Origin of the sequence: Chlamydia crocodili (genome assembly GCF_018343815.1) — a bacterium.
GTDB classification, from domain to species: Bacteria; Chlamydiota; Chlamydiia; order Chlamydiales; family Chlamydiaceae; genus Chlamydia; species Chlamydia crocodili.
This window is the reverse complement of sequence record NZ_CP060791.1, coordinates 576,715-692,057: the sequence shown is the minus strand read 5'-3', so window position 1 is coordinate 692,057 and position 115,343 is coordinate 576,715. Positions and strand designations below refer to the sequence as shown.

Below are 115,343 nucleotides of genomic sequence, written 5' to 3'. Positions count from 1 at the left end.
TTTGTATTTAAATGCTCCTGTTATTACCTTCCACCGCTATTTACCTGATACACACCAGCATACAATTCAACAGTTAAAAGCTCTTGGTGATTGTCCGATTGTTGGTGTTCCCCTATTCCCACATTTTACTTACGCTGTTACAGGAAGTATTGTGAGATTTATTCACAACCAACTTCCATCACTAGATATCTCTTGGGTATCCCATTTTGGAAATCACCCACAGTTTATTTCATGTATGATTGACCATATCTTGAAATTTTTACAATCCCACGATATCCCTATAAATGACTGCTGTCTATTATTTTCTGCTCATGGACTTCCTATGAGATATGTGAATAAAGGTGATCCGTATAACATACAATGCGAGAAATCTTTCAAAGCTATTTCTGAAAGATTAGAAAACATAGAAACTCATCTTTGTTATCAGTCGAAGTTTGGTCCTGGGAAATGGTTGACACCATCAACAAAAGATAAATGCATAAGATTAAATACAGATAAGAAACATGTGTTGATTGTACCTTTTGGATTTACTTCAGATCATATAGAAACTCTTTATGAAATAGAAAAAGAGTATATATCCATACTTATAGAGAGAAAATACCAAGCTTTGCGCGTGCCCGCTATTTATCAATCTCCCCAATGGGTAGAATCATTAGCAACAATTATTCAAAGTACGCCGTATGTAGAGAACAAAAGTTTAATAAAGTCGTAATAGGTTAAGGAAGACGATATTGCTGTTTAATTACTTGATACTTACCAGAACGTATACTTTTAACCAACCCCATGTTAAAACCTTCCAATAAGCTATTCTTCTCACCACGAAGGACCACTAACCGTAAACCATCTTGATTCAAAGGTGGGGAAATGATTTTTAAACGTCCTTTATAAGCTGTATCTATCAAAGCTGTAACTTCTATAACAGGAGCTAATAAGGCATCATAGCAACCAGAAGACAAAGCTTCTAAAGCTATGGGGACGTGTTGATAAGGACTTAAAACAGCATCAGGAATATCCTGACCTACCAACACTGAAGAGTCGAATTTATATACTCCTATGAGCTTACCACGAAGATCTTGAATAGACTTATAAGGGGACCTTTCAGAGACAACCAGCACAGGACCTGTAAGCAATATAGGATCAGAAAATTGATAATGATCTAACATCTCTGCTGTTGGTAATATTGACGTAAAAGCTCCTGCTGTCTTTTGATCATCAAGATTTTCGAAGAGATGAATCCAATCTTGGTTTACAATGTTGATATTAAGATTCTCCCGGTAATTAATCTCAGATACAAGGTCATTAAGAAAAGCATTGATATTCGCTGTATAAATTCCAAATTGTTTTGGGAACCAAGTAGTATCTCTTCCTACCAATAATTCTTTCTTTTCCCTAGAACATCCTAGAAAAACTAAAGGTAGGAAACACAAAAGAGCTAGAAAATATAGCTTTGAGGAATTCTTGATTTTCACGCTAACTCACGCCTCGGATTCCAGACTTATTTTTCGCATCATATTCTACAAAAGAAATTTTATCCAGTGTGCTCTCTAAGATAAACTTTGAATAAAAACTTTTTGAAAGAACAACCAAAAAGCCAAAAAATACGCTCATCCAGACGAAAAAAATATACTAGCTATTTTATGTTAAGTGTCTTATGAATTTTTTATAGAACTAATGAGAAGTATTTTCAAGAATGTATTCCGATAAAAATGTTCCACCCAGCTTTCTCTTGCGTTTTAGTACTAAACCTTCAACAAGAATAGGTTCTGTAGAAGCATTTTCTAAAAATAACAATCCTTGATTATCTAGAACTTCTCCTAAAACAATATCGCGTAATACTGCTCCAAGATAACTATTTTCAAGATTATAGGGAGGATCTATATAAATAAGATCAAAGGACATGCCCTTTTTAGTAAGTCTCTGAATCGCAGATCTTACTTCTTGTTTCATAATTGTCACTGGCAAATCTGGATGCAGTAATTGACTATTTGCTCGAATTAAACGTGTGGATTGTGCGGAAGAATCTACAAAAGTGACTGAAGAAGCTCCACGACTTAAAGCTTCAAAACCTACAGATCCAACTCCAGAAAAAAGATCTAAAAATGCTGCATTTTCAATATAAGCCGCACAAATATTAAACACCGCCTCTTTGACTACTCCACAAGTAGGACGTACCGAGGGATTAGAAAATGTTTTCAAAGATTTCCCTTTGTATTTACCTGCAAGAATTTTCACTTTATAACCTGGGGAATAAAATCTATATAATCAGCAGCTACCAACCTATAATCGATATTGCGAATGATTCCGAATCCTTCTAAAGGAGAGCGGACTTTATGCATATGACCAAATAAACAATGTGATACTCTACCATCAACTTCAAGTATTTCTGAAACAAGTCCAGGGGTACCATCACTACTGATAGGAGGGTAGTGGGTCATAACAATAATCTGATCAACATCCTTGGGGACAGCTTCTAAAGCTCTTTGTAATCTTCCAAGCTCTCTTAAAAAAATTTTCTCATCTTGCTCACTGTAATTCCGTTCCTTTCCTAAAAGAGGAGATTGAAAACATTCAGGAGCTATACATATTGTAGGATTATCCCAAAGCCTTACTCCTACAATAGCTTTTTTTTGAGGCAATAGGGAAAATCCCTGAGATAGATAATGCAAATTTTCAGGAAGAATTCGTGATATTTTAGCTGCTGATGCAGAACTCCAATAATCATGATTCCCACGGATCATATATTTAGTTCCAGGCAGGGAACCTATGAAAGAAAAATCTTCTTTGGCTTCTTCGATATGCATAGCCCAAGAAATATCTCCGGGAAGTAGAACTACGTCCTCAGGAGCTACTACCGCTTCCCATCTTTCACGGATTTTCTCGTGATAGGAAATCCAAGGTTCACCAAAGACTTCCATTGTCTTTTCAGGGACTCCGATAGCTAAGTGTAAATCTGCTATTGCGTATATCTGCATAGAGAAGATGATCCATGAGTTATCACTATAGTAATAGTCTACTGGATATCAAGCTAAAATCTCGATGGATAAAAGCTATTCTAGGCTATTTTTATTAATTATGGAATCGCCGTCAAAACATATAATTATCAGGAATTCTGGTTCCTCGAGGAATAATAATAATTCCATCTCTAACAACTAACTTCCCATCAGGAGAATCATAATCTCTATGCCCTTGAATATTCGTGAGTTTCACTCCATTACCAATTCTACAGTTCTCATCGATTATTGTTTTATAAATCTCACAATTATCTCCGATACCTAGAGCATGTTGATTCGAACTTCCATAACGGTCATTTCCCATAACGATGGAGTGATCTATGATAGAGTTTTTCCCTATCACACCACGAATTCCCACAACGCTGTAAGATACATTACTGGAATCAATAACAGCTCCTTCACAAAGTAATGAGTTAGAAATCATTGAATCCGTAACTATAGTCCCTGGAAGATGGTGATTCTTACTATAGATCATCCCTCTATCATCATAGCAATTCAAACCACGAACTTGAGGTCTAGGCTTTTGTGTTAAAGCGATATTTGCTTCATAATAAGATTCGATTGTTCCGATATCTGTCCAATAGCCATCATACAGGAAAGCCTTTACTGACCCGCGTTTCATTTGAGCTTGGATAAGATGCTTTCCAAAATCATCTCCTTGCTCTTCTAAAAGCAATTGAAATAGGCTCTCTCTTCGAAAAAGATAAATCCCCATATTTCCTAAGAAATTTCCGTATTGAGGATCTAGTTTATGTTTTCGACAATCCTCAGAAGATAATCGAAAACGATTTAAAACTTCTTCTTGCTGAGGTTTTTCGTAAAAGTCTAAAAGATTTGCGTCTTTATCTATCTGCAAGACTCCCATTCTTGAAGCATCTTTTTCCTGAATGGGCTGCGCGACTATTACCATATCAGATTGCATTGATAGAGCGTAATCTACAACTTTACGAAAATCCATATTGTATAATTGATCACCAGACAAAACCAAGAAATATTCTATCCCCGGATCGTCTAAATATAAGAGGTTCTGACGAATAGCATCAGCAGTTCCTTGATACCATACCTGACTTCCATCCCTACCTTCCGGGGCAAGAAGATGTATCTGATCTTGCAATACTCCATGATAAAAATACGTCTTCACAAGATGCTGTTGTAGTGTATAGGTAAGATATTGACCTATTACGAAAATCTTAGAAAATCCTGAGGCTATTGCATGTGAAATGGGCACATCAATGAGCTTATACCTTCCCCCGAACGATACAGTTGGCTTACAACGCCAATAGGTTAAAGGAGATAATCTCTTTCCTTCACCACCACATAAAACAATAACACCAACCTTATCTCGATAAAAATGAGAAGCCTGATAACTTGGGGGATAGCCCTGAAAATCGTTTTCTATCATTTGCCCTGCCTTCTGTAATCCCAATTTTAAATTAGAATCAAATAAAAAGGCTACACAAACTAACTAGAATGAAATTAGATTAATTTAATTATAAAAACCAAGTTTTTGTTGTTAAATAGAATAAAAATGAATAATTATTGAAAAGTTTCTATAAGTGCGGTCGCAATAGCTGCGTCTCCATCTTTTAACTGGCACTTGGAAAGTAGCGACCTGACAAGTTCTTCCAGAGTAAACACCGATCTCAACTTAATTCCCGCCTCTTTTAAAGCATCTATTCCTCCAACTTGCCTGTCTAGGAACACTAAGGATTCTCGAACATTTAAACCCTCATCTTCCAAAGCCTTAGCAGTATCTAAAATCGAACGCCCTGAAGCAATAACATCGTTAATTACTAAGCATGTTTGTCCTGGAGAAAAAAGACCTTCAACTTTAATTCTGTCTTCTTGGTTCGGGTATTTTAATTCTTTCCTTCTCAACACCATAGAGATATTGTATTTCAATGATATACATGTCGCCAATGCGAGAGCAGTGTAAGGAACGCCGCACAATAGGCTACTATTAAAAGAAGGACGTAAACGCCAAATTAATGAAGCAATAGTTTGTAAAACATCAGGACAAGAGATAACTAAACGCATATCGACATAAATAGGAGTCTGCTGACCATCTGATAAATTAAAATCACCAAATCTTATTGCTCCTATACGGTATAGGTTAACCACAGCATGATCACGAAGTTGCTCCTCTTCAAAGCTCATCATTATCTGGTATCCTCATCGTTTTTTGACAAAATACAAAAACTCTCATTATAAGCATAAGAATATGCTTATCCGTTTATTTTTTGGTATTCCCCTAACTAAGGGATTACAAGTAATTAACCAGCCCCCCCTAACTGTGGCAATCTTTCAAAGAAAAGAATACTTAGGGATCTATAGTCCTTCTGGAACAGCTTTACAAATTACAAAACTCAATATGTATTATCGTGAGGCTCAAGAAATCATAGAAAAAGCTGTTCAAGGAAAATATCTCACTAGCAAAGACTCCCCCTTGATTGTTTTCCCTGAGATTCTTATAGGGAAATAACGCTAAAACTAACAAGACGTTCTTTTCATATGTCCTATCCTCTTAATGCGTTGAGAGAACTCTCTCCATCAATATGAGGAAAAGATTATAGAATATTTTAATTGATAAAAAGATCAATCATTCTAAGGTCTGTTAAATCGTAGATATAATTTAGAAAAAGGATAAGTGAAAGACAAGGTCCGAACTTATAGTTAAACCGTGGATTTTTTCACCTATCATTTCGAAAACGACAAGATCTTCTAATCTATTCTTTCAAAGAAAGTAAAAATTCTGCGTTACTATTTGTTTTCTTTAATCTACCGAGAAGCAAATGCATTGCATCAATAGCTGTAAGATCAGCAATTGCCTGACGGAAGAGATAAACCTTTTCTAATTCACTAGGATGATAAAGTAGTTCTTCTTTTCTTGTGCCGCTTTTAATAAGATCAATCGCAGGATAAGTTCTTCGATCAGATAGACGACGATCAAGTACAAGCTCCATGTTTCCTGTACCCTTGAACTCTTCAAAAATCACTTCGTCCATTCGAGATCCGGTATCAATCAAGGCAGTAGCCAGAATGGTTAGAGATCCCCCGCCCTCGATATTTCTAGCGGCTCCAAAGAATCTCTTCGGTTTATGCAAAGCACTAGCATCTACACCACCTGTTAAAATTTTTCCAGAATGCGGTTGTACAGTGTTGTAAGCTCGAGCTAAACGTGTAATAGAATCGAGAAGGATAACAACATCCTTTCCGTGTTCAACTAGACGTCGAGCCTTTTCTATAACCATTTCCGCAACTTGAATATGCCTTTCAGGCTGCTCATCAAATGTAGAAGCAACAACTTCACCTCGCACCTGACGAATCATGTCAGTAACTTCTTCAGGACGTTCATCAATGAGCAAAACAATTAAAACAATATCTGGATTATTGACAGCAATAGCGTGGGCTATGCTTTGTAAAATGACGGTTTTCCCAGAACGGGGAGGAGCTACAATGAGTCCTCTTTGCCCCTTCCCTATGGGAGCTGTAAGATCTAGAACTCTTTCAGCAAGGTGCTCTTTCCCCATTTCCATAACAATTCTTTCATTAGGATATAAAGGGGTAAGGTTTTCAAATAAAACTCGTTCCTTAGCTTTGTCTGGAGTAGATCCATTAATTTTATCTACCTTGAGTAAGGCAAAGTACTTTTCCTTCTCTTTTGGAGAACGTATCGTACCTATAATTGTATCTCCCTTCTTTAAGTCAAACCTACGGATCTGAGCAGGGGAAACATAAATATCTTCAGCAGAGGGGAGATAGTTATAAGTAGGAGATCTTAAAAAACCAAATCCATCGGGGAGAACTTCTAAAACTCCTTCCCCAATTAAAAGCTCATCTGAACGCTCAGATTTTGCTTTTACTATCTCAAATACTACCTGAGATTTAGTGAGAGACCCGATGTTCTTCACTCCATATTGGCGAGCTAGTACATTAAGCTCTTCAATTCCCATCCTTTGCAATTTGGCAATTTTTGTAATAGTTACGTTCTGATTTTCATCAACCGTATCCGCAACTACAGCACATTCTCCTGCAAAAGACTTCTCTTGCAACACAGGACATGTATGTTTCTTATTCTCTTTCACCTTTGGCAAGACTTCTGAAGAACGTTCTTCTTTCATAATGCTCCCTTTAAAGCGTAAAAATATTCTTCGACTTTATGACGTAATTCTTCTTTAGTGCCGTTATTTTCTATAATAATATCGGCATGCATCATTTTCTCCTCATGAGAAGAAAACCGAGCACATCTCTGATAAAAATTTAAATCAGAACAATTAGTTTTTTTGGTAAACCTTTCCCTACGAATATTCTCATCTGCTGTAATAAGAATGACGCGATCAAACCATTTCGCATAATGTATTTCGTACAACAAAGGCACCTCAGCAATGAACAGAGGGTGCTTTCGCTCCTTGGCGACCTGATAATATTGCTCTTCAATAATTCGACAAACTTCAGGATGCAAAATAGCTTCCAAGGATTGAAGAAGAGCTGAATTATCAAAAACTTTCTCTGCTATGACTTTTCTATCGAATGCATTGTCAATAACAACTTCTGATCCCAGAAGATCTATAACGCGACGACCTATATGCGAGTGAGGAACAAGGAAACTATGCGAAACTTTATCAGCACTAATTACATAGGCACCCAAATCTTGAAAAACCCTGCATGCTTCAGTCTTTCCTGAAGAGAGATCCCCTGTAATAGAAACTTTTAGTAATTCTAACATTCTGCCCAATTTTTTCCAATTAAGATATTCACAACTAATGGGACAGATAAAATCATTGCAGATTCCATTATATCACGCACTAAAGTTTGCATTTCTTCTTTTTCATCCTCAGGAACTTCAAAAATCAATTCGTCATGTATCTGCAGTAACATTCGGCTTCTCAATTTGCGTTTTTCTAACGCATCAAAAAGTTGCAGCATTGCCAACTTGATCAATTCAGCAGCGCTACCTTGTATGCGGGTGTTAACAGCAAGACGGCCTGAAGCAGCACGAGAGTTTGAAAACTCTGTCCAATTATCTATTATCCTTTCCCTGCCCAGCAATGTTTTTACTCGCAAATTTTCACAAGCTTGATTCACCGTTTCATTAATAAAACGAGCTACTTCAGGATAACGATCAAAGTATGCATCTATTAACTTTTGAGCTTCTGAAACACTGATTTTTAAAATCTTTGACAATCCATAAGCTTGTTGCCCATAGATAATACCGAAATTTACAGTCTTTGCTTGCATGCGCTGCTGTTTGGTGACTTCTTCTAACGGCACATGAAATACCTGAGAGGCGGTAAACGTATGTACATCTTCCCGCGATTCAAAGGCCAACTTCAACGACTCATCTTGGCTCAAATGTGCCAGAAATCTTAACTCAATTTGAGAATAATCTGCAGATAAAAAATAATTATTCTGATGAGTATCACAGAAAGCCTTTCTTAATAATCTGCCTCGCTCAGAACGTATAGGAATGTTTTGTAGATTTGGATCCTGACAAGCCAGTCTACCTGTGACTGTCCCCATTTGATTAAATGTAGGATGAATTCTAGAGGTATGAGGGTCTACTTGTCTAGGAAGGGCTTTCACATAAGTAGAAAGCAATTTCTCAACAGCCCTAAACGCTAAAATCTTCTCAATAATTTCATGTTCCCCTGATAAAGCTTCCAAAACTTCTGCTTTAGTAGATCGAGCCTTATCCACAGGTGTCAAACCAAGTTTATTATATAAAATGTCTGACAATTGCTTAGGAGATTTAATATTAAAAGGAGCTCCAGCTAAGGTATAAATATCATCCGTAAGAATTGCTAATTCTTCTGATAAAATTCTTTCGAGCTCTTGCAGATCTTCAACATCTAAAGGCATCCCGTTTCTTTCAATAGTAAAAAGAACCTTCTCTAAAGGCATTTCCATGTTAAAAAAAAGATCTTCTACTTTTTTTATTTTCAACTCTTCTAATAAAGATTTTTTTATTCTAGGCAGATAAGAAACAAATTCTCCAAAATATTGAGCAGGATTTACAGGAGACTTTAGTATAGGCAAACTTAACTGTCCCCATTCCTTTCCATATCTACCTGCAGCACTAACTAATCCATGATCAACAAGAAGCGTTTGATACGAGATTTTCGCTCCTCCATTAATTAAGTGTTCGGCTAGAGCTAAATCAAGAGCTATATGATTCACATGGATACCTGCATTTTTTAATGCGTGATTATCTCTCTTTATGTTGTAACCATAGAATTCGGTATCTTCTCTTCTAAAGAAATCTTTTAATGGGGTGAGAATATCATCTGAAGCGTTTTCTATATCAACGTAATAAACAGCATCATCATAGGCTAAAGCTACTCCCATTAAAGTTAGAGACGGGAGAAAATTCCCCTTATATCCAACAGAAAAAGCTATACTTTTTCCATGCAAATTAGAGAGCTCACAAGTCAACTTTTTACTATTATTAATTACAATAACATCTATGTTAGATTCTTCCTCAACCTGCTGAACTAAAGTTTTAAAACCTTGTCGCATATAAAAAGTATTCATTTCTTCCTGACACACTTCGTGTAGAGGAAACTTTAATTCATCTATTGTTATAGGAAGAGGCATCTTATCGTTTAATACAGCAAGATCTTTGCTTAACAATAAAATATCTTTTTGTTCCGAGAGCATCTTATGAGTAGATCCTGTTAACTCGTCAAGATTTTCTAAGATACCTTCTACAGAATGATACTTTTGCAACAGGGCTGTTGCTTTCTTAGGCCCACAACCAGACACGCCAGGAATATTATCAGAAGTATCACCAACTAGGGCTAGATAATCTGGTATTCTATTTGGGGGGATACCGTAAATATCTGTAACACGGTTTTGATCGATTTCTGGTTGATCTTTCCATGGATTCAGAACAACAACATTAGGACCAACTAATTGGAGTAAATCTTTGTCCGCAGTACATATACAAACTTCGTATCCTTCTAAGACTGCTTGCTTTGTGGCGCTAGCTATTACATCGTCTGCCTCAACTCCCTCTTCTTCTAGGTAAGTTAGCCCAAGCAAACTGCAATATTCTTTGACTATAGGAATTTGTTGGTAGAGATTTTCTTCTTTCTGTTCTCGATTACTTTTATAATCAGCATAAATCTCTCTACGACTTTGTTTATTATTAGGTCCATCAAATACGGCTACCATATGATCTGGAGAGAATTCTTTGATTAATTTATTAATAGAACGAACAAACCCAAAAACTGCCTGTGTTCCTTCTCCAGAAGAATTTTTCATATCTGGGAGAGCAAAATACGCTCTGAAAACAAATCCTGAAGCATCTAAAATAAAGATCTTTCTCACTGATTCTCTCCACTTACTAATTAACTAGAATCATGACTCCAAGTAGTAAAATGTACTTGTGGAACTATCTAGATTAGGAAGCAATTCATGTTGAATTTTTCCTGTGATTAACGGGCTATTAGTTACTGATGACATAACTTTTTTCAACCAACCATCACTTCCCAAACCGATTACACGGTAGTTATTTTCAATTTTGCAATCAGCAACTAAATCTTGAAGCACTTGTTGTTTAGTTACATTTACAACATCGATATAACCTTCTTCTAAGGCTTTCTCAGGCGAATACAAACGCGCCCCTAAAACACTAATCAATTTATCTTTAGTTAGTAATGGACGATTCGTGGCAACGATATCAATAAACTGACCGTAAAGATAATCAATTATCTCTTGTCGAATTTCACGATCTTTAGTTGTCCACTCCGTATAAGGATTCATAGGAGCTTTATCTTTGCCAGCTGTAAGTAAATCACTTTGTACTCCATAACGAGATAAACCTTCTTTTACATTAAAATATGGTCCAGAAAGCACTCCTACTGAACCTATCAAAGAAGAAGGTGTGGAATAAATTCTATCTGCAGCACATGCAACATAGTATCCACCAGAAGCACAAAGACCATTCACAAAAACATAAACAGGACAATTTGTACGTTGTTTCCAGAACTGAATCGTTGAGTATATACGGGCAATTTCAAATACTTCTCCTCCAGGACAATCCATATCAATGATTATGCCCTTCACTCTATCTTTATAAGGTGTGGAATCTAGTGTTGTAATGGCTTCTTGAATAATTTTTGCCGTATGTTTACTAGAAGAAATAACATCCTTCATTTCTAATACAGCGATAATTGGCGCCTCTTTGCCCAGATCTTTTACCTCACCCTTAGCGTCAGGCATATTCACAAATTGAGAGTCGTTCATTCCAGAGGTAGAAACAACTAACATCAAAGTAACAAAGAAGGCAAGAACTACTCCAAGAGATAGACCTAGAATCGATAGGAAGCCTTTAGACAAAAAATGCCAAAACGTTTTCATAAATACCCGTAACGTCAAAAATTTATAAAACAAATAAAATAAAGTATGTGAGGGAAGGCTTAAAGATCAAAAAAAATATGAATAAAAGGGCCGAAAAGCCCTTTAAACTATAGTGTGGCTACTTCTTCTTTGCTGGAATTTTCCACCGCAGTTCTGTTGATCGCTTCTTCTGATGCAACTGAATCTATTTTCGAACTCTCAGCAACGGCAGCAGCTTCCTTTATATTGTACTCTCTTCCTATGAAAGCAACAACAGCTATCCAAACTACCATTATTAAAAGAAGTACTATAGCTATCACATTAAGACTAGCAGCAACGGATGAGAAGATAATCAATAACCCTTGATAAACTAAGGAACCTCCTGATTTCCCTATCCGAGATACCACACCATCAATGGCGGCCTTGCCAAAGTTCTTCTGGTCATTCGGCAAAGGAATAAATGCCATTTCTTTAGTCTGGTCAAAGAATGTAAATTTAGCGGCGCGAGAAAACACATTTTGCATCCCGCCTATCCAAGCTGCTATGGCCAAAGGAGCCATGTTGAAAAATCCGCCAAAGATCATGATATCTCTCTTCACAGCAAATACAGCTCCAAAGAATAGTACACCTGTTACCAGCATAACAATTGGAGTAGTCAATGCACCTACCGTCCAACCCCATTTTCGAATACTTTGCCCAGTAAGGAAAAGAGCTGCGCAGACGGAGACAATTCCTATTAATGTAGTGATCCTACTCATGTAGCTGTTGAATTCAACATGAGAACTATAAATCTGACTAACTTGATCTTTCCAAACCACTTCAAACAAGTGGATAACAAGATTATAGGATAAAACTATAACGGCAAGGCCTAGTAAATACCGAGAACGAATGAGGTAAAGAAAAAGGCTTTTCGCCTTAGTCTTCGTCTTTTTCTTAGCTTTTACACTAGCCACACTCTCCTCAACTTGAGGTAATTCCTCAGAAGAAGATTCAGGGGAAGAAAACGCTGTAGAGAAATTATAGGTATGTTGTGTAAGGAAATGAACTTTTCTATATAGCCAAATCATACACAATCCGGCTAGAACGATTAAAATGGTGAGGTTCATCATAACCTCATGCCATTTATCCTTAACAAAGGGATAAACAAAAAGCGAATGTTTACCCATCCAATAGGAAATTTCACCAGCAAATACGGAAGAAAGGTTTAGTCCAGTATTAATTAAGGCGTAAAATCTTCCAGCTTCCTTTACGCTAGTCACTTCGTTAGCTAATCCCCAAAAGAGCGTTGAAAGAACTACCGAACTCCATAGTTCCGACATCACATAGTATAGACTATAGCTCCAATAGCGGATCATTACAATGAATCCACGTAAACCCTGTGGCAGTAATTCTTGTAGCCTATCTGCAAAAGAATGCAGGTGTAGGGCATCCCCCATAGGGTAAATTACTACGGCAAATAAGAAAAAGAAACCGAGAAACGTACCTATGAAGGAATAAAAAACGGTGTCTCTAGGACACCGATTACTTAACCAGCCGTAGATCATAGTAACGATAACGGCTCCAGGAACTATCCCCCAGACTTTCAAGAACGGTATAACTTCCGCACCCGCATCAGATCCCACCACTACTAAAGTATCTTTCATACTTTTTAGGAGGCAATAGTTAAATCCTACGAAAAAGGCTAGCCAGAAAAGAGGAATAAATTTTGGGAATTCTGATCGATATATGGGGCAGAAGTACGCCCGCAGTCTTGAAAAGGGTTTCATCTCTGATGACTGCATAAACTCCTTCCCAAAATTATAGAGCATAAAGATTTGTAAACAGATGATAAATCATGCCTAAAAGACTTTGAACCCGTACAGTTCCTATAATACTTTTTGCTGAGCAAACGGCAAGGCATATTTTAAAAGACTATGACAAACGTAAAGGACTATTGTAGCGAAACACTTCCTAAAACACAAGTTGTTCCTATGAGATCCTTCCACTCTTTTTTAAAAAAAAATTTACCAACGCCTTTAATCAAGGCATTGTTTTTTGTAATCTATCACCCGTTCTAAGAAATAGAGAAATCCAAGAATAATTAACGGCATGAGTCCAATTACAGGGATTTGCACACCTGCAGTGACCCCGAGTAAAATAATAAATTGAACCACTGTAAAGATCTTTCCAAAGAACAGAGCCCGGTAATCGTATCCCTTCCACCCTCTAACAATAGAGAGGTAAATGGCGAAAAGCACAAGAAAAATGTCTCTAGCAAAAATAAGTAGGAGATGCTCTGGAGATAACGATCTCTCCCAGTACAGAATAGCAACACAAACAAAAACAAAGAACTTATCAGTGAGAGGATCCAATATAGAACCAAAACGACTAGTTGCTTTGTAACGACGGGCAAGATAACCATCTAAAACATCACTAGCCATAGCACCTAAAATAACCAACAGGCGCAAGTGAATCTTCTCTTGGTAAAAGAATAAGGCTAGCCATATACGTGATAGAGAAAGTAAATTACAAAATTGTCTCATGGTTTTGGCTAACGCGATCTTTTTAAGGAATCTTAAATATAATCTAAAAGGGCTTATTATAGGATAAGCCAATTCTACAGGCAAGAAGAGAGTTCCTCCCCCAACGACTGTTTCCTAGATTACCTTATACTGATACCTATTTGATATTTTAGAAAAATTTTAAAGAAAAAGAGCAACTAATTAACTTTATTACGGACTCTATTAGAAAAATTCGGAAAGAGAGGGATTCGAACCCTCGGTACCCTTTAGAGGTACGCGTCCTTAGCAGGGACGTACTTTCGACCACTCAGTCATCTTTCCTTAGCAAAGGCACATCATAGTTCCCGACAGAAAAACTTACTACTACCTTCCTATTCAATAAAGTAGAATAATTCCTTCCTTCAATGAAAGCAAGTTAACTTTTAGGACTCCGTTCTCCTGATCATTCAGTCTCTTAATCCACACAAAAGAAATTAAGACAAATGCGAATTGAATTCTATTGTAAGTCAATATTAGTGATCTAGTAATTTCTACCTCTGATTGCCCGAGTTTTTTTAAATCTTTAATAGAAATTTTATTGACTTCCCCAACCTTTATGACTTGAGCATATATTTTCGATATCCTAACCTGATCTCTAATGACTCCTGCATCTAGATCACATTATAAAAACTATGTTGACTCAAACAGAAAAAACTCCCTCCCCTACACTACCAAGTCCACCCAATTCTAAAGAATCAGAAATGATTGTTCTCGGTTGTATGTTAACGGGAGTTAATTATCTTAATCTAGCAGCCAACCAGCTTAACGAAGATGATTTTTACTATCTGGAACATAAGATCATTTTCCGAGTTCTCCAAGACGCTTTTAAACACGACAAACCTATAGACGTACATCTTGCAGGAGAAGAACTTAAAAGAAGAAATCACCTTACGGTAATTGGAGGGCCTGGTTATTTAATCACCTTAGCAGATTTTGCAGGAACTGCAGCATATATTGAAGAATATATTCAGATCATTCTTTCTAAATCCATCTTAAGAAAAATGATCCAAACAGCTAAGGAAATAGAGAAAAAAGCGACTGAGGAACCTAAAGACGTTGCCGTTGCTTTAGACGAAGCACAAAATGCTTTATTTAAAATTAGCCAGGCAACCTCCCTCACACAGTACGTTCTCGTTGCCGATAAACTTCAAGGCCTAGTCTCTGCTCAAGAAAAGCCTTTTCTAATACAATTACAAGAAAAACAAGAATTCTTCCAACAACATGCACAAAATGGTGATGCCTTACCTATTTCAGGCATCCCGACGCATTTCATTGATTTGGATAAAATGGTCAACGGTTTCTCCCAATCTAACTTAATGATTCTTGCAGCCCGACCTGCTATGGGGAAAACCGCTCTTGCGTTAAATATCGCAGAAAATATGTGCTTTCAAAGTCAACTCCCTATAGGAATTTTTTCCTTAGAGATGACTGTCGATCAACTAATTCATAGGATCATATGTTCTCGATCTGAAGTAGAATCTAGGAAAATTAATGTGGGAGATTTATCTGGACAAGACTTTCAACGTATTGTTTCTGTTGTAAATGAAATGCAACAACATACTTTGCTTATAGATGATCAGCCCGGATTAAAAGTGACTGATCTTAGAGCTCGCGCCAGAAGGATGAAAGAAAGTTACGATATTCAATTCCTGATTATTGATTATTTACAACTTCTTTCTGGTTCAGGAACATTACGTTCTGCAGAAAGTCGTCAAACAGAAATTTCAGAAATTTCAAGAATGCTAAAAACTTTGGCCAGAGAGTTAAATATCCCTATTCTTTGTTTATCACAATTATCTAGAAAAGTGGAAGACAGAGCCAATCATAGACCCATGATGAGTGATCTTAGAGAAAGCGGGAGTATAGAACAGGATTCTGACTTAGTCATGTTCCTATTGCGTAGAGAATATTACGATCCAAATGATAAACCTGGAACAGCAGAACTTATAGTCGCTAAAAACCGCCATGGTTCCATAGGTTCAGTTCCTTTAGTTTTTGAAAAAGAACTTGCGAGATTCAGAAATTATGCGGCTTTTGAATTCAATGGTTAGATAAATTTTTTATAGAAACTCCCCCTATATATTATCAAAAAAAATCTATGTTGTTTCTCTAGACAACCCCGATTAAAATCGTTAGTGGACCACAAAATATCTTTGTAGTAACATTTCCCTTGTTGTTTCCTGTGAGAAAAACAAGTACCGCAATCCTAGGTTTACTTAGTGTGTTGAGACTGCGGGATAAACGAAACAGTGAAGCACGGTGTGCCTAATAACTTTAGGTATCCAAAGAATAGCTCTAATCTCAATTTAGCTATTCTAGTTGGCGGTCTTTTTATTGAGAAAAGATCGAATTACACACTCATATTCATACGCTAACAATAAAAAAGACTATGTCATCTGTTAAGAAAAAACGAAGACTTAAAATCGCTAAACATAAGCGTAATAAAAGACGCCGAAGAGACCGTCATAAAAATAAATAATTAGCTAGTTTATGTGGACTCACCCAATTAATTACGATGTTATTGTAGTTGGTGCTGGGCATGCGGGCTGCGAGGCTGCATTTTGTTCTGCAAAAATGGGAGCCTCCGTACTAATCTTAACTTCAAACTTAGACACCATTGCTAAGTTGAGTTGTAATCCTGCTGTTGGTGGTATCGGTAAGGGGCATATTGTTCGAGAAATCGATGCTCTAGGCGGTATCATGGCAGAGGTTACTGATCAGTCTGGGATACAATTTCGTATCTTAAATCAGACTAAGGGCCCCGCTGTCCGTGCTCCAAGAGCTCAAGTTGATAAGCAAATGTATCATATTCATATGAAACGCTTATTAGAGAGCATCCCGGGCTTGCATATCATGCAGGGCACCGTTGAGTCTTTATTAGACAAAGAAAGTGTCATTCAAGGTGTCACAACAAAAGAAGGCATCGTTTATCTAGGGAAGACGGTTATTCTATCTTCTGGCACATTCATGCGCGGCTTAATTCATATTGGAGACCTTAATTTCCCGGGCGGACGTCTTGGGGATCCTGCAGCAACAGGTTTATCAGCAGCTCTAAAAGAGCGCGGTTTCCCGATTAGTAGATTAAAAACAGGCACTCCTCCTCGCCTACTGGCTTCTTCTATTGATTTCTCTGTAACAGAAGAACAACCCGGAGATCCAGGTGTAGGATTTGTTCATAGAGATGAATATTTTATTCCTCCTTTACCTCAGATATCTTGTTATATCACTCATACTACTCAGAAAACTAAAGACATTATTGCAGCTAATATTGGGCGCTCAGCTCTGTACGGAGGACGTATTGAAGGTGTAGGGCCTCGATATTGTCCATCTATTGAAGATAAAATTGTTAAATTTTCAGATAAAGAACGTCACCATATCTTCATAGAACCTGAAGGAATTTATACTCAGGAAGTTTATGTTAATGGTTTATCCACATCCATGCCTTTTGATGTGCAATACGAAATGATCCGTTCGGTTCGGGGATTAGAAAATTCAATTATTACCCGGCCCGCTTATGCCATTGAATATGATTATGTTCATGGGAATGTTATCTACCCCACTTTAGAAAGTAAAATTATAGAAGGTTTATTTCTATGTGGACAAATCAATGGAACAACGGGATATGAAGAAGCTGCTGCTCAAGGTCTTATTGCGGGCATTAACGCAGTAAATAAAGTACTTGGAAAACCCGTATTTATTCCATCACGACAAGAGTCCTATATCGGTGTGATGCTAGACGATCTCACTACTCAAGTACTAGATGAGCCTTATCGTATGTTTACAGGGAGAGCAGAACATCGTCTACTCTTAAGGCAGGATAACGCGTGCTTACGCTTATCTCACTATGGTCGTAACTTAGGTCTCCTAAGTCAAGAGCGTTATGAAATTTTTGAAAATCAAAAGCAAATTATAGAGGAAGAAAAACTTCGTTTAAGTAAAACCTTCAAAAAGTACGGAAATTCTGTTGTTTCTCTAGCAAAAGCTTTATGTCGTCCGGAAGTGTCTTACGATATTCTAAAGGAAACATTCCCCGATGACGTACGCGATCTCGGCTCAACACTGAATGCTTCACTAGAAATGGAAATTAAGTATGCGGGGTACATAGATCGGCAGAAATCTTTGATTCATAGTCTATCAAAATCAGAGAATATGGTTATTCCCGATGACATAGATTATCAAAATATTTCCTCACTAAGTTTAGAGGCTAGAGAAAAACTAGCTAAATTTACCCCCAGAACTATAGGGTCTGCCTCAAGGATATCAGGAATCGCTTGTGCCGATATTCAAGTATTGATGGTTGCTGTAAAAAAACATGCTCACCAATAAATGTATTTTCTTAAATCTATCTGGGATAACTATCTTTGAGCAGTTGCAAATAGAAGAAGCTCTTCTGCGCAACTGCAAAGAAAATATCTGTATTATTAATTCTAACGCACCCGAAGCAGTCGTCCTCGGCATTTCAAGACGTCCAAATGAAGACCTTCATATCCCTGAATTGCGATCTGACAATGTTCCTATAATTAAACGTTACAGTGGCGGTGGAACAGTATTTATTGATGAAAATAGTTTATTCGTAACCTGGATTATGAATTCGTTAGAACCCATGGCCAATTCTCAAGATTTGATGCAATGGTCTTATGATATCTATGCACCTATCTTCCCCAAGGCTTTTTCTGTTAACGAAAATGATTATACTTTAGGTGAGAAGAAAATCGCAGGGAATGCTCAATATATCCAAAAGTCTCGTTGGGTGCATCATTCAACATTTCTATGGGATATCGATATAGACAAACTTAAACGTTATCTACCAATACCCCAAAAACAACCATCATATAGGAAACAACGTTTACACCAAGATTTCCTAACGACCATCCGTCCATGGTTCCCCACTAAAGAAAGCTTTTTCAATAAATTAAAAGCATCCGTAGATAGTATTTTTCTTTGGGGAACTCTTTCAGAAGATGAACTAAAAGATATTTTGGAAAAGCCTCACCGAACATCTACGACGTTATTATAAAAATGCTTTTGATTATTTGGCCGAGTTAACTATTTCGATTTTGCTGAAGAAATAGCTAATTTCTATAGCCGCATTTTCTAAACTATCGGATCCATGTACCGCGTTAATTCCTATAGATTCACCGAACTGAGCACGAATAGTACCTTGAGCAGCTTCTTGAGGATTTGTAGCTCCCATAATTTCTCGATTGCGAACCACAGCATTATCACCTTCGAGGACCATAACAACAACTGGACCTGAAATCATGAAATCTACAAGCTCTTGGAAAAATGGTCGCGATTTATGAACAGCATAAAAACCTTCAGCTTCTTTTACTGATAAATGCATCATTTTCATAGCAGCTATACGAAATCCTGATTTTTCAAAGATTGCAACAATCTCACCAATGTGAGCCTTGCCAACAGAATCAGGTTTGATAATTGATAGCGTTTGTTCCATGTATATACAATCTCCTTAAACAAAATGAAGTGAATGTGAGAGAAATTATACCACTATCTTCAGGAAAGTCTAGTTCTTGTTCAATCCTTGTAAGTTCTTTTTTAAAGCAATAGGAAGAATTTCAGCCAACGAGGCATTATCTGGAAGTTCACTTATAGCTTCAGCAATCATCCTCTCTGCCGATGATTTAGGATATCCTAATGCAGCTAACGCTTGTATCCCCTCATCCATACATGAGGGTTTTGAGGGTTCCCAAGAAGCAATTACTTGAGAATCTAGAGGAAGTAGATCCGAAAGCTTTTGCTTGAGATCCACCATAAGTTTTTCTGCTGTTTTTTTCCCTATACCTGGAACAGAAGCTATAGCTTTGACATCCTCAGCACGCGCTATAGAACAGAGTTTATTAAGAGAAAATGTATTCAATATCGCAAGACCTGTCTTAGGACCCACTCCAGAAAATGAAATTAACATACGGAAACACTCACGTTCTCCTCGAGAGTTGAATCCATAGAGAACATGTTCAGTTTCACGAACAACTGTATATGTATAAACAACAACTTCACGATGTAATTGACTCGATAATTCAATCAACCATCGATCAGAAGCAAAAATACTAAATCCGAGTCCCTGACATTCGATCACAATAGTTCCCGAACTCATATAAGTAAGAATTCCGCGAATATAGTCGTACATTATCGAACTCCTAAACAAGTATAAGCAGAAGTATGCGCATGACATATTGCTAATGCAAATGCATCTGCAATATCCTCACAATTAGAATTTAAGACATCAGGAATATTTAAAATCTTACTAACCATTAATTGCACCTGCTGTTTACTCGCATTTCCCTTTCCTACAACAGCTCTCTTAGCTACATTTGGAGCATATTCAAAAACAGGAATATCTCTTAAAGCAGCTGAAAGAACGAGTACACCTCGCGCCATACCCAATTTTATAGTGCTTTGAGGATTCTTATGAACATATTGAGTTTCAAGAACTACAGCATCAGGAGTAGTATCATCTAATACTCCGGATAATGTTTGGAAAAGCTGTTTATAACGTTGTGTTAGTGAGTCTTTAGAAGATAAACGAATAGCCCCATAACTATGAGCTCGTATCTTATAACGCTGTTCAACAAGGATAATAGCGTACCCAGAAACTAGTGTCCCAGGATCAACCCCCATAATCAATTGCGTCATAATTGAGTCCTTATCCAGACTTAAGAAAAGTTCTCCAAGCGGAGTATGTAGTGTTTATTCTATGTTAGCCATATATAATTACAACTAGAAATCTCGATAAGATCTACTCTACAAGCCCACTACATTTTGATTCCTGAGCACATTCAGTACTATTACAATCTAAATCTCTACCTAAAAGCTGTTTTAAATGGGATACATTCAAAACATCTTCAAACCCAAGCTCCTTATTAAGCCTCTGTATTTGACAATACTGCTCTTCAACAAGATCTTGTAGTAAAGCAACCTCTTTCTTCTTCTGAACTAACTCATTTTGAATCTGTAGAAGTTTTGCTGATTCCGTATTTATACATGCGGTTTGTCTATAGCTTTGTAACTCTAGACTTAATCTTGCGATTTCTTCTTGATATTTCTTATCCTGATCAGCTTTTTTCTGATGTAAACTCGTCATAGCTTTATTTAAATCTATTATTTCCTGCTGTTTTAATAAGCTTTCTTTTGACCCTTGTTCAAACATATCAGTTTCAGGAATACGAGATAGAGTTAGCTTATCTAATTGTTCTTCGAGGATCTTAATCTTATGTTCATAACAGAGACGTCTTCCTTCACTAATTTCTGTTTGCTGAACACTCTCTATCAAATCCCGTTTCAATTCATCAATAATATCATTTTGATGACGTGTTTGCTGTAACTTCTCAGAAAGACGATGTTGTAACCAACCATTCTCACTCCTCAGCTTTTCAATTTCAGTATTTCTGACCTCATCACGAGATAAAAACTCTTTTTCTAAAGCTGAAAATCGATGTTTCCATTCTAAATGGATATCTTGCTCACAAGAAAGATCTTCTTGTGATAACTCGGGTTTACTTGGGATAAGTTGCCCGCTCATTTTACTACAAACATCTGCTAAAGCATTACAAGCGTATTGCCATTCCATAATGTCTGCATCTTTCCATCGACAGAGCAACAGAAGCATAGATCTCGAGTATATATCGTAATGATTTGAAGAAGAACAGGTGGAGTTGCTAGACCATATAGAAGTTAGATGCAGCTTAATTGCCGATAAGAGCCGCCGCAAAGGATACCTCTAAGATATTAATTAGATTTTTCCGGTTTATAGCACAGGAAGGAGTTATTGTCTCAATTTCACAACCAAGAAAAAGACATCTGAAAAATCTAGAAAATCTAAGTTGATGTTTCCTAGTGTGGATACCGAGTTTTAGAATTTCACAAAAAATTAAATGAAAATAAAAAAATCGATTAGCTCACACTGTGTTCAATAATGAACATGAGTCATTGAGTTAAGATCTAAACAAAAAAGGAAAAACTGCTCAGAACAAGACTCGAACTTGCACGGGCTTGCGCCCAAGGGATTTTAAGTCCCTAGTGTCTACCATTCCACCATCTGAGCAATAATGAAGAATCTCACCAATTATGAATTAAATAACTGATATGATTCGAACTATAGTTTTTGGAAGTATCTATTTTAAGAAAAACACCAAAAATATAACTCAGAATCTTATCAGATGACACTTTCTAGATCAATGGTTTTCAAAGAGAAGACAACCAAAAATCTTTAATGAATTGCTATTCATCTTCCATTGGGAAAGAAGATGGCAAAGGCTGTTCACAATCTTGAGCAGATTCCATTTCTTCTTCAGGGAAAACAATTGTCTGATCACCAGATAATAAAGCATTAATCACTTCGGAACTTTCAGTTACTAAAGCCTGTAAAGATTCATCTAAATCGGCTGAAGTCACTGTAGGATCCGAAACAGCTTGAGAGATAATTTCAGAAATTAATTTCGCAGGAGGAGGTAATAGAGAGAATTTTTTCTGCTCACCTAATTTACTTTCTTGGGATTCTTCCCAAAGTTCTTCGGTGACAGCATCAATAATCTCTTGAGAAGATCCCGCTACTTCAGAAACCTCTTTATTAGTTTTCTTTCGTCCTTGCTTTTTCTTCTCTTTCCACTTATCCCCTTTACGTTCTTTTTTCTCTTTTCTAGTTGTAGAATGAGAAGATGCTGGTGTGGTGGGAGTTTCTAAAGATGAAGACTCAGCTGTAACAACTGTCTCTGAAGAGCTTTCTTCAACAACAGCTATAGGAGCAGCCTTAGGCAACTTAATTAAGGCTTCTCGTCCCCCAGCAATTTTAATACCACGATCTAGACCTACTGCTTTAAGGTTGATCTTAGTATCGCGAATTTCCATTACTTCGTAATCACCTGCGGGAACAATGAACGGTTTACTATGATCGCAGTTACGGAAAAAACAGGTATTTCCTAAAGAAATTACTTCAACAGCTTCAACAACAAAAGGATCCTGAGAAAGATGCTTAGTATTACGAACTGATAACTTGTATCCTTCCCTCGACGTAATTACAGTTTCAATGACTGGATCTCTTGTAAAATACACGAATTTAACCTTTTATTTAGAGTTCTTTGCTACATACTCTAATAAATCAACTATGCGAGTTGCATACCCTATCTCATTATCATACCAGGCAACTAGTTTGAAAAAACGATCAGTTAACGCTATCCCTGCACCAGCATCAAATATAGAAGAATATTCACATCCTATAAAATCAGAAGAAACTACTTCTTGATCCGTATAACCTAGAATCCCACGCAGACTAGTTTCTGAAGCATTTTTAATAACTTTACATATCTCTTCATATGTTGTTGACTTCTTTAATCTTACAGTAAGGTCAACGACAGAAACATCAGCAACAGGAACTCTAAAAGCCATTCCGGTTAATTTATTCTTTAATTCTGGAAGACATAGGGCAACAGCTTTCGCAGCTCCGGTAGAAGCAGGCACAATATTTTGAAAAGCTCCTCTACCACCTCTCCAATCTTTCTTGGATGGGCCGTCTACAACACTCTGAGTAGCTGTAGCAGCATGGACTGTGGTCATCAAACCTTCTTCAATACCAAAATTATCTAGCAATACCTTAGCCAAAGGAGCAAGACAATTTGTAGTACACGAGGCATTAGAGATAATAGTATCCTTCTCGGGATCAAATTTATTCTCATTTACTCCCATTACAAATGTCGGGACATCTCCTTTCGCAGGAGCAGTAATAAGTACACGCTTCGCACCAGATTCAAGATGTTTCGCAGCATCTTCTTTTTTAGTAAATAAACCTGTACTTTCAATAACAGTGTCTATACCTAAATCTTTCCAGGGAAGCTTTTGGACATCACGCTGATCTAATAATTGGATTCTACGGCCATCAACAACAAGATAGCCGTTATCATAAGATACATCTGCTGAAAAGCGCCCGTGAGTAGAATCGTATTTAAATAAATACGTTAAAGCCTCTCCAGGCACAAGATCATTAACAGCCATGACTTCGATAGAAGAATTTCTTTTTAGAATTTGTCTTAAAACTAATCTTCCAATCCGTCCAAAACCGTTAATTACAACTTTCATCACTATTCCCTAGTAGTCAGTATTCGCAAAAAAATAGCCTAATTAGCTAAAAATTCTATAATACACTTTCGTGCATTATCACCAACTCTATTTTGTAATTTCAAAATACGCGTGTAGCCACCATTTCTAGAGACAAAACGAGCGCCCAATTCATCGAATAGTTTGTTTATTACTGTACGATCTACGTTATAAGCTGATAGGTCGCCTGCTTTAGCCTGACGAGTCTCTTTACTTGTCAACTTATTGTATCTAACCATTAGCCTAGCAACAGCTAAACGTCTTGCAGCCAATGTATTTTTTTTAGCTAATGTAATCATCTTATCCGCACAACGACGCAACTCTTTTGCCTTGGGCAAAGTAGTTTCTATTCTTTCTTGATGAATTAGAGACTTTAACATGTTAGCTAACATACAACGATTATGCGCAGAAGTACGACCAACTCTAAATTTCTTTCTAGCGTGTTGCATATACTTAATTATCCCTTGACGTTTTTAGACCGAATTTTTTCGGCATAACTCTTCATTTTTTCTTTTACGTTGTCTAAACCAACGCCAAATTGACTGAGATCCATTCCCAATTCGAGCTTCATTTCTTTTAACTTATTCTTAATCTCACAAAGAGACTTTTTACCAAAGTTTCTGAATTGCAGCAAACGAGGCTCTGGCATAATTACCAGTTCACCAATGGTTTCAATGTTTGCATTAGACAAACAGTTTGTAGATCTTACAGACAATTCAATCTCGTTAATACCTAAAACCAATTTATGAAGAATATCGTCTTTATTCTCCTTCTCAATGGAAATAGCTTCTTCAAAGACTATTTTCTTCTCATCCATTTTTTCAAAAATAGAGAAATGTTTAGTTAAAATCTGTGTAGAGAAAGCTAATGCTTCTTTAGGAGATACTCTACCATCTGTTTCTACATGTAGAATCAAGCGATCGAAATCTGTATCTTGACCAACACGAGTATCTTCTACAAAATAATTAACCAAAACTACGGGTGAGAAGGCTGCATCTAAAATAATCTCATTTACACCCTTATCCTCGAGAATAATTCTCTCAGATGTAGAATATCCTCTTCCAAAAGCTACTCTCAAGGCAATTTCAATCTGCATAGGCTGTGTTACAGTGAAAATTACATGATCGGGGTTAACAGACTCAAACCCACCTTCTTGCAACAAATCAGCCAATGTTACAGATCTTTGACCACCGCAAGCAGCCAGATCAGAGGCGTCTACAGAAATAGTAGACTTTAACAATTGAGTGCAACGACCATCCTCACTATCTTGGAAAGGATATTTCTTGAGTAAAGCTCCTTTCAAATTTAAAACGATGTTAGTTACATCTTCTACGATTCCATCTATCGCCATGTACTCATGAAGTACGCCGGTCATAGAAAAAGAAATAATTGCAGGAGCCTCTAAACCAATTAGCAACGCTCTTCTTAGAGCATTACCTAAGGTATGACCCATGCCTCTTTCAAGAGGCTCTGCGACAAAACTCGCCTGCTTATCAATCGATCCCCCGCTACCTTCTACAGCCATCATTTTGACTGATTCTGGCAATTCAAATTTATCGTAAAGTAAATTTTGTGAATTATCCGACATCCCTTTCTCCTTCCCTAAAACTACACTCTGCGCCTTTTTCTTGGTCGACAACCATTATGAGGAACAGGAGTTTCGTCACGGATGACAGAAACAACTAAACCAGCGGCTATGAGAGCGCGAACTGCAGATTCCCTGCCAGCTCCAGTGCCTTTTAAACATACTTCGACTTCTTTAAGGCCAGAATTCATAGCATTTTTTGCAGCGTCTTGTGCAGCTACCGTTGCAGCAAAAGCAGATGACTTGCGAGATCCGGAATATCCAACTTTTCCAGCTGAAGCCCAAGAGATAGTATTTCCCGCAGGATCTGTTATAGACACAATCGTATTGTTGAAGGTAGCCTTAACATGAACAACGCCTGAAGGAATATTCTTTAACTGTTTTCTTTTTACGCCTTTTTTCTGCGTTTGATGTTTAACCAAAACACGTTCTCCTAAAAAAATTATTTCTTCTTACCTGCGACCGTTTTACGCTTGCCTTTACGTGTTCGAGAATTTGTTTTTGTTCTCTGTCCTCTTACAGGCAATGAAAGACGATGTCTTTGTCCACGATAAGCGTGTATAGAGATCAATCTTTTAATATCTGACTGCACACGACGTCGCAAGTCTCCTTCAACTACATATTCTGATTGCAAGAGAGAATTGAGGCGACCTATTTCTTCTTCCGTCAATTCAACAGCCCTAGCTTCAGGATTCAATTGCAACTTTGCAATAATCTCTTCAGAAAGAGCTGGCCCTATCCCATAAATATATGTAAGACTTATTTTTAATTTTTTCTTCGCAGGAATATCAATTCCAATGATGCGTGGCATACGTAGGGCCTCCCTTAAAGTAGTATAAGCATCTTAGGTCAAAAATTGTTATTTTTCAATGCCTTCCTTTGGAACGATCTTTTTTCAAAAAACTATCGTACCGACGCATAAGCAAAAAGGCATCTACTTGTTTCATCGTATCTAAAACCACACCAACTACAATCAACATTGCTGTTCCGCCTAAAAAATAACTCACATTGGCATCTACATGAAGAACGCGTCCTAAAATAGATGGCAAAATAGCAATAATAGCTAAAAAAACCGCTCCTAATAAAGTAACACGGTTCATGGTGTATTCTAAATATGTTTGTGTAGGCTTCCCTTGTCGAATTCCAGGAATGAAAGCGTTATTCTTTTTCATTTCAGAAGCAATTTGTTCAGGATGAAACTGGGTTGCTGTCCAAAAATAAGTAAAAAATATTATAAGCAGAACATAACATGAAGAATATACCCAGCTACCTGGGGATAACATCATAGCAATTCGCTTAAGCCATGAAGAATCCGAAGACATGAATTGCCCTATAGTCGCAGGAAACATTAGCAAAGACGAAGCGAAAATAACAGGTATAACGCCCGCATAGTTTACCTTCAGCGGCAAATAGGATCCTCCTCCGGGGATTTCTCTCCTACCAATTACTCTCCGTGCATATTGCACGGGGATTTTTCTCACACCTTCAATAATCAATATTGTCGTGACGAGAACGAATATAAAAATAAAACTTAATAAAAGCAGTGAGAACAAACCTAGTTGAGAGGGATCTTGAGAACCAAGGTTTAACTTACTTACTATTGACCCCAAAACAGAAGGGAAGGAAGCTAAAATCCCAAGACTGATAATCAAGCTAACGCCATTACCAATACCTTTATCAGAAATCTGTTCACCTATCCACATGAGCAGCAATGTTCCTGTCGTCATAACAATAACTGTTGTCATATAGAATATCCAGGGAGCTCCAAATAGCTTAGACGACAACAAAGTTGGAAGAACAATACCTGGAATAGACATATTCATTTTTAAAGCAAACTTAGCGAAAAGTAATGATTGAATAACTGCTAAGCCAACCGTAAATAGACGGGTTAATCTACCAATCTTTCTTTTGCCTTGATCGGGACTCTCACGCATTTCCCTTTGTATTGAGGGCATAAATACTAAAAGAAGTTGAACTATGATAGATGCAGAAATGTATGGAACCACGCCTAAGGCAATAACTGTCATTTGTGCAAAAGCACCCCCAGAAAAAATATCAGCTAACTGAAATAAATTCTGACTAGAACCTAGTAACTGTTTAAAATAAGCTACGGCGCGTTCTCCATTAATTCCTGGGACAGGGATGAACACACCAACTCGGCAGGCCGCAAGTAAAGCAAAGGTAAAAAATAACTTTTGTCTTAACTCAGCAATGGAAAATATCTGTCGTAAAGTTGTCATAATCGGGCCTGAAAAATTTTATCTTTAAGCAACACCAATAAGGTGTCGTACTCCTTGAGACAATACTACGTTAGCGTCCTTCCAGATAAACGTTTTCTCTAATTCGCCTTTAACAATCACTTTCACTCTAATCGCATGCTTATCTATTGCTCTTTTTTGTTTTAAAGCATCTAAAGTAATTTCTTCTCCTTCATTGAATAAAACATTCAAGCGTTGAGTAGTAATTTCTTCCACGCATTTATCAAAACGTTTATGAGAAAATCCTCTTGTAGGGACTCTTCTATAAAGAGGCACTCCGCCTCCCTCATAACCAAATCGACGCTTATAACCAGAACGGCTTCCGTCTCCCTTATGGCCTCGGCAACTTGTTTTACCATGACCTGAGCCAGGACCACGTCCTAATAATTTTGTTCTTCTCTTTCTTGGTGAAGGATCTTGTAACGATTCTAATTTAATCATGTGTCACTCTTCTCCTTTGTAAAACGTCTTTCCTGCTAGAAAGACTCAAGAGAGCTTTAAAAGCAGCCTTTACTTGATTCATAGGGTTGTTTGAGCCTAAACTCTTAGCAACAATATTTTTGACTCCAGCCATTTCCAAAATCAAACGAATACGTGAACCCGCCACAATTCCAGTTCCCGGTTTAGCAGGCTTCAAAAGCAGTTGAGCTCCGTCTTGATCAACTAGAACTTCATGAGGAATAGAATCACCTTCCAAAGATTGAATTGTAATTAAATTCTTTCTCGCCGCTTCTCCACCTTTGCGAATAGCATCTGTTAATTCATTTGCTTTGGCAAAACCGTAGCCCAAGCGTCCCTTACCGTCACCCACCAAAATAAGTGCGGAAAAACTAAATTTACGACCGCCCTTGACTACTTTTGAACAACGATTGACAACAAGAACTTTCTCCTCTAGCTGATCTTCTTTGTGAGAATTCTTTGATAACGTCATCTCTTAAACCTTCATTAAAACTGTAATCCGCCTTCTCTAGCACCATCAGCCACCATGGCAATAACTCCATGATATTTGAAAGGACCACGATCGAAAACAACTCGATCCACCTGAAGACTTTTCCCTATCTGGGCAATTTGGGTTCCTAACGTTTTAGCAACGTCTTGATTCTTTTTAATTAATCCGGAAGCCTTACTTGATTTCGCCATAGTTGAGACAGAAGCCAAAGTTTTGCCAATAGAATCATCAATTAATTGTACATAGATATGCTTGTTAGTCTTCACAACAGACAAACGAGGCTTTAAAGAAGAGCCCCTTAAGACTTTACGCACTCTTAAAGCCCTACGAATCTTTTTTTCAGACTTTTTGAATAACGAATTTTCCATAACCTAACTCTGCCTTGCTACACTATTTTTTACCTGTTTTTGCCGCTTTCCCAGCCTTACGACGAACATATTCGTTCTCATAACGGATACCTTTACCTTTGTAGGGCTCAGGACGACGTTTGGCACGGATACTAGCGGCAAATTCTCCAACTAGCTGCTTATTTATTCCTTTCACTGAAATCAGAGTGTTCTTTTCAACAGTAACCTGAAGTTCCGCAGGAATAGGCATTTTCGTAGGATGAGATACTCCGATAGACAAATCTAAAATAGATCCTTGAACAGCGGCTCTAAAGCCAACTCCAATCATTTCCAATCGCTTCTCAAAGCCTGCGCTGACTCCTTGAACCATATTAGAAATTAAAGCCCAAAACAAACCTTGCATACGACTTGGTCTATCAACGACACCAGGAGCTGCATGAACAAAAACTTCCTTGTCTTTGATATCGACAACCACTTCTGGTGCTAATACTTGTTTTAAAGAGCCCTTAGGACCTTTTACTAAGATTTCATTATTTTGAATGGAGACCTCTACTCCTTGAGGGAGCACAATAGGGTCTCGAGCTTTACGAGACATTCCTTACCGTCCTATAAATTCTTTTATCCTGTTACCAAACTAAACAGAGTAGTTCGCCACCAATATTTTTAGCCCTAGCTGTCGATCCATCCAACACCCCTTGAGATGTGGAAAGAACAGAAATACCCATATTTCCGAAAACATAAGGAATCTTTGCGGCGGGAACATAAACCCTTCTAGAAGGCTTAGAAACTCGCTTTAATTGGCGTATCACAGGCCTGCGGTCATTACTATATTGTAAAAAGATACGCATTGTGCGTTTGCGATTCTCTTCTTTCACTAAATAATGAGCCAAAAACCCATGTTGCTTTAGAATTTTTACAATCGCTTCACGCATCTTGCTGTGCTCTAAATCCACATACAAATGCTCTGCCTTCAAAGCGTTTCGGATTCGTGTTAATAAATCGGCTATAGTATCACTTGTCATGCCCATACTGATCTTATATCTCCCCTATTGAGCCTTCTTAAAGCGCAAACCCATCAACTCTAAAAGAGTAGTGCATTCAACATCTGTTTGTGCTGTAGTTACCCAAGTAATATTCATTCCTTGAGTTCTCTTAACGCGATCTAAATCTACTTCAGGGAAAATCTGCTGATCATCTAGTCCCAATGAATAACACCCGCGCCCATCTCCTTTATTCGAGAAACCACGAAAGTCACGAATTCTAGGAGAGACTATATTGCAAAAACGATCCATAAAATCGTACATACGCTGACCACGTAAAGTTACTTTAGCACCAATGCCTTGTCCTTCACGAAGTTTAAAACCTGCGATAGAATTTCTAGCCTTTGTAACCAAAGGTTTTTGTCCGGAAATCATAGAAAGTTCTTCTAAATGAGCCTGAAAAAGATTTTTATCTTTAGCTGCTTCAGCAAGACCCATACTTATAACAATTTTTTTAAGAACAGGAATTTGCATGGTATTTCCATACCCAAACTTTTCTTGGAGGGACTTTCGGATCTCTTCAGTATATAGTTTTTTTAACCTGCTCATATTAACCTTTTCTCTCTTTCACAGAACGATATAGTTTAGAAGTGCCATCAGGAGATCTATTCCATAACTCTCGTCCGTTTTTAGTAACTTTGACAGAAAGTTTTGCCGGAGCACCATCTATACTTAAACGCACGTTAGAAACATGTATCGGGGCTTCAATATTAATCCTTTTACCCTTAGGATTTTCTTGACTGCGTTTGATATTTTTCGTACGAACGTTGATTCCTTCAACGACCACTTTATTTTTTTCTCTAAGACAAGATAAAACTTTACCCTGCTTTCCCTTGTCGTTCCCGGCCAGCACATAAACCGTGTCGCCAACACAAACACTATGTCTTTTCATATCTTTTCTTATCCTTAAATCACCTCAGGAGCCAAAGAACTAATTTTCACGAAGCCACGATCTCGAATCTCTCGAGCTATCGGACCAAAAATTCGTGTTCCTTTGGGATTTCCTTTCTCATCGATAATCACACAGCTATTAGTATCGAATCTTAAAGAAGAACCATCTTTTCTAAGAATATCGCGACGCGTTCTAACAATCACAGCTTTAACCACGTCACCCTTTTTAATAGAGCTATCGGGTTCAACATCTCTAACGGAACACACAATGATATCACCCACTGTAGCGTAACGTCTGCGAGATCCGCCTAAGACTTTAAAACACTTTACTTTTTTAGCTCCGGTATTATCGGCAACTTTTAATTGACTTTCTTGCTGAATCATAACTGCATCTACCCAACGTTGCTAATCTACCAAATTAACTTATACGCTCAACAACACGCCATCTTTTCAATTTAGACATAGGTCGCGTTTCTTGAATTTTAACTTTATCGCCTTCAGAAACGTCTAAACCATTATGCGCATAGTACTTTTTAGAGTCTCTAACAACTTTAGCATACTGAGGATGGGAGAATATTCTTTCTACTCGAACAACTACGGTTTTATCCATTTTTGATGAGACAACAACACCAACTTTGGTTTTTCTAAGGCCTCTTGCTTCACTAGCCATCGATTTTTCCCTCTTTTTCTTGTATGACCGTCATAGATCGAGCTATGTTTTTCTTATACATAGAGAACAAGTGCGCCTTAACTACTTTATTCTGTAAAGCAGACTCAGCTCTTAAAGAAAAAAGCGCTTTCTTATTTTCATGGATAAATGCGTCTAGCTCAACTCGACTTTTCTCTCTAAGCTCAGCCAATAATTTTTTCTTTGCTGCCATATACTTATACCCTTTCGACCCGCTTCACAAAACGTGTCCTTATTCCTAACTTTGCTGCAGCTCTTCTTAAAGCATCCTGAGCATCTTCTCTCGAGACATTAGCCACTTCAAAAAGAATTCTACCTGGACGAACGACTGCCACCCAATGATCTGGAGCACCCTTACCTTTACCCATACGAGTTTCTGCCGGTTTCTTAGTCACGCTTTTATCGGGGAAAACACGAATCCAAACTTTTCCCTTACGTTTTAAATATCTATTGATAGCAACCCTGCAAGCTTCTATTTGTCGGCTAGTCACCCAACCTCTTTCTAAGGTCTGCATTCCAAACTCGCCAAAGTCAACAAAAGTAGCCCCCTTGCTTAGGCCTGCAAATTGACCCTTTTGCTGTTTGCGAAATTTTGTTCGTTTAGGCATCAACATAATAATTCACACACACTTGTTTACAGCTATTGTGCAGCTGGAGCCGCAGCACCAGCAGTAGCATTAGCCGTAGAGGTTTTTTCCCCAAGATTAATCCAGACTTTTACGCCGATAATTCCATAAGTAGTCTCTGCGGATGCTGTGGCGTAATCAATATCAGCTCTCAATGTATGCAGAGGAACACGACCATTTTTATACCATTCAGAACGGGCAATCTCAGCGCCTGCTAATCTTCCAGACACTTGTATTTTAACACCGATAGCTCCAGCATCCATAACAGATTGCATAGCTTTTTTCATAGCACGTCTAAAAGAAACACGGCGTTCAATTTGTCTAGCAATATTGTCTGCTACTAATTTTGCATTCAATTCAGGGCGCTTAATTTCTGCTATTTCTACCCAAACCTCTTTACCGGTAAGCTTTCTTAGTTCTTCTTTTAAAAGATCTACCTCTGCTCCTTTCTTTCCGATAACTAATCCTGGACGAGCTGTTTGAATTGTAACTTCAATTTTGCCGCTCATACGTCTTACAACAAAGCCTGCGGCCCCTTGACAAGAAGGTTTTTTTCTTAAATGTTCTCGAATTTTAACATCTTCAATAAGAAATTTACCAAATTCTTGATTGTTTCCGTACCACAGGGAGCGCCATTTTTTAGTGACACCTGTACGAAAACCAATTGGACATCCTTTCTGACCCATAACTTCTCCTACCGCTCCTTCTCACCAACAATAACAGTCAAGTGACTAGTGCGTTTTAAAATTGGGGATCGTCCTCCCCGACTTTTCGATTTAGCTCGCTTATGCACAGGGCCTGCATCTACTCTGACTTCGATAACGCTTAATTGCTCACGTTTCACGTTCTGATTAAGCTCAGCATTAGCTACAGCACTGTCTAAAACTTTCTTTAGACATCTTCCAGCTTTTAACTGAGAAAAACTCAACTGTTGCTGAGCTTCTTTAACACTTAAATTTCTCATAAGCCCGGCAGCTAGTCGAGCCTTGCGAGGCTGAACCCGTATATAGCGGGCGGTCGCTTTAAACATGACATGTCTCCTTTAGACTTACCCTTTCTTCACGGGATGACTTTTAAATATTCTTGTTGGGGAAAATTCTCCCAACTTATGTCCTACCATAGTTTCTGAAACAAAAACTGTTAGAAACTTTTTTCCGTTATGAACTTCAAATGTGTGGCCAATCATTTCAGGAGTAATCATAGAACGACGAGACCAGGTTTTAATTGGAGATTTCTTCTCCAGCAAGTTCATAGCACGTACTTTTTTTATCAGATGGTGATCAACAAAAGGACCCTTTCTTAACGATCTACTCATAATCCCTATTTCCTACGATCTTTAACTATCCACTTATTGCTTTTACGCTTGTCACGAGTTTTTAATCCTTTCGTGACTTTACCCCAAGGAGTACGTGGGATATAACCATTATGACGGCCTTCACCACCTCCATGAGGGTGATCGACAGGGTTCATAGCAGTACCACGAACAGTTGGGCGAACGCCTTTCCATCGCTTTCTTCCTGCTTTACCATCAACACATAAATTGTGATCAGAATTAGAAACTTCGCCGATAGTAGCTCTACAACCTTCATTTAACATGCGGAATTCGCCTGAAGGCATTTTTAATGTAACGTACCCTGGAGTCTTAGCAATAACTTGAGCAGCCAAACCTGCCGATCTTACTAATTTTCCTCCAGAATGGGGTCTCATTTCAATGTTATGAACGGTTGACCCTAAAGGCATGCTTTTTAAAGTCATGCAACAACCCACCTTAAAAGGGCTGCCTTCTCCAGAGATAACTTGATCTCCTCTTTTTATGCCTTTTGGAGCAAGTATATAACGTTTTTCTCCATCAGCATAACTCAATAAAGCAATATAGGCAGAACGGTTTGGATCATACTCAACAGAAACCACCTTAGCTTCAATACCGTCTTTGTTACGCTTAAAGTCAACAACTCGGTATAGACGTTTAGCCCCTCCACCACGGTGACGGCAGGAAATGTGACCTAAATTATCACGACCACCTGAACTCTTTTTGAAAAATGACAACTTTTTATTTGGCCGCACACTTTTTCTAGTTCCTTTCCCCGATAACTCTCCTTGCCTGGTTAGCTCATCAAAAGCCGGAAGAACCAACTGTCTAGTCCCTGGAGTTACTGGCTTAAACTTTTTAAACATGTTTTTCTTCCCTCTAATAGATTACCCGATAGAATGGCCTTCATAGAAGGTCACAACTGCCTTCTTAAATCCTGCAGTCTTTCCTTTTCGTTTTCCACGAAACATTCGGGCTGGCTGAGGCTTCACACATATCGTGTTTACACTTTTAACTTTTACTTTTTTATCTGCATAAATAGATTCCAAAGCTTGAGCAATTAAAGGCTTAGTGGCATCACAAGATACAACAAATGTATATTTTGGATGCTTACAGAAACTACCTTTCTTTTTGCCCTCACCATTCCCAAGACTCAAACCTTCTAAGGTTTTAGCCTTCTCGGTTACATAATGCCGTTTGACTACATCATAAGGATCTTTCATGTCCTAATTTTCCCTTTTAATCTTTCGTTCCAGAAATAAGATGCCCGGTGAGCCCTTTTAGAGCCTTTTCGGAAATCACTATATTATGGGCAGAGGCTAGATCGTATCCATTGATATTCATTCCATACGTAAAACCACGCACAGCAGGCAGATTTCGCAAACTTAACCTTAAACCTTCATTGTTTTGAGCATGATCTAAATGATCAATGAAAAGAATTCCACGACACTCTACATTACAAGATTTTAAAAACCTTAAAGCTTCTTTTGTCTTTGGAGAAGATAAACTACTTGTGAATACGCTGTCATCAGCCACAATCAATCGATTTGTTTGGATCTTCTGAGATAACAACAAACGAATAGCTGCTCTTTTTTCTTTTCTATTAATACGAACATGTTGATCAAACTTAGGTTTGGGGCCAAAAACAATGCCCCCTCCACGAAACTGAGGAGAAGCTAAACACCCCTGACGGGCATTTCCTGTGCCTTTCTGTCTAAAAGGCTTTTTAGTAGAATGACTAACTTCTGAACGATTTCTCGTACATGCGGACCACTGTCTCTTGTTAGCTCGAATAGCCACAAGATAGTCTTTCACTAGTTGAAGTCCATTTCCTTCTTGAGCAAAAAAGGCATCCGGTAATTCAACCTCTCCTATTTTACTCCCAGAAAAATCAAACTTTGATAATAAAACCATTAGAACCTCTTCTGTATTACCCTTTTGCTCTGGAAGAACGTCTTACGACAACAACAGAACCTCTAGGACCAGGGATCGCCCCCTTCACTAGTAATACTTTTTTCTCTAAATCTATTCTTACTACTTCTAAATTCTTAACGGTTACGTTGACAGTACCCATATGACTAGGACGCTTACTTCCAGGGAAGCACCGTCCAGGAGTTGACCGCATTCCTATAGAACCAGCATGGCGATGAAATCCGGAACCATGAGTTTTAGGACCTCCGCGGAATCCGAATCTTTTCATGACCCCTTGAAATCCTTTACCCTTAGAAACACCACTAATATCCACAGAAGATATGTCTTCAAGAACTTCTAAACCAAATTCGCTTCCTAAAGAGACTTCATTTATAACATCTTCGGAAAGACGAACTTCTCTTAATAAACCAAAAACACGAGAACCCGACTTCTTAAAATGGCCGAGTTTAGGCTTATTCATACGTTTTTCTAATGTCTTTTCTGGAACATTGATTTCATTTGCGCCCATCTGAATAGCATTGTAACCATCAGTTGAATCAACTTTTATTTGAGTAACAACATTGGAACCCACACTAATTACCGAACACGCAACCAGATTTCCATCTTTGTCAAAGACATGAATCATGCCTTCCTTTTTTCCCATTAAGCTAAGCTGAGATCGCATATAATTACCCATTAATACAATGGTTGTCCGCACTCAAGTGAGAGCAACCAGGCAAGTCGTTTTAGCATTTTTACTCGTAGAATTCCCTAAAAAGAAAAGGAGCCTTTTCCTTAAGAAAATAAAGGGAGAGGTTATCAGAGGGAGAAGATTTTTACAATAAGAAAAAGCGGGAACGCCTTAATGAGAGAAAGATAAAAAGTTATTATAAAATCTTAGTTTACTAATAAATAAAAAAATCGCTTCTAGGTTTTCTAGAAGCGATTTGCAATATTGTCTTAGACTGACAAATCTTTTTCTTACGAATTGGACCAGACGCTGTAAAGACCAATACCACTGGAAATTGTAACCGCTCCCGATGTCACGGCCAATCGAACTGGAGCAGCAAATGGGAAAGGAATTAATTTGAATATATCAGCGATCAATTCAAATGCTTTTTCTAGAATTCCAAGTATTGTCTTTTTAACAGCTTTGAAGTGCGATTCTTTTAACTGTTCAGATACTTGACTATAAACTTCAGGATCCATCGTCTCTGTCGTTCTAGCGTTTAACAATCCGTCAGAGGCACGCTTATATGCACGGTTTTCATAGAGCAAGGACGCAGCTCCACCAATAACACCTGCAGCGTGGTTTGCTGTCATCAGATACGTTACACTATTGCCGAGACCCGCCTTTGCTTCTGAAGAAAGGAAAGGCTTATTAGCCAGTTTGTTCGCCAAGAGTATCGGACGGCTGATACCAAATGTTGTGATGTAAGTAGCCGCACCAATCGCAGAACAACCCTCTTTAATCGCGGCCAACGCGTGGTCACTTTTAGTGAGGTAGATTTTGTTATAAGGTAAGCCTCTCTCTGCATTGCCAAGATCGTACTCCGGCTCTGAAGCAAAACATTTCTTAATATGGTTAAAACAATTCTTAGAGGAGTTAACACATCCAGGAATTGAACCGTTCAATACGTTAGCTAAAGCTACAACAGATCTAGATGTACTTAAAGTCCCGGCCACATTTTTAGCCACTTGAAGAGAAGCTCCTGTATTTCCAGAACTTTCTATAACGCCGCAGCTAAATTCTGATACCGATTTAGCAAATTTAAACGCCTTATCTAGGTTTTTTGTACTACCAACAAAGCGTGCTAAATGGTTATTTCCATTCGTAAAAAATTGTTTAATGCAATTGCCAGCGTCGCCTCTCCTAACCCCTTGCATTGCTGTTTGCATAAACACGTTTCTACTGCCCATAAGTAGGCTAGCTACACGTGGTGTTGCAGATGCCATATCCACCTCCCTAAAATTAAAAGGTTTTAGCAAAAAGATAACCGTTTTAAGTCGCAATTATAACACATTAGCAACTTAATAAACTAAATTAACTTGACTAATATTGAAATTAATTGGTTGTGTGAAAAGATAATTTTAATTTATGACTAGAATGTCCATTCAAAAAAGTTTTTGAATCCATTGCTCCCTTGCCCTCAGGCTGGATTTCGCGTAAACAGATAGCTCCTTCGGCACATGCAACAAGAAGTTCTTGGTTATCTGATACAATAATATCCCCAGGAGTGCCGTGAACACCCTTGTTAAAAACAAGAGAAGCCTTACGAATAACCAAACGTTTTTCTGGTTTATCTTGATAAGAGTAGAGTGTCCAGGCTCCAGGAGCCGGTGTAACACCTCGTATTTGAGCATATACTTTATCAGCAGGACGATCCCAAAGAACAAACCCCTCTTCCTTGGATAGCTTAGGAGCTATCGATGCCCTAGACGAGTCTTGAGGCGTATGAGAAATTGTTCCATTAGAGATCTGCTGTAAAGTTTTTATTAGAACTCCCCCCCCCTGAGCAGCTAAAGCCTCTGCAAGTTCTCCAGCTGTCATATCGGGACCTACAGGAACGTAAGACACACCGGCAATATCTCCGGTATCCATCCCTGCATCCATGCGAATTACAGTATTTCCAGACTGTGTAACTCCATCCATAATACAACGCTGTATAGGCGCTGCACCACGATATGCCGGCAATAGGCCCGCGTGCAAATTATAACAACCGCGTTTCGGGATATCTAAAACTACCTGACGCAAGATAGCTCCGTAAGCAACAACAATGAAAACATCAGCTTCAAAAACTCTAAGCTGTTCAATAAATTGCGGATCCGAGGCTTTTTCAGGTTGTAGAAGAGGAATATTCTTAGACAGGGCCAAGGTTTTAACAGGGGAAGGAATAGGTTGCGAAGAACGTTTTTGAGGCTTGTCTACACGAGTAACAACACCTATAACATTAACGTCGTTATGTAATAAATCTTCTAAAACTGTAGCGGCAAACTGTGGAGTGCCAAAATAAATAACCTTAAGACTCAACAAGAGCTCCTTCCTTCTCCACATTCTCCTCTTGTAAAGCATCCTTATCAGCCCCACGCTCTATTCCACGCTTACTTGGATTCTGACAAAAATGAATGAAATTTTGAACTTCAGGAATGTGGCCATATTCTTCTTGAGCTTCTAATAAAGATTCAGAAAAGCTATCTGCAGAGCGATAAACTTTTTTAAATACCTTGATTAAAGCTAAACGCGTGTCGAAAGAGACTTGGCGCCTTTGCAAACCAACCTTATTGATCCCGCCTAACTGATAAGGGTTTCCAGTGCCTATAGTATAGGGAGGAATATCCCTTCGGACACCGCTTAAAGCCCCGACCATAGCATGCGCACCAATACGAACGAATTGATGAACCCCTACCATTCCACCAATAATTGCGTAATCTTCTACAACAACATGACCAGCCAATTGCGCGTGGTTACTCAGGACCACATAATTTCCAATTGTACAATTATGGGCTACATGTGCCCAGGGCATAATAAGACAATTATTTCCTATAGAAACTGTCGTTCCTTCAAAAGTAGATGAAGTGATGATAGCAAATTCTCGAATCTCGCAATTTTCTCCTATAGCGACATAGGTTTTCTCCCCACGATATTTTAAATCTTGAGGTTTATTACCAATCATTGCGGATGGCCATATCGTTGTTCCTTTGCCTACAGTAGTGTACCCATCAATATATGCATAAGATTTAACAACTACATCATCACAAAGGGTCACCGTAGATTTAATAACAACATACGGCTCAATAACAACGTTCTTTCCGATTTTAGCCCCGGGTTCGATAATTGCCGTTGGGTGAATGTTCGTCATACGTCTCCGTTAATCTAAAGATTCCTTATCTACAAGAGCAAAGCTCAGCTCTCCCTCAGCGGCGACCTGAGCACCCACACAAGCTCGTGCCGAAGCTTTTCCTCCCTTCGACGAAATCAATGAAAATTCAGCGCTCAGTGTAAGAATGTCGCCGGGCCTAACTGCCTGACGAAACTTCGCTTTTTGTATTCCCAAAAACAAAGCTAACCTTTTATTTCTGTCGTTTTCTAAAACCAAGCCTAGCAAAACTCCGGCTGCTTGCGCTAAAGACTCTAATATTAACACTCCAGGCATAATGGGTGCTTCAGGGAAATGCCCTACAAAAAAAGGCTCGTTTATCGTTACATTTTTTTGTGCAACAATGGACCGTTTCTCTAAATCATAAGACAACACCTTATCCACAAGCAAAAAAGGATAACGATGTGGAAGTAAGTTTAATAATTCTCGTAATTTAATTACAGGCGCCTCTTTCATCTATCACTCATTTCTTAGGGTTGTAGCACTTCTAAAATCTTTCTACCCAAGGCAATGTTTGAGGAATGTCCTGATCCCACAGCAACAATATGAGCAACAAAAGGTCTTCCTACTAAAGATAGATCCCCTATCAAATCCAAAATTTTATGCCGTACAGGCTCATCTGAAAATCGCAATTGCCCAAGGCTGATAACACCATCGTCTTTAAAAACCACAGCATTTTCTAAACATCCTCCTCTAATCAAACCTCTATCCATCAAAAAACATAGCTCATTATATAGAGCAAATGTTCTACAAGGAGCGATCTCTTTACGAAAAGACTCTTCCGTGATGACGAAAGAACGATACTGCGTTCCTATAGTAGGGCTCTGAGGGTAATGTAGAGTGTAAGAAATCTTTAACTCATCGCAAGGAAATGCAGCGAGAAAAGTATCTTGGGTTTGATAGTACACAGGCTGAGATAGTCTCGCAATGGGAACTTTATCATTTTGTATACAAACACCAGCATCATCTATGAGCTGCATAAAAACATGAGAGCTCCCATCCCCTATCGGGATTTCCTCTTCACTACAACGAATAATGACATTGTCAATATTACTCGAACGCAAAGCAGCCATAAGGTGCTCAACAGTAGCAATAACAGAATCTCCTGAAGATAACGTGGTACTACGGCCTGTATTACATACATGAGGAAGCAGTGCAGGGATATGTTCTCCTAAAAGATCGGAGCGACAAAAGACTATACCAGTATTTTCTTTGGCAGGTTCTAAAGTTAAAGTCGCTGATTTTCCAAAGTGAATTCCTACACCTGAATAATGTACTTCGCGCTTTAACGTTCTTTGAGCTCGTTCTAACATGCAAAAACCTGACAAAGAGTGTTCGTATATTATCCTTTTTCTTTTTTAGCAAGCAAGCGATATCCAAAATAACAACCAATATACCCTAGGGATAACAAAGATATGAAAATCATAGGAAAATCTCCCCAAAATGCATAAAAAGTAGGATAATTTTGAAGAGGAAGAGTTATTTGTAAAACTCCTGGGGAAGCCTTCCGAGAATGCGTCTCATAAGGAAGCATTTTTATTATTCTTCCCAATGCATCTGCGGCCACAGTAATACCGGTATGACAAGAACGGACACAGGGTAGCCCCAATTCCTGATTTCGTAAAATGCCATGATAGAAATGTACCTGCGGCAACCTTGATGAAGGATACCACCCATCATTGGTTAAATTGACAAGAAACTTTGCTCCTTCTCGCTTATAATTGCGTAATAGCATTCCAAAAGTTTCTTCATAACAGATAGAAACTCCCATTCGTGGCAAATTTTCTACCTCTATAACTCCGGAACGCCCCCCGGGTATGCGTTGACAAGATAAAGCATATTCAGGGAAATATTTCTTACAAACCGACCAACCAAACTTTCCTCCGGGGATATACTCTCCCCCAGGGACTAAAACACGCTTATCATATCCAACCAGTTCACCGTGTTGAGAAATACATTCTGCGGAATTGTACAGATATAGTTTAGAATCCAGTTCCTCCCAACGCTCTAAACCCATAAGAACAGGGCAATTAAAGTGATCTGAAAGAGCTTGCATCCAATCTATATTGGCCAAAAGCTCATCTTTATGTTTAAAATATGTCAAAGGAGAGAGTATCACCTGACTATCGTCATAGGGATAGACTTTTCTATCTCTTCCAAAGGGAACAGAAACCTCAGGGAAAATAAGGAGATCTACAGGCTTTCGTACAATAGAAGAAAGGCTAATAAGCCTTTGCCAAGCCATCGCTGGAGATCCTGACCAAGGCCCTTCTAAAAGAGTTGTGGATGCTGGTTGCATAACAGCTATCCGTAGACTTTCCTCTTTTGAGAAAGTATTTTTGAGATATTCATAATGCAATCCTCCTAGAATATAGGGGAAAAGAAAACATCCTAACCAAGCTAGTCGTGCAAAGCGCTTTCCTAATAACAATCGATAAAAACTAATTCCTGTGGCTATTACAACAAAACTTTCTCCTGACCAGCCGAAAAAGCCTCCAAATTGGCGTCCGTAAGCGTTCGCGGTAATTGGCCAGCCTAAATAGTCCAATGACATTCCTGAACAGAGAAAATAAAATCTCACCATCTCGATGGCTACCCATAAACCAGGCAAACACCAAAGAATTTTTACATATTTTTTGCGTACTATATAAAATAATAAGCAAGAAAAAGCTGTAAATAGCAATGCCAATAAACTAATCAGCATGCCCCAAACAATATAGATAAATCTCCCAACATATAAATCTGAAAGCATCCAAGAAAAATGCACACTATTTATTGTGACAGACCAAAAAAATAATAGAGATAGTAACTGTCTCCAAGATAGATAGGGATTCTTTTGAGGTTCTAGACTATACCATAAAAATCCATAACCTGTGGCACTTCCCAATAAAGAGAAAAACCAACTCATATCAGGTTGAGCAAAAGCTATAAGTATCCAGGAACAAAGAAAACTAAGAATTCTGAACAAAACGTTCCTATTTATTCATATTCAATCGAGATTGTCTGCGCTGATCAGCTTCATCGTATCGGCGTTTTTCTTCAGGAGTTTCTGGAACAACCTGATGAACAGGAGTAGGAACGTTATTCTCATCTACTGAAACAAACGTAAAATAGGCAGAAGTAATATGACGTCTCTCCTGCTTATAAATGTTCTCTGCCCACACCTTAACCCCAACTTCTAATGAAGTCTTCCAAGTGCGATTAACAGCAGCCTTACAAATTAGATTTTCCCCCATATAAGCAGGGGCATAAAAACACAAAGCATCCACAAAAGCAGTTACGCAAATTCTTTCAGTATGTCTTTCTGCAACTACAAGCGCTAAACGATCTAACAAACTCATTAATAAACCACCGAATACAGTATTATTTGTATTTAGATCGTTTGGGAAAATCTTATAGATATGACCGTCGATACAACTGAAAGATACGGGCTTTTTCTTAAGCATTAAAAATTCCCCTAGGAAGAGACAACGCTTCCCACTTTTTGTTGGATAGTATCTTCAGACCTAAAGAAAATCAAGAGATTACTTGAAATGACATTTTTATTTCTTTAGTAAATCGAATTTCAAAAATTTCAAATAAACTTTTATAAATCAGATTTGTTCTATAATCCTATAAACGGATTATTGACCTGGGTGAAACCCGTACCTTTCTGCCGATGCTTGATTTCGTGTCTTATAGAAAATAGTAAATCTGCATCAAAATCCATTTTAGATGCCCACTGCAAATACGAAAGGGGAATTTCTGAGAAACAACGTCCTTTATGTTTACCTAAAGGCATATATTTCATCTTTATGGGTTTTGCCAACATCTGCTTAAGCTGCTCTATAGTTCGAAACCGCTTACAGAAATGTTTGAAAATATTGATGTTAATCTCTACATCTTTCATAGCTCGATGATTACCATCATAAGGAACATTGAAATGCACAGCTAAAGCTTCTAGCGAGTTGTTAGGGCTGTCTCCATACTCCTTTGCTAATCTCAAAGTGTCAATAATACAATATTTAGAAAGAAAGCTCTCCCCTACTCTCTCAGCTTCTTGAGTTAAGACTTGTAGATCAAACCCTACGCTATGTCCAACTATATAGTCTCCTTCTTTCAAAAAAGACTTAATTTTTGGAAATACCTCAGCAATCCTAGGCTGATCTTTTAACATTGCATCAGAAATACGATGTATTCTTTGTGATTCTGCTGAAATCACACGGTCGGGATTGATCAGAGTCTCCATAGAATCAATCACATTATCAAAAGTGAAACGCATTGCAGCAAATTCAATAATACGATCTTTTTTTACATCCAACCCAGTCATTTCACAATCTAGGCAAACAAAAACCGTATCTTTTAGTAAAGTCATGATTCTCTTTTATTCCTTCAGCAATTTTAACATTATCGATGGTGAGGCATCTATGCTCACTTCTCTTTGAGTAGTAATTAGCACATTAATCTGAATCTGCACCATCTCTCGAAATCGCGGTAACGTTATGTTTTCCGGCCATTCTATACATAAAACATCTTCTTCTTCAGCATCCTGAAAAAGATCTTGTTGATTTTCTCCGACAACATCTATGCGGTAGAAATCATAGTGGCAGATTCTTTGCAGCTCACTACCATACACATGTAAAAGAGAAAATGAAGGACTAGCGACTTCTTGAGCCAAAGCATCCCCCAAATATCCTTGTACAACGCCGCGCACAAATTCTGTTTTCCCTGCACCATAGTCACCAAACAATAACAAAACAACTCCTTGAGGAAGTATTTTGCCAAGTTCGATACCTACATCTACAGTTTCTTGAGCAGAATTGGTTACTCTTCTGTATCTACCCATTGACTAATATATACATGAAAGGCTGTATCATCCGCCAAGCTTTCTACAAACTCAGCAATTTTTTCTTCGACGAGAGCATCTTGTAGTAAAGATAAGAAAGTACCTTCCAATTGGAACTTATTTTGATTTTGCACTTCTTCCAAAGTCATAGGGCGCAAATATGCAGAGGCAAAATCTTCTATAAGCGTTGGTAGGCTATGGAATAGTTTTCCTGTAATAGCAGAGGCAAAAACAGTTTTAACAATTGGCTCTTTAGGAGGAACTATGTATTCTTTGATCATACTTGGATCGTCGGACACAAGGAAACGTTTTACACGAACACCACTTTGGCGCTCTGTATTCTGAGGACAGGAAGACAGCCAATCATAAATAGCGTCTTGAGGATCAGCATACACGTTGTCAGCAAACACCTTCCCAGTGAAAGGACAAATATAGATTCTTTTTGTGTGTTCATTAACTTCTGGTTTCCCAGAGCAAATTTGTATCTCTGTTTCGCGCCAAATCTTTTTGTCTTCCTCAAGAATTCGAATAGCATCTTCTGGAGTTTTAAAAATGATTTTGTCACGAACGAAAACCACAGGATTTATATTTAGAGCTTGTTCTAGATAAAATAGATACGTGGCCAACAATTCTGGTGCTTTTTGTTTTCCCAAAAACTGGAGAAGTTTCTGCTTGATACTTCCAGAAATATTCATGCTCATCCCTTTTTCAGCTAATGAAGCAAATTAAAAGTTTTCCCGGTTTACTGAAGAATTTTTATTTTCTAAAGCAATAAACTCAAGAATAGTTTAGCACTGTTTCACATTAAATCAATCATACTAGCATAACACGAGAATTATGTTGAACATAAAGCTACTAGCCGTTGCGAGAATTAAAAAGATAAATTGATTATTCGCAATAAAGTGAAGAGTAGTGTTACTGAATGATACTTTTAAGACTATGGCTGGGACATTTTATTGAACGTATCGCAATGAAACTAGAGGAACCCAAGAACAACATTGGGAAATAATTTTTATTATTTAGAGTTTTAAAGCCATGACGTCAATATTCTCAAGTTAAATACCCACATCATGGCTCTTCTATTATTGCAACGTGTTAATAAAAGTTATTAAATATCCAAAGAACCGTTTATTTTTGTCCTCTATTAACACACCCGCTAGGATCTACTGTGTAAGTCCCGGAACCTTTATTTACCGTCACACAAGCGTCTAAAGTAGATAAACAGCATCCTAAACATAAAACTAAAAATATTAATCTCATTTAATCCTCCACCCTAAATGTTTTATCGAACATATCAAAAGCTTCCTGAAGTTTTGGATGTTCGCCTGCATGTTCCTTTAGGAAAAGCTTTATCTCTTCTAGATTTTGAAAAAATTGTTTCATATTCTCAGAAGTTTCATGTTGTTCCGTTTCCATAACATTCCTTGAAAATTTTTAATCTTAAAACTGTCTATAACAGACTCTCAAAGCATTTCAAATCAAATGATTAAAAACAATTAGAAGATCTTAATAAATATGAATAATCTAAGTAGGGATGTCTGAAGGTTCTTTTAATACAAATATCTTGCATAGGCAGTCAAACACCCTCTGATTATCCTCAATAAAGAATCTCAGAAATAGATAAGAGATTTCTCTCTTTTCCTTTGAAAAAGTTTCTGAATTGTGTTTTTTTTAACCTATGTCTACAATCTGCCTTCAGGCAGCTATGGCGGAACCGGTAGACGCGCTAGATTCAGGTTCTAGTGAGCTTAGGCTCATGGAAGTTCAAGTCTTCTTAGCTGCAAGTAAAATTCAAAATGAATACCCCGAACTTATTGGAGAATTATGGTCAAAGTCGTATCTGCTGAAAATTTCAATTCCTTTATCGCCACGGGCCTAGTACTTATAGATTTTTTTGCTGAATGGTGTGGCCCTTGCAAAATGCTAACTCCCGTATTAGAAAGTCTTGCAACAGAAGTCCCCTCAGTGCTCATTGGAAAAGTAAACATAGATGACCATCCTGCACCAGCAGAACAGTACGGTGTTTCTTCAATTCCTACTCTAATTCTATTTAAAGATGGGAAAGAGATCGATCGTGTAGTCGGACTAAAAGACAAGGATTCTTTGATTAAGCTAATTAATCAGCACTCTTAATCCCCGTTACGAATACAAGCACTTTGATTATTTTGTCGAACTGCTTCAAAAAGCACTACACCCACAGTTGTTGCTAAATTCAGAGACCTGATTCCAGGCTTCATGGGCAAGTAATAACAGTGGTTGTGGTATTTTTTTAATACCTCTTCAGGCAAGCCCTTTGATTCAGAACCAAAAACATATACACCATCCATAGGAAGAGAAACATCCCCATAGTATTGTGAACCTTTGGTTGAAAGACAGAACACTTTGTTTTGATCTACTCCGGATAGAGCTTCGTCTAAAGAATCCACAACAGATAGATTGACCTTATCCCAGTAATCCATTCCTGCGCGCTTAACAAATTTATCCAGCAAAGAAAACCCTAGGGGCCTCACTAAAATTAATTCAGCACCTAGAGCTATACAAGTTCTTCCTATATTCCCCGTGTTTTGGGGAATATCAGGATTATAGAGAACTACTTTCATGAAGCCGTATTTTTATTCTCTGTATTTTTTGTGGCTACAGAATCATCTGTAGTTTCAATTAAACTAATTTCAAAAATCAATAGAGAGTTTGGAGGTAATTGACCGGCGGTTCCGTAGGCTAAATCAGGATGAATATAAAGGATACGAGTTTCACCTTCTTTCATGCCCTGCATTCCTAAGGCAAATCCTGGTATTGTTTGTCCTAAAGGAAGAAGGATGGGTTCTTTATTAGCTTCTGAGCTGCTAAATACTTGACCATTAATAAAAGTGCCTTTGTAATGAAGAAGTGCCGAAGGCTTACCTGAAATGGCTTTCCCAGCACCTTCTTTTACAATACGGTATTGCAATTTATCAGCCTGCACTTCCACAACACCAGCATTTTTCTTATTCTCTTGTAGGAATCTTTCTGCTAGGGAGAGATTTTCTTTCGCTTTCTTCTCGAAAACCAATTGCTGTATTTCTGCCATTTTTTCCTCATATTCTGATTCAGTTAAAGGTGCGCTTTTGCATTCTAACTCAGCTTGCAAACCTTTAGCAACCTCAGTGATATCCATCATGATATCTTCTGATTTGCGTAACTGTCTTGCTAGCAAATGACCGAAAGTGCGCGATATCTGTTGATTTACAGAAAGTTGTGAATCATTAGCAGTGCTTTTTTCCCCAACTTGTTCTGTTTGGTCCCCACCTTGAGAACTCGAATCACAGGAAGCAATGGAAAAGGACACAACCATTGTTATTATAATTAAATGCCATCGTTTTTTCATATTTTCTCTCCTATGGTTGTAGCCTAGACACTCACATTATGTGATGCCATGCACCTAAAATAGGTATAAAATTATTTAAGAAGTTACCTTAATATTTAGTTCTTTTAATTGGGAAGTCATAATTTCCGCAGGCGCATTCATCATTAAATCTGCAGCCTTTTGAGTTTTTGGGAAAGCTATCACTTCTCGAATACCTTCAGCTCCTGTCAGCACCATCATAATACGATCTAAACCTAAAGCAATTCCTAAATGTGGTGGTGTGCCAAAACTTAAGGCATCTATAAAGAAGCCGAATTTTTCTTTTATACTCTCTGGAGATAACTCTAAAATAGAAAATATTTTATTTTGCAAATCTGCATTATGGATACGTTGTGATCCGGAAGCTATTTCATATCCGTTAAGAACCAAGTCATAACTCGAAGAACGTACGGATAAAGGATCTGTATCCAATAAAGGAATATCTTCATCTAAAGGAGAGGTAAACGGATGGTGTTCCGAACATATCTTTCCATCTTCTTTAGCAAATAGCGGAAAATCTGTAATCCAAACAAAATTGTATTGTGATTCGTTATATAAATTACGCTCTTTAGCAATCAACCTACGTAAATGATCCAAAGATTGGTTAGCTACAGATTCTGGAGCTGCTATCAAAAGTAAGATGTCATTATCTTCAGCTCCGAAGTCCGCAAACATAGCTTCAAAAACTTCTTCAGAAGCAAATTTAGCAACATTAGAAGCTAGACCATTTTCCTGCTTCTTAATCCAAACCAATCCCATAGCGCCATAGCGCTTCACAAACTCTGTGTAAATATCAAGCTGTTTACGCGAAATATCCGCACCACCAGGGACACAAAAACCTTTTATTGAGCCTCCTTGTGCAAGTTGATCTAAAAATATAGAGAAAGAAAATTGCTTTGCGTGCTCTCGACAATCATGTAATTGCAATCCAAATCGAAGATCTGGTTTATCTGTTCCATACAAATCTTTTGCTTCTTGATACGTCATTCTGGGCAGGGGAAGATCTATTCTAATTCCCTGAACAGCAAACATTTCAACTACTAGTTGTTCAATAATAGGGAAAAGATCCTCGGGAGTAGCAAAACTCATCTCAATATCAATTTGAGAGAATTCAGGTTGACGATCAGCTCGGAGATCTTCATCTCTAAAGCAAGTAGCTATTTGAAAATATCGATCTAAACCACCCACCATAAGAATCTGTTTAAATAGTTGTGGCGACTGAGGCAAAGCATAAAAACTTCCAGGATATATTCTAGAAGGAACTAGATAATCTCTAGCTCCTTCAGGAGTAGATTTACCTAGAACAGGAGTAACAACCTCAGTGAAACCTTGCCCATCCATATATTGACGGCAAGCCAACATAACCTTATGACGATAGATCAACCGGTCTAAAATCTGACCTCGACGCATATCTAAATAACGATATTCTAATCGCAATTCCTCATTCACATGGATATGCTCATCAGAGATAGAAAAAGGCAGATTTCTAGCTCTTGACAAAATATCCACTTTTTCAATATCTACTTCAATGTCACCTGTAGCTAAATTAGAGTTTTCCATACCCTCTAAGCGTCGGCATACAGAGCCTTCTACAGACAAGACCCACTCCGAGCGAACAGAATCAACTAGCTGATGTAATTCAGGTTTCTCATCTTCACGACAGACTATTTGTGTAATCCCAAAACGATCTCGTAAATCTATAAAAACGACACCCCCATGATTACGGTAACGATGTACCCATCCGGATACGCGTACACGTTCTCCAACATTGCTTAGGGACAACTCATTACAACGATGTGTTCTGTATTTCATATAGCAACCTTTGCTCTATCTCTTGCTTTGAACCAGAGAATTCTTGACGTAAAGACATATTTTTAACGGTCAATTCCTCAGAAAGCAATTCTCTTTCTCCTATTGGACAAACAAAAGTTACTTTCTCTGCATCTGCTGTTTTTAAAGCGATTTTCAATTTCTTGTGTGTCCAATCTACTTCTGTAGGGATTCCCAAACTACGTAAATGTTGCGCCCAAACAAAACAAAAAGAATCTGCTTCCGAATCAACAGGAATCAAACGCAATTTCTGGGAAGATGGAAGAGTTAGATCTCCTTGGGCTAATAATGTTTGAATCACCCTTTCTAGACCAACTCCAAAACCACAAGCAGGAGTAGCTGGCCCCCCAGATGCACCAATCAATCCATCATAACGTCCACCTCCTCCCAAAGCATAGGAGTGGCCTCCGAATGTCGTGACCGCTTCAAAAACTACATCGGTATAGTAATCTAAACCTCGAACCAATCTTGGATTAATAGAGTGAGGAATATTCAAAATGTTTAAAGCAGAAAGAATTTCATCAAAATACTTTCGATCTTCATCCGAAATATAGTCAAGAATCGGAGGCGCGGATTTAATAATCTCTTGGTCTTCTGGTTCTTTAGAATCTAATATTCTCAATAGATTTGTATTAAACCTTTCCTTGCTTAAAGAAGATAAGGAGTCTAAATATTGGAGAAAATATTCGCGCAAAACCTGATCATAGCGCTTACGCGTGATCTCTCCACCTAAAAAGTTTAATTGAATTTGCATGTGTTGCAAACCTACTGCAGAATAAAAATGCCAAAGCAAACTTAGAACTTCCGCATCACGAAGAGGATGTCGCACTCCTATAGCTTCTAAACCGAATTGATGGTGCTGACGGTATCTTCCCGATTGTTGACGCTCATAACGGAACATAGGAAGGATATAATAAAACTTATTGTCGTCGCGTTGACTCATAGGATTATCTATGAATGAGCGTACTATCGGAGCTGTTCCCTCAGGCCGTAGTGTTAATGACCGTCCTTTCTTATCCAGAAAAGTATACATTTCTTTTCTTACAATGTCGCTTTGCTCTCCAACATGTAAAAACACCTCAGACTTTTCGAAAACAGGTGTACGGATCTCTGAAAACCCATATAAATCACATACTTCATGAATAACATCTTCCACCCGATGCCATAAGGAAGTATGTCTCCACATATGTTTTGCATCAGTAATATAAGGGAATATATCGAAAACCCCTTTAGGTAAAGCTACTTTCACCGTATGTCTTTAATTTTAATTAAACAATTTCAAGAGTAGAATATCTCAAATTCAGATAAAGAGCAAAATTAAACCCGTCCTACACAAGAGTCAAAGGATTCACAAAAGAGGGCTCTATAATCTCTTGATGAGGAAATTCACATTCTCGAATATACGTTTGCGATATTGTTTTCCAAATTTTAGCCTCAAAGGATCTTGCTTCTTTAGTATCTTGAATGCCTATTGGAGTTAAAAACAAACTTGCGAACAGTATAATTATTCTTTTCATAATACGGTTCTCTAAGCCATTTGCTTCATTTTTTTGGTAGCGATAAAAATTAAAATAGAAAGATGTAAACTCGGATATTAATACGTCAATTTATACTAAAATAAGCAACTGAAAACTACAATTAATCAATGTTTACGCACGCTACAACATGTTATTACGTTCTTGTTTTTTCATTGGCCATATGTTAACCTGAGGTCTTCCCTATTCTACTGAAACTATATTAAATATTTAAACATGAGATCTTATGATGAATATTTGGACCAAATTCTTTCAGCCTCCCAAGCACATTAAAGAACTTGATGATCCAGAATTAGTCAAAAAACAATACAAGTATTGGAGAATTCGAATCTTCTACAGCATGTTTATAGGGTATGTCTTCTACTATTTCACAAGGAAGAGTTTTACCTTTGCCATGCCCACACTGATGACGGACCTTGGTTTTGATAAAGCACAATTAGGAATCATCGGAAGTACTTTATACATCAGCTATGGCGTTAGTAAATTCGTTAGCGGTGTCATGTCTGATCAGTCAAATCCTCGTTATTTCATGGCGTTGGGTTTAATTATCACAGGACTTACGAACATTTTCTTCGGAATGTCCTCTTCAATCTTGTTATTTGCTTTATGGTGGGGGCTTAATGGTTGGTTTCAAGGATGGGGCTGGCCTCCATGTGCTCGTCTACTAACTCACTGGTATTCAAAATCTGAAAGAGGCACTTGGTGGAGTGTGTGGAGCACTTCACATAACATTGGTGGAGCTTTAATTCCTATTCTTACGGGATTTGCTATTGATTGTTGTGGTTGGCGTGGGGCTATGTTTATCCCAGGCGTACTATGTATTATCATGGGATTTGTTTTAATCAATCGTCTTCGTGATACACCACAATCCTTAGGTCTTCCTGCCATTGAAAAACATAGGAAAGAACAGGAGTCTCATAAGCATGAAGAAACAACGGCAGATATTTTAGAAGAAGAAGCTGAAAAAGAATTATCTACTAAAGAAATTCTCTTTACCTATGTTCTGAAGAACAAGTGGATCTGGTTACTATCTTTTGCTTCATTTTTCATTTACGTTGTTCGTATGGCTGTAAATGATTGGAGCGCGTTATTCTTGATTGAGACAAAACGTTACGTTGCTGTTAAAGCTAATTTCTGCGTTTCTCTATTTGAAATCGGTGGGCTTTTCGGTATGTTAATTGCCGGATGGTTATCTGATAAGATTTCCAAGGGCAAGCGCGGTCCGATGAATGTTGTATTTTCTTTAGGATTATTATTTTCAATTTTAGGCATGTGGTATGGTCGAAATCAAGATATGTGGTGGTTAGACGGCACCTTACTCTTCGTCATTGGTTTCTTCCTATTTGGGCCTCAAATGATGATTGGTTTAGCGGCTGCGGAATTATCTCATAAAAAAGCTGCTGGGACCGCTAGTGGTTTCGCAGGTTGGTTTGCTTATTTTGGAGCAGCATTTGCGGGCTATCCTTTAGGGAAAATCGCACAAGATTGGGGCTGGAGAGGTTTCTTCATTGCTCTTCTAGGTTGTGCTTTAATTGCTTTGGTTTTATTCCTTCCTACATGGAATGCCTCCGAGAGAAGTTTACAAACTAAAAAGTAATGTGGGTTGACACGAGGGATTACTAGTGACTTGGATACCTCTTCACTGTCATTCTCAATATTCCATTCTAGATGCTACAAGCTCGATTAAGAGCTTCGTAGCAAAGGCAAAGGAATATCAAATTCCTTCTCTAGCATTAACAGATCATGGAAATTTATACGGGGCTATTGAATTTTATAAAGAGTGTCAACAAAACGACATTAAGCCTATCATTGGTTGTGAAATTTATGTGGCTCCGACTTCACGTTTCGATAAGAAAAAAGAGAAAAAAAGCCGCGTAGCAAATCATCTCATTCTTTTATGTAAAAATGAACAGGGATATCGCAATCTCTGCTTATTGTCTTCCCTAGCATTCACTGAAGGCTTTTATTATTTCCCTAGAATAGATAGAGAACTTCTCAGTCAATATTCTGAGGGTCTTATTTGTCTATCTGCCTGTCTATCTGGCTCTGTAGCTCAAGCTGCTTTAGAATCTGAAGAAGCTCTTGAAAAAGATCTCCGCTGGTATCAAAACCTATTTGGTGATGACTTCTATAGCGAAATCCAACTTCATAAAATGCCTGAGGAGAAAATTGTCTCCTTGGGAGAAGAATGGTTAAAACACGAGTATCATCAATTTGTCGAGGCTCAAATAAAAGTTAATCAGGCTCTATTAAAAACCAGTGAGCATTTAGGAATTCGTTCAGTAGCTACTAATGATATTCATTACATCCACCCCAATGACTGGTTGGCGCATGAGATTCTTATTAATGTACAACTAGGGGAAACAATAAGGATTGCAAAACAAAATACATATATCCCCAATCCGAAGAGAAAAGTGTTTCGCAGTAGAGAATATTATTTTAAATCTCCAGAAGAAATGGCAATTTTGTTTGCTGATCATCCAGAAACAATCTCCAATACTTTAGAAGTTGCAGATAAATGTAATCTTAAATTGAATCTTTCGAATAAGCACTACCCTATTTACGTTCCTGAGTTTCTTAAAGAAAAACAAACATATACGGAAGAAGAACGTTACGAAGCTTCTTCAGCTTTTCTTCGCGAGCTTTGCGAACAAGGATTATCTACAAAATATAATCTGGAACAACTTAGTCATATCTCTAAAAAATTTCCTGATAGAGATCCTTTAGAATTAGTTAAAGAACGCTTGGAAATGGAAATGTCAATTATCATCCCTAAAGGGATGTGTGACTACCTCCTTATTGTTTGGGATATTATTCGTTGGGCAAAAGATAATGGAATCCCTGTAGGCCCTGGACGAGGTTCTGGAGCAGGATCTGTCATGTTATTCTTACTAGGAATCACAGAAATAGAACCTATCCGCTTCGATCTGTTCTTTGAAAGATTTATTAATCCCGAGCGTTTATCCTATCCCGATATCGATATTGATATTTGTATGGCAGGGCGAGAACGCGTTATCAATTATGCGACAGAACGCCATGGAAAAGATAACGTAGCTCAGATTATTACGTTTGGAACTATGAAAGCCAAAATGGCTGTGAAAGATGTGGGGAGGACTTTAGACGTTTCTCTTTCTAAAGTTAACCACATCGCCAAACATATTCCAGAACTTAATACTACATTAGCAAAAGCTTTGGAAACAGATCCTCATCTAAATGAGTTGTACACCAATGATTCTGAGGCTGCTCAGGTTATTGATATGGCGATGCATCTAGAAGGATCTATCCGCAATACAGGGGTACATGCTGCTGGAGTCATTATCTGTGGAGATCGTTTAACTAATCATATCCCTATCTGTATTTCTAAAGATTCTACAATGATTACCACACAATTTTCCATGAAACCTGTGGAAAGTGTGGGAATGCTTAAAGTGGACTTCCTGGGATTAAAAACTTTAACGAGTATCCATATTGCTATTCACGCAATCCAAAAGAAAACCGGCAAGTTATTAGAAATGGCCTCTCTTCCTTTGGATGATAAAACAACATTTGCTCTTTTGCATCAAGGTAAGACAATGGGGATATTCCAAATGGAATCTAAAGGAATGCAGGAGTTAGCAAAAAATCTTCGCCCCGATTCCTTCGAAGAAATCATCGCTATAGGTGCTTTATATCGTCCTGGCCCTATGGATATGATTCCCTCCTTCATTAATCGAAAGCATGGCAAAGAAATCATAGAATACGATCACCCTCTTATGGAGTCTATTCTCAAAGAAACCTACGGCATTATGGTTTACCAAGAGCAGGTTATGCAAATTGCCGGATCCCTAGCAAGCTATTCCCTAGGGGAAGGTGATGTCTTACGTCGTGCCATGGGGAAAAAAGATATTAAACAGATGCTTCAAGAGCGTACAAAGTTTTGTGAACGCGCATGCAAAAATGGTATCAACGCAGATTTAGCAACAACCATTTTTGATAAAATGGAAAAATTTGCTTCCTACGGCTTTAACAAGTCCCATGCAGCTGCTTATGGATTAATTACCTATACAACTGCATATCTTAAAGCAAACTACCCTAAAGAATGGTTAGCAGCTCTTCTTACCTGCGACTCTGATGATATTGAGAAAGTAGGGAAACTCATTCACGAAGCACATAGTATGGATATCTGTATCCTCCCTCCTGACATTAATGAGTCCGGAACAAACTTTGTTGCTACAGATAGAGGTATTCGTTTTGCTATGGGAGCCATTCGAGGTATAGGTAAGGGCCTTGTAGAAAGTATCGTTGAAGAAAGAGAGAAACGCGGGCCATATCAAAGCATTCAAGATTTTATCCAACGTTCTGATTTAAAGAAGGTCACCAAGAAGCACACAGAAAACTTAATCGATGCGGGATGTTTCGATGTTTTTGAGCCTGATAGAGACATTGCTCAAGCCACTTTAGAAACTCTCTATGACACAATATCCAAAGAGAAGAAAGAAGCTGCTACCGGAGTTATGACATTCTTTTCTTTAAATACTATGCATCAAGAACATCCTGTAGCGTTAACTCCAGTTACAAATGTTGTTCCTAGATCAAAAAAAGAAATACTTAAGAAAGAGAAAGAGTTATTAGGTATTTATCTTACTGAGCATCCTATGGATGCTGTTAAAGATATTTTACCCCAACTCTCTGTTGTCAGCCCAGGAGAGTTTGAAAATCTCCCCCACGGTTCGGTAATTCGGACCATATTCATTATCGACAAAGTCACAACACGAATTTCTTCAAAAGGGCAAAGAAAATTTGCTTTACTACGTGTTAACGACGGTGTTGACTCTTATGAATTACCTATATGGCCAGAAATGTATGCTGAACAACAGGAACTTTTAGAAGAAGATCGTTTAATTTATGCTATTTTATCTATCGATAAACGTAGTGAATCTTTACGCTTATCTTGCCGATGGATGAGGGACCTATCTCTTATTAATGAAAATCTCCTTCAAGAATGCGACGATATGTTTGATAAGATTAAAAGTCAGATGCAGAAAATGTCGTATTTAAACTTAGAAACTAATAAAGATACGAATCAGAGGAAAACATCTACTATGTCAAAAACTACTGATAATCAATCTCAAGCTTCTATAGTTAAATTATCTCTTGATCTTGGACAATTACGCCATAGCCACCTTTGCGTATTAAAACAAATCATACGCAAATATCCCGGATCTCGCACTCTCTCTCTAGTTTTCACAAAGGATAATGAGCGCGTGGCCTCCATCTCTCCTGATGCAGACTATTTTGTCTCTGAAGATACTAGCGGCCTTCAGAAGGACTTAGAGAATTCTCAACTTCCTGTTCGGTTTATTGCTGTTTAAATATCCAAAAATGGTTTTCCTGTTACAGCATTAACGTATTCTATACGAACACTATTATCTGCAGCAACTAAGGATACTTTATACACAGGAACATAAACAACAACCTTATCTAATATTAAGAAATTATTTCCAAAAATCATTCCGGCAAGACTACTTATGCGATCCTCAGAAAATTGTGGCGATACAACAGAAGAACCTCGAGGTCTTCGCAACCATACAGGAGACGATTGGATTGTTGTTGTACAACCTTTAATTGGCTGAAGCTGTTGGAAATGACTTCCTATTTGACTGCCCATTGAAAAAATTAATTTCTTTTTCTGACAGGCACGGATTACTTTTTCAGCTCTGATATTTTTCATAGATAGAGCGTGTGTCAATGATTCTTTAGAAGCCGCTCCTCCGAGATTTGCTAGAGCCTGCATAACATTGACGTCTTGCTTGCCTGCTTTTAGCATCAGGCATTCTCTAAATCCTTTAGAACAAGCCCATGTTCCCGTATTAAGAACCATTTCACCATTTGCTAAGCTCCAAAGGATCTCACCCTCTTGACTGGCCATCGTTTTCTTGACAGCATCCTCTCTAGAAAAACGCACATGCATTAATGTATGAGGAACAAAAGTCAGTTCTACAGAAGCATTTCCATCCACATGTTCTGGAAAGAAAGTCAATATTTGCTCTGGAGAAAACTTCCTTTCGAAAACTCGGAGTCTTTCGAATCCAGAAACTTTGCGAACAAGCCGGCAGCTCTTCTCAAAAACATCAACACTATAATTTGCGGTAACCTGCATGGCCTTGTGTGCACAAGGCACATTATCCCATAAAAAAACTCCGCAAAAAAGAGATACAACAAAAGTACCAAAGTACAAAACTAACTTTTTCATAAAAAACCTTTTTATTTATTTTACTAAATAAAAAAATGTTTTATCAAATAAAAAAATTATATTTTGTAAATAAAACAAAAACAACGGATTTGACAAATTCTCTTTTTCTTTTTTATGATAACATTTTGTTATCGTAGCTTCATGCCGGATTTATGAAATCTGTTTTACAGTTTGTTGTTTTATTACTACTTTTGTGTTCTGGATGTAACGCCAGGCCGATTTCTTTTGAACCTTTTTCTGGTAAATTATCTCCTCAAAAGTTTGTGCCTAAACACTCTCCGGAAGAATATATTTTAGAAGGGAAGAACTATTTAGAACGACAAAGTTATCGTAAAGCCTTGCTTTGTTTTGGTATGGTTACTCATCATTTTCCAAAAGATCCTTTATATACTGAAGCTTTGTACTTAACTGGAGTATGTTATTTCAAAAATGGTCAACCAGATTTAGCTGAAAAAGCTTTTGCAAGTTATATGCAACTTCCTGACGCTGATTATTCTGAAGAATTGTTTTTGATGAAATATTCTATAGCAAAGAGCTTTGCTCAAGGGAAACGCAAACGTGTGTTTCTTTTAGAAGGATTTCCTAAACTCGCTAATGCGGATGCGGATGCCTTACGTATTTATGATGAAATACTCACAGCTTTTCCTAATAAAGATTTAGGAGCTCAAGCTTTGTATCTTAAAGGTGATTTGCTCGTTATCAAAAAAGATTTTTCTGAAGCCATTAAAACTTTTAAAAAACTGACGTTACAATTTGCTGCCCACGCATTGTCTCCAAAATCCTTTGTTCGTCTTTCAGAAATTTATCTTATGCAAGCACAAAAAGAACCTCATAATGTGCAATATTTAAATCTGGCAAAGATCAATGAAGAGGCTATCAAAAAGCAACACCCCAATCACCCTTTAACTCTTGTTGTTTCTTCAAACGTACGCTCTATGTGTGAACGTTATGCTTCAGGGCTCTACACTACTGGGCGTTTTTATGAAAAAAAGAAGAAACCTCATGCAGCAAGTATCTATTATACCACGGCTATTGATAACTATCCTGAGTCATCTTTAGTAGCTAAGTGTCATAAACGACTAAATAGAATAGCAAAACATTCTTCTTAGTTTTAAGATATTTTTCATGCGTATATTAGTTTTTGTCTTTTTTTGCTTGTCGGGCTTGGGATTATCTTCTTGCAGTGGATATACTATCCTAAATTCTTCAGCGGCCTTATCAGATTTAGGCCGCTCGATGCGTTCTGAAGGTATTTATCTTGCTCCTATTGATAAAGATTCCCTAGGTCAATTGACATCAGCTCTCATCTATGAATTAGGAAAGCGTTCTCTTCCTATCCGTAATGGTGAAAGCTGCGCTCGTTATCTTCTCAAGGTACAACTCTTGAATGAAGTTGACGAGAATACGGGTTTTACGTATGCCCCAAATAAAATTGACGATAAGACCCCGAGACACTTTATTGTCTCAAGTGAGGGGCGTTTGTCTATATCTGCGAAAGTACAACTTATTGACAGACGCTCGGGGAAAGTCGTAGTCGATGACTGTGTATCAAGAAGATCAGTCTCCTTTGATTTTGAACCTGATTTAGGCATGGTGAACGCTCAACAGTTTGCCTTAGGTCAATTTGAAATGCATAATGAGGCTATTAAGAGCGCCTGGCGTGTGTTATACGCTCATTTAGCCGAGACTATTGTTCAACAGGTATATTATGACCTCTTCTGATGGAGAAGCAGTCTTTCCGGCACTCCTTAGTGAACTTCACAATATGCTAGACTTCGTTAAAGGGGCAGAACGGCTAAAAACATTCCCAAAAGAGAAATTATTAAAGCTAGAGCTTGCCTGTGAAGAGCTACTCGTCAATATTATCTCTTATGCATATCAAGAAGCATCATCTCCTGGAAAGATAATCATTTGTTGTGACGGAGATAAAGAAGCTTTGCAAGTAACTATCAAAGATAATGGGCCTTCTTTCAATCCTTTAACCGCATCTATTGATATTCAAGATCAACTTCCTTTAGATGAGAGAAAGCTTGGCGGATTAGGAATTTTTTTAGCAAAAAACTCTGTGGATGAATTTCAGTACGAAAGAAACGGAGACTCTAATATCGTACACTTAAGAATCCATAATAATTGAACTAATCTTGATTAAAACGGAAAGCACGTAACACGCTTTCAGTATCTTTTATATCTTGTAGATATATCTGAAGTGCTTCAAGGATCAATGTAGATTGATTGTATTCCCCGGAAGCTTGAAATGCCATCTCTGGAGTATAATCTCCCCCAGAATGATATAAAGCGATATATCCCCGAGTAACGGCCTCCCCTTGGACAAGCTCTGGCACTAACCAAACAGCAAAATCTGCATTAAATAAAGTGAGTTTATCTGCAGATTCTGCAATGATGAAATTATTAACAGGAAGATCGCTAATAGAGTCGATTTTAAGTTCAGACGCAGAATGAGACAGGACATCGGCAATATCCATGAAGCCCTCAGGAAACGCCGCTCCTTTGTTACAAATAGAACGACGGTAAAATTCTTCTAAAAAATCCAAACTCATAGCGTTTTCCCTCCCACTCATGGTAATTCTTTATTTTAAGAGGCGTCAAGAGCTTTCTCAGACTTACGCGAAAATTCAAACCTAAGTAACAAGCTATCAAAATCCCTACAATGATAAGAGTTTTTTCCAGATCTGGACTGATTGCTTTTTTTGCAGTCATCTTTATGATTCCTTCATATGCAGATATATCTTTTCCCGAAATACGAGGAAATGCCGTAGCCATCATTCAATCTGAAACTGGCAAGGTGCTTTATGCTAAGGACATAGACAAAAGAATTTATCCTGCAAGCATGACAAAGGTTGCCACAGCGCTGTTTATCTTAAGAAAACATCCCGATATTTTGAATCGCTTCATTACTGTAAAACAAGATGCTATCGCTTCGATTACCCCTCAGGCTAAAAAACAATCGGGCTATCGGAGCCCTCCACATTGGCTAGAAACCGATGGTGTAACAATACAACTGCAAAATAAAGAGGAAGTCTCAGGATGGGATCTATTTCATGCGTTACTGATCTATTCGGCTAACGATGCTGCTAACACCCTTGCAATGGCTTGCTCAGGATCTGTAACCGAATTTATGAAGCAATTGAATAGCTTCCTACAAGAGTTAGGTTGCTCTCATACGCATTTTAATAACCCTCACGGCTTACATCACCCTAATCACTACACAACAGCTCGGGATTTAACCTCTATTATGCGTGAGGGTCTAAAAGAACCTTTATTTCGTCAGGTTATTCGCACTACCAGTTATAAAATGGCCGCGACAAATTTGAGCCAGGAGAGAGTCTTAAATCTTACAAATAAACTCATTCTTCCTGGATCTACCTACTATTATCCTCCCGCGTTAGGGGGGAAAACAGGAACAACAAAAGATGCAGGGAAAAATCTTATCTTTGCAGCGAAAAAACACGGTCGCTTTATTATCACTATAGCCGCCGGTTATCCTGCCATGGGGGATCTCTATGAAGATGTCATAGCTTTATGTGAAGGGATTTTCAATGAACCCGCTTTACGAAGGTATCTCATTCTCCCAACAGAAAAATATGCCTTACGTTTAGGACTTTTAGGGAAAATTTCTATTCCTTTACCTAATGGTGTCTATTATGACTTCTATGCCTCTGAGGGAGAAGAACCTCGAACAATCTCTTTTGTTCCTCATGCAACAAAGCTTCCCATTCAAAAGGGAGATCTTCTTGGTCATTGGGTATTTCGTAATCTCTCTGGGGAAAGAGTTCGTGCTGAACCCCTTTATGCACCTGATACGATTCATCCTTCTATTATCCAAAAAATTTGTTTGTACGCTAAGCGTATAGTCACTTCGTACAGAACGTATATCATTTTAACGTTAGCGCTTCTGTATTATAGGAAAACACGTGTGCATCGTAGAAAATCATCTCGGTATTACCTATGATATAACTCTTTCTTTTAGCTTATGAAAAACCTGATTTTCGCATAAACTACGTAGGTATTATTGAGATAATAAGGAATATTATGCGCAAATATCTAATTTGTGGTTTGCTTGCTTCTATTTTCCTACCTATAGCAGGAACTGGAGAGGAAATTTCCGAAACTTTGGTATCTACTACATTGTGTATTTCTAGAAATGATGCTCCAACAACATCTTCTTGGTATTTTTGGAAAGATCCAAAAGTTATAAGAGATGAGCAGCATACGTATTTCCTAAAACAGGTAATATTTGCATTAAAACGTCCTGAAATTTGGAATGATCCTCTGAATCTTCTGCATATCTTATTACAGTTTGATAAATTCCCCGAAGCATCTGGAGAATGTCACAATTTACTGTTGCTTATCATCAAACACAGAGTAATGGCCCTTACCATGAATATGGCTTAGATTAAGCTCTATTCAGAAGCCTTATTGCTTTTGCGAACAAAGTGGGCAGCAAAAAAACCGTCTCCACTCTCTGCTGATAATGCAGTGTGCGTATGACGTTCTTCTTCCCATCCTAAAGATTTCATGAAAGCAACTTGCTTTTCATTTTCTTCTGAAAGTAGAGAGCAGGTAATGTAGATGAGCTTCCCACCAGGTTTTACGTAATTCATAGCTTCTCTAAGAATCTTTCTTTGTACCCTTGAGAATGTAGTGAGAAGTTTTTTAGAAAATTGACTTTTCTTTTCAGGCTGCCGTCGAAACACCCCTGTTCCTGTACAAGGAGCATCAACAACAACGATAGAAAAGCTATTTCTCCTTAGATGTTGCTCTCCTATAGAAAAGTTTCTTACTCCTGCCCTACGCAAACGTTGTTTCGCTTCTTCCAAAACGTCCTTACGGCTATCATGTAAAACAACGTGATGTGCTCTCTCAGCAAAAATCAGACTTTTCCCGCCAGCTCCTGCACAAAAATCTAGAACACGATCTTTTTTACTTATAGGGATGTCTAAAGTAATTTTCTGAGACGATTCATCTTGAACTTCAAATAGGCCGCGATGAAAAGCTGCGCTGTGTTGCAGAGGATAACGCTTATCAAAACGTAAAGAACCTGGAACAGATCCTAGCTCACTGGGGTATTCTAAACGCTTTTGAAGATCTTCTATAGAAGTTCGTCGTGTATTCACACGAATAGCACAAGGAGCTTCCTGAAGAAAAATCGCAGAGAGTTCCTTGGCTCTTTCTTGACCATAATCTTCAATTAGGCAATCAGCAAGATCATCAGATACGGAATAACGTACAGGCCAAGGAAGATCCTGATATTTCTCAATATCGTCCAAAGCTCCTTCTTCAACTTTAGCTACTAAAGTCTCGGGGGTAACTTCCTGATTATCTTGTTGGATAAGTGCCTCCAATAACCGTCGATGACGAAGGATAGCAAAAATACGCGTACTCATCCATTGACGATCCTTAGAGCCTAAAGAACGATGCTGTTTAAAATAGAGAGCTACACGATTTACCTCACCAATAGGTGTGGTGTAAAGCTCATTAAGTAATGTGTATAAATGATGTAGACGAAAAGGAACCATAACGAAAGAGTATACACTTTTTTGCGTTATTTTCCTTTGAAAAAACCCTAAAAGAAAAAATATCTATTTAAATTCCTTTCTCTAAATAGAGGAAATAAAACTTGGGAACAAAGAAGAAGATCAGAATTTTTTAAACATACATAAAATTTGCTGCCATAGGGTTGGTTGTGGCGTGTAATAGTGAATACTTTTTTTTAATGAAGAATATACCTTATCATCAAAGTCCAAAAGCCAACGCATTAACAGTATACGCATCATTTTTAACCACAACCCTGGGCTACAATCACGAATACTATACATCCTGCCAATTTGTTCTGGAGTGGCGTCATTAGCAACCGAAACAATGGTTTTCAAATCCTCAGATACAATACGTCGAAGGATCTCTGCTAAAAATCCTTGAGCAAAGATAGCCTCTTTCGGAGAAAATTCAGCAACTTCTTGCCAGGTGTTTACCATGGTTTTCCCCTGCGGAGTAAGTAACTGAGAACCTACCAGAGAATTCGTAAGGACATCAGAAAGAGAATCTGTAACAATACCTCCTATAACTGCTTGAAAATCTTCACGACTTAATGTGTAGAGATCTTTGAGTTCTGTTAATAGATGGAAATTTTTTTCTGATAATGTGCGCAAAGCTAGTACTTTCTCAGAAAGGAACTGGTCTAAAAGCTCTAAACTTAGGGGGAGGTAAGTATTCTGGCTTTCTAGAAAGGTCATTAAAGCTTCCATGATTACTTGCGAAGAAGATTCCGCAGCAAAACCTTCTTTTATTGAAGAGCTCATATCTATGTCTTCTGAATGTATTTCAACATCGTGAGTAAAATCTTCCCAAGAAGAGAAATTTGTTTTTTCCTTACCAAATACAGCACTGGCTACATTTGAGATCTTATTTAAAGGACGTTGACGCTCTAGAAAAATAATGTTTTTCAACAATAAGAGCTTTTTAACAATAGTCTGTTTCCTCTTAAAAGTATCTTTACGAAATATTCTATATAAAATACGAGTGTAGGGTGTTTCTTGACGTAGACGCGTATCAATAATAGAAAGGAGTCTCCCTGATAGGGAATAGGAAATTACAGAACGTGAAAAAAGCTCCTGAATTGCTTTTTGGATGGTTTCTTTCATACCATCTTGATCAGGAGAAAGAGTCGCATTTATAGGCCACGTTTCTAAAAGGGATTGTCTCTTATTATAGACAAGAGTGCGTGATCCATCACGGATAGCTAATTCGACAACACGCAAGTAATAGTCTGTAGAAAATCGCAAATCCAACATCATGGGAAGAATACGGCCGTATCGTTTTCTTTTTGCTTATTCTTTAGAGGAAATATTATTGCATTATTTTTATTTCTAAAAATACCAGGTTTATTGTCCTCTATCTTCATCTACTATATCTTGAGGATTTTCTATATTGCCTTGATACAATCTTCTTAACCTAGATGCTCTCGTCTCATAGGAAAAGAAAAATTCCCGTATTATATCATTAAGTTTTTTTTCATATTGCTCACGATTATCACGATACGATTCTTCTAAAGAGGGTAAGTTATTTTCAACAATAGTCACTACTAAATCATAATTTATAGGGATTTGCTGACTTGTTCGAGAAGATTCATCTCCCCATAAATTGAGATATTCTCCCATCAAACTTGTATGTGTATAACGCAAAGATGAGAGAATCTGTCTAACTATAGTAGCTTCTTCATATCCCTTATTCGCGAGATTATCAAGCCGCGTGGCTAAATCTAATATAAGTGTGTAATCGTAATCAGTATCAGCTTCTTGGAGAGTTTTTATAGCTCCACTACAGTTAATTGTTTCATCATAAGCGAAAGAAGAAAGTTTTGTGATACCCCGAACTGTTGCTACAGGATCTTGCACTCTCTCTCCTTTTAGAATATCTTCAAAAGATGTTAAGACAGCTGTTGCTTCTACAGTACTTGCAATGGGAGCTGTTCCCATAGCTATAAAGGCATCTATCCCCTTGTTTTGCGATTTATAAAGAAATTCTTTTTGCGAAGACCATTTGCACGCCATGCGTAGCATTAACGCGAGTGCCATAGTACCCTCAGGGCCTTCAGGATCTGCACCACAAAAATCTATAGAAGACTCTGCGCATCTTCTAGCAATGCAACAACACATTTTTCTAAACGCTTTTACAAAGAATTGTCTTATAGATGCGCAACATCCTACTGTGGCTGCTGGGGCTGCTTTAGCTTCAGCAACAGTTGTTGCGGGTAGATCTGTGTCTGTAAAAAGATCTGCATAACTTCTAGAAAAGTTCTCGCGTCTTACAAAACGAGGAGATCCTAATCTGTTATACCATAATCTATGGACTGCGTTACGAATCCTAGTAAGTATATTTTTAAAGAAACCTTCTTGTGGTTCTGAATGTATTCTACCTTGAAGATCGCTATTCATTCCCTCGGAAGCATTAGTTTCAGGAATCCCATGCTCTGCCTGTTGTTCATCCAAAATAGAGCCAACATGATCAGAAATACGATCTTCTAAATCAACATCCTCACCTTCGCCCTCTATCGAAGAATCCTTTTCTGTAAATAGATCTTTCCATGGAGGCTCAGCGCCTCCACCACCTGAAATTGGCGATCCCATAACTAATCTTCTCTAAATCCTATTCTCGTAAAGTAAAGGCATCTATAGCCATGATCGAAACTGTTTTTACATAGACTTCAGGACTTAAAGACTTCATTAAATCTAAAGCACCACGGTTCCAACGAACGTCTACTTTAACTGAAGAAGGATCATATTTTCCTGTATTCGCAGCCATAAACTTATTGGTTAAACTTCTGACAGTAACCTCTCCTTTTCCAGCAAATGAAGACCAGAATTTCTTCATACCATTAGGGTTGGAATTTCTTATTCCGTTTAAATCCTGAGCAAGAGATTGCAATGTAGGTTGCCAATTGTAACCTTCAGAAGTATCTCCATATTCCTCAACAAGCTGATCTACATAATCAACGTAGTCAACTTCAGGACTTAATAAGCTCCCCTCTAGCCCCATACGTATCAGAACTTGAAGAAGCACAGATTCTCCATCCTGTTTTTGTTCTTTTTCTCCAAGATCCCATATAGATCGAGACTGAGAAATAGCAGCCTTTAATGGAGCTTCATTGATTCCAGGTCGCAATACACGCAATTCTTTCTGAGCTTCCAAACGTGCCTGACCTAATCTAGCTGTTAATGTCTGCATACAGGAAAGCCCGTAAGCCATAGGTTCGTCTATTTCGCGTTCTATCCAACGATTTTTAACCTGAGTAGATAGAGAATCTAACTGCGCTTGTTTTGTTGTATTATGAATTTCTAATTCTGCTTTTAATCTATCTGCTATTGATCGCGACTCAGCAACACTCGAGTCCGTACTCACTGTAGAGTCTGCACTAGAAATAGAGGATATACTGTCACGACGTGTTCTTTGACGTTTATTAGGAGCTTCTGGAGGCTGAGGAGCCTTACGTTTTGTAGATCCAGTTCCACTTGTTGATGGGGATGGCGATGTACCTGCTGTAGTTGGTGGAGGTGGAGCAGCGCGTACAGGTCTTATACCACTTGTTGATGGAGAAGAAGGAGGCGGTGGTGGCGGTGTATTCGGACGTTGAACTCCGCCCCTACGAGGGACTGTTGGTGAGTCCACTTTAACTCCTGGAGTGTAACCTTTCTTTTGTAATCCTCGAGCAGCACCCTCTATCGATCTTGCACTATCGCTAGAGCCCGTACTACCTGTAGATTTTATACTACCTGTATCTGATCCTGCGCCCCCAACTTCCATATCCGATGCATTTGAGGATCTACGACTACTAGATGGAGTTTGCTGCGGAGAGGAAGCTCGAGAACTTGTTCGTGAAGAAGAACTTCTACCAAATATATTGGAGAAGAAACTACTTACAGCAGCGCTGATTCTTGATAAGAAACTGGGAGTTTCTGAGGTATTATTTTGTGTGGAAACTCTATGGGGACCCACTGCTCCAGAAGGACCTCCAGCATCCTGGACATCTGGATGTTGATCATGAGCGCCTGAAATCCATAGATCATTATTATTTCCGCGACCGCTTGGATTAATTCCCATAGTTTTTCTCCATTTTTATATTTTAATTTTAAAATTAAATTTGATTTAGCCGCACACTTTTTATTCAAAAATAAAACTAAAACAGCACAATTTAATTACAAAAATGAAAGAAATTGAAAATATAAGAATTAATAAACAAGTAAAGCGTATCTCATTGAAAATACGCTTTTTAAATTAGATAAAGATGGGTGGAACGTTAGATTAACGAAAGCACTTCTGAATTTGCTTAACTGTTATAAATGAAGGGGTTAAGAAATAGTTTTCTGTTTCAAACTAGGAATTAAATAAGAATATTTTAAATGAAACAAAAAAATTATTAATTTTATGAAAAGTGCTTATAAGGAAATCTTAATTACAAGAATGCAAAAGAAAAGACGTGAAATACGACATTAGTGCCTAGATATAAAGGCGCTATATAGCACCTTTTACAGAGTAGCTTTAGGAATTTTAATCTTGCTCTGGAGATAGAACCTCTGTTCCCGGCAGAAACCCTTTTTCTAAAAATTCTAAAGAAGCTCCTCCACCCGTCGATACATGTGAGACTTGAGAAGTACATCCAGCTAAAGCAACAACTGCTGCAGCATCACCACCACCAACCACAGTAGTTGCGGAAGAATGTCGTGCTAGGCAATTAGCAATAGACATAGAACCTTGATCGAAAGGAGGAACTTCATAAACACCGACGGGACCATTCCAAAATACTGTTGCTGAAACATCGATGATTTTACAAAACTCCTGAATAGTCTTAGTTCCAATATCTAAACCTTCAAGATCCGAAGGAATACCTTGATCTATAGACATTTCTGACCATGTCACCCCAGGTTCGCAGGTCTTTGCGACCTTCACATCTATAGGAAGAACAATACGCACATTACGTTGCTGAGCAAGTTTCAAAACACGACGAGCAAGTTCTATTCCCGATTCTTCAACTAAGGAATTCCCTACGGATTTTCCTAATGCTTTTAAGAAGGTGAACCCCATGCCTCCTGCTAAAAGTAAATTATCTACTTGCGACAGTAAGGCTTCTATTACTCCTATTTTTGAAGATACTTTAGACCCACCAAGGATCGCAGTAAATGGTCGTTTAGGAGCAAGGAGCAGATGCTGGCCTAAAAATTCGAGTTCTTTTTCCATAAGAAGACCCGCAGCAGATTTCTCGGGAAATGCTTGGGGAACCGTATACACAGAGGCATGCTTTCTATGAGAAGTGCCAAAAGCATCGTTTACATAAAAGTCTCCATAAGAGGAAAGTTCAGCAGCAAATGTAGGATCTTCTTCAGGATGTTCTTCCCCTCTGTGGAAGCGGAGGTTCTCTAGTAGTAATACCCGTCCAGGAGACAGCTGCGCTACTGCCTGACGAGCAACTTCTCCGATACAATCGGGAGCTAAAGGCACATGATGTCCTAAATAACCTTCTAAAACCTCAACAACAGGTTGAAGAGAGTACTTCTCTTCAAAACCAGTTCCTTTAGGACGGCCTAAGTGACTCATTAAAATTACAGCAGCGCGTTTCTGCAAAAGATAGTTGATTGTTGGCATAGCGCTACGAATGCGAATATCATCAAGAATCTTCCCATCTTTTATAGGAACATTAAAATCTACACGAACTAAAACCTTTTTTTCTTCTGGGGAAAGGTCCCTGACTGTCAATCTATCCATATACCTTGAGAAATTATCTAAGATGATTTCCCTATTTTTACTGGAAGAGCGCTCTTAAAGCAAAGAAAAATAGAATAGAGAGTATCGCTCCTGCAGGAAGAGTGATAAACCACGACATGATAATGTCTTTGATAATATTTAAATTAATAGCGTGGATACCACGAGCAAGACCTATCCCTAAGACAGCACCAACAACTACATGAGTTGTAGATATAGGCAAGCCCATAGCTGATGCCAAAGCAATTGTAACAGCAGCACTTAAACCTACAGAAAATCCCCGCGAAGGAGTAAGTTCGGTAATCTTACAGCCTACAGTTTCAATCACTCGCCATCCCCAAACAGATAACCCTATAATTAATCCAACGCCACCAAAAGCCATAAGTCCTATCAGTGTATAAGAAGAATATACTTGGGGATACGCTTGTCGCAAAACCCCAGCTACAGGAGCAATGGCATTGGCCACATCGTTAGATCCGTGAGCAAAAGCCATAAAACAGGCAATGATGATTTGCAAATAAGCAAAAATTCTCTCTACAATCAGGTATTTCCTTCCATAGTTTCCCCCGCATGTTTTTAAACGACAAAGTAAACTTCCTGATTTTGGTGAACTACAAATAAAGGAGCAATGTGGTGTATGCACATATTTAAACATGACGGCATAGGCAAATCCCCCTACAAGGCAAACTAACAATAAAGCCCAGGGCAGAGGCACTAAACGTGTAACTACGCCGCCACAAACAATAATTATTCCTAAAATAATTATCACAAAAGCTGCAAGAAATGGTGCTATGCGGATCATCGCACCTACAGGATCGTTTTTATAGAGAATATTTCGACGTATAAAAGAAAAGATCAAATAGGCGATGCATCCTCCCATTAATGGAGAGATTACCCAACTGATTAAAATTGCTCCTACGGATCCCCAATAAATAACTGTTCCTTTACCAAGAACAAGACCAAAGCCAATCACGGCACCGACTATAGAATGGGTTGTAGAGACCGGCCATCCAAAATACGATGCTAGTTGTAGCCATACTCCAGTCGCTAACAAAGCTCCTGTCATGCCATAAACGTAATCTCCAGAAGCTATTAATGGATCTGAAACAGAGACTATACGACTTTCTATAGTTCCTGCAACACGATCTCCGAGGAACAATGCCCCTAAAAATTCAAAAATAGCGGCAATGATTACAGCCTGACGTAATGTTAATACTCCGGATCCGACACTAGGGCCAACAGCATTAGCAACGTCATTAGCTCCTATATTCCAAGAGGTATAAAAACCACATAAGAGAACAAAAATGAGTAGGGCAAGCATGAAATATTACTTTTCTTCCAGCGTCATGTTAACTCGATGAGCAAGTTTTTCCGAACTATCGGAAATACCCGCAGCACGCTTAATTACCTGCAGCCATAAATAAAACTCTTTTTCAGAAATCATAAATTCATCGGAGAAGAATATTTGCATGATTTCTCGTTGAATAACATCACACTCGTGTTCTGCTTTCGCCACGCGACTTACTAGAAAACGCGCTTTATCAGCTTTACGCCCTCCAAAAGAACTTTCTAGTAATTTATTGAATTCTTGTATGACCGTCATAGTAAGATCAAAAGTTTCGACACTTTTATGTAAGAATTGGAAAAAGATCTTCTCAAATTCTGGATAAAAACGCAGCTTTCTAACAGTAAGTAAGATAGCCACATCTTCGGAAACATCAGCTATGCTGTCTTGTATAGAAATAATCTCCAGCAATCCGGCCCGAGATATAGGCATAAATAAGCCTACAGGAAGATGATTGCGCATATCATTTTTTATACAATCTGCCTGATATTCCTTATCAGAAATACTTTTCGCTATTGTTTGTACCTGTTTGTAATCCCCATCTCGCAAAGCTGTAAAGATTGGCACCATTTGCTGAACGCAAAATGCTACGACTTCCAAGTGTGCTTGTAGCGGGGCAAAAGGAGACTGTCCGAACAGACGAGCAAGGGTTTGCATAAGAATACCTTTTTAGTAATAATAACGTGCTTTAATGATCTTGTAAATGACTTATGACTCGTCCACCCATCTTACAGGTTAAAGATCTTTCGGTAAGCCTGAATAAACGTCGGGAACGCTACCCTATTGTTGAGTCATTGTCCTTTGATTTGCATAAGGGAAGGACGTTAGCGATTATCGGGGAATCAGGATCGGGAAAATCGGTAACCGCTCAAGCTCTTATGCAGCTATTACCTTCCCCGTTATTTTCTGCATCAGGAAAAATTCTTTTCCATGAAAAAGATTTATTAGAAGCTCCACGAGGAATTTTAAGATCAATTTTCGGAACGAAAATTTCTATGATTTTCCAAAATCCCCAATCCTCTTTAAATCCCGTTTTCACGATAGAACAACAATTCCAAGAGCTTATCCGCACGCATCTTCATCTTCCACATAAAGAGGGTAAAGAGAAAATTATCCAAACTCTTATAGATACAGGATTTCATAATCCTGAACTTTGTTTAAAACTCTATCCTCATCAACTCTCCGGAGGAATGCTACAAAGAGTTTCCATTGCTATGGCTTTGCTCTCCTCTCCAGAAATTTTAATTGCTGATGAGCCAACAACAGCCCTCGATGTTTCTGTTCAATACCAGATTTTACAGCTATTAAAAGGCTTACAAGAGAAACTAGGGATGAGTTTATTAATTATTACCCATAACATGGGTGTTGTTGCTGAAACATCTGATGAGGTCCTCGTTCTCTACGCAGGAAGAATGGCAGAGTACGCTTCTGCTAAGGAAATTTTTCACAACCCGTCCCATCCCTACACTCAAGATCTTCTAGCTTCGCGTCCTTCGTTGCAAACTGACACATTTACAGCAATTCCTGGACAACCTCCTCACTACAGCGCTCTTCCTTCAGGATGTTGTTACTATCCTAGATGTTCGAAAGCCTATGGAAAATGTAAAATGGAATCTCCTGAAATTCAAAATATAAGCAAAGGGCATAAAGTAAGGTGCTGGCTATATGAGTGATTCTTTAGTACAAGCCAATCAGCTAAAAAAATATTATTATAAGCGTTCAAGTTGGTTTCGAAGAAAGACAATAGCAACAAGAGCTATTGACAATGTTTCTTTTTCTATACCTTCAGGGAAGATCGTGGGTCTAATTGGAGAATCGGGATCGGGAAAAACAACATTAGCATTAGCACTTTCTGGATTATTATCGCTTACCTCTGGCTACTTATCTTTTAACAATACTCCTATCAAATTACACTCTAAACATGATTTAAAAAAGCTTCGCTCCTATGTGCGGATGGTTTTCCAAAATCCTAAGGCCTCTTTAAATCCTAGAAAAACGATTTTTGACAGCTTAGGCCATGCTCTTATTCATCATCGCATAATTACAAAAGAAAAACTCCATTCTGTAATTGGAGAAACCTTAGAACTTGTAGGGTTATCTGCTGATTATTTCTACCGTTACCCTCATCAACTCTCCGGTGGTCAACAACAACGTGTGTCTATAGCTAGAGCATTATTAGGGGCTCCTAAGCTTATTATATGTGATGAGGTAGTTTCTGCTCTTGATCTTTCGATGCAAGCGCAGATCCTAAATATGCTCTCAAATTTGCAAAAAGAGCTGAAGATGAGTTATCTGTTTATTTCTCATGATTTAGCTGTTGTTCGCTCTTTTTGCTCAGAAGTAATCATTATGTATAAAGGTAAAATTGTTGAATCGGGAGCTACAGAAGATATCTTCTTGAATCCTAAACATCCTTACACACAAATGCTTCTTAATTCACAGCTTCCTGATCTTCCAGAAAATCGCAGTGCAGAACACAAATTAAAAGCATATCAGACAAATACTTCTGAAACTCCCTCTCCTACAGGATGCGTCTTTTATAACCGCTGTCCCAAAAGACAGAAAACTTGCCTTCAAGGGCCCATTCCTGAACAATCCGATGGGGACAAGCACTCATATCAGTGCATTCTTTAAGAGATACTTAAAGAAGATCCAAGGTCTTCTAAAGACTAAGCCTTTTTCAACAGCCACTCTTCTAGCTGCTTGAGCTGCTCTTCATCATGAACATGTAGCGATATGCTATGATGAGAACCTTGAGACTTTACCGTTACCTTATAGCCTAAAGACTGGCTAAGACGCTCTTGCATACCTTGATAGTTTCCAGTCAAAGGTATTTTTATGCGTTCTTTAGAAGAAGAAATCGTAGACTCGCCTGACAACAATTTCTTTGCTTCTTGTTCAGCTTCGCGAACGGCAAGACGTTGTGAGATAATCTTCTCGGTGAGAGTTTCTCGTAATTTAGGATCTTCTAGAGTAAGGATAACTTTAGCATGCCCTAAAGTAATTTCCCCTAAGTAAAGACTTTTTTGAATGGTTTCCGACAAGGAAAACAGCCGTAAGTAATTTGCAACTGTAGAACGCTTTTTCCCTACACGTAGGGCTACCTTATCTTGAGTTAAACCAAAAACATTGATGAGCTTTTTAAAGGCCTCTGCCATTTCCATAGGGCTGAGGTTCACACGTTGAATATTTTCTATAAGTGTTGCTTCTGCAGCAATATCATCAGCGATTACTTGCTTAAGAACTACGGGAATTGTGGTGTATCCTGCGAGCTGTAGAGCTCTCCAACGACGCTCCCCAGCGATTAATTCATAATATAAAATTTTATCGCCACTACGAATTTCACGAACTACAGGTGGGTGAATTAAACCTACGGATTTTAAAGATGATACTAATTCTTGAAGCTCTGCTTCAGAGAATACCCTTCGAGGTTGAAAGGGACTCACTCGAATATTATCGATAGCCACTTCTATTATCGTATCTTTATTGATAATTCCACTCACAAACTACCTTCGCTATTTTCTTATTCATCTCTGGAACATTTTTAGTGGCATAGAGATGGCATTTATCCCAATTTATTTTAAGGAAAAATAGTATCACAGAAGTTTTTCTATCAAAAGAGCTTGTAGAAGTGAAGAGCTTTTTTTAGTGTTTTCCCCTGTTAGAATATCTCAAATCAAGGAGTTTACGAAAAAATTTTTTCCAGATACACTGAGATTATTAAGCGCTTTACATCTTAAAATCATGAAGAACTTACTATCCTCAATATGGAAAAGGGTTTATTCCTATTCGTTTACTTTAACAGTCCTTGTGACTTTATCCTTATTTCTTACGGGGAAGATCGTTTATAACTTTCAAAAAAGTGATCGCAAAAAACACGAAAGTATTCTTCTTCTTACAAAAACCGCAGAGTCTGCAGTTTTTCAGGGATTCATACCTCCTAAAACTGCCCTGCCAATGTTAGAACATGCCTATCGCATGGGTGGAAATTCCGTAAAGCCTTATGCAGGTTTCCTTTCTTCATGTTTCTATATCCATAATGAACCATTACGCGGAGCCTATTATGCGGGGCTTGCTTATAGCAGCGGAGCCAATTTCCATATGCCCTCCCCAGCTCAGGTTTTATTAAAAGAAATCGCAGATGCTCAAGCTACTCAAGATTACCAAGCAGCCTTAGAAAAATCTTCTCAGCTTCTTCAGTTGGCGGCGGCTTCTGAAGATTATCCCACTCTACGTTTTCTCACTCTTTTAAGAATTATAGAAATCAAAGAAATCTTAAATCAAGATACCGAAACGGATTTTGAAGAACTCAAGACCTTGCCATTATTCAAAGAATTTGAACAATTCTACAAAGATGGAGAGTGGACATTAACTAAACGTTTTGGCAAAAAGCACTAACTACCTATTTATACTAAGGATCTGTATGCCATCTCCTGTAGACACCCCAGAACTCCCTAATGCAACAACGGAATCTCCTTCTTCTACACAGACAGCAACAGAACCCTCTTCTCAGCATCCCCCGAAAATTCTCTCGGGATCCCTAGTTGTCTATCCTCATGAGGATAACAAACCCTCATCTTAAGGCAAGCACATGCTTATTGTTTTAGCCTTTCGGCAAGTTTTCTTTTCTAAACAGCCTAGCCTTTTAGAAAAACTCTTCAGGTATTTATTACTGCTTAAACAAACATACCCTTTAGTGCTCCCCGGAGAACCTATCAAAAAGTTATCTCTCATGTTAACTTTTGATCACGCCTCCATAGATTTTTACTCTCATGTCTTCCCTTTTCTACAAGTTCATAACATTCCCGCAGTTGTTGGAATTGCTTGGAGATATGTCGCTGAAGATTTAGCTTCTTCCCTTCCTCTTAAGCATCGTTTATTTCCTAGAGAAACTTTAGCTTTCCAAGACGAAGTTTTTGCAACTCATCAACCATTTTGTACCAAACAAGAATTGCAAATACTTGCAGATTCCCCCTATATACAATTAGCTTCGTCAGGATTTGCTATTCGCAATTTACAACATAACCCTCCCTATCTTGCTACAGAAATTTTCTTATCTAAATATTCTATAGAGAAAGCTCTTGGGAAAACTCCTTTAGGGTTTTTCTATCCTTTTGGGAAATATGATGACACATCCGCAAGGGTAGTTAAGAAACATTACCCCTTTTCTTTTGTCTTAGGAAATACTCTAAATAGAAAAAATAAGAATCACGGGATCTATCGTATAGACATGACGCGTACAGCCTATACATTACCGAAACTTACCCATAGTTCACAATACATTAAAAATTGGTTAATGGATAAATGTGGGCAAGCATATTTACGCTGGCGTCCTAGAACAGAACGCATTGACTTTCAAAAAAGCTAGCAATAGAACTATGTGCGCACTCTAGCTAGTATAGCTTGCAAAGCAGACAGAAAAGTATCGATATCCTCTTTATCATTGTATATTCCTAACGACACTCTAAGGACATGGCCTAAATTCCATCGGTTCATAGCAGGTTGTGCGCATTGATGACCTGTACGTACAGCTATTCCCTGAAGATCTAAAAGACAACCGATATCAAAAGGATGCGCGCCCTGAACTTTCAAACTCACCAAAGCTCCACGTGGCTGATTTACCCCTGGACCTAATATTTGCATACCAGGAATTGTCATTAGCTCATTATAAAGATAATGGGTTAACTCTTCCTCCCTCTGATATAAAGCATCGGGTAGAGATTGCAGATAGTCTATAGCAGCTCCCAATCCTAAAATAGAAGCTATAGGTGGTGTTCCTGCTTCAAATTTTAACGGTGTGGGAAGATATTCTGGATTCTCACTATCATAGATAGAGACCATATCCCCTCCACCCTCTACAGGAGGAAGCTTCTCTAAAAGCTCTTTCTTCCCATATAAAACTCCCAATCCAGTAGGAGCATAGATTTTATGAGCTGAAAAAGCATAGAAATCAATATCCCAATCGACAACATCCACAGAAGCATGGGCAACTCCTTGAGCGCCATCCACAGCAATATACGCTCCATATGTATGAGCTAACTGCGCTATTTGCTTTAAAGGTTGAATACATCCTGTAACATTACTGATATGCGCTATACTAACAAAAGAGGCCCCTGCCCTAAGCAGGGTCTCTAAATGTTCCAAATCTATATAACCAGAATCATCAACGGCCACTTTCTTTACGCAAGATCCACGTCTACGACAAGCCAATTCCCAAGATAAAACATTGGCATGGTGCTCTGCTTCAGAGACCAATACAACACCCCCTTCAGGGATGAAAATATCGTTAGCAGATATTGCTAATAGGTTTAAAGCTGCTGTAGTTCCTCGAGTAAAAATAATTTCTTCATTATATGAAGCCTGTATCCACTCACGTATTTTCCCCCGAACAGCAGTATAATCTTCAGTAATGTTTTTTGAAGAGCTATAGACATTACGGTTTACAGTGGCGTAGGTACTACTATAAAAATCCGTAATAGCCTCTATTACCTTTTTAGGCTTATGTGTAGTCGCAGCAGAGTCTAGGTAGATGTAGGATTCTCCCTGAAGCTTTTTATTAGAAAAAATAGGAAAGTCTTCTTTTATCCTACATACCATCTATAGAGTACTCCTTAGTAACTTCTTGCGGTTGCATCCGCATCGATAATTTCGGAAAATGTTCTAAAGAAGGTTCTATAGATAAAAATCCTCGAACAAGCTTCTTCTGAGCTTCTTCACGTGTCATGCCACGAGATTGCATATAAAATATCTGCTGAGCATCTAAAGGTCCTACAGTAGCTCCATGAGAAGCTTTGACATCATCAGTAAGAATTTCTAATCTTGGAAAAGTTGTTACACGAGCATTATCACTAAGCAATAATGTATCATGCTTTTGATAAGCGTCTGTAAACATCCCACGGGAAGTTACATGGATACCTCCCTCAAAAAGGAAATGCCCAGAATATAAGATCGATTTGATATTTTGTCGTGATGTTGTCGATTCCGCATCATGGTGCATAAGATTTCTTACCCATGTCTTTTTCGGAGACAATACAGAAACTAAAGATTCTCCATGAGAGTTATTGCCTATCATAGAAAAAGTATTATCAAACCAACCATAGCCTCCAGCATCTTCAAGAAGATGTTGGGCTATAGAACATGCTCCTTGCTCTTCGATAGTCGCTATATGTGACCAGCTTATTCTTTCTTCATTAATGTATTTAGGTAGCATAGTCAATGACAACTCAGCACCCTCGGACACAAAGACCTCGGTAACACCATTAATAATAGCAAAGCTTTCAGCAACACCACTTTCTCGTTCAGTATGATGAGAAATTTGAACAGAACAGCTAGATTGCTTTCCTAAAATTAAGATAATCTTTGGAGAATAGATCACCCGATCATCCTGAGATGTTGGAAAACAAATATGGCGAATACTTAAAAGTTCACTTACCTGGAATTCTTCAGGAATATAGATAACCACACCTTCTTCCTGAGAACATATAGTATTAAGAAATGCTAGAGGCTGAGTATCCACATCGTATCTTTGAATAAAAGTAGAGAAAACAGATTGAGCATCCCTTAAAGACATCGATAACACACCCTCTGGGAATTGAGAAAGAGAGGGTTCGTATTTACCATTAATTAAAATACACTCACAGGATAGAGAATTCTCATGATGTAACCAGTGTTGCTTTGCTGTTTCAGATCCCCCATGGGCAATATGATACCTCTCTGGGGATTGCACAAGATCTTTAAGCCAAGAAAAAGCACGGAAAATCTCTTTAAAAGATTCCGATTCGAAATGTTTTTCATAGCACACTCGCGTAGCTTGATGCATGGGAGAATCTTTAGCTATAGGGTAGCTATGTTCTAAAAAACTTAACATATTACCCCCGAGAAGAGCAGGACAGTACTTCGTAGTAACTCTTCTCTTCTAGCTCTCGCATCAAAGAAACTCCTCCCGAACATGCTATCCTTCCTTCTAATAGGATATGTACGTAATCGGGTTGAAGAAGATTTCCTAATTTAGGGTTATGAGTAACTATACAAATAGCACTTCTAGGATGAAGCTCGCGATACTTCTCAATTGTTTTACAGATGAACCTTAAAGCATCAACATCTAACCCTGAATCAGGCTCATCTAATAATATCATTTCTGGTTCTAAAACAAGCATTTGCCAAATTTCATTTTTCTTTCGCTCCCCACCAGAAAATCCCTCATTAATATTTCTTTCTAAGAAATGCTCAAACGATTCAAACTCATAAGTCTCGGAAACAGAGGATAAAAGTATATCAAATTCAGGTTCAGCTATTTCTTCTTCCTGGCGAGAACGCCTGCAAGCATTATAGGCATCTTTCAAAAAAAGCTTATTATTTACACCAGGAATTTCTGGGGGCTGTTGGAATCCTATAAACAATCCCATTTGCGCACGCTCTTCAGGAGCTTTTTCTAATAGATCCTGATCTAATAAGCTAATATCTCCAGAAATAATAGAAACACTATCATCTCCTGACAGCACTTTAGCAAAGGTGGATTTTCCTGCTCCATTAGGGCCCATAATAATATGTAATTCTCCTGGAGAGATGTGCAGGTTTAAATTATCCAGGATTTTAACATCCTCACAGCATACGTGTAAGTTTTGTATATGTAGCATCAACTACCCCACGCTATTTTCCAACTTAACAAACAATAATTTCGAAGCTTCTCGAGCAAACTCTAAAGGCAACTGCTCAATAATCTCACGACAAAAGCCGTGAACTACTAAGCTTACAGCTTCTTCTGCACTCAATCCTCTACTACGCAGATACATTAACTGATCTGCACGTAATTTTGATGTCGTTGCCTCATGTTCAACAGATGACTTAGAATTTTCTACCGCAATTTTAGGGTCGGTATAGGCTCCACACGATTGTCCAATCAGCATCGAATCACATTGTGTGTAATTACGGCTTCCCATAGCTCCTGCTGAAATAGAAACAAGACTCCTAAAAGTATTATGAGATTCCTCCGAAGAGATACCCTTGGAAACTATTGTTGAAGTTGTTTTTTCCCCCACATGAATCATCTTTGTCCCGGTATCGGCTTGCATTTTACCATTTGTTAAAGCTATGGAGTAAAACTCTCCAACGCTTTCTTTCCCCCTCAAAATGCAGCTAGGATACTTCCAAGTAATTGCCGCTCCAACTTCAACCTGAGACCAAGAGATTTTTGATTTGTATCCTGCGCATAAACCACGCTTGGTTACAAAATTATAAATTCCACCTTTGCCCGTCTTCTTGTCTCCAGAAAACCAATTTTGCACAGTAGAATAACGAACAACAGCCCGTTCATGCGCTACAAGTTCTACGACAGCTGCGTGCAGCTGGTGTGAAGAGAATGATGGGGCTGTACATCCCTCGAGATAACTCACAAAAGAATCATCTTCTGCAATAATTAAAGTGCGCTCAAACTGTCCCGATTCCTTATCATTAATCCTAAAATACGTAGAGATTTCCATAGGGCAACGCACTCCCTTCGGAATATAAACAAAAGAACCGTCACTAAAAACAGCAGCATTTAAAGCTGCAAAATAGTTGTCCCTATGAGAAACAACTGACCCTAAATATTTTTTTATTAACTCGGGATGTTCACGAATTGCTTCGCTCATTGAGCAAAAAATTACCCCAGCCTTATCCAAAGCTTCTTTAAAGGTCGTTCCTATAGATACTGAATCAAAAACCAAATCTACAGCAACATTCTGGACATTTAATAAACGTTTTTGTTCGTCTAAAGGGATTCCCAATTTCTTAAAAGTTTCTAAAATTTCAGGATCAGCCTCTTCTAAACGTCCTAAAGGATTTTTTTGCTTTGGCGCAGAAAAATAGACTATGTCTTCATAATCAATGGGACCATAATTTAGTCTAGCCCAAGCAGGCTCCTGTAATTTTTTCCAATGTTGGTAAGCTTTTAAGCGAAAATCTAAAATGAAGGAGGGCTCATTACGCAGCTGGGAGATTTTTTCAATGGTCTCTTCACTAAGACCTCTAGTCAATCCCTCTGATTCTATAGGCGTGACGAACCCATAAGGATAATCTTCATGATTCTGTAAAAAATCTTCTATGGATTGGCTCATAACGCCCCGCCTCTGCGCACGTAATGTCATTGTGTAAAAACCACACAAGGGCTTAACCAGATTAACAGATTTTCAATATTTTTCGAAGCATTAAAGAAGGCGTGAAAGAAAAAGCGAAGCTTTGACTTTCAAGCCTGTTTAGAAAAGAACGTTAACACTAATCATTCTTTTGGAGATCACACTTTGTGTTCAAAAAAAAGACATAAAGTCTTGAAACACAAAATCATTTTAAGAGTTCTATTTTTTTTGTCCCGAAAGTTTCTGCGTCAAAGCGATTTTTTTAATCTCACAGAAACTCAACGAGTTTGAAAAAAATACTTCACTTTCGCAATCTACAATTTCTAATTTTACTGTTTATGGCAGCACATCCAATCTACGTTCAAATTGACCTGAAGATACTGTTTTCTGTAGCAACGGAGCAAACATGGAGTCCTTTACAGTTAGGAACGATAGTTCTTTTTCTGCTTTTTCTGATTGCCCTTCCATGTGATAAAGATAGCCCAGAAGATAATGAGAACGTTCGTGTTCTAAATTAATTCCAAGTGCACGATGAAAGGCATCAGATGCAAGTTGATTTTGTTTAAGATCCATGTGGGCTAGCCCAACATAAAAATGAGCATCCGCATCTTCTTCATTTAAAAAGAGGGCTTCCTGAAAAGCTTTCAAAGCTAATCGTGTTTTATCTAAGGTGAGGTAACATAAACCTAAATTGTAATGTCCGTCAGATAGATCAGGACGTAGCTGCACGACCCTTTCATAAGCTTCCGTAGCCTTATCCCATTGCTTATGACGTGAGAGTAAGTATCCTAATTTTATCCATGCCTTCCAATACAAAGGGTTTTTACTTACTGTAGTCTCTAATAGAATAATGGCTTCTGACTCATTATCCATATCTGTTAAAACAACAGCTTTATTATACAAACTTTGTGGATTCCAAGGATCAAGATCTAAGATCTTATCGAAACATTCTATTGCTTCTGTATATCTACCTAAACGATGATAGACCCCGCCTAAACTAAACCAACATTCGGCATCATCCGGATGCAAAATCACGTAGGCACGATACTGCTCAACCGCCTCTTCACAACGATTATCACGATCTAAGGCTACGCCATAGCAATAACGTAAATAGCTATCACCAGGTTCAGATTCTAATCCTTTTGTGCACCAAGTTAACGCCTCAGGAATTCTTCCCTGCTCTAAAGCAATAATTCCTAAATAACAATAAGCTAGTGCTGCTGTAGGATCTAGCTCTAAAGTTTCTTTTAGTCTTCGTTCTGCCTGTTCATATTCTCCACTCAAAAAGAAGTTAATTCCTGAGCAGAGAAATTCTTTCGCTAGATGTTTCGCAGCTTCTTCCATGAATATTTCTCCTGGCACACAAGTTCGTTGACCTCGTGTTTTACAGGAGCAAAAAGCATGCCATTCCCTGCTATTTGGTAGAAAAATCTTCTTTTTTTCTTATTGTATCCCACTTTTCTATCATTTTTACAGCTATAGGAGCTGCGTCTCTTCCAAACTCCCCAAGACGTAAATAGACAATCACAACAATATCAGGACGAGTAAGTTCAGCATCGGAGAATCCTACAGCAGCAAACCATACGTGCTTCATCTTCATACTTCCATATTGTCGATCTAGACCTACGCGTACTATAGATTCTGCCGTGCTTGTTTTTCCAATAATTCGATTTAATAATTCAGGGTTAAACTGATCACGGATACTCCTTGTAGTTCCATAATTTCCCCAAATGACATTATGCATACCGGATTTAAACAATTCTGTTATGCACTCAGGCATAAACACATCTCGTTTTTTCACAGAAGATGTTGCAACAAACTCTTCTCCATCCCATTCTCCTAAAATTAAATTAGGAATATAAAGAGATCCTCCATTAACCAGCGCTGCCATCATTACAGCCGTTTGCAAAGGAGTAACAATAAGAGTATGTTGCCCTATAGCAGTAGCGTATAATCCTGAACGATTGTACGCGACATCATGAGGAATTACACCAGCATATTCTCCGGGCAAGCCTATTCCTGTTTTTTCTCCAAAACCAAATAAAGATGCTGCATGGCATAGATCTTCAGGATCAGAGAGATGCTCACCAACTAGCAAGGAAAAATAGGGGTTACTAGACATCTCTAAAGCAGCAATCAAATCAATACGTCCGCGCCCTGCATAGTCATTCTTTGGTAAAATCCCTCCATGATAAAATGAAGGAATAGGAGACCCGTCTTTAAAAAATCCAACATGCGGCTTAGAACTTACATAACCAAAAGACTGTCTATCGATAATAACGAGCAAACGAGATAGATAGTCTAAATCTACATGTCCTCGCATTACTTCCTGAGACAATACAGAATAAGCAGAGACTAGCTTAAAGATAGACCCTAAAGTTGCTGCCTGACTAAAAGCATGAGGACGTAGGTAGCCATAACCATAAGTAGGATAAAATGCTGATGCTAAATCTTGTTCTTTTTGTGGAACATTTCGTGTAAGCATCGGAGCATAATTTCCATAAAGAGGCCGCTGAAGCTCAGAAAATTCTCTAAAAGATAAGAACAAATGCAATAGGTCAACTGAAGAATCAGAAAACTTTTGTTTTAAAAACTCATAATGCTCGTGCCATGACAATGCCTTATGTGCACCACTTTCTAATTCCCCTTTCCATATGGAAAGGGCTTCGTAATAAGCTTTTAGATGTTCTGTTTCCCCCCAACCAGAAAGTAAATATACTAAAAACTTATCAAGGTAACAACGACGGAAATCCTGATATTGTGCATGTTTTTCCTCTAATAAATAATCCACATACGGCGTGGGGTAGCGTTGTTTCCTATCGCTTTCCTCTTTTCTCTTAACCTCTAGAAACTTTGCAAAATAGAGCTTTCTCCACTCTTTAAAATCTACCTCAGTAAAAATGTCCTCTACGATCTTGGAAAACGCACTACGCAAAGCTACATAATGTCCCTGACATTCGAAAAATTCTGATAAAGAAAGAGATCCTAAAGAAGCAAGTAACTCAGGATGAACTCTCGAAGGATCAACAACCATCTGAAATAGATCTATAAGCAAAAGCTTATCGTAATTCGCTGGAAGCTCAGAAAAAAATGGTTCTAGCTCCTTCTTAATGTCCTCTATTTCTTGCTCATAGTCTTTACAGCAACGACTTATCCATTGCTGCTGCTTCATAGAAATGACTCTGCCTATAGCAATATGCTCTTGCTCAGAAGGAAAGACTGCATCAAATATAGAAGAGCATGAACAATGCCCTTCAGAATAAGAGAAAATACTCAATAAACGTTCTACATCCTGCTGCAACTTGATAGCATTTCCTACTGTTCCATAAAGCTTAACAACTGATTTAAGCTCTGATATATTTGGCAAAATAAAATCTAAGAAATAATCAAAAGTAAGAGAAAGCTCCTCATCGTAGTATAAACCCGTAAGAGAATCTCTCCTTTCACGACGCAAAGGAACTTTCCTATCATACACTTCCGCAACATGCTCAGTATTTTCTAACCAACGATATACTTCAGATCTCGCTTCTGGTTCGGATCCTATCCGCATATCGATAAAGTCGTTATTGTGATAACGCGGAGATGACGCCATGGCCAATATTTGACCACTATTAGGATCTAAAGCAATAATTGCTCCCCCTTTAATCCAAGGAAATAAAGGAGGTAGAAACTTTTGCTTCTTTAATGATCGTGTTGAACGGAATTGTTCTGTTTTTTCATGATCTAAAAGCAAAGCATCTGCAAATGCCTGTAGCTCTGTTGACAATGTAAGCTGTAGTTTTTTACCAGAGGTTGCGGCTATCTCATTAAGACCTTGAATGAAGTTTCCACGGCGATCTACAAGAACTGTTTTCTTACCTAATTGACCGCGTAATTTCCCATCCCAACATGCCTCTATGCCTAGTTTCCCAACTAAGGCATTTAAACTATAAGCATTATTCTCTAAAGAATTTAGTAAAGAGCGCACCTGATCTATACTCGCTAAACCTTCAGGAAATTTTGGATCTTCTCCTTCCTCATATGCTCGAACACACTCTCGCAACTTACTCAATTCACGCGTTACTCGCTTATACTCTTGAGCACTAATCGGTCCTACATAACCTAAAATATCCGAAGCCATCTTTCCCATAGGATAATAACGTCGTACTGTAGGCTCTACATGCAAGCCTGGCCAATGTTTTGACATCATCTTTAATCTTAAATACGTACGTTCAGAAACATTGGTTTGAACTAAATACGGTACAGAACCTAATACAGAGGCTTTAGCATGAATACTATCTTCAATTGCATCTTTATCTAAATGTAGCTCTTGAGCAAGGAGTTCCGATAAACGCGCAATATAATTTTTCCTAACAGGAATAAGCTCACGAGTTCCATCTGCATGAACATGCCAAGCTCTGGATGGCAAATCACGAATAGCGCCATAAGCAACACTCACATCGTATTGCATCTTGTTTTCCGCTAATACTTTACCAAAACGATCGCAAATCGTTGCACGCTCAACAAGCTCAGGAACAACTCTCATCTGTGGTTTATAAGCCTCTTCTAATTTCTGATCATGCTCAACAACAGCAAGATGCCACAAACGCACAGCGATTATCGCCAATGTTACGATAATCCCCGACAATAGCCTGTTGGTCTTTTCGGGAACTGTAAGATAAGAACGACGCTTATTAGGAGGTTTCATAAAACAAATAGTAGGGTCTCAACCATTGTCTGGCAAGAGATTCGGCTAGTTATAAACTGAGCATTACAAGACATAATAATGGATAAAACAAATGTAATTTTTGCAAAAATGAAAACATTATAAATAAAACATAAAAATGAAAATCGTCAAAAATTTTAATGTTTTATTAAATAATTTCGCTTTGTTTTATTTGCAAAAATAAAGAAGAACATATAATGATTTGGATATAAGAAAGCCTTTTTACACTCTTCTGTGAAGGCAATTCCAACTTATTCTAAGTGGCATAAGAAATAAAAGTGTGTACAAAAATCTATTAGCTCACTTATTAGCAGATATAAGGAGTTATCGCTTGAAATCTATGCCTGAAAACAGTCTTTTTTCTTATCGTCTTTACTATAATAAGAAAAGTTTGTTATGTTTTCGATTAATGAACTGTATGTTCATGCTTAAGGCTGTTTTCACTTGCAAGACACTCCTCAAAGCCATTAATTGCCTACAGGATATCTTGTCTGGCTTTAACTTGGACGTGGTGCCGCCAGAAGAGCAAATTAGAATAGCGAGCACAAAAAGAAAAGATACTAAGCATAATCTTTAGAGGTGAGTATGAAAAAACTCTTAAAATCGGCATTACTGTTTGCCGCTACGGGTTCCGCTCTCTCCTTACAAGCCTTGCCTGTAGGGAATCCAGCTGAACCAAGTTTATTAATCGATGGCACTATGTGGGAAGGTGCTTCAGGTGATCCTTGTGATCCTTGCTCTACTTGGTGTGATGCTATCAGCATCCGCGCAGGATACTACGGAGATTATGTTTTCGATCGCGTATTAAAAGTTGATGTTAATAAAACTATCAGCGGAATGTCTGCAGCTCCTACATCCGCTACAGGCACAGCCTCTAACACCAATACTGCTGCAGACAGAGCAAACATTGCCTACGGCAAACATATGCAAGATGCTGAGTGGTTTACAAATTCTGCTTTCTTAGCATTAAATATTTGGGATCGTTTCGATATTTTCTGTACATTAGGCGCATCCAATGGGTACTTTAAAGCAAGTGCAGCAGCATTTAATCTTGTTGGTTTACTTGGTCTATCAGGAAGTGATTTAAACGGTCAACGTCCCAATATAGGCATCACTCAAGGCGTAGTAGAGCTTTACACCGACACAACATTCTCTTGGAGCGTTGGCGCACGTGGAGCCTTATGGGAATGTGGTTGTGCGACTTTAGGAGCAGAGTTCCAATACGCCCAGTCCAACCCTAAAATTGAAATGCTGAATGTAACTTCTAGTCCAGCGCAATTCGTGATTCATAAGCCTAGAGGATACAAAGGAACAACTTCTAACTTTCCTTTACCTTTAACAGCTGGAACAGAAACTGCTACAGATACTAAATCTGCAACGATTAAGTACCATGAATGGCAAGTAGGCATGGCCCTATCTTATAGATTGAATATGCTTGTCCCGTACATTGGGGTAAACTGGTCAAGAGCTACATTTGATGCTGATACCATTCGTATTGCTCAACCTAAATTAGCCTCAACCATTCTAAGCTTAACAACTTGGAACCCGACATTACTAGGGGAGGCGACATCCATTGGCTCTGATAAATACGCGAAATCTCTTCACATTGTTTCTCTTCAAATCAACAAAATGAAGTCTAGAAAAGCTTGCGGTGTTGCTGTTGGTGCGACTTTAATCGACGCTGATAAATGGTCAATCACTGGTGAAGCACGCCTAATCAATGAAAGAGCTGCTCATTTGAACGCTCAATTCAGATTCTAAGGATTTAGTTTATACTATCCTAACTTTTTGTCCCGCTATCAGAACCTAGGAGCATCTGGGTTCTGATTTTTTATTTATAGTCCCTCTTCTGTTTTCAAAACTCTTTTCTAAAATTCATTTGCGTAAGAATGAATCCTCTATCTAAAATTTTCTAGAAGCTAGAGACCTAGAGATTACAATCTTGCGTAAAAAGCTTTATTAAATTAACATTTCCTTTTTAGTACGCGCCCGTAGCTCAATGGTAGAGCTGTAGCCTTCCAAGCTACCGGTGTCAGTTCGATTCTGATCGGGCGCTTTTCTAAACGTCACCAAGACTGAAATCTTGACGTTGGATCAAGATGCCATTGTTAATATATTCAAGAAATAGAGGTACAAAGCTTGGAAGAACAACCAGTATGCAATCTTTCAGTTAAAGACTTAATGGAAGCGGGCGCTCATTTCGGGCACCAAACGCGAAGATGGAACCCAAAGATGAAACTTTACATCTTTGAGGAGAAAAACGGTCTTTACATCATCAATTTAGCAAAAACACTTTATCAATTACGTAATGCCCTTCCACAAGTATGTAAGGTCATCAAAGAGAACAAGCCTATTCTCTTTGTAGGAACTAAAAAACAAGCCAAATGCGTCATTAAAGAAGCTGCTATAGAAGCTGGCGAATACTTTGTCGCTGAGAGATGGTTGGGTGGCATGTTAACTAACATGACAACTATCAGAAATTCCATCAAAACTTTGGATAAAATCGAAAAAGATCTTACTCAAAATAGTTCTTACTTAACAAAAAAAGAAATTGCTTTACTTGCTAAGCGTCATCAAAAATTATTGAAAAACTTGGAAGGCATCCGTTACCTAAGAAAGATTCCTGGTTTAGTTATAGTTGTTGACCCTAGCTATGAAAAAATCGCTGTTGCAGAAGCTAAAAAGCTTGGCATCCCTGTATTAGCATTAGTTGATACTAACTGTGATCCAACACCGATTGACTATGTTGTTCCATGTAATGATGATTCTTTAAAAAGTATTCGCTTAATCATTAGCGCTATTAAAGATAACATCGTTAATACCAAGAAAAAACTAGGTATTGAAATTGTTTCTCCAATTAAAGCTTTAAGCACAGAAGAGTCTTCCGAAGAGATCGATATCTATGCAACAGGCGATGACAACCGTCAAGAAGATCTATTGGCAAAAAAATACGACAGTAATGAGGCTAACTAATGAGCAACTTTTCAATGGAAACCCTCAAACTCTTAAGACAACAGACCGGTGTAGGGTTAACCAAATGTAAGGAAGCTTTAGCTGAATGCAATGGGAATCTTGAAGAAGCTGTGGTTCACTTACGTAAATTAGGTCTTGCCTCTGCTAGCAAAAAGGAGCACAGAGAAACAAAAGAAGGCGTCATTGCAGCAAAAAGCGATGCTCGGGGTACTGCTGTTGTTGAAGTTAACGTGGAAACAGATTTCGTAGCTAATAACTCTGTATTTCGATCTTTCGTCGATAGTTTAGTTGAAGATGTTTTAAATCATAAAGTAGACAATATCGACGCCTTACTACTTCTTGCTTCATCTCAAGACTCTTCTCTTACCGTTGATGAGTTACGCGCTGTAACTATGCAAACCGTCGGCGAAAATATCCGTATTAGCAGAATTAAGTACTTACCAAAAGCAACGGAAGAAAGTATAGGCATTTACTCGCACGGTAATGGAAAAGCTGTTTCCGTGACTGTTCTTTCTGGAATTACTGATAAAGAAGATCTAGCTAAAGATATTTCCATGCACATCGTAGCGGCACAACCACTATTTTTAAATAAAGAGAGTGTGCCTGTGGATGCTTTAGAAAGAGAAAAAGAAGTAATTTCTTCTCAAATACAGGGAAAACCCCAAGCTGTTATCGATAAGATTATCAGTGGTAAATTGGGAACATTCTTCCAAGATGTTTGTCTACTAGAACAAGCCTTCATTAAAAATCCTGATATAACCATTCAAGGTTTGGTTGATGACGCTAGCAAAACTAGTGGCAATTCCGTCGAAGTGAAGGAATTCATTTTATGGAAAATAGGAGCTTAATAAGCGAGAGGAAATATGTCTAAGCGAATAACACGAGTCTTATTTAAGATTTCTGGAGAATCTCTCTCAACAGATAGTGGAAACCGAATTGATGAAGTTCGTTTATCCAGATTAGTAGCAGAATTACGTGCTGTACGCAACTGCGATATCGAAACAGCTCTTGTTATAGGCGGTGGAAATATCTTAAGGGGTCTTGCTCAACAAAAAGAACTACAAATTAATCGAGTATCTGCAGACCAAATGGGAATGCTAGCTACTTTAATTAATGGTATGGCTGTAGCGGATGCATTAAAAGCCGATGATATTCCTTGTTTATTAACTTCTACGCTTTCTTGCCCTCAATTAGCAGACTTGTATACTCCTCAAAAATCTGCGGAAGCCTTAAGCCAAGGTAAAGTTTTAATCTGTACAACAGGAGCAGGTTCTCCTTATTTAACAACGGATACAGGCGCTGCTTTGCGTGCTTGTGAGTTAAAGGCTGACATCCTACTTAAAGCAACCATGCATGTTGATGGAGTTTATGATAAAGATCCTCGAATGTTTACAGATGCTGTAAAATATGACCATATTAGTTATAAGGATTTCCTATCTCAGGGACTAGGAGTTATGGACGCTTCTGCTGTATCTTTATGCATGGATTCCAATATTCCTATTCGTGTCTTTAGCTTTGTTAAGCATTCTTTAGAGCAAGCTATTTTCGATGAGAATATCGGAACATTAATTTGTGGAGACGCTCAGCATGTCCATTCTAACTGATACTGAAAAGAAAATGGCTGGTGCTTTGGAATTTTTCCATAAAGAAGTCAGATCATTTAGAACAGGAAAAGCTAATCCTGCTTTAGTAGAAACAGTGACCGTAGATGTATATGGAACCACAATGAGGCTGTCTGATTTAGCCTCTATTTCTGTAGCAGACACTCGTCAGTTAGTTATTTCTCCTTACGATGCGAATAATGTTTCTGCTATATCTAAGGGCATCATTGCTGCAAATTTAAATTTGCAACCGGATGTAGAAGGAACGATAGTACGTATTAAGATTCCTGAGCCTACTGCGGAATACAGAAATGAAGTTATCAAGCAGTTGCGTCGTAAATCTGAGGAAGCGAAAGTAACTATTCGCAATATCCGCAGGGAATCTAACGACAAGTTAAAAAAAGATTCTGACTTAACAGAAGATGCTGTTAAAGGAATGGAGAAGAAGATCCAGGAATTAACAGATAAGTTCTGTAAGCAAATTGACGAAATTACGAAGCAAAAAGAGGCGGATCTTTCGTTAATATGATAAGCTCTGTTTCGTATATGTAATCTTTATCTACCTCTATTTCTTTGGTTTTTCATATGAAACAAAGAGAGGAAAAGATTGCTCTAAAGGGATAGAACTAGTAATATTGTAGTTGTCTTGGCCCCATCGTCTAGCCTGGCCCAGGACATCGGATTTTCATTCCGGTAACAGGGGTTCGAATCCCCTTGGGGTCAAAATGTAAAATTACCAAGCAAACTTCGGGCCTTTAGCTCAGCGGTTAGAGCACCTCACTTTTAATGAGGGGGTCGAAGGTTCAAATCCTTCAAGGCCCAGTTGATTATTCTTGGTTCTTTTACATTTCTTTAAAAAAACCTTTTTCTCCTTTGTCACTTTTTTGTTATTGGTACTGGGTGTATTAGTATTTGGCTTTAATGGTAGATCTCCATGGCGACTTCTAAATCCCATCAGTGTTATCACTGTCAAAAGCCAGCAATAATTTGCTATACTGAAGTAGATAAAGATAAGATCTTACGTTCTTATGTATGTGAATCTTGTCCTTGTCCGAGTCATTACTATAGTCGTGATAATATTGCCGTAGGTACTTCGGGATCTTCAGTAACTTTAGAGTGTGGCAATTGTAAAACTGTATGGAAACCAACTGCTGATGAAGATCAGTTACTTGGTTGTCATTTATGTTATACCAATTTCAAAACACAGCTTATTGCAAAACTAATGCATACTAAAGCTATTTTCTCATCAGCAACTTCTGACAGTAGTCGTGGTTGCTTGCATATTGGTCGTGCTCCTGGAGAAGCGGCGAGTATGAATCCCCTCCTTAAGCTAATAGCTTTAAATGAGGCTCTTCAGGATACGTTAGCTCGTGAAGATTACGAGCAAGCTGCTGTAATACGAGATCAGATTAATCATTTAAAAAATCAGAATTCGCATGATTCTTCCCAATGATTTACTTCTTAATTTTGCTAGTAAGAAAGACGCCCCTCCTATAAATAAAACCTGGCCTATAACGACGTTTTCACTATCTAGGAATCTTTCCATAGCAAAGTTTCTTCCTTGTTTATCTAGGGAGAAAAAGCAGGAAATTTTAGAGGCTATAGTTTCCCATTTCAACCATATTGAAGGTTTTGATGAGTTTTTAGTTTTACCTCTTAAAGATGCTCCCGCTTGGCAAAAAGAATTTCTTATTGAGCATTTTCTATTTCCCCATGATCTAACAGGGAATCCTGAAGGCGAAGCTCTTATTGTAAATCGTTCTGGAACTATTCTAGCCGCAATAAATTTCCGAGATCATTTGATTCTCCATACGATAGACTTTGTATCTGAACCTGAAAAAGCTTTAGATCAGCTTGTACGGTTAGACTCTTATCTTAATGAGAAGCTAGAATTTGCTTTTTCTTCAGATTTTGGTTTTCTAACTACAAATCCTCGAGAATGTGGTACGGGATTAAAAAGTCAGTGTTTTTTGCATGCTCCTACACTAGTATATTCTCAGGAATTAAACGATATTATTGATGAAGATACAGAAGTAGCTTGTTCAGGACTACTACCAGCAACACCAGGATACATGGGAAACATGCTAGTGTTATCCAATAAATGCTCTTTAGGGCTTACTGAAGAGCAAATCCTATCATCGTTGAGAATATGGTCCTCAAAAATATCCGTTGCGGAGGCATCAGCGAAAAAGAAACATGCTGAACAAAATGCTGGGGAACTAAAAAATCATATTTTACGTGCCTTAGGATTGCTTACACATTCGTATCATTTAGACCTTCAGGAAACATTAGATGCGTTAAGCTGGATTCAATTAGGGATCAGCCTGGGATGGATCCAAGGTGCCGACAATAGCCCTATTTGGAATCCAGTATTTTGGCAAGCGCGTCGTGGACACTTAGCACTTACAAAACAACCTGAAAATAATAAAAATCTGCAAAAAGAAGTAATCACGCAACTACGCGCAGACGTTTTAAAAAAACTTGCGGAAAATTTATCTCCCTCTGGCTTTTAATACCCTCCTCACCAAATATATGGTTATAGGAGGGCAGCAAGGTTTCCCCCTAAGGCCAAAAATTAAAAGCCCTGACATACTTTTAAGATGAGATCTTCAAAAGCTCTGAGGACGACTCTCCCTAAAGTCTCTTGCCTCTTAGGACATGCCAGTTGCCCTCTTCCCCTAATATGTATTTTTAATCTGGAGTAGAGAAAAGACATTGATTTTCACCATATCCATCTTATAAATACGGGATATTCTTTATAGAAATAGGCTAAGAAATACTTTTAAAATAGAAAGCAAAATACAAAATCTCATAATGGCAATTATGAGAGGATTTTGCTCTTTATAAGTTCTTATCTCTTATGCTTTTCCATTAAGAAATAAAGCAAGAAGGTAAGCCGTTTTTTTATTTTCTGTAAATATTTTTCACTATGTTTGCCCAAAGCCGGGATCGAACCGACGACCTACGCGTTACGAATGCGTTGCTCTACCAACTGAGCTATTTAGGCAAAAAGAAGGAGTAAGTATAGATTTGGGGAATAAAAAAGCCAAGAAAACAACAATCATACGGCCGATGATGTTTTCTTGGCTTTCCCCCTGAAATACAACAGAGTCAGAAGCTATTCCATGGCGTAGAATATCATCTTATTTTTTCTATATAGCATTTATCGGGCTTCTATTTCTAGCATTTTAAAATCACTTTCTGCCTGCAATGCGGGAGGGTGCTGACATTCAGGAGCATGTCGTGGTGCTACTTGCATAGATCCCTCATCAGCTTCCCAGTTATATCGGTAACCCTCTTTATTTGTTAATGTTGTGCCCTCTTCAAAGCTGCTAATAACCTTAGGCTTAATGAACATCATGATGTTGCGTTTTTGCCTTTGATCTATTGTTCTGCTGAACAGACCTCGAATTAAAGGTATAGAGTTTAGCAGAGGGACTCCCGTAATAATTTTTGTAGTCTTATCTCTGATGTGACCACTCATTACTAAGAAACATCCATCAGGAACTTGTAGTCGGGTAGCTGCATACGTTTTATCCGTTACAGGTGTAAGAGTACCCTGAGCAGAATGTAGCTCAGAAATTGTTTGTTCTATTTGTAAAGTGACCACGTTATTCGGAGCGATCGTTGAAGCAACAACAAGGTTAACACCGATATCTTCATATTCGATATTTTGTGTAACAGTTCCCGTTTCTTGAATAATTGTGCTCGTTGTTTGGAAAGGAATCGTCTGCCCAACGAAGAAAGATGCTTGTTGTGTATCCTGAGCCATAATTCTTGGATTAAGAACGATGACAGTATCACCATCTTGATCTAAAGCACTGAGAAGTCCTCCTAAGGTAAGGAAAGATTTCCCTTTATGGCTAAGAACATTTCCTATGATCCCCAAGCCAAAAGCTGAGGATGCATACATCATATCGCTAATTCCTGCTAGCTGACCAGGCGTTGGTAAGGGAATATCTCCTGGAGATGGCTTTGCAGGTGGAACTGTAGATTTTGCAGGATTAGTAAGACCTGTATTGCTTAACAAACCTGAAGCATAAGCAACTTTACCTTGTTCATCTCCAAGTGCTACCCACTGAACTCCGAAATCCCAAGATTTCTCTAGGCTAGTCTCTAGGATGAGTACCTCGATATACACTTGCTTTGGAGGTAAGTCTAAACCATTGAGCAAGCTGACAACTTTATCTACATTTGTTTGATTTCCGATAACAACAATAGAGTTATTAACATCCAGCCATTGAATACTGTTTAGCGTATTGATGAAATCTTCATCCATTGCTGTCGTTACATAGAGATTGTATCCAATATCTTGAATTGCCTGAGCAATCGCCGCACCATTTTGATATTTCAGCTTATACATAAAGAAGCGTAAGCTTTTAGGATTTGCGGCTCCTGATGTGCCTAAAGCTGCAGCAGGACTTGTGACATCATCTAATGTATGTGCCATTTCTGGAACATCCAAGGATTTTAGTAGTTGTATTGCCTTGTTAGTTAACCGGGGCGAGGAAACTACGAAAATCTTATTTGTTCCTGGTTGAATAAAAATCTGAAAAGCTTCGTCTTCAGCCATAGCACCAAGAACATCTTGGCAATAGCTCACTAGTGAAGCAGGATTTGCATAACGCACTTCATACTCTGACATATCCACGGATGTTCCGGGACTATCTAAAGCTGCTAACAACTCTCCGACTTTCTCAACATTTCCAGCAATATCAGAAACAATGACATGGCGTGTAGCTTCTGAAGCACTTACTATAGCATCATGTGAAAGTAGAGGCTGAATAATATTTACAGCAGACGTAGGATGCACGCTGTATAAACGAAATACACGGGTAACCACAACAGCTTCACAATTATCCTTTGCAGAACCATCGGTAACTACAGTCGATAATTTAGAAAGACGAGGATTACGATAAATAAGAACGTTATTCCCTTGTTCTACTACTTTCAAGTCATGCATTTTTAAGACTTGTAAAAGGATCGTAGAAAGATCGTCTACAGATGTAGGATCATGGGAAACAATTGTTACATTGAAATTTAAATCATTACTATCGAAAACGAAATTTGTTCCAGAAATCTTACTGACAAATTGCAAAAGCTCAAGAACAGAGATATCTTCAAAATTTACAGTATAACCATTATCTTTAAGATCCGCGCAGGTAATCTGTTTCCCTTTCAATAAGGAGGGCGCTTGCTCATCATCTTTTTTAGAATCAGAGTGAATTGCTATCTTATCAATAGAGGGTTGCTTATCCGGAGATTTTGTGTTCAACGATTGTGAAGATGCTGCTTTATTATCAACTTTAAAGCCTTCTTCTTGAGAGCTCTTTTTTTCGCTCTCTTCAACAAGCTTTTTTACACTAAAGTTTATAGCATTTACAGCACGTTTAGCATAAGCACGCTTATCTTCCCAAAGTTGAGCCTCTTCGCTTTTCTCTTCGATAACTTCCGTTTTTTCTTCTTGTTTAGGAAGGAAACGTGGAGTTTTTTTCGTAGCCGTTTGAGTATAACGGTTATCAAGAGGACGTTTTCTAACTTCAGGCTTAGCAAATGGTGAGCCCTCAGAAAATCCTGGGGAAAATGTCTGTGTAGATTTCTTAAAATGACGCGGCTGATTCTGTGGTAAGCTTTTAGCAATAGATTGCTTATCAGATTTTTTTGCTGATGTCTTATTAACTATGTTTTTAGGACAGGCAGCAACTTGGCTGTTTTCGTCTGTTTGGGAGTTTCTAGCTCGAGATCTTGGTTCATTAATTGGTGGTTTTTGAGAATTCACACCAAGTAAAACCAGGTCAAAGAAAAACAGAACAGAAAGTACTCCTATTTTTCCTTTTTTCTTATTTATGACCTGTAAGATCTTTCTTCCAATGTTCGACGTCACTATTTTCACCGGATTCTTTTTAAGCTGATAAGTGTTGAGGGACAAAGATTTCCGTCATGATTTTCTAATATCCCGTACTGTACGCTCTCTATTGGGCAGAATATAGCTGTTTGTCCTCTATCTTTCAACTCTGTGAATAAAGGACTGTGTAAAGATGACATGGAATCGTCTGCCTGTAAGGTATGTAATACTGCTCCATCACCTATTTCCCATGCAACCTTGGTTTCCTGAATTTGTAAAGAACTAATTTTTCCTAGACCTAAGGACGAAGTAGCAAAATTCTGAGGAACCTTTCCTTGTTTTTTTAACCAGAAATTAGTTTTCCCACAAGCAATCCAAGAAAGTTCTTTTTTTTCTTTTGGAATAGTTACGCAAACTAACGAAATTCCCTTTTCATCTATAGGAACGTTTATACGCATCAACTCACTATGAATTTTGCGAATCGTATTTCTAATGTTATCTTCATGACCCCATTGACTTACGAAGCTCTTGATAATAGTTAATACTAAAGTTGGATTTCCTGAAAGACTATAACAAAACCATAATCTAAAAGCATCTCCACTCATATAAGCTTCATAGTATACATGGGGATACGTAGGATATCCCTGTTCATATATAGAAACCGATAAAAATTCAGGAGCAACAATTTCCGAAGGAGATAACCAAAATCTCTGATGATATAGCTGATCATTCACCAGTGCAGTGTGATCTTTATTACGCATATCTTTTTGAAGATCTTCACCATAACGATAACTATGTAAATCTGTGATGAATTCCTTCATAGATCCATAACGATCTTTAGGAGAAGGTTGTAAAGCCTTTGCTAGGATCTTACTCACTCTATCTGGAATCAAAGATAAAACAACTTTACCTAGGGCTAAATTTCCTAAGATTAGTTCGTATGCTATTAAGCCCAATGAATAGATCTCTGAAAGTTCAGAAATCTTATCTCCTTGACGTTGTTCGGGACTCATGTAAGCAGGGGTCCCTAAACACGCAAGATGAGTATCTTCATCCATAGAGCACGCAGCAAGACCAAAATCTATAAGCTTGATTTGTCCTTGAGATGTCATAAGGATATTTTCTGGTTTTATATCCCTATGGAGAATACCTCGACTATGTAGATATTCAATAGCTTGGGCAATATGTAAGATAATATCAATAGCACGTGATAAAGGAATCAGCTGGGAGAGAATGTAGTGTCTAAGAGAAACTCCCTGAATGTATTCCATAGCTATGTACAGGCCTTCCCTACATTGTCCATATTGGTATAACTTAACAATATTTGGATGTGAGATTTGCTCAACAATCCGTGCTTCCTTTAAGAAATTATGAACTCGTATATCAGCAACCAAAGGTGTGGCAAGAACTTTAATAGCTGTAGGTTGTAGAGTATCAGGATGCAAACCCTGGTACACCGCGCTGCCTTCTTTCTTACTCAGGATTTGTTTGATGTGATATTCACCAATCACCTGATTTTGAGAAGGTATTTCGGATTGACAATCCATAGGGGACAATTATGCGTTTATACTTCTAGGACTCGAATTCCTAAGACATCTCCTAAAGATACTATCTCTCCTCTCCCCACTTTCGCTCCGTTGAGAATCAAATCCACACCTCGAGAGGGATGGACACCATCGAGATTTAAGATACTGCCTTGAGTAAGTTTTAAAAACTCTTCAACAGTTAATGAGTATCTAGAAGCTTCGGCTACTAATTTACAGCTTCCTGGTAAAGGTGCTGCAGGTAGAGCAGCTTCTGGTGTTTCTTCAGTAGGTTCTTCCTGTTGTAAACTTGGATAGCTGGTAATTTTAAATTCTCCAGAGGTTTGATCAACAAAACGACCACCGAAAAATTGATGTCCCTGAATAGTAAGTAAGCCACCACTGTCTTCTGTATCAGGATCATATAAACAACTATCTAATAAGATAAAGCTGCCATGTACAACTTGTTGCCATTCTTCTTGTGTTAGTTGGCAATAACCAACTTCTATAGACATCGTCAAAGGGGTAGGATCTAATTGATGAACATCAAAATTTTGATCCGACGCAGAAAGGAACTGTTTACAACTATCACATACCGCTTCTGGGAAAAGTAAACGGAAACGCATATATTTTCCATCTAATCCACAAGTGATATCTACAGCCTGGTAGGATCCTTGTAGATCCTTACTAGAAAACCGTGCATCTCCTACAACTCTAGCAGATAGAGAGGGCAACCAAGCTAATTCTTGAAGTAACTTACATAGCTCTGCACAAAAGTAATAATGGAATCCTAATAGTTTATCCTTCTCATAGAAATAGGAAGCTAAACTAGAATCATTAAATACAGCAACCATGAAAGATTGAAGATCTGCTTCTGAAGTAACAAAGAAGAAGGTTCCAGGATCTAAAGGTTGTGCTAGAAATGACTGAACTAGAAGATGTGTTCCAAAATCTTGAACAGCTTGTGTAGCAGAGAGGGAGCCTCGGGGTTGAATAGTAAGACTTGTTTCTTCTAAACGAAATTTTTCTTTCAACCTACGTTGGCATAGATCTTTAGGAAACGAAGGAAGAGAAATTCCTTCTTCTGTTTTCACTAAAGAACTTAGGAAATCATTTCTAGATTTTAACCAACTAGCGCTAGGCTCCGCTGCTACTGCCATGAGAAATCACCTTTATAAACGTGCTTCTTCAACTTTATATTGGTTTTGTTCTTGATCTTGCTGTTGCTGCTGATCTTTCCCTTCTTGATCTCTCTCTTCATCTCTTTGATGAATTGTGGCAGCAATCATATGTAGAGGTGTTTGCACCTCTTCAACAGTTGGCAATTGTACAATACTTGATCCAACAGTCAATTCTGTCAAATTTAAATGACGATTTTTTAATGCTCCTACTAAACTAGCAAGCTGAGAAGGATTATTTACAATGAGATTCATTGCTTCTGTCATCTGAGCATTATCTACAAAATTAGAGAATTTTACAGAAAGGTCTGTTCCAGATTGTACTAAAGTTAAATTTGCACCTGCAAAAATTTCAGGAACATTACCTTCAGCATCTAAAACTAATTCGATTAACTGCTGACCATTAACATCAGCAACCATCATTGATTCTACAGTATTAGCAATAACTTCTTGCACCCACTGTAAATCTGCACTAGCGACAGCTACTGTAGCACTTTCTACAACAACTTCGCTAGAAACAGGAGCAGCGACATCTACAAATGCCATTCCTGCTGTAGGATTGTCATAAGCCATGAAGCCATCACCATCTTCTTTATCTTCTTCTTTAGAAGATACAGCAGATGTTTTCTCTTCCACATGCTTATCATCAGCTCCTCGAGATTCTTGACGAGAACCTTTATTCGAAACTTTATCCTGACGATCTTGTTTGGATTGTTGGCGGCCTTCCAAAGAAAATACTTTAACGTCGCGGTTATCTTTAGGCTCCGGACCTACGTCCTGTTGTACTGAATGGCGATCTGTCTTGCAATTGTACAAAGACTCGGATGTTTTATTTAATTCCATGAACTAGATTCCCCCGATTCACGTTGTTTTTTCTTGCGCAACTGATGAAGCAGCTGTCCCATTTCATCTTGCTCTTTCTCTATTTCTCGCGCTTCTTCTTTTAGAGCTTCTTTCATCCACTCTTCTTTATGTAAACGCGTCTTTTCTTCTTCTTTTCGCCGTTTGGCTAAATTAACTTCTGCTTTTTCCAGCTCTTTAGAAGCTGCTAAAACACTTTCTTTTTGTTTATTAACCTTTTCTTCTTCTTCAGCCAGTTGTACAGCAACAACTTTAATATAAGCTTTTCTCTGTAAAACTGCATCACTCGTTGTGCCTTCATCTAACAATTCTCGCAATTGCTGAATCTTTTGCATATAGTGATTTTTCACTTTGTCACGAGCAGCTTCAATTTCTCTTAACTTCTCTTGTTCTATCTCTAAAAGACGGCGCTTTTCTTTAACAACTTTTTCTGCTCTATCGACACGATCTTTTTTAATCGCTAGAACAGGCTCTAACGGGTATTTAGGCACGGCATTCTACCCTTAATATCTTAGCGGAAAATTGCCCGAAGTTGTTGTGCAGCTTCCTCGTAATTAGTCTTTTCATGGATATCTTGCTTTAAGAATCTATTCAACTTATCTATGTGATCTATAGCAAAATCCACTTCGCGATCGGAACCTCGGCGATATTCTCCAATACGTATAAGCATTTCGTTTGCTTTATACTTTGCTAATACTTCACGAGCTTTTCCTATTATGCGCCTTTGTTCCTCAGGAACAATTGCTGTCAGCAAACGGCTAATTGATGCCAAAACATCAATAGCAGGATAGTGATAGGCCTGCGCTAAAGCATTAGATAAGACAATGTGCCCATCAAGAATCGATTTAACCTCATCGGCGACCGGTTCATTCATATCATCTCCGGCAACAAGCACAGTATAAAATGCTGTGATCGTTCCTTTATCTGATGCTCCGGAACGCTCCAATAATCTAGGTAAGGTTGAAAATACTGAAGGTGTGTATCCTGCTCTAGCTGGCGGTTCTCCAGCAGCCAACCCGACTTCCCTTAAGGCTCGAGCAAATCGAGTTACAGAATCCATCATTAAAACAACAGTCTTCCCCTGATCTCGGAAATACTCTGCTATAGCAGTACCTACATAAGCAGCGTTTAATCGTAGTTGTGATGATTGATCTGATGTAGAAACAACGATCACTGATCGTTTCATTCCTTCTTCCCCAAGGTCCCCCTCGATAAACTCACGAACCTCACGGCCCCGCTCTCCGATGAGAGCAATCACGTTAACATCAGCTTCTTCAGCATTTCTAGCAATCATCCCTAAAAGAGAGGATTTACCAACCCCCGCTCCAGCGAAGATCCCTATACGCTGACCTCTAGCTACTGTGAGCATACCATCGATGCATCGCACACCTGTGGACAAGATTGTTCTTAACTTTTCCCTATGCAATGGATCAGGTGGTGCACGGAAAATAGGATAGGTTTCATTAACATCAACTAAAGGTCCTTTTGTCTCGGCATCAATAGGTTCTCCCAAACCATTCAATACACGTCCTAAAAGACCATTACCTGCACGAATGTGCAAAGGTAGACCAGTTGGGATAACTTCTGAAGAAGGGCTAACCCCAGAAAGCTCTCCCAATGGCGATAGAAAAGCAAAATTTTGTGTGAAGCCAACAACCTCAGTAACGAGAGGCTCCATGCCGTGACGTTTAACCAAGCACACTTCCCCAACACGAACATTGGGAACAACGGCTTTGATTAACATACCGACAACTTCAGTAATACGACCTACGACTGTAGTCAAATGTACGTCGTTTAATTGCGACATGAGGGTGTCAAAATCTGTCGTCAATTCGTCCATATTAACCTAATTGTGTGGTCATTATCGTCTTTATACTACTTACCGTAGTTCCTACGATACTAGCAAAGAGTTCTGCTCTTTGCGTTGCTCTTTGAACAGCGTACTGTACTTTTAAAAAGTCGGCTAAATTTTCTCGCTCTCCGTTTCTATCAGAAAAATACAGAAGAGCTCTATTTAATACTTCCTCTCCTGAGGAAACCCAATTGATCATCTTACGTGTAACAGAATCACTTTCTTCTTCTGTCTTTTTCTGCAAGCTTTGCTGTGTATGCTCAGCTATGTCACTGAGATCTCCATTAATTAAATCAATAATTACACTAACAGCTTCAAAATGTTCAGGAGACAACTTATTTTGATCTTGGTCTTGCAAGGTTGATTGTGCATCCCATAAGCGCTCTTTGAGATTATTTATTTGTTCTTTGAGCTCTTCAGAGTCCAAGGCTTCTTCTAATTCAGGATCGATGATGTTAGAGTTTCTATCTTGCATCATCGCCATAGGATTAGGTTTTACATCCTCAACATTTTTATTAAGGGCATCTGCGGACATTCCTAAAGAAAATGCAGGAACTTCCTTATTTAGTTCGCTTGCTAAAGGAGTTCCTGAAGGCTTTTGTATAGAAGCTGTTTCTTTATCAGAGTCTAGCTTCGGGAAAAGCTGCAAAGGATCTATCATAAGACAACAACCATGTGTATTTTATTTAGAACCAAAAAATAGGTTAACCTAAAGGTCCACCACTTTTAGCTACTAGAGTATCATGCCAGTCTAAAACGGATTGGGCAAGAATTCTTGTTGATTCTATTTCACAATTTTCTAACACCTGATCAGCTAATTTTAAGCAGTTTTCCAAGCTTTCACGGCGCACTTCGAAAGAGCTTCCCTGATGCAAGACGATCATCATATGTGTTAGAGAAAGGAAAGACTTAATGCTCCAATTATCGACTTCTTTTTGTGCTAAAGCACTTAATCGCTCTTCTGCAGCAAAAATTTCCATCTTATGCAGGTCAATCAATGCTAATCCTAATTCGTAACCATAATGGTCAGGATTTAAGATTTGTAAAGACTGAAAAAGCTTTTTCGCGCTTTCTTCATCACCTTGTTTGATGGCCAACATGCCAGCTTCAAACAACAACGCAAAATCTGCTTTAAATAATTCCAAATCTGCCATGATCCTTCTCTTAGTTTATTAACTTCCTTTAACAGCTCTTGCCATAGTGATCATCTCTGTGTTCACTGCTGTCAAGATGTTGGATACTGCTTCCATGTACTGTGATAAAATTTGCATACGAAATTGCAAATTGAACATCGTACCTAAGTCAACGGTACCTTGCGTTGAGGTTTCTAATTCTGTTAGATATTGTTGCACACCTTGGACGTACTTACATACGCCATTAAGCATGTCATTAAAATTAAATGCTGAGCAACTGCTCCCGCTACCACTACTCATAAATTCTCCACTTATCTAGTCTGTTAAACCATTTTGCGGTTCATCCGCCCGAGAACTTTCTGAAGGGCTAGATATCCTGCTAACAATGCTTGTTGCTTTTCAAAGAATGCTTTATCAGAACCTTCACGAAGAGAAGCGTTCAATTTTTGCACTTTATCCTGCACATTAGCTTTGATCTCCTGAGCTTTACTCAGATCCTGCATATCTTTCTCTAAATCAAACAACTGATGAGAAGATTTATCTTCTTTAGCAGCTGTATTTTCCATATTAAACATAGTATTTCTTCCTAAATACAAAAGAATTAACAAGCCTTAACATTAGCTATTTATTGTACTCGATTTTATATTTCAACCCTTCCTTCTCTAAAAAGATACAGTTCGGCTGGATGCTTGTTACCGTCATTCCATCGATAACGTCACCTCGGGTCAAAATCCTGCCATTGACTACAACATTAATGCTTACGTCACCATATTTTGAATACCCGGTTACACGATAACGGCTAGGATACCGCAAATTTAAATCTATTATCCCTTCTTCAACAGGTAACAAAACAACAAAGTTTTTCACAAGGCGCACGCCAGGCAAACTAGAAATCTCCTGAACAACGGAACGGAATTTCTCTCCATCAGCATTGTTTACATAACCGGTAAGAACAACCTCGCCATTAACAAAAGCTACATGGATATTTGCAAATCCTGATTGCAAAAGTTGGCCAGCAATAGCTTTCAACATCTGCGATTCTATGATTACCTTATTCTCAAGTAGAGAAAGATAGTTGAAATGTACATTAAGATAATCAGAGAGGCATACAGCCTGCTCTTCTGTTTTTAGATATCCTGTTATCACGAATTGGCCAGGCTCTGGAGAATGCATACTCACGCCCTTAAATTCTGCTCTTTTTGATAACAATATGTTAATTTCTTGCCAGACAGCCTCATCATCAATGACGTTGTCATCAATAGATTTGATGAAAGACAAAGCGTCCATCTTATAGAGAAGCTCACTTTTATCAATACTATTTTTTACATGCCCAATTAAAAAGAGCTGACCGTTATTTTTATTAAACGTGTAACGAACTGTTGGAAATGTATTTACTACACGTTCGATGTCTTCTTGAAAGTCTACATTCTCGATAGGAACGACTTCTTTCGTATGGAATAAAGAAGCTGTGCCTATGCCGAAAAGTATAGCTAAGCCACCAATGAATAATGTAAGTATAAATGATCCTGTAGGAAGAGTAGCTCGTTTACGCTTTTCTTCTTCTTCCTGAGCAGCTTGCTCAGCCACTTCCTCAGCATCTTGAGGACGCCCAAACAAACCGTAATCTTCTGGAGCAAATGAGGCTACGATCGTATCCGCAGGAGCAAGATGATCTATCAGCAAGAATAAAGTTGTTCCTAGAGCAACAACTTGATTAGAACTTAGGGTAGAGCTGTGCTCTATTTTCTTTCCCTCGATGATTACACCGTTTTTACTTCCTAGATCTTCCAGCATGATAGAACCATCGTTACTTACGATGATTTTTGCATGGCGATGTGAGACGCTAAGATCATTAAAGACAATATCTGCAGACGCAGGATCGCTACCTAAAATGTAGGATTTTCCCGTATCTAGATGGAATTCCGCACCAATATTGGCTCCAGCTAACACTTTTAATAAAAAGCGTGAGGGTTGAGAAAGATCTACAGAAACATTTTTTTGAACAATATCATCTATTTCTGCAGGAAAAATACCCTGATCAAATCTAAAGAGATCTTGTACATTAAACGGAGACAAGACTTCAGTTTTATCAGTTTTTTTGTTCTCTTTCTGATTTTCCTCTTCGGGCTTCTCTTCAGCTTCTTCTTTGTTATCAGTCGTTTCTTCAGAAGTTTCTTTGTCGTCATTTGGCTCTTCTACATCCTGATTCTCATCAGTTGTAGTTCCTTGGGGAGTTACTTCTTCTTTCTTAGAAGCGGGAGATTCTTTGACAAGCTCACCTTCTTTAGGCCGATCACTTTCTTGAGACTGTTCCTGGTTGGCAGGGTCAGAATCGGGTAACGGCTGCTGATTTTGATTAGGCAAAGCTCCGTTTTCTTCCATAGTAGCATGCTGGGTTTCAGTATTTTTTACATCCCCCAATGGGGATTTTTTCTTTTTTGTTCCGGTATCAGGTAGGGTATCTATATCTACTTTTTGATCGGAAGTGTTCTTCTCTGACTTTGCAGAAGCCAAGAAAGCTTCAGCAAGTTCTTTGTCTTTATCAGTAGGAGAAGTATCGGAAGAATCTTGCTGCTTTGAAGAAGAAGACTTTTTTCCGTCTTGTGAAGACTTGGTTTTCTTCTTCGTCTTCTTTTTACTATCGGCAGGTTCAGGCGAGACATTAGTTGTATTTTCTGAAGAAAAGTCAAAATCGTAAACAACATCTTCAGGATCAAATTCATTTGTGAAAAAAGAATATTGATTGCTACCAAATATTAAGATGTCACCATTTTGTAGAGATGTTGTCTCTATTATCTCTTTTCCGTTTACAGTAACAGGATGTGTGCTGTCTAAGTTTGTGACAGAATAAACACCTGCTTCTTTACTTATAACAACCTGAGTATCGGCAAGCTTAGGATCTTCTAGCTGAATATCACTAGTTGCATCATCTCTTCCTATTGACCAGCTTGTTCCTTCTTCAAGAACTAAAACAAATCCTGACAACGGGCCTTTATCAATAATTAAACGTGCACCCATGTTTTTCTACCCCTGTTGCCTATTGTCCTTGTTGTGCTTTATTTAATCCCAAATCTTCTAGCCAGGTTTCAGAAAAATTCATAAAACTCTCTATGTAACGAGCAAAATCTTCATATGAAACTTCTTCGGGAATTCTACGTGTCATGACAACATGGCCTTCGGAATCCAATCCTAAAGCGCTACCTCCTGTTTCTCTACCAAACAAGTTCGCTACCATCATTTGTAAGTATACTTTATTTGTATCCGCAGAAGGAGCTAACTCCCCTAAGAAAGCACTAAATACAATTTCATTATCTGCATTTTGTAGTACACGTATCTTGACAAGATCACTTATAGGCAAGACATATGCTCCATCAGCATCGAATTCGAGGGTTGACGTTATACCAATATACGTGGCAAAATTTTTTATCAATTTCTCCAACATGCACGCTCTTCCTATACAGGAACGGCTGTCTCTTCTTCATCGAAAATTTAGACAACCTCTTTTCTAGACTTAGCTTTTTCAGCCTTTAAATCGAGTTATGCCAATACAAACTTTAAAAATAAAAACGATTTCTTGTTTCTATAAACAATATCATGTTCGTTTTCTTGTTCATCTTTTTCACTATAAAGAACAAAAGACCTAAGAAAAATCGGGCTGATTTTTATTGCACTTGTTATCAACTACAATCTGCCAGTACTAGACCACACTTGCATACAAATCCATCGCAGTTAACGATGAAAGCCTAGAGTATTTTCGATAGCTGTATATGTCAAGAGATGAATTAGACGCTAAAGAATCAACAGCTTAGGACGAGAAGCTCGAACCTGGCTCGAAGATATATGTGAGCACTTTTTTTCATAAACTTCCCATTGTTTTCTTGCTGCTAGAGCTAAAAATGGTTTTTCTTTATTTGTACATTGCTTACTAATTTGAAGTTTCTTCTGCACTCGCTCGCTAATAAAATCCATATCCAAACATACGATATCTTTTGGACGTTCCATTAAAGTAAAAGTACGTGGAACATTAAAATCAAAAATCACACGGCTTGGGATGCTTGCCAAACTTTCTAAAGATAATCCGGAAAAATCTTTAGCAGATTCCGAAGATCCAAAGAAAATGACATCATAGGGTTCCCTAAAAGAAAGTTGACTACGAGCCATCGTATCGTAGGGTATGGAAATATTTTTTCGAGAGCAAAAAATTAGATTTCGGTAACCTTTCGCACTCAACCCATTTGCGATCTTCCGATTAATATCAGAGTAACCGATAAATAAAAGTTTGTCTTTTGTTGATTTACCATGCAAGTCTAGAGTTTCCTCGACTACAGACTCTATCGTTACAATAGGATAAGACAAAGAGACTTGGGAACGAAAATCCTTTCCCTCTTTTAAAGCCTTCTGAAATAGAAAATGTAGAGCAAAGGGTAATTCTCGTTCTGTTTTTGCTTTAATATAAGCACGTTTCACCTGCCCCTGAATTTCAGTCTCGCCAGAAATCAAGCTATCCATACCACTAGTAACAGTAAATAAATGGGTGAAACATGCTAATCCTTGATAACAATAGGGACGAGCTCCTGAAGCAGAAATCCGCGAAAGCAATTCAGATTGAACATTACTATTGCTTTTAGAAAAATAGTAAATTTCAGCTCTATGACATGTAAGTAGTAAAACGAAAGATCCGTCACCACCGAAAAAACGTTGAGAAAATAACGAATTAGCTTCAAAATCCTTTAAGATATTAATAACTGCTTCTCTTTCTTTTAAAGCAGCCTCTCGATAGCTAATTCCAACAACTCCTAAGACCATAAGCACGTTGTAGTAATTTTTCCGTTTATTCTCTAAATACAAGAAAAATAATAGAGAATTGAGAACGAAAGTAATCTAGGTGTATAGCCCAAGACAAAATTAGATGCTATCTATTTATCCATTCTCAAACTGTATTTTCTGTATAAAAAACAAAAATATAATGGAGTTACGTTACCATCTTAGATGCAAGATAATCCCTACTTGATTCCTTTAATTCTTGAATGTTCTAATTTACACATTGCTAATCTAGTTCGGAGAAAATACTATCTCATTAAGATAAAATCTAAGATGAGAATATTACCCATTTTAAAACTGAAAATTAGAAAAAGAATTATAAAATATTAAAATCTTGAACATTAGTCTAAGAATTACGTCTATCTTGATTGAGAAAAAGAAATGTCGTAATCTGGCAAATCTTCTAGGAAAGGAGCTTAGATCACTTTGAGTCTAACAATAAACGAGGCCGGTATTGAGAAATACTCATAGCACTGCTATGGCTAATCGTTAAATTGTTTACTCTAGCATTGTGCAATAAAATTCTAACATAAGTCTTTTCCCTAGAATGCAATAAGAAGAATAGAAAATATGGCAACATATACTGAAGCTAATGTTGTTTCTCTAGCCTCTTTAGAACACATCCGCCTACGTGCGGGTATGTATATAGGCAGATTAGGGGACGGTTCCCAAATTGAAGATGGGATCTACACTTTATTTAAAGAAGTTGTAGATAATGCGATTGATGAATTTATCATGGGACATGGGAAAGCCATTTCCATTTGTGCTGATTCCACTAGTATAACTGTGCGTGATCATGGTCGAGGAATTCCCTTAGGAAAAATGATCGAATGCGTCTCTAAAATCAACACAGGAGCAAAGTATACTCAAGATGTTTTCCATTTTTCTGTAGGATTAAATGGTGTTGGGCTAAAAGCTGTGAATGCCCTTTCAGAGACATTTACAGTGCGCTCTATACGTAAAAAAAAATATCATCTCGCAACATTTTGCAAAGGCATTTTACAAGATTCTCGCCAGGGATCTACAAAAGATCCTGATGGAACAGAAATCACTTTTTCTCCGGATCCAACCATCTTTATCAATTTCTCTTTCAATGATGAGTTCTTAAGAAAGAAAATTCGACGTTATACCTATCTACATCCCGGCCTTGAAATAATTTGTAATAATGAAATTTTTGTATCACAACAAGGTCTTCAAGACCTGTTCAAAGAAGAAATTCCTGAAGAGACTCTCTATCCTCCTATAGTATTCCAAAATTCTGAATTATCCTTTCTATTTACCCATTTAGAAGCACATAATGAACGTTATTTCTCCTTCGTTAATGGTCAGGAAACTGTAGATGGTGGAACACATCTAACAGCCTTCAAAGAGGCTATTGTTAAGGGAATCAATGAGTATTTTGGAAAGACATTTACAAGTAATGATGTCCGTGATGGTCTAGTAGGATGCATTGCAATAAAAATCGCTTCACCGATTTTTGAATCTCAAACAAAAAATAAGCTTGGAAATACGCAAATTCGCTCGGGAATAATTAAGGATGTTAAAAGTGCTATTATTCAAGAGCTAAAAAAAAATAAACCTTATGCAGACCTTCTTCTCGATAAGATTAAGCTGAATGAGAAAACGCGTAAAAATATTCAATTTATCAAGCAAGATCTTAAAGACAAGCAAAAGAAGCTTCATTATAAAATTCCCAAACTTCGTGATTGTAAGTTCCACTATAATGAACGTTCCCTTTATGGTGAGGCTTCGTCTATTTTCGTAACAGAAGGAGAGTCTGCTTCAGCTTCTATTTTATCTTCGAGAAATCCACTAACACAAGCTGTGTTTTCACTTCGAGGGAAACCTATGAACGTTTTTTCTTTGGAAGAAGAAAAAATGTATAAAAATGATGAGCTATTTTACCTAGCCACCGCATTAGGAATTACAAAAAATAGTACGCAACATTTGCGTTATAATAAAATTATCCTCGCTACCGATGCTGATGTGGACGGTATGCATATTCGCAATTTACTAATTACATTCTTCTTAAAAACCTTCTTACCGATTGTTGAAAACCACCATCTATTTATCTTAGAAACACCTCTATTCAAGGTGCGTTACAAAGATACAACTCTATATTGCTATTCAGATCAGGAAAAAATACAGGCAATACAAAAACTAGGAAAAAAGGAAACTAATTTAGAAGTAACAAGATTTAAAGGTTTAGGGGAAATTTCTCCTAAAGAATTTAAGGCTTTTATTGGTGCAGATATGCGCCTAACTCCTGTAACAATTAGTTCATTAGACTCTTTAGAGACCCTTTTACAATTTTATATGGGGAAAAACACTAAAGAACGAAAACAGTTTATTATGGATAACCTTATTACCAACTTGTAGTTTATGCATGATGTTTCAGATCTTTTTAAAACGCATTTTATGCACTATGCATCTTATGTGATTTTAGAAAGAGCCATTCCCCATATTCTTGACGGCCTTAAACCTGTACAACGACGTCTCCTTTGGACTCTATTTCGTATGGACGATGGCAAAATGCATAAGGTTGCCAATATTGCTGGGCGTACTATGGCATTACATCCCCACGGAGATGCTCCAATTGTCGAAGCTCTTGTCGTTTTAGCAAATAAGGGTTATCTAATTGATATGCAGGGAAATTTTGGAAATCCTCTAACGGGAGATCCTCATGCTGCTGCACGTTATATCGAAGCCCGCCTCAGTCCTCTAGCTAAAGAGATTCTATTCAATACAGATTTAATGTCTTTTCATGATTCCTATGATGGAAGAGAAAAGGAGCCTGATATCCTCCCTGCAAAGCTTCCCCTGCTTTTACTCCATGGTGTTGAGGGAATTGCTGTAGGCATGACAACGAAAATCTTCCCGCATAATCTCTGTGAACTTATAGAAGCACAAATTGCCATTTTGAATAATCGTTCATTTACTCTGTTTCCTGATTTCTATTCCGGAGGCGTTATGGACGCCTCAGAATATCAAGATGGATTAGGTTCTATAATGATTCGTGCTTCTATTCAAACTGTGGATCAAAAAACTCTAATCATAAAAGAAATTTGCCCTTCAACAACAACAGAAACATTAATTCGCTCCATAGAAAATGCTGCAAAACGTGGTGTGATTAAAATTGATTCGATTCAAGATTTCTCAACAGATCAACCTCATATAGAAATAAAACTCCCAAAAGGAGTTTATGCTAAAGATATTCTTGAGCCTTTATTTCAACATACTGAATGCCAAGTCGTTCTCACATCAAAACCTACGGCTATCTATAATAATAAACCCGTAGAAACGTCTGTTTCTGAAATTCTAAGACTCCATACAGAAGTTCTCGAAGGCTATTTACAAAAAGAGCTCCAAATACTTCATGATGAACTCTCTCAAGAACATTACTATAAGTCTTTAGAATACATTTTCATTAAGCAGCGTCTGTATGATACAGTCAGAGAAAATCTCTCTAAATTAGGCAATAAAGTCTCTCAGGAAGATCTCCACGAGGCTGTTTTAAACTCTTTAGCTCCTTTTCTTTCTAGCTTACCTGAAATTCCAAGTAAGCAGGCCACGGGACAACTTGCTTCATTAGCTATTAAGAAAATCCTCTGCTTTAATGAAAGTAACTACACTAAAGATCTTGCAGCGATAGAGAAAAAACAAACGGCTGTAGAAAAAGATCTGAGCAATATGAAGAAATTCACAATCAAATATCTCAAAGGTCTTTTAGCAAAATACGGCGAGCTTGGAAAAAGAAAAACACAAGTTTTATCATTTTCTAAACAAAAGAAATCAGTTCTTAAACAACAAACTTTAGTATAATCAAAAACAAAAAATAGAAAATTTTTTGAAATTTTTTATTTTATGATTATAGAAAATAACTTCTCTGCGTAGTAAAATACATAATTAAGCTAGGCATCAAGGTCTGTAGGGTTATGGAACCACGTTACATCAACATCAAAAAAGCTGAGACTCAAGAAGCTTCACCAGCAAAAGAGATTAATACTCCCGAGTATCTATCACCAACAAACATGACATTCGAAGGTCCTGTACGCACTTTAGACCAGTTAAGGTTAGCTCTCATTCAAAAAATGGGAGAAGAAAAAGGGAAAGAGATGTACGACAAGTTTATTCAATCTATTCTCATTTCTTCTTTTGGCAATATTCATAAAGAAATGGATCGTGCTCAGAAAGCATCTAAAAAAATGCGTTCTGTTTATAAAGAGTAGTATGGGAATCACCTATTTTCTAGCTTTACCTCTCAATGAAGAAGATATTTCCCGTTTTTTAAACTCTGCAAAACGTTGGGCTCCATTTCTAAATCAAGAACTCTACCTTTCTCTCATCTCCTACAATGACACTTGCTATCTTGCTAAAGAGGTTTCGCGTTTTCCATGCTCAATTGAAGAATGGGAAAAATCGATAAACCATGTATCTAGTCTACTTACTCATACATTCTTATGTACATCCATTGACGCGCTCACCTTTTTAGCGTGCATGCAATTTAAACAAATTGAATTAACAACATCTGCTAATTAAATTTTTAAATGTAAAAAGCGTTCCTAAAAAATAATAAACTATACTGCTCCTGCGAAACGAAAACTCTTCATAAAAAAACATTCATAAAACAAAATTATCCTCTACCGAATTGATTAAATAAGCCTTGTATAAGAACTTATTAATAAAGCTATTTTGTAATAGATTTTCTCTAGAACCATAAGTTTCTTTATTTTAAAATGTTTTAATAAAAAAAGTCGCTCATTGCAATGAAATCAAATAACTCTCTTACTTTTATTGTTAATGAAACTAATCGCGATCGATTAGATAAATTCTTAGTTTCTCAAAATTCAGAATATTCTCGTGCTTTTTATCAACAACATATTTTAGATAAACGCGTTACGATTAATAAGCAGATTCAGACAAAAGTTTCGACACAATTAGTTCCCGGAGATTCTGTTTCTATTGAAATCGAAGAGAAGGAAGAGCTTTTGGAGCTTATTCCCGAAGCTATACCTCTCAATAAGGTATATGAAGATGAGATGATTCTCGTTATAAATAAACCTAGGGATATGGTGGTACACCCTGCTCCGGGGCATACTAAAGGGACAGTTGTTCACGCCCTGCTTCATGAAATAGGAGAACGCCTTAAACAAGAGTTTCCTGAGGAACCTTGGAGACCCGGGATTATTCATCGATTAGATAAAGATACCTCTGGGTTATTAATAACGGCAAAAACCCGACAAGCGAAGAAAATTTACAGCGAACTATTTGCAACTAAGCAACTAAGAAAGAGTTATTTAGCTATTTGCATAGGAAAGCCGATAGCAGCTAAAATCCAAACAAAACTTGCCAGACATCATAGTAAGCGTAAAGAAATGGCTGTCTCGTCCATAGGGAAGGATGCCATTACTCATTGTGAGGTACTCGCTTATAATGAAAAATTAAGTTTAGTGCTCCTACATCCAGAAACAGGAAGGACTCATCAACTTAGAGTTCATATGAAGTATCTAAATACCCCAATCTTAGGGGACCCTGTCTATGGATCGGTCTCTAAAAACGCCGGTTATGGTCTTGACAAACAACAATTGCACGCCTATAGCTTGGATTTTATCCACCCACAGACACGTAAACACCTAAACCTAACAACAAAACTACCCCGAGATATGAAGATCTTGATAATAAAAGAATTTCATAATAGTAAAACTGTTATCAACAAACAATTATTTGAATCAATTATAAAATAAACATCGATCATTAATTAAGTTTGATTATTTTAACAGACAAATTAAAATTAAATTAATCTGAGTTCGATTTTTTTACCGTTCTCCCGCAGATAACGCGAATTTAGTTATAGGATTACTTTATGAAAGACTTTTTAGCTTATATTATCAAAAACCTTGTAGATCGCCCTGAGGAAGTGCATATCAAAGAAGTTCAAGGCACCCACACGATTATCTACGAATTAACAGTTGCGAAACCCGATATTGGTAAAATCATCGGAAAAGAGGGACGCACAATTAAAGCTATCCGCACTCTACTTGTCTCTGTAGCTAGCAGAAACAACGTAAAAGTTAGTTTGGAAATTATGGAAGATAAGTAGTTTTAAAATCTTCTCCCACTAAATACATTTTCCAGAATATTTCATTCTCTCCAACGTATTCTGTTTCAGCCTGCGGAGTTTCCGCAGGCAAATAAAGAATCTTCTTCTATTTAAAGATTTCTAAAAAGGAATTCGGACCGAGCAGGATTTGAACCTGCGGCCATTCGCTTAGAAGGCGAATGCTCTATCCACTGAGCTATCGGTCCAGATCTATTGAGGAATATTCAACCTCGGCTAAGGGCGTGTCACCTCAGCCCAGGCACAGGGATAATTCAGGTTCTAGTATAAATCTAAATCTAAAAAAGTCAATTAAGACTCGACCCCCTGTCGAACTTCCCAGTGTTCCCCGAAGAGCGCTCTCTCCATAAAATCGTGGGTGGACTTGTTTCAAATAAACCTCTATAGTGGCTTTTTTAACGGAAGAAAAAGAGTGCGCGTGATGTTCTCAGATAAGATGATCCTTATTGCCGGTCCTTGTGTTATAGAAGAAGAAGAAACTACGTTAGAAATAGCTTCAAAAATTCAAGAATTAATCACCCCATATGCTGACCGTATTCATTGGATTTTCAAAAGCAGTTATGACAAGGCAAATCGTTCTTCTATAAATTCTTATCGAGGTCCTGGGGTAAACGAGGGTTTAAGAATCCTATCTAAAGTTAAAGAAACCCTCGGTGTGCAAATTCTTACAGATGTACATTCTCCTGAAGAAGCCCGTGCTGCTGCTGCAGTCTGCGATATTCTTCAAATTCCTGCATTTTTATGTCGTCAAACAGACCTTCTTGTTTCTGCCGCAGAGACGAATGCTATTATCAATATTAAAAAAGGCCAATTTCTTTCTCCTTGGGATATGCAGGGTCCTGTAGATAAGATTCTTTCTACTGGGAACAATAAGATTATTTTAACTGAAAGAGGCTGCTCTTTTGGTTATAATAATCTTGTTTCGGATATGCGCTCTATTCCCGTGCTTTCAGCTATGGGTTTCCCTGTGGTTTTTGATGGAACGCATTCTGTTCAACTTCCTGGAGGATTAAAAACCCAAAGCGGCGGGCAAACAGAGTTTATCCCCACATTAACCCGGGCTGCCTTAGCTGCAGGAGCACACGGTTTATTCATAGAAACGCATTGTAACCCAATTACAGCGAAAAGTGATGCGGCTTCTATGTTGCCTTTAAAGACCTTCGAAGCTCTTCTTCCAATATGGGATCAGCTCTTTACTTGCGTACGTTCATTTGAAATGGCCTCAGTATGACCAAATTCTTATTCTACGGCTTGTTATGTTCTTTGGGAATATTCGGTATTGCCTGCACAACAATTGTCGCTATAATCAAAGTAGATAGCATTTGTGATGTATCTTGTATGAATAAGCACTTTGAAAAGGCTCCGCCTTTTCTAAAAATTAAAAAACTCGGAATACATAAGCAAATAGCTTCTCCTGAACGGCAATTTTTTAACTGCCATGTAGATAAATCCTGTATGGAGCTTCATTTATCGGATGCAAATTATGCGTGTAAGGAAGCTTTATCCAAACTTTCAGGGCATATCCATACGCAAGATCTAGACAAGCTTATGACATTTCAAGGCAATGGAGGTTTGCTAAACTACCAAGATTGCTCTTTAAATATTTATGATTGTCGCTTTCATGTAGATCCTATCCATCCTGATCCCGATGCTCCCGAAGAACGCGCTGTAGGAGGCATGAAAACCTTATCCTTATCTTTATTGAGAAAGTGAGTTTTTATGCCGATACTTTCTGTTTGTAATTTAGTAAAAAAATATAACAAAAAACCCGTCACTAATGATGTCTCTTTTGAGGTAAATGCAGGAGAGGTTGTCGGACTTTTAGGCCCCAATGGTGCAGGGAAAACAACAGCTTTCTATCTTACAGTAGGATTGATCCGTCCCGATTCAGGAAAGATTATCTTTAAAAATACTGACGTTACTAAAAGAACAATGGATCACCGGGCAAGATTAGGTATTGGTTATCTAGCTCAAGAGCCTACAGTTTTCAAAGATCTTACAGTAAAAGAAAATCTCATCTGCATCTTGGAGATCATCTACAAAGCTAGGAAACAGCAATCCCACCTTTTAGACACACTAATCGATGATCTACAGTTAGCCTCATGCATTAATAAAAAAGCAGGAACATTGTCTGGAGGAGAACGACGGAGATTGGAAATCGCTTGTGTATTAGCTTTAAACCCTAGTGTTCTTTTACTTGATGAGCCTTTTGCAAACGTTGATCCACTCGTTATTCAAAACGTAAAATACTTAATTAAAATTCTCTCTAGTCGTGGTATTGGCATTCTCATTACGGATCATAACGCTAAAGAACTACTTTCTATAGCTGATCGCTGCTACCTCATTATTGATGGGAAGATCTTCTTTGAGGGATCTTCCTCACAAATGATAGCCAATCCTATGGTAAAGCAGCACTATCTTGGAGATTCCTTCTCTTATTAATCTAAGAAATCATCTTCTGTAAGAACTTCTTTAGCTATTGCTTTGATAGTAGTTAGTCCTTCAGGAAATCCTATATCACACAATAACGTATTTACATATTCTAGTTCTGTACGTAGCTGATCATTAATGAATTCTAAACGTGCTAATTCTTGTTGAATATGCGGCGTGGACATAATTTCCTCCCCATCTTTTCTTGCTTTCACAAGAAGATAAGGAGCGAGAATCATGCCAACCACCGCTAAATTATAAGATTTTTCTCATAATTTTAAGAAAGATGCT

General features: G+C 38.1%; 122 protein-coding genes and 8 tRNA genes (2 of these 130 only partly in view). 39 read left to right on the top strand and 91 right to left on the bottom strand.

What is annotated here, in order from left to right; genetic code table 11:
• A protein-coding gene (gene hemH, locus H9Q19_RS03120) for a ferrochelatase (protein ID WP_213240208.1) crosses the window boundary here: on the top strand, positions 1–712 show its 3' portion. The gene continues 245 nt to the left of window position 1, outside the view; the window shows 712 of its 957 coding nt (coding positions 246–957); its start codon lies off the left edge, out of view; its stop codon occupies positions 710–712.
• Between the two features lie 4 nt (positions 713–716).
• On the opposite strand, the gene H9Q19_RS03115 is transcribed toward hemH, so the two are convergent.
• The 5 genes from H9Q19_RS03115 to H9Q19_RS03095 all read right to left on the bottom strand — a co-directional run bounded on the left by H9Q19_RS03115 (position 717) and on the right by H9Q19_RS03095 (position 5,171).
• Positions 717–1,469 carry a transporter substrate-binding domain-containing protein gene (locus H9Q19_RS03115; RefSeq protein ID WP_213240206.1) on the bottom strand — a complete coding sequence of 251 codons (753 nt, stop codon included), beginning with the start codon at positions 1,467–1,469 and terminating at the stop codon, positions 717–719.
• 199 nt (positions 1,470–1,668) lie between these two features.
• Positions 1,669–2,232 carry a 16S rRNA (guanine(966)-N(2))-methyltransferase RsmD gene (rsmD, locus tag H9Q19_RS03110; RefSeq protein ID WP_213240204.1) on the bottom strand — a complete coding sequence of 188 codons (564 nt, stop codon included), beginning with the start codon at positions 2,230–2,232 and terminating at the stop codon, positions 1,669–1,671.
• A complete protein-coding gene (locus H9Q19_RS03105) occupies positions 2,229–2,972 on the bottom strand; it encodes a metallophosphoesterase (protein ID WP_213240202.1) in 744 nt (247 codons plus the stop codon). Before H9Q19_RS03105 ends, rsmD begins: the two co-directional genes overlap by 4 nt.
• Before the next feature lie 112 nt (positions 2,973–3,084).
• Positions 3,085–4,413, bottom strand: a complete 1,329-nt coding sequence (gene glgC, locus H9Q19_RS03100; protein WP_213240200.1) for a glucose-1-phosphate adenylyltransferase — start codon at positions 4,411–4,413, stop codon at positions 3,085–3,087.
• Between the two features lie 134 nt (positions 4,414–4,547).
• The gene (locus H9Q19_RS03095) at positions 4,548–5,171 is read right to left on the bottom strand and encodes an orotate phosphoribosyltransferase (protein ID WP_213240198.1); all 624 of its coding nucleotides are present in this window, start codon (positions 5,169–5,171) and stop codon (positions 4,548–4,550) included.
• A 61-nt stretch (positions 5,172–5,232) separates the two neighbouring features.
• Between H9Q19_RS03095 and H9Q19_RS03090 the strand changes: the two genes are divergently transcribed.
• Entirely contained in the window at positions 5,233–5,493 is a 261-nt protein-coding gene (locus tag H9Q19_RS03090) for a hypothetical protein (RefSeq protein WP_213240196.1), read from the top strand.
• Between the two features lie 244 nt (positions 5,494–5,737).
• Here the strand turns inward: H9Q19_RS03090 and rho are convergent, their stop codons facing one another.
• From rho to H9Q19_RS03055, 7 genes are all read right to left on the bottom strand, one after another.
• The gene (gene rho, locus H9Q19_RS03085) at positions 5,738–6,964 is read right to left on the bottom strand and encodes a transcription termination factor Rho (protein WP_020345855.1); all 1,227 of its coding nucleotides are present in this window, start codon (positions 6,962–6,964) and stop codon (positions 5,738–5,740) included.
• Positions 6,965–7,128: 164 nt separating this feature from the next.
• On the bottom strand, positions 7,129–7,737 hold the full coding sequence (gene coaE / locus H9Q19_RS03080) for a dephospho-CoA kinase (RefSeq protein ID WP_213240192.1): 609 nt from the start codon (positions 7,735–7,737) through the stop codon (positions 7,129–7,131).
• The gene (polA, locus tag H9Q19_RS03075) at positions 7,731–10,340 is read right to left on the bottom strand and encodes a DNA polymerase I (protein ID WP_213240190.1); all 2,610 of its coding nucleotides are present in this window, start codon (positions 10,338–10,340) and stop codon (positions 7,731–7,733) included. Before polA ends, coaE begins: the two co-directional genes overlap by 7 nt.
• A 30-nt stretch (positions 10,341–10,370) precedes the next feature.
• Positions 10,371–11,372, bottom strand: a complete 1,002-nt coding sequence (locus H9Q19_RS03070) for a S49 family peptidase (RefSeq protein ID WP_213240188.1) — start codon at positions 11,370–11,372, stop codon at positions 10,371–10,373.
• A gap of 107 nt (positions 11,373–11,479) precedes the next feature.
• Complete coding sequence (gene npt2, locus H9Q19_RS03065) at positions 11,480–13,132, bottom strand: NTP/H+ exchange transporter Npt2 (protein WP_213240185.1); 1,653 nt, start codon at positions 13,130–13,132, stop codon at positions 11,480–11,482.
• Positions 13,133–13,366: 234 nt separating this feature from the next.
• Positions 13,367–13,873 (bottom strand): CDP-alcohol phosphatidyltransferase family protein, encoded by a 507-nt coding sequence (locus tag H9Q19_RS03060; RefSeq protein WP_213240183.1) that lies wholly within the window; start codon positions 13,871–13,873, stop codon positions 13,367–13,369.
• 212 nt (positions 13,874–14,085) lie between these two features.
• Positions 14,086–14,173, bottom strand: a tRNA-Ser gene (locus tag H9Q19_RS03055).
• A 350-nt stretch (positions 14,174–14,523) separates the two neighbouring features.
• Here H9Q19_RS03055 and dnaB point away from each other — a divergent pair.
• From dnaB to H9Q19_RS03035, 4 genes are all read left to right on the top strand, one after another.
• A complete protein-coding gene (dnaB, locus tag H9Q19_RS03050; RefSeq protein WP_213240181.1) occupies positions 14,524–15,942 on the top strand; it encodes a replicative DNA helicase in 1,419 nt (472 codons plus the stop codon).
• 338 nt (positions 15,943–16,280) lie between these two features.
• Positions 16,281–16,370 (top strand): AURKAIP1/COX24 domain-containing protein, encoded by a 90-nt coding sequence (locus H9Q19_RS05405; RefSeq protein ID WP_072667724.1) that lies wholly within the window; start codon positions 16,281–16,283, stop codon positions 16,368–16,370.
• Between the two features lie 11 nt (positions 16,371–16,381).
• Positions 16,382–18,217: a tRNA uridine-5-carboxymethylaminomethyl(34) synthesis enzyme MnmG gene (gene mnmG / locus H9Q19_RS03040; protein ID WP_213240179.1), complete on the top strand. Its 1,836-nt coding sequence runs from the start codon at positions 16,382–16,384 to the stop codon at positions 18,215–18,217.
• Positions 18,204–18,908: a lipoate--protein ligase family protein gene (locus tag H9Q19_RS03035; protein WP_213240177.1), complete on the top strand. Its 705-nt coding sequence runs from the start codon at positions 18,204–18,206 to the stop codon at positions 18,906–18,908. The genes mnmG and H9Q19_RS03035 overlap by 14 nt, the downstream gene beginning before the upstream one ends.
• Positions 18,909–18,920: 12 nt before the next feature.
• Here the strand turns inward: H9Q19_RS03035 and ndk are convergent, their stop codons facing one another.
• The 41 genes from ndk to H9Q19_RS02830 all read right to left on the bottom strand — a co-directional run bounded on the left by ndk (position 18,921) and on the right by H9Q19_RS02830 (position 45,721).
• Complete coding sequence (gene ndk, locus H9Q19_RS03030) at positions 18,921–19,346, bottom strand: nucleoside-diphosphate kinase (RefSeq protein WP_213240175.1); 426 nt, start codon at positions 19,344–19,346, stop codon at positions 18,921–18,923.
• Between the two features lie 69 nt (positions 19,347–19,415).
• Positions 19,416–20,039 (bottom strand): Holliday junction branch migration protein RuvA, encoded by a 624-nt coding sequence (gene ruvA / locus H9Q19_RS03025; protein ID WP_213240173.1) that lies wholly within the window; start codon positions 20,037–20,039, stop codon positions 19,416–19,418.
• Positions 20,039–20,545 carry a crossover junction endodeoxyribonuclease RuvC gene (gene ruvC / locus H9Q19_RS03020; RefSeq protein ID WP_213240171.1) on the bottom strand — a complete coding sequence of 169 codons (507 nt, stop codon included), beginning with the start codon at positions 20,543–20,545 and terminating at the stop codon, positions 20,039–20,041. Before ruvC ends, ruvA begins: the two co-directional genes overlap by 1 nt.
• A gap of 103 nt (positions 20,546–20,648) precedes the next feature.
• A complete protein-coding gene (locus H9Q19_RS03015) occupies positions 20,649–21,479 on the bottom strand; it encodes a hypothetical protein (RefSeq protein ID WP_213242043.1) in 831 nt (276 codons plus the stop codon).
• Between the two features lie 391 nt (positions 21,480–21,870).
• Positions 21,871–21,953: transfer RNA gene (locus tag H9Q19_RS03010), tRNA-Leu, on the bottom strand.
• A gap of 176 nt (positions 21,954–22,129) precedes the next feature.
• Positions 22,130–22,960, bottom strand: coding sequence for a GrgA family transcription factor (gene grgA, locus H9Q19_RS03005; protein WP_213240169.1), 831 nt, complete (start codon positions 22,958–22,960; stop codon positions 22,130–22,132).
• Between the two features lie 12 nt (positions 22,961–22,972).
• Positions 22,973–23,980, bottom strand: coding sequence for a type I glyceraldehyde-3-phosphate dehydrogenase (gap, locus tag H9Q19_RS03000; RefSeq protein WP_213240166.1), 1,008 nt, complete (start codon positions 23,978–23,980; stop codon positions 22,973–22,975).
• A gap of 38 nt (positions 23,981–24,018) precedes the next feature.
• The gene (gene rplQ, locus H9Q19_RS02995; protein ID WP_213240163.1) at positions 24,019–24,447 is read right to left on the bottom strand and encodes a 50S ribosomal protein L17; all 429 of its coding nucleotides are present in this window, start codon (positions 24,445–24,447) and stop codon (positions 24,019–24,021) included.
• An 8-nt stretch (positions 24,448–24,455) separates the two neighbouring features.
• Entirely contained in the window at positions 24,456–25,586 is a 1,131-nt protein-coding gene (locus H9Q19_RS02990; protein ID WP_213240161.1) for a DNA-directed RNA polymerase subunit alpha, read from the bottom strand.
• 20 nt (positions 25,587–25,606) lie between these two features.
• The gene (rpsK, locus tag H9Q19_RS02985; protein WP_117273803.1) at positions 25,607–26,005 is read right to left on the bottom strand and encodes a 30S ribosomal protein S11; all 399 of its coding nucleotides are present in this window, start codon (positions 26,003–26,005) and stop codon (positions 25,607–25,609) included.
• A gap of 20 nt (positions 26,006–26,025) precedes the next feature.
• Entirely contained in the window at positions 26,026–26,394 is a 369-nt protein-coding gene (rpsM, locus tag H9Q19_RS02980) for a 30S ribosomal protein S13 (RefSeq protein ID WP_011006085.1), read from the bottom strand.
• Between the two features lie 55 nt (positions 26,395–26,449).
• Positions 26,450–27,823, bottom strand: coding sequence for a preprotein translocase subunit SecY (gene secY / locus H9Q19_RS02975; RefSeq protein ID WP_213240159.1), 1,374 nt, complete (start codon positions 27,821–27,823; stop codon positions 26,450–26,452).
• Between the two features lie 24 nt (positions 27,824–27,847).
• Positions 27,848–28,282, bottom strand: a complete 435-nt coding sequence (rplO, locus tag H9Q19_RS02970; protein ID WP_213240157.1) for a 50S ribosomal protein L15 — start codon at positions 28,280–28,282, stop codon at positions 27,848–27,850.
• Positions 28,275–28,772 (bottom strand): 30S ribosomal protein S5, encoded by a 498-nt coding sequence (gene rpsE, locus H9Q19_RS02965; RefSeq protein WP_213240155.1) that lies wholly within the window; start codon positions 28,770–28,772, stop codon positions 28,275–28,277. Before rpsE ends, rplO begins: the two co-directional genes overlap by 8 nt.
• Before the next feature lie 14 nt (positions 28,773–28,786).
• A complete protein-coding gene (gene rplR, locus H9Q19_RS02960) occupies positions 28,787–29,158 on the bottom strand; it encodes a 50S ribosomal protein L18 (RefSeq protein WP_213240153.1) in 372 nt (123 codons plus the stop codon).
• Positions 29,159–29,180: 22 nt separating this feature from the next.
• A complete protein-coding gene (rplF, locus tag H9Q19_RS02955) occupies positions 29,181–29,732 on the bottom strand; it encodes a 50S ribosomal protein L6 (RefSeq protein ID WP_213240151.1) in 552 nt (183 codons plus the stop codon).
• A 31-nt stretch (positions 29,733–29,763) separates the two neighbouring features.
• Positions 29,764–30,165 carry a 30S ribosomal protein S8 gene (rpsH, locus tag H9Q19_RS02950; protein WP_213240149.1) on the bottom strand — a complete coding sequence of 134 codons (402 nt, stop codon included), beginning with the start codon at positions 30,163–30,165 and terminating at the stop codon, positions 29,764–29,766.
• 18 nt (positions 30,166–30,183) lie between these two features.
• Positions 30,184–30,726: a 50S ribosomal protein L5 gene (gene rplE, locus H9Q19_RS02945; RefSeq protein ID WP_213240147.1), complete on the bottom strand. Its 543-nt coding sequence runs from the start codon at positions 30,724–30,726 to the stop codon at positions 30,184–30,186.
• A gap of 1 nt (position 30,727) precedes the next feature.
• Entirely contained in the window at positions 30,728–31,069 is a 342-nt protein-coding gene (gene rplX, locus H9Q19_RS02940) for a 50S ribosomal protein L24 (protein ID WP_213240146.1), read from the bottom strand.
• A gap of 14 nt (positions 31,070–31,083) precedes the next feature.
• The gene (gene rplN / locus H9Q19_RS02935) at positions 31,084–31,452 is read right to left on the bottom strand and encodes a 50S ribosomal protein L14 (protein WP_011006076.1); all 369 of its coding nucleotides are present in this window, start codon (positions 31,450–31,452) and stop codon (positions 31,084–31,086) included.
• Positions 31,453–31,486: 34 nt separating this feature from the next.
• Complete coding sequence (gene rpsQ, locus H9Q19_RS02930) at positions 31,487–31,738, bottom strand: 30S ribosomal protein S17 (RefSeq protein ID WP_213240144.1); 252 nt, start codon at positions 31,736–31,738, stop codon at positions 31,487–31,489.
• Entirely contained in the window at positions 31,731–31,949 is a 219-nt protein-coding gene (gene rpmC / locus H9Q19_RS02925) for a 50S ribosomal protein L29 (protein WP_213240142.1), read from the bottom strand. Before rpmC ends, rpsQ begins: the two co-directional genes overlap by 8 nt.
• 4 nt (positions 31,950–31,953) lie before the next feature.
• Entirely contained in the window at positions 31,954–32,370 is a 417-nt protein-coding gene (gene rplP / locus H9Q19_RS02920; RefSeq protein ID WP_011006073.1) for a 50S ribosomal protein L16, read from the bottom strand.
• Between the two features lie 26 nt (positions 32,371–32,396).
• The gene (rpsC, locus tag H9Q19_RS02915) at positions 32,397–33,068 is read right to left on the bottom strand and encodes a 30S ribosomal protein S3 (RefSeq protein ID WP_117273790.1); all 672 of its coding nucleotides are present in this window, start codon (positions 33,066–33,068) and stop codon (positions 32,397–32,399) included.
• Positions 33,069–33,076: 8 nt separating this feature from the next.
• Complete coding sequence (gene rplV / locus H9Q19_RS02910) at positions 33,077–33,412, bottom strand: 50S ribosomal protein L22 (protein WP_213240139.1); 336 nt, start codon at positions 33,410–33,412, stop codon at positions 33,077–33,079.
• 18 nt (positions 33,413–33,430) lie between these two features.
• The gene (gene rpsS / locus H9Q19_RS02905) at positions 33,431–33,697 is read right to left on the bottom strand and encodes a 30S ribosomal protein S19 (RefSeq protein ID WP_011006070.1); all 267 of its coding nucleotides are present in this window, start codon (positions 33,695–33,697) and stop codon (positions 33,431–33,433) included.
• A 5-nt stretch (positions 33,698–33,702) separates the two neighbouring features.
• Entirely contained in the window at positions 33,703–34,557 is an 855-nt protein-coding gene (rplB, locus tag H9Q19_RS02900; RefSeq protein ID WP_213240137.1) for a 50S ribosomal protein L2, read from the bottom strand.
• A gap of 21 nt (positions 34,558–34,578) precedes the next feature.
• A complete protein-coding gene (locus tag H9Q19_RS02895; RefSeq protein WP_213240135.1) occupies positions 34,579–34,914 on the bottom strand; it encodes a 50S ribosomal protein L23 in 336 nt (111 codons plus the stop codon).
• Between the two features lie 16 nt (positions 34,915–34,930).
• Positions 34,931–35,605, bottom strand: coding sequence for a 50S ribosomal protein L4 (gene rplD / locus H9Q19_RS02890; protein WP_213240133.1), 675 nt, complete (start codon positions 35,603–35,605; stop codon positions 34,931–34,933).
• A gap of 16 nt (positions 35,606–35,621) precedes the next feature.
• Positions 35,622–36,287, bottom strand: coding sequence for a 50S ribosomal protein L3 (gene rplC, locus H9Q19_RS02885; protein ID WP_213240132.1), 666 nt, complete (start codon positions 36,285–36,287; stop codon positions 35,622–35,624).
• A 296-nt stretch (positions 36,288–36,583) separates the two neighbouring features.
• A complete protein-coding gene (locus tag H9Q19_RS02880) occupies positions 36,584–37,558 on the bottom strand; it encodes a CT529 family inclusion membrane protein (RefSeq protein ID WP_213240130.1) in 975 nt (324 codons plus the stop codon).
• 109 nt (positions 37,559–37,667) lie between these two features.
• A complete protein-coding gene (gene fmt, locus H9Q19_RS02875) occupies positions 37,668–38,633 on the bottom strand; it encodes a methionyl-tRNA formyltransferase (protein ID WP_213242041.1) in 966 nt (321 codons plus the stop codon).
• Positions 38,623–39,462 (bottom strand): acyl-ACP--UDP-N-acetylglucosamine O-acyltransferase, encoded by an 840-nt coding sequence (gene lpxA / locus H9Q19_RS02870; RefSeq protein WP_213240128.1) that lies wholly within the window; start codon positions 39,460–39,462, stop codon positions 38,623–38,625. Before lpxA ends, fmt begins: the two co-directional genes overlap by 11 nt.
• A 9-nt stretch (positions 39,463–39,471) precedes the next feature.
• A complete protein-coding gene (gene fabZ / locus H9Q19_RS02865; RefSeq protein ID WP_213240125.1) occupies positions 39,472–39,936 on the bottom strand; it encodes a 3-hydroxyacyl-ACP dehydratase FabZ in 465 nt (154 codons plus the stop codon).
• A 14-nt stretch (positions 39,937–39,950) separates the two neighbouring features.
• Positions 39,951–40,793, bottom strand: coding sequence for a UDP-3-O-acyl-N-acetylglucosamine deacetylase (gene lpxC, locus H9Q19_RS02860; RefSeq protein ID WP_213240124.1), 843 nt, complete (start codon positions 40,791–40,793; stop codon positions 39,951–39,953).
• A gap of 29 nt (positions 40,794–40,822) precedes the next feature.
• Positions 40,823–42,448 carry an apolipoprotein N-acyltransferase gene (gene lnt, locus H9Q19_RS02855; RefSeq protein WP_213240122.1) on the bottom strand — a complete coding sequence of 542 codons (1,626 nt, stop codon included), beginning with the start codon at positions 42,446–42,448 and terminating at the stop codon, positions 40,823–40,825.
• A gap of 7 nt (positions 42,449–42,455) precedes the next feature.
• Positions 42,456–42,926, bottom strand: a complete 471-nt coding sequence (locus H9Q19_RS02850) for an acyl-CoA thioesterase (RefSeq protein ID WP_117273779.1) — start codon at positions 42,924–42,926, stop codon at positions 42,456–42,458.
• Between the two features lie 158 nt (positions 42,927–43,084).
• Positions 43,085–43,834: a putative quorum-sensing-regulated virulence factor gene (locus H9Q19_RS02845; protein WP_117273778.1), complete on the bottom strand. Its 750-nt coding sequence runs from the start codon at positions 43,832–43,834 to the stop codon at positions 43,085–43,087.
• A gap of 9 nt (positions 43,835–43,843) precedes the next feature.
• Positions 43,844–44,305 (bottom strand): tRNA (adenosine(37)-N6)-threonylcarbamoyltransferase complex ATPase subunit type 1 TsaE, encoded by a 462-nt coding sequence (gene tsaE, locus H9Q19_RS02840; protein WP_213240119.1) that lies wholly within the window; start codon positions 44,303–44,305, stop codon positions 43,844–43,846.
• Positions 44,284–45,000, bottom strand: a complete 717-nt coding sequence (locus H9Q19_RS02835) for a DUF2709 domain-containing protein (protein ID WP_213242039.1) — start codon at positions 44,998–45,000, stop codon at positions 44,284–44,286. The genes tsaE and H9Q19_RS02835 overlap by 22 nt, the downstream gene beginning before the upstream one ends.
• A 565-nt stretch (positions 45,001–45,565) precedes the next feature.
• Positions 45,566–45,721, bottom strand: coding sequence for a hypothetical protein (locus H9Q19_RS02830; RefSeq protein ID WP_213240117.1), 156 nt, complete (start codon positions 45,719–45,721; stop codon positions 45,566–45,568).
• 283 nt (positions 45,722–46,004) lie between these two features.
• Here H9Q19_RS02830 and H9Q19_RS02825 point away from each other — a divergent pair.
• Positions 46,005–46,088, top strand: a tRNA-Leu gene (locus H9Q19_RS02825).
• 41 nt (positions 46,089–46,129) lie between these two features.
• On the top strand, positions 46,130–46,438 hold the full coding sequence (gene trxA / locus H9Q19_RS02820) for a thioredoxin (protein WP_213240115.1): 309 nt from the start codon (positions 46,130–46,132) through the stop codon (positions 46,436–46,438).
• On the opposite strand, the gene H9Q19_RS02815 is transcribed toward trxA, so the two are convergent.
• The 5 genes from H9Q19_RS02815 to H9Q19_RS02795 all read right to left on the bottom strand — a co-directional run bounded on the left by H9Q19_RS02815 (position 46,435) and on the right by H9Q19_RS02795 (position 51,034).
• Positions 46,435–46,905 (bottom strand): tRNA (cytidine(34)-2'-O)-methyltransferase, encoded by a 471-nt coding sequence (locus tag H9Q19_RS02815; RefSeq protein ID WP_213240113.1) that lies wholly within the window; start codon positions 46,903–46,905, stop codon positions 46,435–46,437. The genes trxA and H9Q19_RS02815 overlap by 4 nt on opposite strands.
• Positions 46,902–47,669 (bottom strand): FKBP-type peptidyl-prolyl cis-trans isomerase, encoded by a 768-nt coding sequence (locus tag H9Q19_RS02810; RefSeq protein ID WP_213240111.1) that lies wholly within the window; start codon positions 47,667–47,669, stop codon positions 46,902–46,904. Before H9Q19_RS02810 ends, H9Q19_RS02815 begins: the two co-directional genes overlap by 4 nt.
• 75 nt (positions 47,670–47,744) lie before the next feature.
• A complete protein-coding gene (gene aspS / locus H9Q19_RS02805; RefSeq protein WP_213240109.1) occupies positions 47,745–49,499 on the bottom strand; it encodes an aspartate--tRNA ligase in 1,755 nt (584 codons plus the stop codon).
• Positions 49,474–50,766, bottom strand: a complete 1,293-nt coding sequence (gene hisS, locus H9Q19_RS02800) for a histidine--tRNA ligase (protein WP_213240107.1) — start codon at positions 50,764–50,766, stop codon at positions 49,474–49,476. The genes aspS and hisS overlap by 26 nt, the downstream gene beginning before the upstream one ends.
• A 79-nt stretch (positions 50,767–50,845) precedes the next feature.
• On the bottom strand, positions 50,846–51,034 hold the full coding sequence (locus tag H9Q19_RS02795; protein ID WP_213240104.1) for a hypothetical protein: 189 nt from the start codon (positions 51,032–51,034) through the stop codon (positions 50,846–50,848).
• Positions 51,035–51,281: 247 nt separating this feature from the next.
• Here H9Q19_RS02795 and pgtP point away from each other — a divergent pair, with 247 nt between their 5' ends.
• Complete coding sequence (gene pgtP, locus H9Q19_RS02790) at positions 51,282–52,649, top strand: MFS transporter (protein WP_213242037.1); 1,368 nt, start codon at positions 51,282–51,284, stop codon at positions 52,647–52,649.
• Positions 52,650–52,674: 25 nt separating this feature from the next.
• Entirely contained in the window at positions 52,675–56,403 is a 3,729-nt protein-coding gene (gene dnaE, locus H9Q19_RS02785; RefSeq protein WP_213240102.1) for a DNA polymerase III subunit alpha, read from the top strand.
• Here the strand turns inward: dnaE and H9Q19_RS02780 are convergent.
• Positions 56,400–57,284: a hypothetical protein gene (locus tag H9Q19_RS02780; RefSeq protein WP_213240100.1), complete on the bottom strand. Its 885-nt coding sequence runs from the start codon at positions 57,282–57,284 to the stop codon at positions 56,400–56,402. The genes dnaE and H9Q19_RS02780 overlap by 4 nt on opposite strands.
• 152 nt (positions 57,285–57,436) lie before the next feature.
• Here H9Q19_RS02780 and H9Q19_RS02775 point away from each other — a divergent pair, with 152 nt between their 5' ends.
• The 3 genes from H9Q19_RS02775 to H9Q19_RS02765 are packed head-to-tail and all read left to right on the top strand — an operon-like array spanning position 57,437 to position 59,418.
• Positions 57,437–58,393 carry a tetratricopeptide repeat protein gene (locus H9Q19_RS02775; RefSeq protein WP_213240098.1) on the top strand — a complete coding sequence of 319 codons (957 nt, stop codon included), beginning with the start codon at positions 57,437–57,439 and terminating at the stop codon, positions 58,391–58,393.
• A gap of 16 nt (positions 58,394–58,409) precedes the next feature.
• On the top strand, positions 58,410–59,006 hold the full coding sequence (locus H9Q19_RS02770) for an LPS assembly lipoprotein LptE (protein ID WP_213240096.1): 597 nt from the start codon (positions 58,410–58,412) through the stop codon (positions 59,004–59,006).
• Positions 58,993–59,418: an ATP-binding protein gene (locus H9Q19_RS02765; RefSeq protein ID WP_213240094.1), complete on the top strand. Its 426-nt coding sequence runs from the start codon at positions 58,993–58,995 to the stop codon at positions 59,416–59,418. The genes H9Q19_RS02770 and H9Q19_RS02765 overlap by 14 nt, the downstream gene beginning before the upstream one ends.
• A gap of 1 nt (position 59,419) precedes the next feature.
• Here H9Q19_RS02765 and H9Q19_RS02760 read toward each other — a convergent pair whose 3' ends face one another.
• Complete coding sequence (locus H9Q19_RS02760; RefSeq protein WP_213240092.1) at positions 59,420–59,842, bottom strand: hypothetical protein; 423 nt, start codon at positions 59,840–59,842, stop codon at positions 59,420–59,422.
• 110 nt (positions 59,843–59,952) lie between these two features.
• On the opposite strand from H9Q19_RS02760, the gene H9Q19_RS02755 reads away from it, so the two are divergent.
• Both H9Q19_RS02755 and H9Q19_RS02750 read left to right on the top strand, forming a co-directional pair.
• Positions 59,953–61,254 (top strand): D-alanyl-D-alanine carboxypeptidase family protein, encoded by a 1,302-nt coding sequence (locus tag H9Q19_RS02755; RefSeq protein ID WP_407644852.1) that lies wholly within the window; start codon positions 59,953–59,955, stop codon positions 61,252–61,254.
• Between the two features lie 80 nt (positions 61,255–61,334).
• Positions 61,335–61,697 carry a hypothetical protein gene (locus tag H9Q19_RS02750; protein WP_213240088.1) on the top strand — a complete coding sequence of 121 codons (363 nt, stop codon included), beginning with the start codon at positions 61,335–61,337 and terminating at the stop codon, positions 61,695–61,697.
• 8 nt (positions 61,698–61,705) lie between these two features.
• Here H9Q19_RS02750 and H9Q19_RS02745 read toward each other — a convergent pair whose 3' ends face one another.
• The 7 genes from H9Q19_RS02745 to H9Q19_RS02715 form a co-directional block, all read right to left on the bottom strand.
• The gene (locus H9Q19_RS02745) at positions 61,706–62,821 is read right to left on the bottom strand and encodes an RsmB/NOP family class I SAM-dependent RNA methyltransferase (RefSeq protein WP_213240087.1); all 1,116 of its coding nucleotides are present in this window, start codon (positions 62,819–62,821) and stop codon (positions 61,706–61,708) included.
• Positions 62,822–62,941: 120 nt separating this feature from the next.
• Positions 62,942–64,096 carry a hypothetical protein gene (locus H9Q19_RS02740; protein ID WP_213240085.1) on the bottom strand — a complete coding sequence of 385 codons (1,155 nt, stop codon included), beginning with the start codon at positions 64,094–64,096 and terminating at the stop codon, positions 62,942–62,944.
• A gap of 87 nt (positions 64,097–64,183) precedes the next feature.
• Entirely contained in the window at positions 64,184–65,428 is a 1,245-nt protein-coding gene (locus H9Q19_RS02735) for a TmeB family type III secretion system effector (protein ID WP_213240083.1), read from the bottom strand.
• A 19-nt stretch (positions 65,429–65,447) separates the two neighbouring features.
• Positions 65,448–66,899, bottom strand: coding sequence for a SemD/SinC family type III secretion system effector (semD, locus tag H9Q19_RS02730; protein ID WP_213240081.1), 1,452 nt, complete (start codon positions 66,897–66,899; stop codon positions 65,448–65,450).
• A gap of 447 nt (positions 66,900–67,346) precedes the next feature.
• Entirely contained in the window at positions 67,347–68,558 is a 1,212-nt protein-coding gene (locus tag H9Q19_RS02725; protein ID WP_213240079.1) for a phosphoglycerate kinase, read from the bottom strand.
• Positions 68,559–68,595: 37 nt separating this feature from the next.
• Positions 68,596–69,876 carry an inorganic phosphate transporter gene (locus H9Q19_RS02720; protein ID WP_213240077.1) on the bottom strand — a complete coding sequence of 427 codons (1,281 nt, stop codon included), beginning with the start codon at positions 69,874–69,876 and terminating at the stop codon, positions 68,596–68,598.
• Between the two features lie 6 nt (positions 69,877–69,882).
• On the bottom strand, positions 69,883–70,557 hold the full coding sequence (locus H9Q19_RS02715; RefSeq protein WP_213240075.1) for a TIGR00153 family protein: 675 nt from the start codon (positions 70,555–70,557) through the stop codon (positions 69,883–69,885).
• A 53-nt stretch (positions 70,558–70,610) separates the two neighbouring features.
• On the opposite strand from H9Q19_RS02715, the gene H9Q19_RS02710 reads away from it, so the two are divergent.
• Together H9Q19_RS02710 and H9Q19_RS02705 are read left to right on the top strand one after the other, a co-directional pair.
• On the top strand, positions 70,611–71,573 hold the full coding sequence (locus H9Q19_RS02710; RefSeq protein WP_213240073.1) for an ABC transporter ATP-binding protein: 963 nt from the start codon (positions 70,611–70,613) through the stop codon (positions 71,571–71,573).
• The gene (locus H9Q19_RS02705; protein ID WP_213240071.1) at positions 71,566–72,534 is read left to right on the top strand and encodes an oligopeptide/dipeptide ABC transporter ATP-binding protein; all 969 of its coding nucleotides are present in this window, start codon (positions 71,566–71,568) and stop codon (positions 72,532–72,534) included. Before H9Q19_RS02710 ends, H9Q19_RS02705 begins: the two co-directional genes overlap by 8 nt.
• Positions 72,535–72,569: 35 nt before the next feature.
• On the opposite strand, the gene H9Q19_RS02700 is transcribed toward H9Q19_RS02705, so the two are convergent.
• The gene (locus H9Q19_RS02700) at positions 72,570–73,403 is read right to left on the bottom strand and encodes a ParB/RepB/Spo0J family partition protein (RefSeq protein WP_213240069.1); all 834 of its coding nucleotides are present in this window, start codon (positions 73,401–73,403) and stop codon (positions 72,570–72,572) included.
• A gap of 241 nt (positions 73,404–73,644) precedes the next feature.
• On the opposite strand from H9Q19_RS02700, the gene H9Q19_RS02695 reads away from it, so the two are divergent.
• Genes H9Q19_RS02695 through H9Q19_RS02685 form a run of 3 tightly spaced genes read left to right on the top strand, consistent with a single transcriptional unit; the run spans position 73,645 to position 75,268 of the window.
• Entirely contained in the window at positions 73,645–74,298 is a 654-nt protein-coding gene (locus H9Q19_RS02695; RefSeq protein ID WP_213240067.1) for a hypothetical protein, read from the top strand.
• A gap of 25 nt (positions 74,299–74,323) precedes the next feature.
• Positions 74,324–74,482 carry a hypothetical protein gene (locus H9Q19_RS02690; RefSeq protein ID WP_213240065.1) on the top strand — a complete coding sequence of 53 codons (159 nt, stop codon included), beginning with the start codon at positions 74,324–74,326 and terminating at the stop codon, positions 74,480–74,482.
• 9 nt (positions 74,483–74,491) lie between these two features.
• A complete protein-coding gene (locus H9Q19_RS02685; protein ID WP_213240063.1) occupies positions 74,492–75,268 on the top strand; it encodes a polysaccharide deacetylase family protein in 777 nt (258 codons plus the stop codon).
• Positions 75,269–75,276: 8 nt separating this feature from the next.
• Here the strand turns inward: H9Q19_RS02685 and H9Q19_RS02680 are convergent, their stop codons facing one another.
• The 6 genes from H9Q19_RS02680 to H9Q19_RS02655 form a co-directional block, all read right to left on the bottom strand.
• Complete coding sequence (locus H9Q19_RS02680; protein ID WP_213240060.1) at positions 75,277–76,497, bottom strand: SufS family cysteine desulfurase; 1,221 nt, start codon at positions 76,495–76,497, stop codon at positions 75,277–75,279.
• Positions 76,487–77,767 carry a Fe-S cluster assembly protein SufD gene (gene sufD / locus H9Q19_RS02675; RefSeq protein WP_213240058.1) on the bottom strand — a complete coding sequence of 427 codons (1,281 nt, stop codon included), beginning with the start codon at positions 77,765–77,767 and terminating at the stop codon, positions 76,487–76,489. Before sufD ends, H9Q19_RS02680 begins: the two co-directional genes overlap by 11 nt.
• 1 nt (position 77,768) lies before the next feature.
• Entirely contained in the window at positions 77,769–78,536 is a 768-nt protein-coding gene (gene sufC / locus H9Q19_RS02670; RefSeq protein WP_213240056.1) for a Fe-S cluster assembly ATPase SufC, read from the bottom strand.
• Positions 78,537–78,539: 3 nt separating this feature from the next.
• Positions 78,540–79,994 carry a Fe-S cluster assembly protein SufB gene (gene sufB / locus H9Q19_RS02665; protein WP_213240054.1) on the bottom strand — a complete coding sequence of 485 codons (1,455 nt, stop codon included), beginning with the start codon at positions 79,992–79,994 and terminating at the stop codon, positions 78,540–78,542.
• Positions 79,995–80,348: 354 nt separating this feature from the next.
• Entirely contained in the window at positions 80,349–81,356 is a 1,008-nt protein-coding gene (locus H9Q19_RS02660; protein ID WP_213240052.1) for a tetratricopeptide repeat protein, read from the bottom strand.
• A gap of 70 nt (positions 81,357–81,426) precedes the next feature.
• Positions 81,427–84,699: a penicillin-binding transpeptidase domain-containing protein gene (locus tag H9Q19_RS02655; RefSeq protein WP_213241991.1), complete on the bottom strand. Its 3,273-nt coding sequence runs from the start codon at positions 84,697–84,699 to the stop codon at positions 81,427–81,429.
• 603 nt (positions 84,700–85,302) lie between these two features.
• Here H9Q19_RS02655 and H9Q19_RS02650 point away from each other — a divergent pair.
• The 10 genes from H9Q19_RS02650 (at position 85,303) to H9Q19_RS02605 (ending at position 91,804) form a co-directional block, all read left to right on the top strand.
• A complete protein-coding gene (locus H9Q19_RS02650) occupies positions 85,303–86,478 on the top strand; it encodes a porin (RefSeq protein ID WP_213241989.1) in 1,176 nt (391 codons plus the stop codon).
• 224 nt (positions 86,479–86,702) lie between these two features.
• A tRNA-Gly gene (locus H9Q19_RS02645) sits at positions 86,703–86,773 on the top strand.
• An 83-nt stretch (positions 86,774–86,856) separates the two neighbouring features.
• Positions 86,857–87,690, top strand: a complete 834-nt coding sequence (rpsB, locus tag H9Q19_RS02640; protein WP_213241987.1) for a 30S ribosomal protein S2 — start codon at positions 86,857–86,859, stop codon at positions 87,688–87,690.
• Positions 87,690–88,538, top strand: coding sequence for a translation elongation factor Ts (gene tsf, locus H9Q19_RS02635; RefSeq protein ID WP_213241984.1), 849 nt, complete (start codon positions 87,690–87,692; stop codon positions 88,536–88,538). The genes rpsB and tsf overlap by 1 nt, the downstream gene beginning before the upstream one ends.
• A gap of 15 nt (positions 88,539–88,553) precedes the next feature.
• A complete protein-coding gene (gene pyrH, locus H9Q19_RS02630) occupies positions 88,554–89,294 on the top strand; it encodes a UMP kinase (RefSeq protein ID WP_213241982.1) in 741 nt (246 codons plus the stop codon).
• Positions 89,278–89,820, top strand: a complete 543-nt coding sequence (frr, locus tag H9Q19_RS02625; protein ID WP_213241980.1) for a ribosome recycling factor — start codon at positions 89,278–89,280, stop codon at positions 89,818–89,820. Before pyrH ends, frr begins: the two co-directional genes overlap by 17 nt.
• A 119-nt stretch (positions 89,821–89,939) precedes the next feature.
• Positions 89,940–90,014, top strand: a tRNA-Glu gene (locus H9Q19_RS02620).
• Positions 90,015–90,040: 26 nt separating this feature from the next.
• Positions 90,041–90,113, top strand: a tRNA-Lys gene (locus tag H9Q19_RS02615).
• A 112-nt stretch (positions 90,114–90,225) separates the two neighbouring features.
• Entirely contained in the window at positions 90,226–90,744 is a 519-nt protein-coding gene (locus tag H9Q19_RS02610; protein WP_213241978.1) for a UvrB/UvrC motif-containing protein, read from the top strand.
• Positions 90,728–91,804, top strand: coding sequence for a protein arginine kinase (locus H9Q19_RS02605; protein ID WP_213241976.1), 1,077 nt, complete (start codon positions 90,728–90,730; stop codon positions 91,802–91,804). Before H9Q19_RS02610 ends, H9Q19_RS02605 begins: the two co-directional genes overlap by 17 nt.
• Positions 91,805–92,225: 421 nt before the next feature.
• Here the strand turns inward: H9Q19_RS02605 and H9Q19_RS02600 are convergent.
• From H9Q19_RS02600 to H9Q19_RS02535, 14 genes are all read right to left on the bottom strand, one after another.
• A tRNA-Thr gene (locus H9Q19_RS02600) sits at positions 92,226–92,298 on the bottom strand.
• 156 nt (positions 92,299–92,454) lie between these two features.
• Positions 92,455–95,184 carry a secretin N-terminal domain-containing protein gene (locus H9Q19_RS02595; protein ID WP_213241974.1) on the bottom strand — a complete coding sequence of 910 codons (2,730 nt, stop codon included), beginning with the start codon at positions 95,182–95,184 and terminating at the stop codon, positions 92,455–92,457.
• Entirely contained in the window at positions 95,181–96,683 is a 1,503-nt protein-coding gene (locus tag H9Q19_RS02590; RefSeq protein ID WP_213241972.1) for a serine/threonine protein kinase, read from the bottom strand. Before H9Q19_RS02590 ends, H9Q19_RS02595 begins: the two co-directional genes overlap by 4 nt.
• Before the next feature lie 17 nt (positions 96,684–96,700).
• Positions 96,701–97,819, bottom strand: coding sequence for a type III secretion system cytoplasmic ring protein SctQ (gene sctQ, locus H9Q19_RS02585; RefSeq protein ID WP_213241970.1), 1,119 nt, complete (start codon positions 97,817–97,819; stop codon positions 96,701–96,703).
• Between the two features lie 12 nt (positions 97,820–97,831).
• Entirely contained in the window at positions 97,832–98,680 is an 849-nt protein-coding gene (locus H9Q19_RS02580) for a DUF5421 family protein (RefSeq protein ID WP_213241968.1), read from the bottom strand.
• Positions 98,671–99,189 (bottom strand): type III secretion T3S chaperone, encoded by a 519-nt coding sequence (locus H9Q19_RS02575; RefSeq protein WP_213241966.1) that lies wholly within the window; start codon positions 99,187–99,189, stop codon positions 98,671–98,673. Before H9Q19_RS02575 ends, H9Q19_RS02580 begins: the two co-directional genes overlap by 10 nt.
• A 20-nt stretch (positions 99,190–99,209) precedes the next feature.
• Positions 99,210–100,538 (bottom strand): type III secretion system ATPase SctN, encoded by a 1,329-nt coding sequence (gene sctN / locus H9Q19_RS02570; protein WP_213241964.1) that lies wholly within the window; start codon positions 100,536–100,538, stop codon positions 99,210–99,212.
• 1 nt (position 100,539) lies between these two features.
• Complete coding sequence (locus tag H9Q19_RS02565) at positions 100,540–101,211, bottom strand: CT668 family type III secretion system protein (RefSeq protein ID WP_213241962.1); 672 nt, start codon at positions 101,209–101,211, stop codon at positions 100,540–100,542.
• Between the two features lie 43 nt (positions 101,212–101,254).
• Positions 101,255–101,704 (bottom strand): CdsG family type III secretion system protein, encoded by a 450-nt coding sequence (locus H9Q19_RS02560; RefSeq protein WP_213241960.1) that lies wholly within the window; start codon positions 101,702–101,704, stop codon positions 101,255–101,257.
• An 18-nt stretch (positions 101,705–101,722) separates the two neighbouring features.
• Complete coding sequence (locus H9Q19_RS02555) at positions 101,723–101,983, bottom strand: DUF5407 family protein (RefSeq protein WP_011006005.1); 261 nt, start codon at positions 101,981–101,983, stop codon at positions 101,723–101,725.
• 23 nt (positions 101,984–102,006) lie between these two features.
• Entirely contained in the window at positions 102,007–102,258 is a 252-nt protein-coding gene (locus H9Q19_RS02550) for a DUF5398 family protein (protein WP_117273728.1), read from the bottom strand.
• Positions 102,259–102,304: 46 nt separating this feature from the next.
• Positions 102,305–104,701 carry a type III secretion system inner membrane ring subunit SctD gene (gene sctD, locus H9Q19_RS02545; RefSeq protein ID WP_213241957.1) on the bottom strand — a complete coding sequence of 799 codons (2,397 nt, stop codon included), beginning with the start codon at positions 104,699–104,701 and terminating at the stop codon, positions 102,305–102,307.
• 19 nt (positions 104,702–104,720) lie between these two features.
• Positions 104,721–105,125: a CesT family type III secretion system chaperone gene (locus H9Q19_RS02540; protein WP_213241955.1), complete on the bottom strand. Its 405-nt coding sequence runs from the start codon at positions 105,123–105,125 to the stop codon at positions 104,721–104,723.
• A gap of 347 nt (positions 105,126–105,472) precedes the next feature.
• A complete protein-coding gene (locus H9Q19_RS02535; RefSeq protein WP_213241953.1) occupies positions 105,473–106,489 on the bottom strand; it encodes a glutamyl-tRNA reductase in 1,017 nt (338 codons plus the stop codon).
• Positions 106,490–107,074: 585 nt separating this feature from the next.
• Between H9Q19_RS02535 and H9Q19_RS02530 the strand changes: the two genes are divergently transcribed.
• The 6 genes from H9Q19_RS02530 (at position 107,075) to H9Q19_RS02505 (ending at position 112,604) form a co-directional block, all read left to right on the top strand.
• Positions 107,075–108,883 (top strand): DNA topoisomerase IV subunit B, encoded by a 1,809-nt coding sequence (locus H9Q19_RS02530; RefSeq protein ID WP_213241951.1) that lies wholly within the window; start codon positions 107,075–107,077, stop codon positions 108,881–108,883.
• A gap of 3 nt (positions 108,884–108,886) precedes the next feature.
• The gene (locus H9Q19_RS02525) at positions 108,887–110,326 is read left to right on the top strand and encodes a DNA gyrase subunit A (protein ID WP_213241949.1); all 1,440 of its coding nucleotides are present in this window, start codon (positions 108,887–108,889) and stop codon (positions 110,324–110,326) included.
• A 113-nt stretch (positions 110,327–110,439) separates the two neighbouring features.
• Positions 110,440–110,733: a CT656 family putative T3SS effector gene (locus tag H9Q19_RS02520; RefSeq protein WP_213241947.1), complete on the top strand. Its 294-nt coding sequence runs from the start codon at positions 110,440–110,442 to the stop codon at positions 110,731–110,733.
• Between the two features lies 1 nt (position 110,734).
• Positions 110,735–111,043, top strand: a complete 309-nt coding sequence (locus H9Q19_RS02515) for a hypothetical protein (protein ID WP_213241945.1) — start codon at positions 110,735–110,737, stop codon at positions 111,041–111,043.
• 227 nt (positions 111,044–111,270) lie between these two features.
• Positions 111,271–112,248 (top strand): RluA family pseudouridine synthase, encoded by a 978-nt coding sequence (locus H9Q19_RS02510; RefSeq protein ID WP_213241943.1) that lies wholly within the window; start codon positions 111,271–111,273, stop codon positions 112,246–112,248.
• A 119-nt stretch (positions 112,249–112,367) separates the two neighbouring features.
• Positions 112,368–112,604, top strand: coding sequence for a KH domain-containing protein (locus H9Q19_RS02505; RefSeq protein ID WP_011005996.1), 237 nt, complete (start codon positions 112,368–112,370; stop codon positions 112,602–112,604).
• A gap of 133 nt (positions 112,605–112,737) precedes the next feature.
• On the opposite strand, the gene H9Q19_RS02500 is transcribed toward H9Q19_RS02505, so the two are convergent.
• Positions 112,738–112,810 (bottom strand) — tRNA-Arg (locus H9Q19_RS02500).
• A 233-nt stretch (positions 112,811–113,043) separates the two neighbouring features.
• Between H9Q19_RS02500 and kdsA the strand changes: the two genes are divergently transcribed.
• From kdsA to lptB, 3 genes are read left to right on the top strand one after another with little or no spacing between them, the layout of a single operon-like run.
• Positions 113,044–113,853, top strand: a complete 810-nt coding sequence (kdsA, locus tag H9Q19_RS02495; protein ID WP_213242035.1) for a 3-deoxy-8-phosphooctulonate synthase — start codon at positions 113,044–113,046, stop codon at positions 113,851–113,853.
• Positions 113,850–114,335 (top strand): DUF1137 domain-containing protein, encoded by a 486-nt coding sequence (locus H9Q19_RS02490; RefSeq protein ID WP_213241941.1) that lies wholly within the window; start codon positions 113,850–113,852, stop codon positions 114,333–114,335. Before kdsA ends, H9Q19_RS02490 begins: the two co-directional genes overlap by 4 nt.
• Positions 114,336–114,341: 6 nt before the next feature.
• The gene (gene lptB, locus H9Q19_RS02485; RefSeq protein WP_020350121.1) at positions 114,342–115,064 is read left to right on the top strand and encodes an LPS export ABC transporter ATP-binding protein; all 723 of its coding nucleotides are present in this window, start codon (positions 114,342–114,344) and stop codon (positions 115,062–115,064) included.
• Here the strand turns inward: lptB and H9Q19_RS02480 are convergent.
• Positions 115,061–115,237, bottom strand: coding sequence for a hypothetical protein (locus tag H9Q19_RS02480; protein WP_117274746.1), 177 nt, complete (start codon positions 115,235–115,237; stop codon positions 115,061–115,063). The genes lptB and H9Q19_RS02480 overlap by 4 nt on opposite strands.
• Before the next feature lie 104 nt (positions 115,238–115,341).
• On the bottom strand, positions 115,342–115,343 hold a 2-nt sliver of the coding sequence (locus tag H9Q19_RS02475) for a CT620/CT621 family type III secretion system effector (RefSeq protein ID WP_213241937.1). The gene runs 2,509 nt beyond the window's last position; just 2 of its 2,511 coding nucleotides fall inside the window; its start codon lies off the right edge, out of view; its stop codon straddles the right edge of the window (only 2 of its three bases are visible, at positions 115,342–115,343).

Coding starts and splice junctions, on each gene's coding strand:
- H9Q19_RS02480 (WP_117274746.1), bottom strand. CDS start 115,237: ATGTCCACGCCGCATATTCAACAAGAATTAGCACGTTTAGAATTCATT.
- H9Q19_RS02535 (WP_213241953.1), bottom strand. CDS start 106,489: ATGGTCTTAGGAGTTGTTGGAATTAGCTATCGAGAGGCTGCTTTAAAA.
- H9Q19_RS02850 (WP_117273779.1), bottom strand. CDS start 42,926: ATGCTTAAGAAAAAGCCCGTATCTTTCAGTTGTATCGACGGTCATATC.
- H9Q19_RS02705 (WP_213240071.1), top strand. CDS start 71,566: ATGAGTGATTCTTTAGTACAAGCCAATCAGCTAAAAAAATATTATTAT.
- sctQ (WP_213241970.1), bottom strand. CDS start 97,819: ATGGCAGTAGCAGCGGAGCCTAGCGCTAGTTGGTTAAAATCTAGAAAT.
- rpsM (WP_011006085.1), bottom strand. CDS start 26,394: ATGCCACGCATCATTGGAATTGATATTCCTGCGAAGAAAAAATTAAAA.
- sufB (WP_213240054.1), bottom strand. CDS start 79,994: ATGAGCCAATCCATAGAAGATTTTTTACAGAATCATGAAGATTATCCT.
- H9Q19_RS02520 (WP_213241947.1), top strand. CDS start 110,440: ATGGAACCACGTTACATCAACATCAAAAAAGCTGAGACTCAAGAAGCT.
- pyrH (WP_213241982.1), top strand. CDS start 88,554: ATGTCTAAGCGAATAACACGAGTCTTATTTAAGATTTCTGGAGAATCT.
- H9Q19_RS02685 (WP_213240063.1), top strand. CDS start 74,492: ATGCTTATTGTTTTAGCCTTTCGGCAAGTTTTCTTTTCTAAACAGCCT.
- H9Q19_RS02605 (WP_213241976.1), top strand. CDS start 90,728: ATGATTCTTCCCAATGATTTACTTCTTAATTTTGCTAGTAAGAAAGAC.
- H9Q19_RS02810 (WP_213240111.1), bottom strand. CDS start 47,669: ATGAAAAAACGATGGCATTTAATTATAATAACAATGGTTGTGTCCTTT.
- H9Q19_RS02895 (WP_213240135.1), bottom strand. CDS start 34,914: ATGAAAGATCCTTATGATGTAGTCAAACGGCATTATGTAACCGAGAAG.
- H9Q19_RS02780 (WP_213240100.1), bottom strand. CDS start 57,284: ATGAAAAAGTTAGTTTTGTACTTTGGTACTTTTGTTGTATCTCTTTTT.
- secY (WP_213240159.1), bottom strand. CDS start 27,823: ATGACAACTTTACGACAGATATTTTCCATTGCTGAGTTAAGACAAAAG.
- H9Q19_RS02795 (WP_213240104.1), bottom strand. CDS start 51,034: ATGAAAAGAATAATTATACTGTTCGCAAGTTTGTTTTTAACTCCAATA.
- H9Q19_RS03105 (WP_213240202.1), bottom strand. CDS start 2,972: ATGCAGATATACGCAATAGCAGATTTACACTTAGCTATCGGAGTCCCT.
- H9Q19_RS03060 (WP_213240183.1), bottom strand. CDS start 13,873: ATGAGACAATTTTGTAATTTACTTTCTCTATCACGTATATGGCTAGCC.
- tsf (WP_213241984.1), top strand. CDS start 87,690: ATGAGCAACTTTTCAATGGAAACCCTCAAACTCTTAAGACAACAGACC.
- H9Q19_RS02540 (WP_213241955.1), bottom strand. CDS start 105,125: ATGTTGGAGAAATTGATAAAAAATTTTGCCACGTATATTGGTATAACG.
- rpsC (WP_117273790.1), bottom strand. CDS start 33,068: ATGGGTCAGAAAGGATGTCCAATTGGTTTTCGTACAGGTGTCACTAAA.
- H9Q19_RS02655 (WP_213241991.1), bottom strand. CDS start 84,699: ATGAAACCTCCTAATAAGCGTCGTTCTTATCTTACAGTTCCCGAAAAG.
- H9Q19_RS02550 (WP_117273728.1), bottom strand. CDS start 102,258: ATGTTTAATATGGAAAATACAGCTGCTAAAGAAGATAAATCTTCTCAT.
- H9Q19_RS02990 (WP_213240161.1), bottom strand. CDS start 25,586: ATGTCGGATAATTCACAAAATTTACTTTACGATAAATTTGAATTGCCA.
- H9Q19_RS02720 (WP_213240077.1), bottom strand. CDS start 69,876: ATGCTTGCCCTACTCATTTTTGTTCTCTTATGTGGTTTTTATACCTCT.
- rplO (WP_213240157.1), bottom strand. CDS start 28,282: ATGATTAAATTAGAATCGTTACAAGATCCTTCACCAAGAAAGAGAAGA.
- sctD (WP_213241957.1), bottom strand. CDS start 104,701: ATGGGTGCACGTTTAATTATTGATAAAGGCCCGTTGTCAGGATTTGTT.
- H9Q19_RS02775 (WP_213240098.1), top strand. CDS start 57,437: ATGAAATCTGTTTTACAGTTTGTTGTTTTATTACTACTTTTGTGTTCT.
- rpsS (WP_011006070.1), bottom strand. CDS start 33,697: ATGAGTAGATCGTTAAGAAAGGGTCCTTTTGTTGATCACCATCTGATA.
- H9Q19_RS02765 (WP_213240094.1), top strand. CDS start 58,993: ATGACCTCTTCTGATGGAGAAGCAGTCTTTCCGGCACTCCTTAGTGAA.
- ruvA (WP_213240173.1), bottom strand. CDS start 20,039: ATGTACGACTATATTCGCGGAATTCTTACTTATATGAGTTCGGGAACT.
- H9Q19_RS02830 (WP_213240117.1), bottom strand. CDS start 45,721: ATGGAAACGGAACAACATGAAACTTCTGAGAATATGAAACAATTTTTT.
- H9Q19_RS02695 (WP_213240067.1), top strand. CDS start 73,645: ATGAAGAACTTACTATCCTCAATATGGAAAAGGGTTTATTCCTATTCG.
- rplE (WP_213240147.1), bottom strand. CDS start 30,726: ATGAGCAGGTTAAAAAAACTATATACTGAAGAGATCCGAAAGTCCCTC.
- H9Q19_RS02745 (WP_213240087.1), bottom strand. CDS start 62,821: ATGGTTCCTTTTCGTCTACATCATTTATACACATTACTTAATGAGCTT.
- H9Q19_RS02710 (WP_213240073.1), top strand. CDS start 70,611: ATGACTCGTCCACCCATCTTACAGGTTAAAGATCTTTCGGTAAGCCTG.
- H9Q19_RS02525 (WP_213241949.1), top strand. CDS start 108,887: ATGCATGATGTTTCAGATCTTTTTAAAACGCATTTTATGCACTATGCA.
- H9Q19_RS02580 (WP_213241968.1), bottom strand. CDS start 98,680: ATGGAATTAAATAAAACATCCGAGTCTTTGTACAATTGCAAGACAGAT.
- H9Q19_RS03070 (WP_213240188.1), bottom strand. CDS start 11,372: ATGAAAACGTTTTGGCATTTTTTGTCTAAAGGCTTCCTATCGATTCTA.
- H9Q19_RS03090 (WP_213240196.1), top strand. CDS start 5,233: ATGCTTATCCGTTTATTTTTTGGTATTCCCCTAACTAAGGGATTACAA.
- gap (WP_213240166.1), bottom strand. CDS start 23,980: ATGAAAGTTGTAATTAACGGTTTTGGACGGATTGGAAGATTAGTTTTA.
- rplN (WP_011006076.1), bottom strand. CDS start 31,452: ATGATTCAGCAAGAAAGTCAATTAAAAGTTGCCGATAATACCGGAGCT.
- H9Q19_RS02735 (WP_213240083.1), bottom strand. CDS start 65,428: ATGGGATCGCCAATTTCAGGTGGTGGAGGCGCTGAGCCTCCATGGAAA.
- H9Q19_RS02725 (WP_213240079.1), bottom strand. CDS start 68,558: ATGGATAGATTGACAGTCAGGGACCTTTCCCCAGAAGAAAAAAAGGTT.
- trxA (WP_213240115.1), top strand. CDS start 46,130: ATGGTCAAAGTCGTATCTGCTGAAAATTTCAATTCCTTTATCGCCACG.
- H9Q19_RS02650 (WP_213241989.1), top strand. CDS start 85,303: ATGAAAAAACTCTTAAAATCGGCATTACTGTTTGCCGCTACGGGTTCC.
- kdsA (WP_213242035.1), top strand. CDS start 113,044: ATGTTCTCAGATAAGATGATCCTTATTGCCGGTCCTTGTGTTATAGAA.
- semD (WP_213240081.1), bottom strand. CDS start 66,899: ATGGGAATTAATCCAAGCGGTCGCGGAAATAATAATGATCTATGGATT.
- fabZ (WP_213240125.1), bottom strand. CDS start 39,936: ATGAAAGAGGCGCCTGTAATTAAATTACGAGAATTATTAAACTTACTT.
- H9Q19_RS02515 (WP_213241945.1), top strand. CDS start 110,735: ATGGGAATCACCTATTTTCTAGCTTTACCTCTCAATGAAGAAGATATT.
- rpsH (WP_213240149.1), bottom strand. CDS start 30,165: ATGGGCATGACAAGTGATACTATAGCCGATTTATTAACACGAATCCGA.
- ruvC (WP_213240171.1), bottom strand. CDS start 20,545: ATGACGCAATTGATTATGGGGGTTGATCCTGGGACACTAGTTTCTGGG.
- sufC (WP_213240056.1), bottom strand. CDS start 78,536: ATGCTACATATACAAAACTTACACGTATGCTGTGAGGATGTTAAAATC.
- H9Q19_RS02770 (WP_213240096.1), top strand. CDS start 58,410: ATGCGTATATTAGTTTTTGTCTTTTTTTGCTTGTCGGGCTTGGGATTA.
- H9Q19_RS02755 (WP_407644852.1), top strand. CDS start 59,953: ATGATAAGAGTTTTTTCCAGATCTGGACTGATTGCTTTTTTTGCAGTC.
- H9Q19_RS02880 (WP_213240130.1), bottom strand. CDS start 37,558: ATGGCATCTGCAACACCACGTGTAGCTAGCCTACTTATGGGCAGTAGA.
- H9Q19_RS02530 (WP_213241951.1), top strand. CDS start 107,075: ATGGCAACATATACTGAAGCTAATGTTGTTTCTCTAGCCTCTTTAGAA.
- rplV (WP_213240139.1), bottom strand. CDS start 33,412: ATGTTTAAAGCGACCGCCCGCTATATACGGGTTCAGCCTCGCAAGGCT.
- pgtP (WP_213242037.1), top strand. CDS start 51,282: ATGAATATTTGGACCAAATTCTTTCAGCCTCCCAAGCACATTAAAGAA.
- H9Q19_RS02610 (WP_213241978.1), top strand. CDS start 90,226: ATGGCGACTTCTAAATCCCATCAGTGTTATCACTGTCAAAAGCCAGCA.
- H9Q19_RS05405 (WP_072667724.1), top strand. CDS start 16,281: ATGTCATCTGTTAAGAAAAAACGAAGACTTAAAATCGCTAAACATAAG.
- H9Q19_RS02715 (WP_213240075.1), bottom strand. CDS start 70,557: ATGCAAACCCTTGCTCGTCTGTTCGGACAGTCTCCTTTTGCCCCGCTA.
- H9Q19_RS02555 (WP_011006005.1), bottom strand. CDS start 101,983: ATGAGTAGTGGTAGCGGGAGCAGTTGCTCAGCATTTAATTTTAATGAC.
- rplQ (WP_213240163.1), bottom strand. CDS start 24,447: ATGCAACACGCTAGAAAGAAATTTAGAGTTGGTCGTACTTCTGCGCAT.
- H9Q19_RS02565 (WP_213241962.1), bottom strand. CDS start 101,211: ATGATAGATCCTTTGCAGCTTTTCCCGAAGCTAGACTCTGATAAAGAA.
- mnmG (WP_213240179.1), top strand. CDS start 16,382: ATGTGGACTCACCCAATTAATTACGATGTTATTGTAGTTGGTGCTGGG.
- rplF (WP_213240151.1), bottom strand. CDS start 29,732: ATGTCTCGTAAAGCTCGAGACCCTATTGTGCTCCCTCAAGGAGTAGAG.
- npt2 (WP_213240185.1), bottom strand. CDS start 13,132: ATGCAGTCATCAGAGATGAAACCCTTTTCAAGACTGCGGGCGTACTTC.
- sctN (WP_213241964.1), bottom strand. CDS start 100,538: ATGGACGAATTGACGACAGATTTTGACACCCTCATGTCGCAATTAAAC.
- dnaB (WP_213240181.1), top strand. CDS start 14,524: ATGTTGACTCAAACAGAAAAAACTCCCTCCCCTACACTACCAAGTCCA.
- ndk (WP_213240175.1), bottom strand. CDS start 19,346: ATGGAACAAACGCTATCAATTATCAAACCTGATTCTGTTGGCAAGGCT.
- H9Q19_RS02490 (WP_213241941.1), top strand. CDS start 113,850: ATGACCAAATTCTTATTCTACGGCTTGTTATGTTCTTTGGGAATATTC.
- H9Q19_RS02835 (WP_213242039.1), bottom strand. CDS start 45,000: ATGAATATTTCTGGAAGTATCAAGCAGAAACTTCTCCAGTTTTTGGGA.
- rplB (WP_213240137.1), bottom strand. CDS start 34,557: ATGTTTAAAAAGTTTAAGCCAGTAACTCCAGGGACTAGACAGTTGGTT.
- lpxA (WP_213240128.1), bottom strand. CDS start 39,462: ATGACGAACATTCACCCAACGGCAATTATCGAACCCGGGGCTAAAATC.
- glgC (WP_213240200.1), bottom strand. CDS start 4,413: ATGATAGAAAACGATTTTCAGGGCTATCCCCCAAGTTATCAGGCTTCT.
- H9Q19_RS02845 (WP_117273778.1), bottom strand. CDS start 43,834: ATGACTTTACTAAAAGATACGGTTTTTGTTTGCCTAGATTGTGAAATG.
- H9Q19_RS02750 (WP_213240088.1), top strand. CDS start 61,335: ATGCGCAAATATCTAATTTGTGGTTTGCTTGCTTCTATTTTCCTACCT.
- H9Q19_RS02690 (WP_213240065.1), top strand. CDS start 74,324: ATGCCATCTCCTGTAGACACCCCAGAACTCCCTAATGCAACAACGGAA.
- rpmC (WP_213240142.1), bottom strand. CDS start 31,949: ATGGCAGCAAAGAAAAAATTATTGGCTGAGCTTAGAGAGAAAAGTCGA.
- rplR (WP_213240153.1), bottom strand. CDS start 29,158: ATGGAAAATTCGTTATTCAAAAAGTCTGAAAAAAAGATTCGTAGGGCT.
- H9Q19_RS02505 (WP_011005996.1), top strand. CDS start 112,368: ATGAAAGACTTTTTAGCTTATATTATCAAAAACCTTGTAGATCGCCCT.
- H9Q19_RS02590 (WP_213241972.1), bottom strand. CDS start 96,683: ATGGATTGTCAATCCGAAATACCTTCTCAAAATCAGGTGATTGGTGAA.
- H9Q19_RS02660 (WP_213240052.1), bottom strand. CDS start 81,356: ATGGAAGAAGCTGCGAAACATCTAGCGAAAGAATTTCTCTGCTCAGGA.
- H9Q19_RS02680 (WP_213240060.1), bottom strand. CDS start 76,497: ATGGTATGTAGGATAAAAGAAGACTTTCCTATTTTTTCTAATAAAAAG.
- rplP (WP_011006073.1), bottom strand. CDS start 32,370: ATGTTGATGCCTAAACGAACAAAATTTCGCAAACAGCAAAAGGGTCAA.
- rpsQ (WP_213240144.1), bottom strand. CDS start 31,738: ATGGCTAGTGAAGCAAGAGGCCTTAGAAAAACCAAAGTTGGTGTTGTT.
- H9Q19_RS03035 (WP_213240177.1), top strand. CDS start 18,204: ATGCTCACCAATAAATGTATTTTCTTAAATCTATCTGGGATAACTATC.
- H9Q19_RS02560 (WP_213241960.1), bottom strand. CDS start 101,704: ATGGCAGATTTGGAATTATTTAAAGCAGATTTTGCGTTGTTGTTTGAA.
- H9Q19_RS03095 (WP_213240198.1), bottom strand. CDS start 5,171: ATGATGAGCTTTGAAGAGGAGCAACTTCGTGATCATGCTGTGGTTAAC.
- tsaE (WP_213240119.1), bottom strand. CDS start 44,305: ATGGGTAGATACAGAAGAGTAACCAATTCTGCTCAAGAAACTGTAGAT.
- H9Q19_RS02740 (WP_213240085.1), bottom strand. CDS start 64,096: ATGATGTTGGATTTGCGATTTTCTACAGACTATTACTTGCGTGTTGTC.
- frr (WP_213241980.1), top strand. CDS start 89,278: ATGTCCATTCTAACTGATACTGAAAAGAAAATGGCTGGTGCTTTGGAA.
- H9Q19_RS02510 (WP_213241943.1), top strand. CDS start 111,271: ATGAAATCAAATAACTCTCTTACTTTTATTGTTAATGAAACTAATCGC.
- H9Q19_RS02815 (WP_213240113.1), bottom strand. CDS start 46,905: ATGAAAGTAGTTCTCTATAATCCTGATATTCCCCAAAACACGGGGAAT.
- rplD (WP_213240133.1), bottom strand. CDS start 35,605: ATGGTTTTATTATCAAAGTTTGATTTTTCTGGGAGTAAAATAGGAGAG.
- lpxC (WP_213240124.1), bottom strand. CDS start 40,793: ATGTTAGAACGAGCTCAAAGAACGTTAAAGCGCGAAGTACATTATTCA.
- rho (WP_020345855.1), bottom strand. CDS start 6,964: ATGGGAATTGAAGAGCTTAATGTACTAGCTCGCCAATATGGAGTGAAG.
- H9Q19_RS02760 (WP_213240092.1), bottom strand. CDS start 59,842: ATGAGTTTGGATTTTTTAGAAGAATTTTACCGTCGTTCTATTTGTAAC.
- rplX (WP_213240146.1), bottom strand. CDS start 31,069: ATGAAAAGACATAGTGTTTGTGTTGGCGACACGGTTTATGTGCTGGCC.
- H9Q19_RS03015 (WP_213242043.1), bottom strand. CDS start 21,479: ATGGAATGGCAATACGCTTGTAATGCTTTAGCAGATGTTTGTAGTAAA.
- sufD (WP_213240058.1), bottom strand. CDS start 77,767: ATGTTAAGTTTTTTAGAACATAGCTACCCTATAGCTAAAGATTCTCCC.
- rplC (WP_213240132.1), bottom strand. CDS start 36,287: ATGCGATCTCAGCTTAGCTTAATGGGAAAAAAGGAAGGCATGATTCAT.
- aspS (WP_213240109.1), bottom strand. CDS start 49,499: ATGAAATACAGAACACATCGTTGTAATGAGTTGTCCCTAAGCAATGTT.
- lptB (WP_020350121.1), top strand. CDS start 114,342: ATGCCGATACTTTCTGTTTGTAATTTAGTAAAAAAATATAACAAAAAA.
- coaE (WP_213240192.1), bottom strand. CDS start 7,737: ATGTTAGAATTACTAAAAGTTTCTATTACAGGGGATCTCTCTTCAGGA.
- rpsE (WP_213240155.1), bottom strand. CDS start 28,772: ATGACGTTATCAAAGAATTCTCACAAAGAAGATCAGCTAGAGGAGAAA.